Origin of the sequence: Candidatus Clostridium eludens, from assembly GCF_045310515.1 — a bacterium.
In the GTDB taxonomy this organism is placed as follows: domain Bacteria; phylum Bacillota; class Clostridia; order Clostridiales; family Clostridiaceae; genus Clostridium_B; species Clostridium_B eludens.
This window is the reverse complement of record NZ_JBJHZX010000022.1, coordinates 1-92,065: the sequence shown is the minus strand read 5'-3', so window position 1 is coordinate 92,065 and position 92,065 is coordinate 1. Positions and strand designations below refer to the sequence as shown.

The 92,065-nt window shown below is 30.8% G+C and carries 84 protein-coding genes, 1 pseudogene, 2 riboswitches and 2 other annotated features; of the genes and pseudogenes, 67 read left to right on the top strand and 18 right to left on the bottom strand.

Annotation, left to right across the window (positions count from 1 at the left end):
* Positions 1-72: 72 nt before the first annotated feature.
* From ACJDU8_RS15065 to gltX, 3 genes are all read right to left on the bottom strand, one after another.
* Positions 73-1,125 carry a hypothetical protein gene (locus ACJDU8_RS15065; RefSeq protein WP_406792976.1) on the bottom strand — a complete coding sequence of 351 codons (1,053 nt, stop codon included), beginning with the start codon at positions 1,123-1,125 and terminating at the stop codon, positions 73-75.
* Positions 1,126-1,136: 11 nt separating this feature from the next.
* Positions 1,137-2,603, bottom strand: a complete 1,467-nt coding sequence (locus ACJDU8_RS15060) for an MBOAT family O-acyltransferase (protein WP_406792975.1) — start codon at positions 2,601-2,603, stop codon at positions 1,137-1,139.
* Between the two features lie 469 nt (positions 2,604-3,072).
* Positions 3,073-4,527: a glutamate--tRNA ligase gene (gltX, locus tag ACJDU8_RS15055; protein WP_406792974.1), complete on the bottom strand. Its 1,455-nt coding sequence runs from the start codon at positions 4,525-4,527 to the stop codon at positions 3,073-3,075.
* A 378-nt stretch (positions 4,528-4,905) separates the two neighbouring features.
* Between gltX and gap the strand changes: the two genes are divergently transcribed.
* Positions 4,906-5,976 carry a type I glyceraldehyde-3-phosphate dehydrogenase gene (gap, locus tag ACJDU8_RS15050; RefSeq protein WP_406792973.1) on the top strand — a complete coding sequence of 357 codons (1,071 nt, stop codon included), beginning with the start codon at positions 4,906-4,908 and terminating at the stop codon, positions 5,974-5,976.
* A gap of 109 nt (positions 5,977-6,085) precedes the next feature.
* Here the strand turns inward: gap and ACJDU8_RS15045 are convergent, their stop codons facing one another.
* Positions 6,086-7,348, bottom strand: a complete 1,263-nt coding sequence (locus tag ACJDU8_RS15045; protein WP_406792972.1) for a D-alanyl-D-alanine carboxypeptidase family protein — start codon at positions 7,346-7,348, stop codon at positions 6,086-6,088.
* Positions 7,349-7,476: 128 nt separating this feature from the next.
* Between ACJDU8_RS15045 and ACJDU8_RS15040 the strand changes: the two genes are divergently transcribed.
* The 5 genes from ACJDU8_RS15040 (at position 7,477) to ACJDU8_RS15020 (ending at position 11,411) form a co-directional block, all read left to right on the top strand.
* The gene (locus ACJDU8_RS15040; protein WP_406792971.1) at positions 7,477-8,085 is read left to right on the top strand and encodes an NUDIX hydrolase; all 609 of its coding nucleotides are present in this window, start codon (positions 7,477-7,479) and stop codon (positions 8,083-8,085) included.
* 304 nt (positions 8,086-8,389) lie between these two features.
* Positions 8,390-9,205 carry a MerR family transcriptional regulator gene (locus ACJDU8_RS15035; protein ID WP_406792970.1) on the top strand — a complete coding sequence of 272 codons (816 nt, stop codon included), beginning with the start codon at positions 8,390-8,392 and terminating at the stop codon, positions 9,203-9,205.
* 292 nt (positions 9,206-9,497) lie between these two features.
* Positions 9,498-10,040, top strand: a complete 543-nt coding sequence (locus ACJDU8_RS15030) for a metal-dependent hydrolase (protein WP_406792969.1) — start codon at positions 9,498-9,500, stop codon at positions 10,038-10,040.
* Positions 10,041-10,769: 729 nt separating this feature from the next.
* Positions 10,770-10,916: a hypothetical protein gene (locus tag ACJDU8_RS15025; protein WP_406792968.1), complete on the top strand. Its 147-nt coding sequence runs from the start codon at positions 10,770-10,772 to the stop codon at positions 10,914-10,916.
* Between the two features lie 48 nt (positions 10,917-10,964).
* The gene (locus ACJDU8_RS15020) at positions 10,965-11,411 is read left to right on the top strand and encodes an aminoacyl-tRNA deacylase (protein WP_406792967.1); all 447 of its coding nucleotides are present in this window, start codon (positions 10,965-10,967) and stop codon (positions 11,409-11,411) included.
* Positions 11,412-11,504: 93 nt separating this feature from the next.
* Here ACJDU8_RS15020 and ACJDU8_RS15015 read toward each other — a convergent pair whose 3' ends face one another.
* Complete coding sequence (locus tag ACJDU8_RS15015) at positions 11,505-11,984, bottom strand: putative immunity protein (protein ID WP_406792966.1); 480 nt, start codon at positions 11,982-11,984, stop codon at positions 11,505-11,507.
* A gap of 1,051 nt (positions 11,985-13,035) precedes the next feature.
* Between ACJDU8_RS15015 and ACJDU8_RS15010 the strand changes: the two genes are divergently transcribed.
* The 4 genes and pseudogenes from ACJDU8_RS15010 to ACJDU8_RS14995 all read left to right on the top strand — a co-directional run bounded on the left by ACJDU8_RS15010 (position 13,036) and on the right by ACJDU8_RS14995 (position 17,641).
* Positions 13,036-13,869 (top strand): HEAT repeat domain-containing protein, encoded by an 834-nt coding sequence (locus tag ACJDU8_RS15010; protein WP_406792965.1) that lies wholly within the window; start codon positions 13,036-13,038, stop codon positions 13,867-13,869.
* A 441-nt stretch (positions 13,870-14,310) separates the two neighbouring features.
* On the top strand, positions 14,311-15,414 hold the full coding sequence (locus tag ACJDU8_RS15005; protein WP_406792964.1) for a Ger(x)C family spore germination protein: 1,104 nt from the start codon (positions 14,311-14,313) through the stop codon (positions 15,412-15,414).
* Between the two features lie 207 nt (positions 15,415-15,621).
* Positions 15,622-15,801: pseudogene (locus ACJDU8_RS15000) on the top strand (transposase); the annotation flags it as partial.
* Between the two features lie 61 nt (positions 15,802-15,862).
* Positions 15,863-17,641, top strand: a complete 1,779-nt coding sequence (locus tag ACJDU8_RS14995) for a penicillin-binding transpeptidase domain-containing protein (protein ID WP_406792962.1) — start codon at positions 15,863-15,865, stop codon at positions 17,639-17,641.
* A 312-nt stretch (positions 17,642-17,953) separates the two neighbouring features.
* Here ACJDU8_RS14995 and ACJDU8_RS14990 read toward each other — a convergent pair whose 3' ends face one another.
* Positions 17,954-18,304, bottom strand: a complete 351-nt coding sequence (locus tag ACJDU8_RS14990; protein WP_406792977.1) for a DUF6143 family protein — start codon at positions 18,302-18,304, stop codon at positions 17,954-17,956.
* A 210-nt stretch (positions 18,305-18,514) separates the two neighbouring features.
* Between ACJDU8_RS14990 and ACJDU8_RS14985 the strand changes: the two genes are divergently transcribed.
* The 10 genes from ACJDU8_RS14985 (at position 18,515) to ACJDU8_RS14940 (ending at position 28,955) form a co-directional block, all read left to right on the top strand.
* Positions 18,515-18,865, top strand: a complete 351-nt coding sequence (locus ACJDU8_RS14985; protein WP_406792961.1) for a carboxymuconolactone decarboxylase family protein — start codon at positions 18,515-18,517, stop codon at positions 18,863-18,865.
* 265 nt (positions 18,866-19,130) lie between these two features.
* Positions 19,131-19,925, top strand: a complete 795-nt coding sequence (locus ACJDU8_RS14980; protein WP_406792960.1) for an AraC family transcriptional regulator — start codon at positions 19,131-19,133, stop codon at positions 19,923-19,925.
* Positions 19,926-20,008: 83 nt separating this feature from the next.
* Positions 20,009-20,941, top strand: coding sequence for a DMT family transporter (locus tag ACJDU8_RS14975; RefSeq protein ID WP_406792959.1), 933 nt, complete (start codon positions 20,009-20,011; stop codon positions 20,939-20,941).
* Positions 20,942-21,128: 187 nt separating this feature from the next.
* The gene (locus tag ACJDU8_RS14970) at positions 21,129-21,953 is read left to right on the top strand and encodes a prephenate dehydratase (protein ID WP_406792958.1); all 825 of its coding nucleotides are present in this window, start codon (positions 21,129-21,131) and stop codon (positions 21,951-21,953) included.
* Between the two features lie 97 nt (positions 21,954-22,050).
* Positions 22,051-22,560 carry a hypothetical protein gene (locus ACJDU8_RS14965; RefSeq protein WP_406792957.1) on the top strand — a complete coding sequence of 170 codons (510 nt, stop codon included), beginning with the start codon at positions 22,051-22,053 and terminating at the stop codon, positions 22,558-22,560.
* On the top strand, positions 22,557-23,813 hold the full coding sequence (locus tag ACJDU8_RS14960; RefSeq protein ID WP_406792956.1) for an HMA2 domain-containing protein: 1,257 nt from the start codon (positions 22,557-22,559) through the stop codon (positions 23,811-23,813). Before ACJDU8_RS14965 ends, ACJDU8_RS14960 begins: the two co-directional genes overlap by 4 nt.
* Positions 23,814-23,872: 59 nt before the next feature.
* Entirely contained in the window at positions 23,873-24,130 is a 258-nt protein-coding gene (locus tag ACJDU8_RS14955) for a hypothetical protein (RefSeq protein WP_406792955.1), read from the top strand.
* 36 nt (positions 24,131-24,166) lie between these two features.
* Positions 24,167-26,356, top strand: a complete 2,190-nt coding sequence (locus ACJDU8_RS14950; protein WP_406792954.1) for an HAD-IC family P-type ATPase — start codon at positions 24,167-24,169, stop codon at positions 26,354-26,356.
* A gap of 111 nt (positions 26,357-26,467) precedes the next feature.
* Positions 26,468-27,934, top strand: coding sequence for an aminotransferase-like domain-containing protein (locus tag ACJDU8_RS14945; RefSeq protein ID WP_406792953.1), 1,467 nt, complete (start codon positions 26,468-26,470; stop codon positions 27,932-27,934).
* Positions 27,935-28,337: 403 nt separating this feature from the next.
* On the top strand, positions 28,338-28,955 hold the full coding sequence (locus ACJDU8_RS14940; protein WP_406792952.1) for a LysE/ArgO family amino acid transporter: 618 nt from the start codon (positions 28,338-28,340) through the stop codon (positions 28,953-28,955).
* Between the two features lie 34 nt (positions 28,956-28,989).
* Here the strand turns inward: ACJDU8_RS14940 and ACJDU8_RS14935 are convergent, their stop codons facing one another.
* A complete protein-coding gene (locus tag ACJDU8_RS14935; protein ID WP_406792951.1) occupies positions 28,990-29,466 on the bottom strand; it encodes a DsrE/DsrF/DrsH-like family protein in 477 nt (158 codons plus the stop codon).
* 179 nt (positions 29,467-29,645) lie between these two features.
* Here ACJDU8_RS14935 and amrA point away from each other — a divergent pair, with 179 nt between their 5' ends.
* The 7 genes from amrA (at position 29,646) to ACJDU8_RS14900 (ending at position 38,668) form a co-directional block, all read left to right on the top strand.
* Positions 29,646-31,052: an AmmeMemoRadiSam system protein A gene (amrA, locus tag ACJDU8_RS14930; protein WP_406792950.1), complete on the top strand. Its 1,407-nt coding sequence runs from the start codon at positions 29,646-29,648 to the stop codon at positions 31,050-31,052.
* 16 nt (positions 31,053-31,068) lie between these two features.
* Positions 31,069-31,923 (top strand): AmmeMemoRadiSam system radical SAM enzyme, encoded by an 855-nt coding sequence (gene amrS, locus ACJDU8_RS14925; RefSeq protein ID WP_406792949.1) that lies wholly within the window; start codon positions 31,069-31,071, stop codon positions 31,921-31,923.
* A gap of 148 nt (positions 31,924-32,071) precedes the next feature.
* Positions 32,072-33,052 (top strand): D-isomer specific 2-hydroxyacid dehydrogenase family protein, encoded by a 981-nt coding sequence (locus ACJDU8_RS14920; protein WP_406792948.1) that lies wholly within the window; start codon positions 32,072-32,074, stop codon positions 33,050-33,052.
* 258 nt (positions 33,053-33,310) lie between these two features.
* Positions 33,311-33,787, top strand: coding sequence for a DUF6323 family protein (locus ACJDU8_RS14915; RefSeq protein WP_406792947.1), 477 nt, complete (start codon positions 33,311-33,313; stop codon positions 33,785-33,787).
* Positions 33,784-35,097 carry a DUF6179 domain-containing protein gene (locus ACJDU8_RS14910; protein ID WP_406792946.1) on the top strand — a complete coding sequence of 438 codons (1,314 nt, stop codon included), beginning with the start codon at positions 33,784-33,786 and terminating at the stop codon, positions 35,095-35,097. Before ACJDU8_RS14915 ends, ACJDU8_RS14910 begins: the two co-directional genes overlap by 4 nt.
* Before the next feature lie 270 nt (positions 35,098-35,367).
* Complete coding sequence (gene htpG / locus ACJDU8_RS14905) at positions 35,368-37,242, top strand: molecular chaperone HtpG (RefSeq protein ID WP_406792945.1); 1,875 nt, start codon at positions 35,368-35,370, stop codon at positions 37,240-37,242.
* 229 nt (positions 37,243-37,471) lie between these two features.
* The gene (locus ACJDU8_RS14900; protein WP_406792944.1) at positions 37,472-38,668 is read left to right on the top strand and encodes an MFS transporter; all 1,197 of its coding nucleotides are present in this window, start codon (positions 37,472-37,474) and stop codon (positions 38,666-38,668) included.
* An 11-nt stretch (positions 38,669-38,679) separates the two neighbouring features.
* On the opposite strand, the gene ACJDU8_RS14895 is transcribed toward ACJDU8_RS14900, so the two are convergent.
* Positions 38,680-39,573 carry a DMT family transporter gene (locus ACJDU8_RS14895; RefSeq protein ID WP_406792943.1) on the bottom strand — a complete coding sequence of 298 codons (894 nt, stop codon included), beginning with the start codon at positions 39,571-39,573 and terminating at the stop codon, positions 38,680-38,682.
* A 259-nt stretch (positions 39,574-39,832) separates the two neighbouring features.
* Here ACJDU8_RS14895 and ACJDU8_RS14890 point away from each other — a divergent pair, with 259 nt between their 5' ends.
* From ACJDU8_RS14890 to ACJDU8_RS14880, 3 genes are read left to right on the top strand one after another with little or no spacing between them, the layout of a single operon-like run.
* Positions 39,833-40,753, top strand: coding sequence for a ketopantoate reductase family protein (locus tag ACJDU8_RS14890; RefSeq protein ID WP_406792942.1), 921 nt, complete (start codon positions 39,833-39,835; stop codon positions 40,751-40,753).
* A 38-nt stretch (positions 40,754-40,791) separates the two neighbouring features.
* The gene (locus ACJDU8_RS14885; protein ID WP_406792941.1) at positions 40,792-41,667 is read left to right on the top strand and encodes a response regulator; all 876 of its coding nucleotides are present in this window, start codon (positions 40,792-40,794) and stop codon (positions 41,665-41,667) included.
* Entirely contained in the window at positions 41,649-42,110 is a 462-nt protein-coding gene (locus ACJDU8_RS14880; RefSeq protein WP_406792940.1) for a chemotaxis protein CheX, read from the top strand. Before ACJDU8_RS14885 ends, ACJDU8_RS14880 begins: the two co-directional genes overlap by 19 nt.
* Positions 42,111-42,270: 160 nt before the next feature.
* Here the strand turns inward: ACJDU8_RS14880 and ACJDU8_RS14875 are convergent, their stop codons facing one another.
* Together ACJDU8_RS14875 and ACJDU8_RS14870 are read right to left on the bottom strand one after the other, a co-directional pair.
* The gene (locus ACJDU8_RS14875) at positions 42,271-42,651 is read right to left on the bottom strand and encodes a L,D-transpeptidase (protein ID WP_406792939.1); all 381 of its coding nucleotides are present in this window, start codon (positions 42,649-42,651) and stop codon (positions 42,271-42,273) included.
* 100 nt (positions 42,652-42,751) lie between these two features.
* Positions 42,752-43,075 (bottom strand): DMT family transporter, encoded by a 324-nt coding sequence (locus ACJDU8_RS14870; protein WP_406792938.1) that lies wholly within the window; start codon positions 43,073-43,075, stop codon positions 42,752-42,754.
* A 528-nt stretch (positions 43,076-43,603) separates the two neighbouring features.
* Here ACJDU8_RS14870 and ACJDU8_RS14865 point away from each other — a divergent pair.
* The 7 genes from ACJDU8_RS14865 to ACJDU8_RS14835 all read left to right on the top strand — a co-directional run bounded on the left by ACJDU8_RS14865 (position 43,604) and on the right by ACJDU8_RS14835 (position 50,121).
* On the top strand, positions 43,604-45,595 hold the full coding sequence (locus tag ACJDU8_RS14865; protein ID WP_406792937.1) for an alkaline phosphatase family protein: 1,992 nt from the start codon (positions 43,604-43,606) through the stop codon (positions 45,593-45,595).
* Positions 45,596-45,603: 8 nt separating this feature from the next.
* The gene (locus tag ACJDU8_RS14860; RefSeq protein ID WP_406792936.1) at positions 45,604-45,960 is read left to right on the top strand and encodes a thioredoxin family protein; all 357 of its coding nucleotides are present in this window, start codon (positions 45,604-45,606) and stop codon (positions 45,958-45,960) included.
* A 12-nt stretch (positions 45,961-45,972) separates the two neighbouring features.
* A complete protein-coding gene (locus ACJDU8_RS14855) occupies positions 45,973-46,788 on the top strand; it encodes an ABC transporter permease subunit (RefSeq protein ID WP_406792935.1) in 816 nt (271 codons plus the stop codon).
* 58 nt (positions 46,789-46,846) lie between these two features.
* Positions 46,847-47,893, top strand: coding sequence for a taurine ABC transporter substrate-binding protein (locus ACJDU8_RS14850; protein WP_406792934.1), 1,047 nt, complete (start codon positions 46,847-46,849; stop codon positions 47,891-47,893).
* 15 nt (positions 47,894-47,908) lie between these two features.
* Entirely contained in the window at positions 47,909-48,730 is an 822-nt protein-coding gene (locus tag ACJDU8_RS14845; RefSeq protein ID WP_406792933.1) for an ABC transporter ATP-binding protein, read from the top strand.
* A 6-nt stretch (positions 48,731-48,736) separates the two neighbouring features.
* Positions 48,737-49,078: a thioredoxin family protein gene (locus tag ACJDU8_RS14840; RefSeq protein WP_406792932.1), complete on the top strand. Its 342-nt coding sequence runs from the start codon at positions 48,737-48,739 to the stop codon at positions 49,076-49,078.
* Positions 49,079-49,212: 134 nt separating this feature from the next.
* Positions 49,213-50,121, top strand: a complete 909-nt coding sequence (locus tag ACJDU8_RS14835) for a LysR family transcriptional regulator (protein WP_406792931.1) — start codon at positions 49,213-49,215, stop codon at positions 50,119-50,121.
* A 209-nt stretch (positions 50,122-50,330) separates the two neighbouring features.
* Here the strand turns inward: ACJDU8_RS14835 and ACJDU8_RS14830 are convergent, their stop codons facing one another.
* The gene (locus ACJDU8_RS14830) at positions 50,331-51,062 is read right to left on the bottom strand and encodes a class I SAM-dependent methyltransferase (RefSeq protein WP_406792930.1); all 732 of its coding nucleotides are present in this window, start codon (positions 51,060-51,062) and stop codon (positions 50,331-50,333) included.
* Positions 51,063-51,225: 163 nt separating this feature from the next.
* On the opposite strand from ACJDU8_RS14830, the gene ACJDU8_RS14825 reads away from it, so the two are divergent.
* Positions 51,226-51,822 (top strand): TetR/AcrR family transcriptional regulator, encoded by a 597-nt coding sequence (locus ACJDU8_RS14825; protein ID WP_406792929.1) that lies wholly within the window; start codon positions 51,226-51,228, stop codon positions 51,820-51,822.
* A gap of 167 nt (positions 51,823-51,989) precedes the next feature.
* On the opposite strand, the gene ACJDU8_RS14820 is transcribed toward ACJDU8_RS14825, so the two are convergent.
* Both ACJDU8_RS14820 and ACJDU8_RS14815 read right to left on the bottom strand, forming a co-directional pair.
* Positions 51,990-52,469: a dihydrofolate reductase gene (locus ACJDU8_RS14820; protein WP_406792928.1), complete on the bottom strand. Its 480-nt coding sequence runs from the start codon at positions 52,467-52,469 to the stop codon at positions 51,990-51,992.
* Entirely contained in the window at positions 52,469-53,260 is a 792-nt protein-coding gene (locus ACJDU8_RS14815; protein WP_406792927.1) for a thymidylate synthase, read from the bottom strand. The genes ACJDU8_RS14820 and ACJDU8_RS14815 overlap by 1 nt, the downstream gene beginning before the upstream one ends.
* A 467-nt stretch (positions 53,261-53,727) precedes the next feature.
* Here ACJDU8_RS14815 and mtlD point away from each other — a divergent pair, with 467 nt between their 5' ends.
* Positions 53,728-55,974 carry a bifunctional mannitol-1-phosphate dehydrogenase/phosphatase gene (mtlD, locus tag ACJDU8_RS14810; RefSeq protein WP_406792926.1) on the top strand — a complete coding sequence of 749 codons (2,247 nt, stop codon included), beginning with the start codon at positions 53,728-53,730 and terminating at the stop codon, positions 55,972-55,974.
* Between the two features lie 78 nt (positions 55,975-56,052).
* On the opposite strand, the gene ACJDU8_RS14805 is transcribed toward mtlD, so the two are convergent.
* Both ACJDU8_RS14805 and ACJDU8_RS14800 read right to left on the bottom strand, forming a co-directional pair.
* Complete coding sequence (locus tag ACJDU8_RS14805; protein ID WP_406792925.1) at positions 56,053-56,904, bottom strand: dimethylarginine dimethylaminohydrolase family protein; 852 nt, start codon at positions 56,902-56,904, stop codon at positions 56,053-56,055.
* A 119-nt stretch (positions 56,905-57,023) separates the two neighbouring features.
* Positions 57,024-57,878 carry a MerR family transcriptional regulator gene (locus ACJDU8_RS14800; RefSeq protein WP_406792924.1) on the bottom strand — a complete coding sequence of 285 codons (855 nt, stop codon included), beginning with the start codon at positions 57,876-57,878 and terminating at the stop codon, positions 57,024-57,026.
* Between the two features lie 82 nt (positions 57,879-57,960).
* On the opposite strand from ACJDU8_RS14800, the gene ACJDU8_RS14795 reads away from it, so the two are divergent.
* From ACJDU8_RS14795 to ACJDU8_RS14760, 8 genes are all read left to right on the top strand, one after another.
* Positions 57,961-58,377, top strand: a complete 417-nt coding sequence (locus ACJDU8_RS14795) for a secondary thiamine-phosphate synthase enzyme YjbQ (protein WP_406792923.1) — start codon at positions 57,961-57,963, stop codon at positions 58,375-58,377.
* Between the two features lie 49 nt (positions 58,378-58,426).
* A complete protein-coding gene (locus ACJDU8_RS14790) occupies positions 58,427-59,338 on the top strand; it encodes an ABC transporter ATP-binding protein (RefSeq protein ID WP_406792922.1) in 912 nt (303 codons plus the stop codon).
* Positions 59,339-59,355: 17 nt separating this feature from the next.
* Complete coding sequence (locus ACJDU8_RS14785) at positions 59,356-60,360, top strand: ABC transporter permease subunit (protein ID WP_406792921.1); 1,005 nt, start codon at positions 59,356-59,358, stop codon at positions 60,358-60,360.
* A 24-nt stretch (positions 60,361-60,384) separates the two neighbouring features.
* Positions 60,385-61,227: a GDSL-type esterase/lipase family protein gene (locus ACJDU8_RS14780; protein ID WP_406792920.1), complete on the top strand. Its 843-nt coding sequence runs from the start codon at positions 60,385-60,387 to the stop codon at positions 61,225-61,227.
* A 121-nt stretch (positions 61,228-61,348) separates the two neighbouring features.
* A complete protein-coding gene (locus tag ACJDU8_RS14775) occupies positions 61,349-62,668 on the top strand; it encodes a hemolysin family protein (RefSeq protein WP_406792919.1) in 1,320 nt (439 codons plus the stop codon).
* A gap of 233 nt (positions 62,669-62,901) precedes the next feature.
* Positions 62,902-64,167 carry an O-acetylhomoserine aminocarboxypropyltransferase/cysteine synthase family protein gene (locus tag ACJDU8_RS14770; protein ID WP_406792918.1) on the top strand — a complete coding sequence of 422 codons (1,266 nt, stop codon included), beginning with the start codon at positions 62,902-62,904 and terminating at the stop codon, positions 64,165-64,167.
* A gap of 225 nt (positions 64,168-64,392) precedes the next feature.
* Complete coding sequence (locus ACJDU8_RS14765) at positions 64,393-65,034, top strand: cyclase family protein (RefSeq protein WP_406792917.1); 642 nt, start codon at positions 64,393-64,395, stop codon at positions 65,032-65,034.
* A gap of 49 nt (positions 65,035-65,083) precedes the next feature.
* Positions 65,084-65,581, top strand: a complete 498-nt coding sequence (locus tag ACJDU8_RS14760; protein ID WP_406792916.1) for a GNAT family N-acetyltransferase — start codon at positions 65,084-65,086, stop codon at positions 65,579-65,581.
* 151 nt (positions 65,582-65,732) lie between these two features.
* Here the strand turns inward: ACJDU8_RS14760 and ACJDU8_RS14755 are convergent, their stop codons facing one another.
* Both ACJDU8_RS14755 and ACJDU8_RS14750 read right to left on the bottom strand, forming a co-directional pair.
* Positions 65,733-66,737, bottom strand: coding sequence for an AI-2E family transporter (locus ACJDU8_RS14755; RefSeq protein ID WP_406792915.1), 1,005 nt, complete (start codon positions 66,735-66,737; stop codon positions 65,733-65,735).
* 220 nt (positions 66,738-66,957) lie between these two features.
* Positions 66,958-67,584, bottom strand: a complete 627-nt coding sequence (locus ACJDU8_RS14750) for an Hsp20/alpha crystallin family protein (RefSeq protein ID WP_406792914.1) — start codon at positions 67,582-67,584, stop codon at positions 66,958-66,960.
* Positions 67,585-67,760: 176 nt separating this feature from the next.
* On the opposite strand from ACJDU8_RS14750, the gene ACJDU8_RS14745 reads away from it, so the two are divergent.
* The 6 genes from ACJDU8_RS14745 to ACJDU8_RS14720 all read left to right on the top strand — a co-directional run bounded on the left by ACJDU8_RS14745 (position 67,761) and on the right by ACJDU8_RS14720 (position 73,972).
* Positions 67,761-68,429, top strand: a complete 669-nt coding sequence (locus ACJDU8_RS14745) for a LysM peptidoglycan-binding domain-containing protein (RefSeq protein WP_406792913.1) — start codon at positions 67,761-67,763, stop codon at positions 68,427-68,429.
* A gap of 153 nt (positions 68,430-68,582) precedes the next feature.
* Positions 68,583-69,218 (top strand): response regulator, encoded by a 636-nt coding sequence (locus ACJDU8_RS14740; protein WP_406792912.1) that lies wholly within the window; start codon positions 68,583-68,585, stop codon positions 69,216-69,218.
* An 8-nt stretch (positions 69,219-69,226) separates the two neighbouring features.
* On the top strand, positions 69,227-70,330 hold the full coding sequence (locus ACJDU8_RS14735) for a sensor histidine kinase (protein ID WP_406792911.1): 1,104 nt from the start codon (positions 69,227-69,229) through the stop codon (positions 70,328-70,330).
* Between the two features lie 400 nt (positions 70,331-70,730).
* Complete coding sequence (locus tag ACJDU8_RS14730) at positions 70,731-71,666, top strand: ABC transporter ATP-binding protein (protein WP_406792910.1); 936 nt, start codon at positions 70,731-70,733, stop codon at positions 71,664-71,666.
* A 16-nt stretch (positions 71,667-71,682) separates the two neighbouring features.
* On the top strand, positions 71,683-72,825 hold the full coding sequence (locus ACJDU8_RS14725; protein WP_406792909.1) for an ABC transporter permease: 1,143 nt from the start codon (positions 71,683-71,685) through the stop codon (positions 72,823-72,825).
* A 1-nt stretch (position 72,826) separates the two neighbouring features.
* On the top strand, positions 72,827-73,972 hold the full coding sequence (locus ACJDU8_RS14720; protein WP_406792908.1) for an ABC transporter permease: 1,146 nt from the start codon (positions 72,827-72,829) through the stop codon (positions 73,970-73,972).
* 67 nt (positions 73,973-74,039) lie between these two features.
* Here the strand turns inward: ACJDU8_RS14720 and ACJDU8_RS14715 are convergent, their stop codons facing one another.
* Positions 74,040-74,426 carry a hypothetical protein gene (locus ACJDU8_RS14715; protein ID WP_406792907.1) on the bottom strand — a complete coding sequence of 129 codons (387 nt, stop codon included), beginning with the start codon at positions 74,424-74,426 and terminating at the stop codon, positions 74,040-74,042.
* Between the two features lie 220 nt (positions 74,427-74,646).
* A riboswitch (SAM riboswitch) is annotated at positions 74,647-74,758 on the top strand.
* Positions 74,759-74,992: 234 nt separating this feature from the next.
* On the opposite strand from ACJDU8_RS14715, the gene ACJDU8_RS14710 reads away from it, so the two are divergent.
* From ACJDU8_RS14710 to ACJDU8_RS14645, 14 genes are all read left to right on the top strand, one after another.
* Positions 74,993-76,285, top strand: coding sequence for an O-acetylhomoserine aminocarboxypropyltransferase/cysteine synthase family protein (locus tag ACJDU8_RS14710; protein WP_406792906.1), 1,293 nt, complete (start codon positions 74,993-74,995; stop codon positions 76,283-76,285).
* Positions 76,286-76,326: 41 nt separating this feature from the next.
* The gene (locus ACJDU8_RS14705) at positions 76,327-77,292 is read left to right on the top strand and encodes an alpha/beta fold hydrolase (RefSeq protein WP_406792905.1); all 966 of its coding nucleotides are present in this window, start codon (positions 76,327-76,329) and stop codon (positions 77,290-77,292) included.
* A 234-nt stretch (positions 77,293-77,526) separates the two neighbouring features.
* On the top strand, positions 77,527-79,245 hold the full coding sequence (locus ACJDU8_RS14700; protein ID WP_406792904.1) for an ABC transporter ATP-binding protein: 1,719 nt from the start codon (positions 77,527-77,529) through the stop codon (positions 79,243-79,245).
* A 3-nt stretch (positions 79,246-79,248) separates the two neighbouring features.
* A complete protein-coding gene (locus ACJDU8_RS14695; protein ID WP_406792903.1) occupies positions 79,249-81,093 on the top strand; it encodes an ABC transporter ATP-binding protein in 1,845 nt (614 codons plus the stop codon).
* 187 nt (positions 81,094-81,280) lie between these two features.
* On the top strand, positions 81,281-82,705 hold the full coding sequence (locus ACJDU8_RS14690) for a transglutaminase domain-containing protein (protein ID WP_406792902.1): 1,425 nt from the start codon (positions 81,281-81,283) through the stop codon (positions 82,703-82,705).
* 144 nt (positions 82,706-82,849) lie between these two features.
* A riboswitch (FMN riboswitch) is annotated at positions 82,850-82,968 on the top strand.
* A gap of 208 nt (positions 82,969-83,176) precedes the next feature.
* Positions 83,177-84,286: a bifunctional diaminohydroxyphosphoribosylaminopyrimidine deaminase/5-amino-6-(5-phosphoribosylamino)uracil reductase RibD gene (gene ribD / locus ACJDU8_RS14685; protein ID WP_406792901.1), complete on the top strand. Its 1,110-nt coding sequence runs from the start codon at positions 83,177-83,179 to the stop codon at positions 84,284-84,286.
* A 37-nt stretch (positions 84,287-84,323) separates the two neighbouring features.
* Positions 84,324-84,977: a riboflavin synthase gene (locus ACJDU8_RS14680; RefSeq protein ID WP_406792900.1), complete on the top strand. Its 654-nt coding sequence runs from the start codon at positions 84,324-84,326 to the stop codon at positions 84,975-84,977.
* 103 nt (positions 84,978-85,080) lie between these two features.
* Positions 85,081-86,283 (top strand): bifunctional 3,4-dihydroxy-2-butanone-4-phosphate synthase/GTP cyclohydrolase II, encoded by a 1,203-nt coding sequence (locus ACJDU8_RS14675; RefSeq protein ID WP_406792899.1) that lies wholly within the window; start codon positions 85,081-85,083, stop codon positions 86,281-86,283.
* 22 nt (positions 86,284-86,305) lie between these two features.
* Entirely contained in the window at positions 86,306-86,770 is a 465-nt protein-coding gene (gene ribH / locus ACJDU8_RS14670) for a 6,7-dimethyl-8-ribityllumazine synthase (protein WP_406792898.1), read from the top strand.
* A 181-nt stretch (positions 86,771-86,951) separates the two neighbouring features.
* Positions 86,952-87,377 carry a flavodoxin gene (locus ACJDU8_RS14665; RefSeq protein WP_406792897.1) on the top strand — a complete coding sequence of 142 codons (426 nt, stop codon included), beginning with the start codon at positions 86,952-86,954 and terminating at the stop codon, positions 87,375-87,377.
* A 181-nt stretch (positions 87,378-87,558) separates the two neighbouring features.
* Entirely contained in the window at positions 87,559-88,173 is a 615-nt protein-coding gene (locus ACJDU8_RS14660) for a DUF3793 family protein (protein ID WP_406792896.1), read from the top strand.
* A gap of 91 nt (positions 88,174-88,264) precedes the next feature.
* Entirely contained in the window at positions 88,265-89,137 is an 873-nt protein-coding gene (locus tag ACJDU8_RS14655) for a DUF1002 domain-containing protein (RefSeq protein ID WP_406792895.1), read from the top strand.
* A 47-nt stretch (positions 89,138-89,184) separates the two neighbouring features.
* Positions 89,185-89,529 (top strand): YqfO family protein, encoded by a 345-nt coding sequence (locus tag ACJDU8_RS14650; protein ID WP_406792894.1) that lies wholly within the window; start codon positions 89,185-89,187, stop codon positions 89,527-89,529.
* A gap of 153 nt (positions 89,530-89,682) precedes the next feature.
* Positions 89,683-91,449, top strand: a complete 1,767-nt coding sequence (locus ACJDU8_RS14645) for a methyl-accepting chemotaxis protein (protein WP_406792893.1) — start codon at positions 89,683-89,685, stop codon at positions 91,447-91,449.
* Between the two features lie 65 nt (positions 91,450-91,514).
* Positions 91,515-91,709, top strand: a binding site (T-box leader).
* A 67-nt stretch (positions 91,710-91,776) separates the two neighbouring features.
* Positions 91,777-91,972, top strand: a binding site (T-box leader).
* The last annotated feature ends 93 nt before the right edge of the window (positions 91,973-92,065 follow it).

The following is a 92,065-nucleotide window of genomic DNA, read 5'->3' as shown; positions in this document are numbered from 1 at the left end:
AATTTTTAATTTTGTGTGAATCGCTTTCACAGAGTGCGATGGGGGTGTTAGCAATGGTAGCGATCGGATAAATTATTTATTTGTTCTATCAGTTATATAAGTTGCCGCCTGAGATTTTTTATAATCTATATTCCACTGACTATAGGCACTGTCATTTCTATGATCCTCTAAATTATAATTTTGTTTTAAATAGTTTCCAAAATCCTCTGTAACCTTATAGGCCCCCCAGATATTAAGATGCCCTGAATTATACATATCATTTTTAAAATCAAGATTTATTTCATCCATCTTGTTATTATAACTGATAAATGGTATATTATCTTTCTTCGCAATCTCTGCAACTTTGTTGAACATCTTGGCCTGTTGATTGACCCATTCACTGGAAGCATCAGAATTATAGTCAAACGGAGTATTAACTAAAATCAATTTCAAATTATTTTTTTTGCACAAGCCTATAATCTTGTTCAAATAGGTTAGTGATTTTGACGGCAGATTTACCGTACCTGAAACTGTTCTGGATGTTTGATTTGCTGTTGAATCATCTTTTCCATATCTTTTGGTTCCAGCAATAAATCCTTTCGTGTAGTATATTTCGGAACTATCATAATTGAAATCATCCTCTGTAAGCTCATTCCACCTATAATGATATTTTAAAAATGGTATCAGATAATCCAATCTGTCTTCAAGGGGCGTACAGTTCCATATGGCTTCCAGCTTATTCATTGAAAACTTCATGTTGTCAAGTGCATTGCTTATATAACCTTTTTCACCATACTCAGCACTTCGAGCCAGATAATATGCATCAAGTACAACAATGGAATTTTTATGCTTCTTTAAAACTTCCTTCAACATATAATATGTCATGTCAATGGATTGGCCGCCTGTAGCATAGTTGAAACTTGTTATGCCATAATCATGCCACAATACACTTGGATCTATTCCTGCAAGCATATGACTTCCTCCCATTAACACCACGTCATAAGCATTTCCAGTATGGTTATACAAGCCTTCTATCAACTTACCTCTATTACCTGTTTTCAATATAAATACGGGGGTAATAATACAAATTATAAATATTAAAATAGCACTAAAAATTGAAACTTTTATAATTATATTTTTAATCACATATGATCCTCCTAAAACTTAGAATATATAAATTGTTGAACATCATAGCCTGGGCCATATATGCCGAATATCAATATAATTATTATTGAAGTAAAATACAGGGACCACCTGAATACCGTATTTTGTTTCAACAATTCATCTCTCAAATTTCTTTTTCTTTGCAACAGATCAACCATAAAAACTACACCCAGACTAAGCATTGCAATCAAAAAATTTGATGAATCCAATCCAAGTTTGTATAGGGAGCCATCAACAAATATTGAAGGATTAAAATAAAACATATTCTTAATTAATATTACAGCATTTTTAAAAGAGGTTGCCCTGAAAAATAGCCATGCAAAATCAACCAATATAAAATTAATCAATATCATAGATAATTTATAGCTAAAAGAATTCATCCTAATTTTAAATTTTCTTACTAATATATTGCCTACAGGACTAAATAAATTTTCAATTACATAATATATACCATGAAGCGCACCCCATACTATAAATGTAAAACTTGAGCCGTGCCACAGGCCACTTACTATAAATACCATCATAACATTAAAATATTTTCTAAGTTTACTACATCTACTTCCTCCCAAAGGGAAATAAAGATAATCCATAAACCAGCTTGTAAGTGATATATGCCATCGCTTCCAGAATTCTCTTATTGATTTTGAAAAATATGGCCTTTCAAAATTCTTGGATAGTCTAAAGCCCATAACTTGTGCTGCACCTATTGCTATATTTGAATACGATGAAAAATCACAATATAGTTGAAAAGCAAAAAATACCGTAGCTATTACTATTGCAAATCCTCTGTAATTTGATGGATTACCATAAACAACGTTTACAATATTCCCTAGCCTATCTGCTACCATCGTTTTTTGGAAGTATCCCCATAACATCAAAAGTAACCCGCTTTTCACATTATTGTAGCTAAAATAGTGATTTTCATCTATCTGTTTCATAAAATGTTTTGATTTTTGAATAGGTCCTGAGAGTAGTTGAGGAAAAAATGATACAAACAAAGCATATTTCCCTAAATTTTTTTCTGCTTTAATATCTTTTCTGTAAACATCTATAATGTAGCTCAATGCTTGGAATGTATAAAATGAAATCCCAACAGGAAGTATAAAATCAAATGATGGCATATTTACAGTAATGTGAAGATGATAAAAAATACGTGTAATACTTGTACTGAAAAAACCATAATATTTAAACATAAAAAGAATTCCCAGGTTACTTGATACACTTAAAAAAACAAGCAATTTTCTTGTTTTTACTTTTTCTGCCTTATCTATCAACAATCCGCCCACATATGTAATTAAAGTGGATGTAATAATTAGAAAGACATATTTTGGATTCCACATCATATAAAAGTAATAGCTTACTACAAGGAGCCAAATCCAACGTATTCTACTTGGTATAGCATAATAAAGGACAACTACAATAAAGAAAAAAAGTAAAAACTGTATTGAATTAAATAACAAAGTAAAATGCCTCCTAATCGTTGAATAAATTAAAAATTGTAATTAAAGTACATATATATATTATTACATTTATGTGTCAAATAAGTTACAATTCACTATATTAGTTATAATAATTTTTTTATTTCCGAAAATGGATATCAAGTGATTCTTAGGTTCAGGTGGAGTTTGCTTATGAGAAATGCTTTTCTCCATCTGAACCTTATTAACAGTATTCTTAGTGCCTTTAGCACTTAGAATACTGTTATCCTTTAGGGGAAGAACTTATCTAGGCGCGTAGCAGTGCTTATCTCCCAGTTTGATAGAAAAGCAGAGAACCAAAATTTTTAATTTTGTGTGAATCGCTTTCACAGAGTGCGATGGGAGTATTAGCAATGGTAGCATTCGGATAAAAAAATTTATAATAGATAAAGATATAAATATGCTAAAAATATTTTTAGTATATTTATATCTTAAGAAAAATTTGTTTTTATTAGTTTTCAAATTTTAATTTTTCAATTCCGGATTCTATTCTTTTTAAAGATTCATCCTTTCCTATAATATCTGCTATTTCAAAGGCGCCACCAGGAGTAGATTTTTTACCTGAAAGGGCAGTTCTTATAGGCCAAAGCACTATGCCGTTTTTAACCTGTAGTTCCGATACTAAATCCATACAGCATTTTTCTATATTCTCTAAAGTCCAGGATGACAATTCTTTAAATTTAGGAAGAATTTTTTCAAGAGTCAAAAGTGAATTTTGTAAATTTGTTTTCATTTTTTTGTGTATATATAAATCTGTGGAGTAATCCGGTAGTTTTTCGAAAAAATCCAATATGTCAGGTATTTCATTTAGTAGTTCAATTCTTATTTTAAGTAATTCACTTATTTTGAAAAAGTCTAGATCTTTTGAAATGACTTTTTTATAATAGGGAAGAGCCAGTTTATGGAACTCTCCTAAAGGCATCCTTTTTATATATTCTCCATTCATCCATTTAAGCTTTACATCGTCAAATATAGCCGGAGATTTGTTTATATTTCTGTAGTTAAACTCTTTTACTAGTTCATTTAAGTTAAATATTTCTTTTTCATTTCCAGGGTTCCAACCTAGAAGGGCTATATAGTTTAACACGGCTTCTTTTAAATAACCTTTTTTTATTAAATCCTCAAAAGAGGCATCTCCATTTCTTTTACTGAGTTTGTGATGGGCATCCTTCATTATTGGAGGACAGTGAATGTATACAGGAACTTCCCAACCAAATGCCTCATAGAGCCTATTATATTTTGGAGCAGAGGAGAGATATTCGCTTCCCCTAACTACGTGGGTGATTCCCATGAGATGGTCATCTACCACATTTGCAAAATTATATGTAGGGTAACCATCGGATTTTATAAGTATCATATCGTCTAATTCTGAATTATCTACAGAGATGTCTCCATAAATTTCATCATGAAAAGCCGTAAAACCAGTCTCGGGATTATTTTGTCTTATAACATAAGGTGTATTTGATGCTAGTTTTTCATTTATTTCTTCTTTTGAAAGTTTAAGACAGTGCTTATCATATTTATAAACTTCTTTTGAATTATCTTCATTAGTTCTAATCATATCCATACGTTCTTTTGTACAAAAACAATAGTAAGCTTCACCTTTGTCTATAAGTTCTTTAGCGTATTTTAAGTATATGTCAGTTCTCTGGCTTTGTATATAAGGACCTACAGAACCGCCTATATCAGGACCTTCGTCATGTTTAAGACCTGTAGCCTTTAAAGTATCATAGATTATATCTAAGGCACCTTCTACGAATCTTTCCTGATCAGTATCTTCAATTCTTAGTATAAAATCTCCACCTTCATGTTTTGCTATTAAATATGTATATAAAGCGGTTCTTAAATTTCCAACGTGCATATATCCTGTTGGGCTTGGTGCAAATCTTGTTCTGACTTTAGTCATCTTTTTCACTCCCATTTATTTTAAAGTAAAAACCTCTCATCCTTTTTAGACGAAAGGCCACAAATTCACTATTACCTTTAAATAATATAATAATAGAAATATTGTGTCAAGAATAGAAATACTGGGCTCTAGGAGTTTTTCTACAGAGAGATTATAAAAAAGAGCAAAATAGATTAAATACACGGAATAAAGAACATATGTAAGAAAAATTAAGTATATCATAATAGGGGGTATAAAAGTAAATTTGACATATATATGCGCTATTGATATAAATAATATAGCATATATATTATTTATATCACATATATCTTTGAATAATAAAGCTAATGTGTATAATGGCTTTTATATAAATATAAATATTTTATAGGGGGAAGAATAATGTCTATGAAAATTGCAATTAATGGTTTTGGAAGAATAGGAAGGTTATTTTTAAGAGCTGCCCAGGAGAGACTACAGGAAGATGTAGAAATTGTGGCAATTAATGCAAGAGCAGATAATGAAACCCTTGCCCATCTTTTTAAATACGATTCTTGTTACGGAAAATTTCAAGGCAATGTAAAAGCTACAGAAGACTCAATAATTGTAAATGATTCTGAAATAAAAATATTTAGGGAAAGTGATCCGGAAAACTTGCCTTGGGATAAGCTAGGTGTAGATATTGTAGTAGAATCCACCGGAATATTTAAAGACAGAGAAAATTTATACAAGCATATAAAAGCTGGTGCTAAAAAAGTTGTAATTACAGCTCCAGCTAAAAATGAAGATATAACTATAGTTATGGGTGTAAATGAGGAAAAATTTGATGTAAGTTCCCATAATATTATTTCAAATGCATCTTGTACAACTAATTGTCTTGCACCATTTGCAAAAGTCCTAGATGAAAATTTTGGTATTGTAAAAGGCCTCATGACTACAATTCATGCTTATACTGGAGATCAAAGGCTAGTTGATAAAAGTCATAAAGATTTAAGAAGATCTAGAGCAGCAGGGGAATCTATAATTCCAACTACTACGGGAGCTGCAAAAGCAGTAGCGAAGGTGCTTCCTAATTTAGAAGGAAAATTAAATGGATTTGCTCTTAGAGTACCTACAGTTACAGTGTCTATTACAGATTTGGTTTGTGAACTTTCAAAACCTGTTACGGTAGAAGAAGTAAATAAAGCTTTTAAAAGGGCTGCTCAGGGACCTCTGGATGGAATACTTGGTTATTCAGAAGAGCCACTGGTATCTATAGATTACAAAGGTGATGACAGATCTTCTATAGTAGATGGACTTTCGACTTTGGCACTAGGAGGAAATATGGTTAAAGTTGTATCCTGGTATGATAATGAATGGGCTTATTCATGCAGAACAGTAGATCTTGTAAATTATATTTCTTCACAAATGAAGGAAAATTATGAACAGCCTAGTAAAATAGTGGCCAAAAGCATAGATAAATCTTTAATATAAATCAAGGGGATATGTGTAAATATTAGATTTATATTATTAGTAAAAAATCATTTCTATATATCATATATGGAAATGATTTTTTTGTTGGTTATTTTTAAATACTTAAAGTTTAATCATATTTATATTTATTGTATTTTCTATGCTTTTTATATTTAATACTTATGAACAGAATAATTAAAATCAATATGAATAGCAGTATAAGTATTATAATATAAGTAAAAAGCATTTCTCTTAAATAAACATTTCTTGGAAGTGCAGAATAAATTTTATAGCTTTTAGAAACATCTCTTTCTTTTATAGTGAGAGTTCCAATAGGAATGTCACCTTTTAGAGATTTTCGGTTTATAGTTGTAATATGTATCTCTTCTTTTAATTCATTTTTATTTAAATTATTGTTGTAATATGTTACATTATCTTTAACTTTAATTGGAACTTCCATACTTCTTTCAAAATTCATGAAGGGTAAAAATTTGTAGCTTACATTTTTCTTACTGATTACGGCATCTTTTTTATACAAAATATAAGGTGTAGCATTATAACTCCAATTTATTATTTTTTCCATGTCATTAAATACATAAGTATCTTTTATATCATAGATGGAATGCATTACAACTCCAAGTATTTTTCTATTATTTCTTTCGTAAATTGCAACTAGGCACCGTCCAGCAGGTATGGTATACCCAGTTTTTCCAGCAATACACCCATCTTTACCTAAAAGCTTATTTGTATTTGAGATAGGAAAAGTAAGACCTTTAGAAGTCGTTAGCCTACTTGAAGCTTTAGACATGGTGTTTCTTATCCAGGAATTTTTAAATGCTTCTCTGGCAATAATGCTCATGTCATAAGGTGTAGAGTAGTGATTTGGATCATGTAGGCCGTTTGGGGTAACAAAATGAGTGTTTTTCAAATTTAAACTTTGCACTTCTTCATTCATTTTTTTTGAAAATTCAGGTGCATTTTTACTTATGTTTTCCGCAATAACATATGCCATATCATTAGCAGAGTACATTAGAAGCCCGTCCATTACATCTTTTGCAGACATGGAATCTCCTACTTCTATGGGATGTACGCTTGTATTTAGTGAAGATTCAGGTTGAACTTTGGCTCCTGCAGTGTAAGTTAATATATCATTTTCCTTTTTATTTTTTTCTAGAAGGATAGCTGTTAAAAGCTTTGTAGTACTTGCAGGATATATTTTAGTATCTGCATTTTTTTCATATATTATTTCATTTGTCTGCATGTCCACTGTTATAGCTGCGCTGCCATATATTTCAGGTAATGCATCATTGGATGGTTCTGATGCAAGTACATTAAAATTTAAGTAAAGTATAAACGTAAGGGTAAACAATAAAATATTAGTTTTCTTTTTCAAAAAACATCACTCCACTTGTTTAAAATTTATGCATATGTCCTATAAAAAATATTATAATTAGTTAATAACATTTTACAGTATATCATATAAGAACTGTATTTTACAATTAGGTTTTAGGAGGTAGTAAGGTGATAAAACGAATAGAACATATATTTAAACACAGAAAACCAGATATTATAGGGGATTTTACCAAAAATGCTGTGATGATTCCCTTATGTGAGTCAGGGAAAGAATTAAGCATATTGTTTGAAGTAAGGGCTTTAGATTTAAGACATCAGCCAGGAGATATATGTTTTCCAGGAGGTAAAGTAGAAGAAGGTGAGATCCCGGTACGGGCGGCTATAAGAGAGACTCTAGAGGAATTAAATTTAAGTAGGGAAGATATAAACCTTATAGGGCAAATGGATTACATTGTTGCACCTTATAATTTTATAATGTATCCTTTTGTATGTAAGTTAAATAAAGAATATATAGTTCCAAGTGAGAGTGAAGTAGATCATATTTTTAAAGTACCGTTGCAATTCTTTGTGGAGAATGAGCCTTTGCTTCATGAAGTACCTATAGTTTCACAACCAGGAAAGAAATTTCCTTATAATCTTATACGAAATGGAAGAAACTATAAATTCAGAAGAGGAAAAGTTAAACAGTATTTTTACAGTTATGAAGAATATGTAATATGGGGGTTTACTGCTCTTATAATCAAGAGATTTGTAGATATAATTGTGTCAAACGAATAATTTATAGCAATACTCATCAGGTTCTGACGTAATTCTCGCAAGAGACAGAATTGGTCACAATCCAAAAAGAAATAAAAAATCGAAAAGTAATCCAGAGCTGAGAGCAAAACCTTGGCTCTATTTTTATGATATGAATTAGGTTTAATGACAGAATGGATGGTAGGGCTAAAGTTAGATATAGCAGGAGTTTAAATGGAAGAGAACGAATTTATTAAAGTTATTTCTGGAGCCGAAGATTCTGGCTTGACTTTACCCCTAGCTGGAAGGTTTATAATATGATTGTCGACAGAAAGGAGAATGAATTGTGTACACTATTGGACAGTTTTCTAAAATCGGGAGAGTTTCAACAAAGACACTTCGTTATTATGACGATATTGAATTATTGAAACCTATATATGTAGATAAGAACAGCCAGTATAGGTATTACTCGGATGAACAGGTTTTAAAGATACTTTTAATATCTGAATTAAAAGAGTATGGCCTAAAATTAGAAGAAATTAAAGCTATCATGGATAAGCAAGATGTTGACTTATTAAAAAAATTTCTACGAAATAAAGTAAGTGAAATTAATAAGGAAGTTCAGAATAACTTGAAACTCAAAGATATTATTGAGCAAAAAATCGAGAAAATTGAGTTAGGAGGTAATGTTATGGAATTTAATAAGGATTTAAAAGTTGAATTAAAGGAGAGACAACCATTAATAGTAATGAGTAGAAGAGCAACTATAAGTATGAACAATGTTAGTAGTGTTATTGGTAAAGTATTTGAGGATATTTTCCAGATGAATCTGCAACCAGTAGGTCCTGTAATGACAGTTTATTATAATGAAGAATTTGACTTTGAAAATACAGATTTGGAAGTTTGTATTCCAATAAATAATAAAGTGAATATTGAAAAAAATAATAAAATAAGAGAATTTTCAGGAGGATTACACGCATGTTCTACATTTGTAGGACCATATTCCAGGTTAGGAGAAGCCTACTCTAAGGTTATGAAATGGATTAAAGAAAATAAATATAAAAATGTGGGAGCACCTTTTGATATATATTTAGTTGGACCACAGACAGCCCAAACCCCAGAACAGTTTGTAACTGAGGTTTGTTTTCCAATAAATAAATAGTTTTTTACTTGAATTAAAGTTGAAATGTATTTTTAACGTACTGAAACAACAATCATTGTCCAAATGGAGTAAGCATTGTATCACACATAAGAAACATTGTCCAATGAATGAAGGAAATGCAGAAGTTTCACCTGTATTCCTTCATTTTTTATATCTAACTAATGTTCCATTGAATTTTTTATAATTTGAAGTAAATTTAAATATTAACTTAAATTGTAGCATTTTGTATAGATTTATTCTCAGTACAATGGTAAAATGTAATACATTAATTAGAAATAGGAGAAATAAGTAGATGATTTTTTTTGGACATTTGGGAATAACTACAGGAGTAATTAAAGCCTATGAAAAAATAGTTCATAAGAATAGGGAGCTAAATAGTAAGGTATCAATTGACTATAGAATTGTTCTGGTAGGTTCAATACTGCCTGACATAATAGACAAACCTATCGGTGCGTATTTATTTCGCAGTACCTTCCATAACAGCCGTATATTTGCGCACACATTACTATTTTCTGTTGTATTGATGTTAATAGGTTTATATGTGGTATATGAGCGTAGAAAAGGTGAGATTTTAATTTTTGGCGTATGCAGTTTCATTCACTTAATATTAGATAGTATGTGGTTATATCCTGATATATTATTTTGGCCGTACTTTGGGTGGAGATTTCCTGCAAGACCAGAAGGTAATTGGTTGCAAAGTGATATGGTCAGACTTGTTACAGATCCAAGTTATTACTTATCTGAATTAATTGGGTTCATTATTATTGCATATTATTTTATAAGGTTAATAAAAAATAGACAAGTAAAAGTTTTTATAAGAGAAGGAAAGCTGTAGTTTGAATATTGGAAGGATATTAGGTGATATATTGACTTTTTACCTGAATAGGTATATGATGTAAAAAATAAGACTAAAAGTCAATGAAGAGAAAGAGTAAATATAGGAGGTTAGTTAAAGCGAATTTGGAATAGTGAGAGCCAAATACTGTAGCTTATATTGAATGGGTCTCCAAGATGTGATGTGAAATAATAGTAGCAGTAAACGGATAGTTCACCGTTAAAAGAACAGGGTATCGAGTAATATCTGTACCTGGAAGAACTGATTTTATATTAAGGTGGTATAGCAGAATATTCATTTTGCCCTTATTGGGGTGAAGTGTTTTTTTATTTTATAGAACTTTTTAACTGCTATTTTCTACATTAGTATAAAAAATAAATATGGGTGGCATAATGGTCACTTTGTCCCATATGGGGATGAAGTGGCTTTTTTGTTTATAAAATTATTTATCCCAAGGCTACCATTGCTAACCCCCATCCTTCTTCAAAGTGGGGGATAAGCACTGTTACGCCCTTGGATAAGTTCTTCCCCTAAAGGATAACGTATTCTAAGTGCTAAAGACACTAAGAATACTGTTAATAAGGTTCAGATGGAGAAAAGTATTACTGGTGAGGAAATTCCACCTGAACCTAAGAATCACTTGATAGGAAGGGATGGTACTTATGTTAGACTTATGGTTTTAAAAATAATCATTGTTGTTTGAAATATATAAATTGGGAGGTATACGTTATGGGGCAAATTAAAGTATATGGTCTAAAGGATAATGACAGGTTAATAGGAGATGGATGCTTTTCCGGATATAAAATTCAAATAGTAAAAGTGGATTATGAATTTGCGAAAGGGGGGAATAAAATGTTGGTAATCAAAGTGCAGTAAGCGCTTAACTATTGTAGGTAAATATAATTTTAATGAGGAGAGATTGCAATGGAAAGAATAAAAAGTCTTTTAGTGGAAAATAATTTTGAATTTGAATTCATTCATCATGATAAGTTAATTCATACTGCACAGGAAGGTGCTGACTATTTTAAGATCACTATTGGGCAGACAGCCCCAGCACTTATCATATATACCAACATAGGATTTCATGCATTAATTATTTCAGGAAGTGAAGAAAAATTGAATTTTAAAAAAATAAAAAAACTTTTGAAATGTACCAATGTAAGAATGGCAACTAAAAATGAGGTTAAGGAACTTACAGGATTTTGTGTTGGTACAATTCCACTATTTGGACTTCCATTTCCTTATATAATTGACAAAAAACTTTTACAAAAATTATTTATTTATGGAGGAACAGGAGAAGAACACTACACTTTAAAAGTTAACCCTAATGCTCTTATAAAATTGAATAATGTTGTTGGAATTTTGGATTAAAGTTAAGAAGAAAACTATGATTTTACAAAAGTTTATTCTATATGGAATGAAGGGGATGATATGTACTCATAATCTCCCCGATAAATCTTTTTATTAGACACTCTTCATTAATCCAATTTGGATTTTTCTTTCTTTTCTTACTTCCTCTAAATTTTTAGGATACATTAAGTTTATTAAAGTTATTGCATAATCAGAAGCAATTAAAGCATGTCTCTTCACATGAGGAATGAGAGCAACTTGCCCCATAACTCTCAAGACTTTGGCCTTCACTGGGTCTTTCTCTGTGCGTGCTAAGTCGGGTATCATGGCAGCCGCCTGTCTAGTCTCTTGGTACGTAGCTTTTCCTTCTTGCCACCTTCTGTTGACGTCAATGCACTGGTTAATTGCATCACACAGTTGCACATTGGCCAGGCTTAACACATGTTGTACCAACAGCAGACCATAACGTGAGATGTCATTTTTGCTTTTGCTTTCAAACACTGCAATAAGTTCATCTTTTAACTCAGGAATATCATCAATTCTTTTTATTATTCCTACATTACCCATATAACTAGTCTCTTTCTTATTCTTCATAATGGCACCTCTTTAAATTTTTGTTTATAAGTCAGTCAGAATATACAAATAATCTTTAGTTTGCTTTCTCATACGAATGTGTAATAATTTATATCAAATTATATCATATACTTTCATATAATTATGCATAAATCGATTCCCTACCTTTAAAGTTTTGGATTTTTGCATCAACAAATTTAACAGTGTTTTTTTATTTTCTTGCCATGCTTACGAGAAGGTCTTGGCATAGAAATCCCTAAGTTAGCTACTTATGTTTTTTATAGAAGGAAGGCATGATTTGAGATATATTATAAAGGTTTTTCTTATTATGGAATTTATAGTTATATGAGAGTATAATATTTATATGTTTTAGTAATGATATAACAATAAAGTAATGTAAGATTACCACATATATTCTGGTGTATAAGTGGAAGAATTGCCTGGTTTCTTAATAATAAATCACAAATGGAAACTGTAGAAGATACTGAGAAAAGAGTAAGGAAATTCTTAGATACCATAGTAAATGGATCAAGTATGAACATATAATTGTTTGTCATGGCTTTTTCATGCATACACTGCAAAAAGAGCTTAAAAGAAGAGGATTTAGTGGAGAAAATATAAAAAAGCCTAAGAATGGCACATTATATTTATATAAAAGATAACCTATATTATAGGAAAAATTAAGATATAAGTTTTTTAGTTATGATGTGTGAAATAATATAGGAAGGAGTGGAGGATGCATTATGTTAAAAAGGTGGAATGTAGGTATATTTGTTTTTAATGAGTAGGAGAGGAAACCGCCAATACAACCGCAAAAAGAATGGAATATAATATTAGTATCTAATACTTAGACCAACAGAAGAACTCCTAAAAAAACTTGTAATTATTTAAGAGAGAATGACATAAATAAGTTTCATCTAGGTTATTGTACAGATTTAAGATCAAAGATACAATTATCAGAGGTGGCTAATTATAGAAGATTAAGTATTTAGTGGTGAGTAAAAGTGGTTATATCAAATAAGGAATGAAGCTATAGTAAACAAGTAAACATTCTAAAAAGGATGTGTTTATATTGAAAAAAGATAACGATACAGTAGAGAAAAGCATTGGCAGGCAAAAACGTGGCCAGGTTTCAATAGAAGAAATTGAAAGATTTAATGAAGTATCAGTAGAAGAGTTAAAAGGATTGTTAAATAGTAAGGAGCCTAAAGAAAGAACTATTGGGGCAACTTTGATAGGTAAAAGAAAATGTATTGATTTGGTGTTAGTTCTATGCTCTGCTTTAGAAAACGAAAAGTTACTTTATCCTAGAATTGCAATATCTGAAGCGTTGGGAGAGATTGGAGAACCAACAGTAGCCTCCTTAGTTTCTTTGCTTGGTAAAATAGGTAATAACCAAGAAAAGGAATTACCTTTAAAATACTTTAATAAAAGGAGTTATCCGTTGCCAAGAGACATAGTTTCAAGAACATTAATAAAAGTAGGCAAATCAGCAATTACTGAATTAATTAATAAGATAAAAATTAACGATGGATTTGAGACTCAACAAGCCATTGATGCTTTAGGAGGAATAGTAAATAATACTAATGATAAGAGAGCTTTATCTATTATGTTAGAATCATTAGATACATATTCAAATAACAAGGTAACAGTATGGAAAATTATAAGGGCATTAAGTGGTTTTAGATTCATTGAGGCAGTAATTCAATTAATGAGAACATATGAAAGTAGTAATGAACCAGCAATACGATGGGAATCAATAAGAAGTATTGGACAGATTGGAATAGTAACACCAGAGGTTATAGAACTGCTGAACAAGGCGTCAGAAGATGTAAATGATGAGGTTAGAAAGGCAGCGAAGATTGCTCTTAAACAAATTTTAGTTAATCAAATGATTAAATTATAAAATAATAGGCAGGGGATTGATGTTATGGATTTGCAACTCGAATGCATCTTTCAACATTTTTTGAAAGCTTCCATTAGTTTCGGAAGACATACATATAAATATTTTTAATAGAGCGTGGGAATTATAGATATGAGGTGAAACAAATGTCCGATAAAAAATGCAGACCGTTAGTGCGGTAGTGGGAATAGTCATAGGGTGGTTTTTTATATTAGCTTATCTTTGTTTCTTAGAAGATCTCGGAGTTTTTACTTTGCCTTTCATAAAAGTGATATGAAAGATGTATTCATAAGGGCACTTCTATGTTTGTGACCTGTTTTAATATTAGCTGATAGTATAAATATTCCTATTGTAAATAATTTCAGTTTTATATTTATGTAATATTTAATTTAATATATGTTTCTGCAGTGGCAATTGTAATTCATTTTAAAAAAGGTGATGCTTATGAAAAGGTCTAAGATTTTCTTAATAATTATTGTGACACTTATCCTTATTATATGTTTCATAGGTGTAAAAGGATCACTAATCCAAAGTTTAGAGATACCTATAGGTGTTGGTGTAGACATACACAAAGATTCTGTTAATACATCTTATAGACTACCTTTATTAGTATATTCATTTGAAGATAGTACTATAACAAGTAATACATTTACTGGGGAAGGTGAAAATTTAGGTAAAACAAGGGAAACCAGGCAATTGAAAGAAGGTAAAAAAACTATGTTAGGACTAAATAGAATATTTCTATTTAGTCAAGACTCTGCATCATTTGGTATTAAAAATTATTTAGATTTATGGCTTAATAATCCATATATAAATGATAGGGCACTATGTGCAGTGTGTAAAGGAACAGCTGAGGATATGTTTAAGTACAAAGTTAAAGGATACTCAAATACTGCAGAATATATTGAAGGTATGATAAAAAACCTATCGGAATACAACTTTTTTTCTGAAGAATATACTCTTACGAATTTAATAGTAAGAGAGGATGCAGAAGGAAGAAATATACTACTTCCTTACATAGAGGTAAAGAACGATAACATAGAAACTACAGGCCTTGCTGTATTTAAGCAAGACAAAATGGTAGGAAAAGCAGATATAGATGAAACAAGGATAATTAATATTTTAAGAGAAAATAGGGTTAAGGGAATATTAACATTACAAGAGGATTCTAAGAAATATATAAATTCTTATACATACTCAAAAAGAAAAGTCAAGTGTTATAAAGAAAATGGAAAATATAAGTTCGTAATAGATTTGAATTTGAAAGGTGATATAATATCTAATCAGTTATACAGCAATTTAAATACAGATCCCAAAGTACTAAAAAGATTTGAAAAAGATATGAAAAATTACGTAGATAAAATGTGTAATAAAACAGTAAAAGATATTAAATGTAAATATAAAACTGACATTCTGGATTTAGGAAGAATTGCTGCTGCAAAATATGGAAGAGGTACAGGTACTGATTGGAATAAGGCAGTATGTGACTCTGACATTCAGGTTAATGTGAAGTTTACAGTAGATACCGAAGGCAGAGGAGATTATTAGTAACAACTAGTACATTAAATCAGATTTAAATTACCATTTATAAGTATATTTATATTTTATTACCACTTGACGTTTATTTTGTCTAGGGTTTTTCATTCCGTTAGGATAGATCTTGTATTACAATGAAAAATACGGTAAGATATTTTTGAATAATACGGTATTTTTAGAATTACATTAGCATTTTGTGTCTCATTGTTTTAAATTGACTTGAGTTCGGTGGAAGATAAAATTCTTCTAAGGAAGAAAGCCATTATTGGAACCATAAATGATCATCTGAAAAATACATGTCAGATAGAATACAGCTGTCATAGAAGCTTTGTTAATTTTATGGAAAATGTTGTTGCAGGAGTACCTTTTCATATCTTCTATAGGAGAATTTATGTATAAATTATAATTAGATTTTCGAATTCACATTAATCATAATATTTGAGTATTAAAGAGGTGAAGAATGAGAAGAAAAAAATTTGTTAAAAAAGGTAAGTTCATATTTATAGGGGGAGTATTGAGCATAATATTTATGGCACTGGTTGGAAGATTGTTTTATTTAATGGTAGTAATAGGCCTTGAATATAAATCCAAGGCTGTGGAACAACAAACAACTACAATACAAATTAGTGCTAAAAGAGGAGAAATTCTAGATAGAAATTCTAATGAACTAGTAATAAATGAAGATATTTATAGAATCGACTTGGATTTAAAAACATTAAGAAAAACTTTAAGTAATAGAAAAATGTCTTTTTCTCAATTAGCTGATAAATTATCTCCCATACTTAATATGAAATCTAAAGATATTTTAAAAGTATTAAATACAACATTACCTGATGGATTGCCTGCTAATTCAGCCTTATTGAAAAGGCAGATTGAAAAACCTATAATGGAACAGATTAAAGCATTAAATATTAGAGGTATTATTATTTCACCAGATACTAAAAGGTACTATGTAAATGGAAATTTTATGACAAGTATCTTAGGATTGGTCAATTCTGAAGGGAAAGGAGTTTCCGGGGTGGAATTGAGCTATGACAAAGAACTTTCGGGTACACCTGGTAGTACAACTTATGAAAAAGATGGAGAAAATAACCCATTACCTTATGAACCACAAGTATCTACACAACCGATACAAGGCAAAGACGTTATTTTAACAATAGATTCAGCTATTCAAGAATTTGCTGAACAAGCGGCCGAAAAAGCTTTAGAAGATAACAAGGCAAAAGGGGTTAATATTATAGTTATGAATCCTCAAAATGGGGAAATACTAGCCATGGCAAATAAACCTAGTTTAGATCTTAATAATACATCAAATATATCTAATAATTCTAAAGAGGCTGAAATGCTTTGGAAAAATTCCTCTGTTCAAGATAATTTTGAACCGGGCTCCATATTTAAAGTAATTACTGCGGCCTGTGCTTTAGAAAACAATATTGGATTAAATGATACATATACGTGTGATGGTAGTATCAAAATTGATGGGACAACCATTCATTGCTGGAATTTGAATGGGCATGGCAGCGAAAGTTTTGTGGATATAATAAAAAATTCTTGCAATGTAGGTTTTGCAGAGTTAGGAAATAAACTAGGTAAAGAGAAACTTGTTGCTACCGCAAAAAAAATGGGATTTGGGCAAAAGACAGGCATAGATTTACCGGGGGAATCAGCAGGTATCTTGAAAAGCCCTGCCCAAATAAATAAGGTGGATCTGTCGGAGCTATCCTTCGGGCAAGGTGTTGCAGTCAACCAGATCCAATACATGACTGCTTTTGATGCTATTGCCAACGGGGGAATATGGATAATACCGCATATCATGAAAGATATTGCTCATGCTGATGATACAAATAAGGAAGTTGTAGATAGAAAATATGATAATTACGGCAAAAAAAATGTATATGATCCAGAACTAGCATCTGAATTAAGACAGGATTTAATTAAAGTAGTTACTGAAGGGGTGGGGAAAAATGCCTTTGTACAGGGGCTAGATATTGCAGGTAAAACTGGTACGGCTGAAATAGCTGATCCAACAACAGGAACATATGCACCAGGGAAGTATATGTCCTCTTTTGCTGGTATGGCTCCCGCAGGAAATCCTAAAATAACTTTATTAGTAAGTATTAACCAACCTAGTGGCTCAAGTTATTATGCAGGAGATGTTTCGGCACCTGTGGCAAAAACTTTGTTTCAGGAGATATTTAATTATATTGCTATTAAGGGTGAGAGGGATGTGCTAAATTAATAGGATATTCTAAAGCCACATATAAGCCATTTAGGCTATAGAAATTGTTCTAGATAATTCTTCATTATGTCTGACATTTAATTGCCATAATTTTTTCCTTTAGTGATAATTTGGCAAAGCACCTATGAATGTCAGGTTGTGTGAAAACTATTTTTTATGCAATTTTTCAGTAAAAGACTTGTACAAGTTATTAATACTTTATATGAAACAGGTACTTTTAGATATTTATTGACTTTTCACACAGCCTGACGTTAAATTAAGCAGTATCACCCCATAGTTAGAATATTTCCCACTGTTTAGTATATTTGCTTTTTAGCTTCTTGATTTTTCCCACCAACCGAATGCAACTATTACCTTATCAACTTTTGAACAATTTGATGAGTGTATAACTATGACATAGTTTCCGCCTGGAGACTCTATAAATTTTCCATCTTCTTCACCTACTAATGTTGTATTAGGCGGCACTATTCTTTCGTACACATTGACTCCATTTTGAGGAAGTCTGATGGTGGATTTTACAAATCTAATATTTACATTGTTTTCTGGAAGTGGCTTTAAAGCAGTATTGGTTGAAGAAATCTTATGGGATATACTTCCGTTTTCGGGAAAATCAGTATTAAGCCATATTTCAGCAGTTAAATAGTCATCGGAAAAGTTTGAAATAGTAAATACATTTGCATATAAATCAACACCTGAATTACGAGGGTTTACTACTGAATTTTCAGGTGTTCATTGGTCATATATAAGTGGATAGGTGGTCTATGATATATGTAATATGTTTAAATAATTAGTTTTTTATCACTTTTAGGAGGAGTTTAAAAATAAGTGTAGAAATAACTAGTTTGAAAGCTTATTACATGAGGAGGAATAAACATGGAGAATGTTAGAGAAATACTTAATTCATTTACAGGGGGACTTGAAAATCTTTCAACGACGAATCCTGAAAATGTCAGTGCCTTTATGAGACTATTAGATGTTTCTTATAAACCTAAGGCTCTTGATTTAAAAACCAAAGAATTGCTGAGTGTGGCAATCGGTTGTTACACTAGATGTAAGTACTGTATTGTATATCACTCCTATAAGGCATTTGAAGCAGGTGCAAAAAAAGAAGAAATAATAGAAGCAGCCATGGTTGCAGTAACTTTTGGTGGAGGACCATCAATGGCATATTCAGCAACATTGCTTCAAGAATGTATTAAAGAATTTGAGGGAGACTTTAAATAAAAAGGCTGAAGATACTTTGAATTCTTGAATAGAATAAATCACAAAAATGCCGTAGGATTCAACTTATGAATAATACGGCATTTCAAAGATTATTTTGTTCTTAATAGTAGAAACTATTTTTTAGAGGGAAATAATTAGAGAAATTTTTCAACAACGAAAAGTAAAAATTTACGATTGATAAATGCTATTTGATATATTGATAATAATAGAAGATATGCTCATTAAATATATATTCAATTTAAAAATGGAGGTAGATAACGGTAATATGGAAGGTATAAGGTATTATTTCAACAATGTTAATGGAAATATTGAAATAAAAAAATGTAATAATTCAATACATTCATCTAAACCACATTTTCATAATGAGATTTCTATAGGGTTAGTTGAAAAGGGGGGATGTAAGACTGAAATATGTGGAAATACTTATGATCTTACAGAAAAGACAATTTTAATAATTCCTCCAACATCTGCTCATAAATGCAATCCTTATAATTATAAACATTGGGGATTTAGAATGCTTTACATAAACAAAGAATGGTTTGAAACTGCATTTGACAATAATATTGAGAACAATTTTTCATATATGAAATTAAATGAAATAATGTTTAATAGCATAGTTAGTTTATTTTCAGATATTCAGAACAGTATTATAAATATGGAAATTGAATCAAAGCTTTTAAAATATGTTTCTCTTTTAGCAAATAGAAATAACAAGGATTACCCAAGGTCAATAATTGGAAGTTTAAACTCAGACAAAATAAATGAGATTAAGAAATACTTAGATGAGAATTATTTAAATAATATAATGCTTAGTGACTTGGCAAAGGTGGCAGGGATGAGTAAATATTATCTAATTAGACAATTTGAAAAACAACATGGCTTATCTCCCCATAAATATATAACTAATTTACGTATAAACCATGCAAAAAAATTACTAAAAAATAATAATGATTTTGCTGATATAGCATTAGAAAGTGGATTTTATGACCAAAGTCATTTTACTAAATATTTCAAGGAGTATACGGGAGTAACTCCAATGAAATATAAAACCTATATCTAAATAATGACTGCAACTTTTTACAATATTAATATTTAAATATACTTTATAATTACTTTTAAATAAGAAAAGAGGAGTAGTTATAAATGAAAAAAAGTTACTTGGGACATTTAATGGCAATCATCACAATAATCATTTGGGGTACAACCTTTATATCTACAAAAATATTATTAGAACAATTTTCTGCCGAGGAAATATTGGCCTATCGTTTTTCTACTGCATTTGTTATCTTGATTCTTATATATCCTAAAAATATTAGAATATTAACTATTAAAGAAGAAATGCTATTCTGTCTATTGGGTATTACTGGAATATCATTTTATTACTGGACTGAAAATTTAGCACTAAAATATACCTACGCTTCAAACGTGGCACTTATTGTATCGGCAATACCTATATTTACAGCATTGATGGCTCATTTCACAAATAAAGATGAAAAATTAACTGCCAATTTATTATTAGGATTTTTAGTAGCAATGGTAGGCATTGTTATTGTAATTTATAACGGAGAAGTATTGAAATTAAATTCCATAGGCGATTTTATAGCAATGCTATCTGCAATTTTATTTTCTATATATTCCATACTGATAAAAAGAGTAAGTAATAAGTATAATCAATTTTTTATTGTAAGAAAAATATTTTTCTATGGAATTTTGACTATGACGCCCATTTTGTTCCTTTCAAATGTTAGATTATTTCAAGGATTACATTTAAATATTAAAATAATATTAAATATGTTGTTTCTCTCAGTTTTTGCTTCGATATTATGCTTTATAATGTGGAATAAGTCTATAAGCATTATAGGTTCAGTAAAAACAACAAATTATATATATATTGTTCCGTTAATTACAATAGTATCATCAGTTATTATATTAAAAGAGAAAGTAGATTTACTGATGGTGTTTGGAGGATTTTTAATACTCTCTGGGGTTTATATAAATGAAAGTAAATGGATAGGCAATAGATTGAGACTATTGTTCTGTTGTAAAAATTTAATAATTAGAAGAAAAGAAAAATAGTTCAAAGAGCTATTTTTCTTATATAAGCCAATATCTTCATAAAATGTCTATTTTAATGTTGAAAAACAACTTGTTAAACTACAAATTGTTTTTTTATTTCCATACATATTATATTCTATGGTATAATTTTCTGATATATAGTGTATGAGCGAAAAAACGGAAATAAATTTTAATGCGGAGGAGATAAATGAATAAGATAGCTACACTGGGGCCAAAAGGTACTTTTAGTGAACTTGCAGTAAATAAATATAGTGAGTTAATTGATAAAAATGTAGAGATAGTATTCTATCCTACCATAGCAAAAGTTTTCAATGCCATTGGCAGGGAATGTGAATTTGGAATAATACCTATTGAGAATACTCTTGATGGATATGTTCAGATTACACTTGATTTGCTTTCTCAAAGAGACCTAAATATCATATATGAAATTGTAGTTCCAATTCAATTTGCATTTGTAGGAAATAGCCCTGTGGGAGAAATAGAAAAAGTATATGTCCAATTTAAAACACAGGGGCAGTGCTATAAGTTTTTGGAGCAGTATAGTAATTTCAAAATAATAACCACTGAAAGTAATGGGGAATCTTTTGAACAAGTAAAGAAAGGTATTTCGGGGGAATCTGCCATTATACCGAAACATATATTAAATACTGAAAAATCATTTAATTTTCAAATTGAAACCGTAACGGATTCTAAGGAAAATGAGACGAGATTTATTATGTTATCAAAGGAATCTATTAATTATGATATTAATAAGCGTTATAAAACTTCAATAGTTATTATAGAAGCTGTAGACAAGCCAGGTGTGTTATCTAATATTTTAAATGAGTTTTCTCAAAGAGGCGTTAATTTAGCGTCAATAATGTCACGTCCCACAAAAAAGGCACTTGGAAAATATCATTTTTTTATTGATATTGATGGACGGCATCCAGAGGATAAAAATATAAAATTGACAATAGATAAGATTAGAGAGAAGAGTGTGGTCAAAGTTCTTGGCTCGTATTCATTAATTTAATTATTATATTCTATGGTTAAAATTACCTTACTCAGGTATTAAAAAAAAGAAAATTGAGTATAATAAAACTTATATAATTTAAGGAGGCTATAAACAAATGGATAACAATGAAACACATACAATAGAAACAAAAAGTGGTACTAACGGTTCAGCAGAAAAAATTGAAGAGCTGCAGAAGAAAATGGAGCAGGAACTTATTGATTTGCAGCAAAAATACAGCAAAATAAGTGAAAAAATAGAAGAATTACAAAATAATAAATTAGATGTAAAAAATAGTATGAAAATTATGAATGATAATTTTGGAAATATAAGTAAAAACGTTGAAAATATATTATCTAAGCTTGATAATATTAATATAAAAGAGAAAAATTTAAATGATGATCATATTATAGACGATAGAATTGACATTTCTATGAAAAAGATAATATTTAATCCTTTGAGAAAGCTGGCAGTAGGAACTGTGGCTTCGGTCCTTGCAGTAACAGATAAAGTAACTGAATTAACCTGTGGAGCTAAAGAAGGATTAGAAGATATAGTGGCAGAAGTACAGTATCAACGTAGAAAAAAACACTTGGCTAACATGGATGAACCTGAAAGTGTAAAATGATCAATTTAAATTTTGGCAGAATAAGGATTATATCCTCCTTACCGGGAAGGCTTAGGGCTAATGTATCTAATCTTTTTAGAAATGATAAAATAGCGGTTAATATAAAAATTATATTAATTAAATCAAAAGGTGTGTTTTCTGTTAAAGCAAGTAAAATAACTGGGAATGTTCTTATTAACTATGACGCTGCACATATATCTGAAAATGAGATTATAATTCTTTTAGAGAAGTGCTTGAATATTAAACAAAAATTAGAAATTACTGCAGATGTAAAGGATAATTCTTTATACAAAATAATATTTCATACATTAAATCCAGTGTCATTACTTAAGAAAAGATGGCCTGAGGAAATATATAGAAGTGAATATATAAGTTCTAAAAAAATAATGAATATTTCATTAATTACGTCAAGTATTACACTTTTATTTACTAATAGTATATCTAAAGCTTTTTCAGTACTTATTTTAGGTTATCCAGGAATTTTATTTGCTGTAGCTTTAGTTTCATATTATTATGCATCATCAAAACTAAGATACAATGATATATATTTAAAAAATTACCATTGCTTTTATTTAATAGGTAATATTAATTCTTTGTGGATAGATAGTAGATTATTTTTAAGGGAATCTTATAAATACAATAAATCATTATCACATTTAAGCAGAATGGATTTTGAAAAGCTTGTAATATTAGGGCAATTAGAAAACCCTATTTCTGATAGAATGCAATCAATTGTAGAGAACATGCGTTTACTAGGAATTAACGATATCTCTATAATTGGAAATTATAGAGATGCTATTATAGATTATATAAGCCATTATTTGGGAATAAATATATTAGATTATGAAGTTTTAAAAGATAAAGCTAACTATAATTTTAACAATAAAACAAAAGATAAAAAAGCTTTACTAGTCACAAGTGAATTTTTGGAACAATTTCCAAGATATTTACGTTATGATCTAGTCATATGTATATATAAGAACCATACTATTATGATGGATATGTCAAAAGGTAATATTAATTTTGAATGTAATTGTATGGATAAATTACCTTTAATGATAAAACTAAGCTATTTTTGTACTGAAATAAATATTCAGACTAAAAATATTGCTCTAACATTAAATATAATTGGAATGTTATTATCAATTATGGATTATTTAAATCCATTAAATTCTATAGTATTTTATAGCTTTAATACTTTGATTTCAATTTTAACTTTGAAATTTAGATTGAAGCTTTATAAACTTGAATAGTATATTTTTTATAGGCAAAATAATTAATGACTAGAATATTATTGGCAAGGGGTTGCTGTATGAAAGATAATAAGGATAATTCAGCTAATCTAGTAGTATTAAATAATAACTTAGATAAAGTAGAAGAAATATTACAAGATTTGTTGATTTTTAGTTTAGAAGAAATTAAAGATAACCCATCTTCTGAAGAAAGAATAGTAACTTTATGGTGTAATTCTATAAAGAATTTTAATGACTTCTTTTTTCAAGAATTTGAAAGAACAAATAATAAAAAGTTGTATAAACGTATAATTAGGCTATTAATGTTTAAACGTTAATAATTATAAATTTTAAAAGGGAGTTGTATTTTAAAATTGAAAGAAATAAACATACTACCCGGGCGTATTAGATTTAAAACTAATAAAATCTATAGAAACAAAATATTGGCTAAACATATAGATATATACGTTGAAAATATGTATGGAGTAAAATATAGCAGTGTAAATTGCAATACTGGCAGCATTCTTGTAGTATATGATGAAGCTAAAACAAATATGAAATTAATTAAGCATGGTATAGAACAAGTTTTAGCATCTAAAATAAATCATAATTCTACGGATCTGGATTCTTATAACTTGTATTATGATATTAAAGGAAAAACAAGTAAAGTTAAGACTAAACTTACATGGTCTATTTTGGTTTATCTGTTATTTAAGATGAAAAATTCCATATTTGGTAAATTTTTTATTAGCAGTAGTATAGGTGCATTAGGAGCAGCTTCTGCAATTACCATCATAGGAGGGTATCCTCTTTTTAAAAACGTTTATAAAAAGTTTACGAAACATATTCATTCTAATTCAGAATTTATCTTAAAGTTAGCGGCTGTATGTCTTACTGTTTTAAGGGAAAGTACAGAAGGTTTATTATTAATTGTCTTAATTGATCTTAGCAATTACATAAAATTGTCTGCTGACTTAAAATACCAGAGATTACTAAAACACAATATGGTTACCCCACCTAATACTGCATGGATTATCACTAGTACTGGTGATGAAATGTTAACTTCAATTCATTCATTACAGTTAAATGATATTATATATATCCACAAAGGTGAACTAGTTCCAGTGGAAGGAGAAATTTTAGATGGCAGCAGTTTGATTAGCAATCTTTATCGCACCGGTCAACCTACTGTATTTCCTATGAGTAAAGGAAATACAGTGTATCAGGGTGCTGCAGTGTTATCCGGCAACTTAAAAGTTCGCATAACCAATATTCCTCAGGTATTAAATAAAGAGGATATATCTTTTGAACAATTAAATTTGAATAAGAGAGTGATTAAATTTGAAGATAGAATTGTACCCATTGCTGCTTTATTAGGAATTACATGCTATATATTTACAAGAAACATATTAAATGCTTTATCAATAATATTGGTTTTATGTCCGGAATCATCTGAACTAGCTTTGACTACGGGAATAAAAAATTATATTCATTTATTAAGTAAGTATAATATATATCTTAGGAATCCTAATACTTTTGAGAAAATTGCAGGTACCAGCAGTGTAGTATTTGATAAAACAGGTACATTAACTTATGGAAATATGGAAATTATAGATGTACAGTCCTTCGATAAAAGCTATACTAATGAAGCTATACTTAAAATATGTGCATCTTGTGAAGCCTCCAATTATCACCCTATATCTGTTACTTTCCAAAATGAGTTACAAAAATCACATAATATAGATAAAATGCAGGTGACTAAAGATTCTTCAGTAGAAACTGAGTTTCATAAAAATAATTATGCTTTAAAAAATGTACAGAATTCCATATTGATACCGTCAAAAGGAATAAAGGCCATATACAACAACCATACAGTACTAATAGGAAATGATAAATTCTTTATAGAAAATAATGTGGCTTTAGATAATGTACTAGATAAATACTTGCATTACAAAAAGAACTTATACACGCCTATTCTTGTCAGTTTAGATGGCAAACTTACAGGTATAATTATAATGCGAGAAAGTATACGGCATAGTTCTTGTGAATTAATTTCCAAACTTAAACTTGAAGGTATAACAAATCTGTCTTTATTAACAAGCGATAGTTATGATAGGGGCAAATATGTTGCTGATGTATTAGATATAAATAATACCTATGGAGATTGTAATGATGAAGAAAAATTAAGGGTTATAGAAAAGCAAAAAATATACAATACAGTGATGATGGTAGGAGATGGCTTAAATGATGTTTCTGCAATGAGAGCTGCAGATGTAAGTGTGAGCTTTGCAGATTCATCCTGTGATCAAGTTAAATTAAATTCAGATTGTATCATATTTGAAGATAATATCAGTAGATTAAATGATTTAATTACATTATCTAAAAATTCCTATAAAATAATAGATATGAATATAAAAATAGCAAATTTATATAATATTACATTTGGTGTTTTAGCATTAATGGGACAATTTAGTGTATTTGCTGCAAAATCGATAGATACAATAAATTCCATTTTGGTTTTAGTTCTTAATGAAAGAATTAAGTGGATTTTCCCCAAAACTTAATTAAAGGACCATAGTACTTTTAGTTTTAGTAAATTTCAATTACATATATTTTAAAATCTGCCTTTATGATATTATGTAGTAAGTGTTTAGACTAAAGAAGGTGCAATATAAGTGATAGATATTAATTGGAAACCAGATAAAAATTGTTCCGAAACCTTATATAGGCAAATTGTAGATTATATAATCCGTGAGATATCTAGTGGAAACTTTGCCATAGGTACTAAAATTCCTTCTCAAAGAGAACTTGCAGAGATATTTGAAGTAAACAGAAGTACTATAGTTGAAGCCTTAGATGAATTGAAAAGTAGAGGTTTTATTGAAGGTAATAAGGGGGGCGGTACCAGAGTAATAAATAATACATGGTCTTTGTTTTCTTCAAAATCGGAATTGAATTGGAAGAATTATATTGAAGGAAGTATTCATAAGCCAAATCTCCGTACCATTCAAATGGTTAATAAGCTGGAATATGCAGAAAATATAATTAGACTTGGAACAGGAGAACCAGGCCCTGATTTATTTCCTAAACATATGATGAATAAAGTTTTAAATAAATGTTTAAACAGAATTACTTCTTTAGGTTATCTTGAAGGAAAAGGGTTGCTGGAATTAAGACAGATAATTAGTGAATATCTTAAAAAGTATGGTATACATGTGCCGCATTCTTCCATACTAATTGTTTCAGGAGCACTTCAAGCACTACAGCTTATATCACTAGCTCTTTTACCTCCAGGCTCTAAGATACTTGTGGAGAATCCATCCTATTTAAAATCTCTACATATATTTCAATCATTAGGTATGAATTTAGTTGGTTTGAAAATGGATACAAAAGGTATTATTCCTGACGAAATACAAAAAAATAGAGGGAACAAAATTACTCAAATGCTATATACTATTCCTACCTATCACAATCCGACGGGGATTGTAATGACTGAATCCAGGCGTGTGGAAATTTTAAGATGCTGCGAAAATTCTAGAATTCCTATTGTTGAAGATGATGTTTATAGAGAATTATGGATAGAAGAACCTGCGCCTATGCCTTTAAAGAGTAAAGATAAGAATGGAAATGTTTTATATCTTGGAAGTATTTCAAAATCTCTTGCGCCAGGTTTCAGAATCGGATGGATTGCAGGTTGTGAAAATGTAATAGAGAGATTGGCAGATATAAAAATGCAGACAGATTATGGTTCAAGCTCTATATCTCAATTGATGATAGCGGAATGGATAAGCAGTGGCTTATATGAGGAGCATCTTAAAAAATTTAGGACAAAATTGAAATTTCGTCGAGATAAAACCATAGAAATTCTAAATGATAATTTTAAGGATATAGCTTCATGGAACACTCCTAAAGGTGGGTTTTACATATGGCTTAGATTAAAATACAACATATCTATAAATAAATTGTTTTCAGAGGCAATAAAGGAAAAAATTCTTATTAATCCTGGCAGTATGTATGGCTTTTCAAATAATCAAAATTTGAGAATATCTTATTCTTACGCTCCAATTACGGAAATGGAAACTGGTCTTAAAAAGTTATCCCATATAGTTAGAAAACTGATAAAACAAGGAAGCAGTTGTTAAATAAATTTAAAGATTTAACAGCTGCTTTTTATCCGATCGCTACACCCCCATCGCACTCTGTGAAAGCGATTCACACAAAATTAAAAATTTTGGTTCTCTACTTTTCTATCAAAGTGGGGGATAAGCACTGCTATGCGCCTGGATAAGTTCTTCCCCTAAAGGATAACGTATTCTAAGTGCTAAAGACACTAAGAATACTGTTAATAATGTTCAGCTGGAGAAAAGCAGTTCTCGTAAGCAAACTCCACCTGAACCTAAGAATCACTTGATATATTTGGTTGGTAAAATTTTTATTTTCTTGGTTGGAGATAATATTTTTGTTTACTATTATAATTTGTATTAGATTTTTTAAAATAAGGCGTTTTAAGATACCTAAATTTAATACATGGGAAGTGAAAATATTATGTTGAGATATTTAATTCAAGGATTCGTACTTGGTCTTAGTTATGTTGCACCTATAGGTATGCAAAATTTATATGTGATAAACACAGCCCTAGTTATGAGTAAAAAAAGAGCGTTTGAAGTAGCGTTTATCACCATATTTTTTGATATAACTTTATCCGTTGCAAGCTTTTTCGGAATAGGTGTACTCATGGACAAGGTTTATTTTCTTAAGCTGTCAATTTTTCTTTTAGGGACTATTGTTATTTTTTATATAGGAGTAACCCTTATTAGGTCTAAACCTAAGCTGTCAAATAATAAAGTAGATATGAATATATCTTTATGCAAAGCGGTAGTAGGCTGTTTTACAGTAACCTGGTTTAATCCTCAAGCTATAATAGATGGTTCTTTGCTGCTGGGAAGTTTTAGAGCTGCAATGCCTTTATATGCTTCTAAATTTTTTGTTATTGGAATGTGCACAGCATCTTTTATATGGTTTATTTTTCTTGCTGCTGTTTTTTCTAGATTTAAAAATATTTTTAATGAAAATGTACTTAGAAAAATAAACATAGTCTGCGGCAGCGTAGTGCTTTTTTATGGAGTAAAACTAGGTTACAATTTTTTTAAACTCATATTTTAAAAATGGGATTTCTGTTAAGGAAATTTAGATGTCTTTAAATAAATAGCTGCATATCTGAATTAACAGCATCTTTTAAATAATCCTTTGCTTCAATTATTTCGACTTCAGGAAGAAGTTCTTCCTTTTTAAATCCCATAATTTCTACTGAAAGCTTACAACCATAAAACTTAACTCCTTTTTTTATTGCTCCTTTTAAAAAGGCTGTGATGCTTGGAGTATCATCTTCTTTCATCATAGCTTTCAGCATTTCTTTTCCTAAACCGCTAAAATTCATTTTTGATAATGGTAACTCTTCAATACCTCTGGGAGTCATGATGGAAAACATTTTTTCATAAAGACTTTTATCTTCTGAAAGAGGAGCTTTAGGATCTCTTACAAGAAGAAGTCCCCAAAAGCCAAAGAATATTGATACATCTATATCTATTTCTTTGGCAGAGTTAGCTATAATCAAGCCGGCAAGAGCCTTGTCATAATCTCCACTAAATATAAGTAAATTTAATTTTTTATTCAAATAAATCACCCCTTAATTTTATAAGCCATCTGACTTAGCATGTATTTTTGGATACTTGATATGAAGTTAGTTTAAGCTTTATGAAAAATTTTATTCAAATTTGGACCATATATTGCATAATTTTTAGTTTTCTAATATTATTATAGAAAACTGCAAATATTATTATAGAGGTGATTTTTTTGGGTTTACAAGGTTTTTATTTACTTCCACACCCGCCAATTATACTTCCAGAGGTAGGAAAGGGAGAAGAAAAAAAGATTAGTAATACAACAAAGAGTTTTCATATAGTGGGAGAAGAGATCGGAAAAAAGGCTCCCGGTACAATTATACTTGTAACTCCCCACGGTGTTATGTTTAAAGATGCTATTGCACTTAGTTATGAAAGTGAAATTTCGGGAAGTTTAAAGAATTTTGGTACACGGGATGTTTCTATGAAAATACCAGTTAATAAGTCTCTTACCAGTAAAATATATGAACTTGCATATAAAAATAATATACCTGTTGTAATGGTTACCAACTCTCTCTTAAATAAGTATAATACTTCTCTTTTTCTAGATCATGGGGCCATGGTTCCTTTGTATTTTATCAATAAATACTATAAGGACTATAAACTTGTGCACATAACTTATGCCCCTCTGAGCCAGATTGATTTATACAAGTTTGGAATGGATATAAATAAAGCAGTAGAAGAATTAGAAGAAGAAGTTGTGTTTATAGCAAGTGGAGATCTATCCCACAAATTAAAGGAAGAAGGACCTTATGGATATAGTCCTTTTGGAGAGAAATTTGATAAAGAGTTTCTTGGTTATTTAGAAAATGGTGATGTAGAAGGTATTCTGGGCATGAATGAGGAAACCATAATTAATGCAGGAGAATGCGGAAGATCTTCCACTCTGGTTTTGCTTGGAGCATTAGATGGCCATAAATTTAATGGGGAACTTTTGAGTTATGAAGGATCTTTTGGAGTAGGTTATGGAGTAATGAGATTTGATGTTTTGTCGGGAGATGCTTCGAAATTAGAACATATGGAGTTACTTCGCAGTGCTGACTATGAAAAAAGAAAAAGGGAAAGCAATCCTTATGTAAGGCTTGCAAGAGAAAGTCTTGAGACCTATTTAAATACAGGAAAAGTTCTTAAAAAACTTCCTGAGTATATAACAGATGAAATGAAAAATACTAAAAGGGGAGTATTTGTGTCCTTAAAAAAGTATGGAGACTTAAGAGGGTGTATAGGTACTATATTTCCTACAACAAATAATATAGCAGAAGAAATTATACGTAATGCTATTGAAGCAGGGTTTAATGATCCAAGATTTTATCAAATAGAAAAAGAGGAACTTTTAGATATTATTTTTTCAGTTGATATTTTAACAGAACCTGAATCTTGTTCTAAAAAAGAGTTAGATCCAGAGAAATATGGTGTAATTGTAAGGAAGGGAAGAAAGACAGGACTTTTACTGCCAAACTTAGAAGGTGTGGATACAGTAGAAAAGCAGCTGTCAATTGCTTTAGAAAAGGCAGGTATAAAGCCTCATGAAGAATACAAAATAGAAAAATTTAAGGTGATCAGGTATAAAGACTATTAAAAAGAAGGTTGATATAGTGAAAATAGAAGCTTTGTTTTATGAAAAAATTAAAGATAAAATACATTGTTTTTTATGTCCTCATAATTGCATAATTGAAGATAAATGCTTTGGAAAATGTAATGTAAGAATCAATGAAAATGGAAAGCTTTTCACTATAAATTATGGTGAAATTACCTCTGCGGCACTAGATCCCATAGAAAAAAAGCCGCTGCACTACTTTAAGCCATCCAGCTGCATTCTTTCAATAGGGAGTTTTGGATGTAATTTCACCTGTGATTTTTGTCAGAATTATAATATTTCCCAGTTTATAGCTGAAAGCAAATTTGTGTCTAAAGCAAATTTGGTAGATACTGTAGTGGAGTTGAAAGACAGTATAGGGGTAGCTTTTACTTATAACGAGCCTGCAATTTGGTATGAATATGTATATGACTGTGCCAGACTTTTGAAAGAAACAAATCCTAATTTAGATGTAGTACTTGTTACTAATGGATATATAAGTAATGAACCTCTGGAGAGACTTCTTCCTTATGTAGATGCTATGAATGTTGATTTGAAAAGCTTTAATAAAGAATATTATAAGAACCTTTGTGGGGGGAGTTTAGATCCTGTACTAAAAACCATTGAAAGGGCCGTAAAAGCCTGTCATGTGGAAGTTACCACATTGTTAGTCAGTGGAGAAAATGACAATTTGGAGGAAGTGGAGAAAATTTCAAAATTCTTAAGTTCCATAGATGATAATATTCCACTGCACCTTTCTAGATATTTTCCAAGGTATAAATTTAAAAGTTCTCCTACGGATGTAAAATTTATGAAAAAAGCAGAAGAAGTGGCAGAAAGGTATCTTCATAAAGTGATCTTAGGAAATATATAGTAATGTATCCATATAAATATATATTTGTCCTAAAGTTACCCAGGAGGTATATGATATAATATTATTTAGAAATAGTCACTTTAAAATATAGATAAATTTAGGAATAAAATAATTACTGCAATTGTTTTGAGAAAGGAAGTCGAAAATAATGAAAATACTAGCGTATAGTCATAGAGCTGATGAAACTATATATTTTCAGAAGTTTAGTGAAAAGTATAATATTGAAGTAGTGCTGTGTGATGATGCACCTAATATGGAAAATGCAGATCTGGCAAAAGGATTTCAGTGTGTAAGTATTATTACAACTCCTGTTCCAGCTGAATTAATAAAAAAGTTTCATGAAGTTGGAGTAAAGTTTATATCTACCAGAACTATTGGTTATGATCACATAGATATTAAAAAAGCTAAAGAACTAGATATTCATATAGGAAATGTAACCTATTCACCAAATGGTGTAGCTGATTATACTCTTATGATGATTTTAATGGTAATACGAAAAATGAAATCTATTATAGAATGCAGTAATGTACAAGATTACTCTTTAAAAGGTGTACAAGGCAGGGAATTGAAAAATTTAACCGTAGGGGTTATTGGAACTGGAAAAATTGGACAAACAGTAATTAAATATTTAAGTGGATTTGGGTGTAAAATAATAGCCCATAGTTTACATGAAAAAGAAGAAGCAAAAAAATATGCTGAATATGTTTCATTAGAAGAACTTTTTAAAAATAGTGACATTATTACATTACATATCCCCGCTAAAGAAGATAATTATCACATGATTAATAAAAATTCCATAGAAATGATGAAAGATGATGTATGTATTATTAATACGGCACGAGGGTCTCTTATTAATACTGGTGACTTGATTTGTGGCATTGAACAGAAAAAAATTGGAGGGGCAGCTTTAGATGTCATTGAACATGAATCTAATCTTTATTACAATGATTTGAAAGGTCAGATATTAGACAATAGGGAACTGGCAATTTTAAAATCTTATCCTAATGTAATTATTACACCTCACACAGCTTTTTATACGGATCAATCTGTAAGCGACATGGTGGAAAATTCTATTTTAAGTTGTATTTTATTCATGGAAGGAAAGGAAAACCCTTGGGAAGTTATATAATAGAGTAGAGAAGAGTTCTTAATCTGAAATTTGAGAATTACTTTATAAATAATTAAGACAACAGAAGTGTTGTCTTATAAAATATGTTTAAAAATAAAAAAACAGTAAAATTAACTACTGTGGACTTGAATTTATGTTTAATTATGATATAATGAAACATGTATAAAAATAACATCATACCAAACAACTTAATCATACCATATTCAAAGGTATATGTCAAGTGTTTCGTTCAAATTCTTTTAAAAAGGAGAGATAATTATGAGCATGCCTGAAATATTTCATTCTCTTAGTGATTTTAAAAGATTAAATGCTGTAAATGAGCTTTTAAAATTAAATACCTATTTAAAAAAACAAAATCTTACCCTGACCCTAGAAGATATGAAAGATATTTTAAACACAAGAAATTTCACTTTAAAAGCCCATGGTAGAATTGAACTAGATATCAACTTAACAAAAGATATCATAAAAGAACTCGGAAACTCTCCATATGTAAACCAGCATAATTTAGTTGAAAGTATTAATGATATATATGAAATATTCCATTATATAAAAAATTGTACATCAGATTTTCTGGGGGATGAAGAAATATTTAAAGCTGTAATGTTTTTTTATAATAAGGTCTATAATGGTTCAATAGAACTTTTAAAAGGAAAGGGAATTGAAAAAATTATCAGTAACTTCAAAAATAATAAATATCTTACCAACATAAATGATGAGGAGGATAATGAATTTTGAAGACCTTATCTGAAAATATAAATATAGAAATTTTCTCTATTTTTAAAGAATTAATGATAAAATATACAAGAGGCCAAAGTAGTTCTATAAAAGAAGACAGTGCAGTTAATATTTTAAGTTCAATATACTATTCCATAAATACATTTATAAAAAATTATAAAAATCGCCAAAACTTTTCTTCCTTAATGTCTGAAAAAGGTGTTAGTACAATATACAAAGAAGGTCTTAAAATTCTTGAAAGTTGTGTTGAGGATTGCAGGATATGTTATGAATATATAAAAGAAAATAAGCTTAACATTCCTCTTGAGGTTTATAACGATACAGTAGATGTTGGTCTTTGTGATTTTTTTAACAATTATGATATAATATTTGATGCGCAAGATATACCATGTAGTATGGATTATCCTCTTATTTTTGATGATATGAACATGAAGGGGATTTTTTATATAAAACAATATCTTGAAAAATTAAAAATTGAGACTGAATTTTGTAATCTTTTTACACAGTCATCTATTAGAAAGATACTTAGAAATTATGGCAAAAAATATAGAATAAATATTATAAAATCTCCAATTAATGTGTTTGAAGTACTCCTTCAACAGTCTGTTTTCATAGCTTTATCTAAAAGTAATGAAAAAACTCTTGAAATTTCAGTATGTCATGTTGAAAACATTACAAGAATTCTTTTTCAAAAAAGTGATGATGAACTTATATGTATTATAAATAAAGCCTTTAAGGATGTAATAGAGAAATTTAATATTAAAAATAAAAAACTTGTAGATTATATAGGTAAATGTAGAGAATCATTTACAATAAGGTTTCTAGCGGCGTATGAAAGTGGTAACATTTTAAATATGATTATTATGGGAAATAAAAAATTTGAAAAACACAAAATAGTGTTTAATGAAGGTAAAAAAATGAATGATTACAGGTTTGCCTATATTGTAGATGCTGTAATGAAATGCCCACATATTAAGGATAAACTCAATATTATATGTTCAAATTTACATTCACTTGAAGATTATATAGACCTTCTGGATTCTCAGTGTTTGTTTGGTGATGAATATATAGAAGTATTTAAGGTTTTGGATGATATGTCACTTGCAGTGCTTGGTAAAACAGTATTCTATGATGATTTAAGATGTAATTCCTTTGAATTATCATCTGAAAGGCTACTTAAATGTAAAAATAACATGGAGTCAGAATGGCAGAATTATTATGTTGAGTTTTTATTAGGTTTACAAAAAAATAGAATAGAAAACATAGAAAAAATAATAGTTAAAATTGACATAGATGAAGATTTAATGTAAAAATATATTGACAAAGAAAAAATAATTGCTAAAATAAAGTTAGCACTCAAGTATTAAGAGTGCTAACAAAGAAGAAAAACTTAAATACGTTAAAGTCCTTTTTATATAAGGTTATATAAGAATTATATATGGATATCTATGTAGTAATATAGTATATAGTCAAATATAGTATCAATTACATAGATTTCATGTGATCTACAGGTAGAGTCTATGTTTTAATAAAGGTTTTAACACCTATATACTAGATATATAAAGAAAGGAAATGATAAAATGACTGCAAAACAATTTAAAGCAGAGTCAAAGAGATTACTTGATTTGGTTATTAACTCTATTTATACAAATAAAGAAATATTTTTAAGAGAGCTCATATCCAATGCAAGTGATGCAATTGATAAAAGCTATTATCGTTCACTTGTTGATGAAGATGTCAGTTTTAACAAGGATGATTTCTATATTAGAATTACTGTGGATAAGGAAAAAAGGACACTTACAATTGTTGATACAGGTATAGGCATGACAGAAGAAGAGCTGGAAAATAACCTGGGTACTATTGCAAAGAGTGGTTCTTTTGCATTTAAGAATGAGAATGAATTAAAAGAAGGAGTAGATATTATAGGTCAATTTGGAGTTGGCTTTTATTCTGCTTTCATGGTGTCTGATTTGGTTACGGTAAAAAGCCGTGGTATTAATTCAGATAAGGCATATAAATGGGAATCAAAAGGGGTAGAAGGATATGCTATTGAAGGCTGCCAGAAAGAAGAGGTAGGAACTGAAGTAATATTAAAAATTAAAGAAGATACTGAAGATGAAAAATATGATGAACTTTTAGATGAGTATAAAATAAAATCTTTGATTAAGAAATATTCAGACTTTATAAAATATCCTATTAAGATGCTGGTAAAGAAAAGTAAATTAAAAGAAGGCAGTGACAAGGAATATGAAGATTATTTTGAAGATGAAACCTTAAACAGCATGGTACCAATTTGGAGAAAAAATAAGAATGAATTAAAGGCTGAGGATTATGAACAATTTTACATGGATAAGCATTTTGGCTATGAAAAACCTATTAAAACAATTCATGCCAGTGTAGAAGGGGTAACAAGTTATAACACATTACTCTTCATTCCAGCAAGAACTCCTTATGATTTTTATACAAAGGAATTTCAAAAGGGGCTGGAACTTTATTCAAATGGTGTATTGATAATGGAAAAGTGTGCAGATTTATTACCAGATTATTTTAGTTTTGTGCAGGGACTGGTTGATTCTGCAGATCTTTCTCTTAATATTTCAAGAGAGCTTCTACAGCATGATAGACAACTGAAATTTATTGCTAAAAAAATAAAGGATAAGATTAAAAGTGAACTTTTATTAATGCTTAAAAATGATAGGGAAAAGTACAACGAGTTTTATAAAAACTTTGGTAAACAGCTTAAATATGGTGTTTATTCTGATTTTGGAATGAATAAAGATGTACTTAAGGATTTACTTATGTTTTACTCTTCCACAGAGAAAAAGCTTGTAAGTATTGATGAATATATTTCCCGTATGAAAAATGACCAAAAGTTCATATATTATGCAACAGGTGACAGTGCAGAGAAAATTGATAAATTGCCGCAAACTGAACTGGTTAAAGATAAGGGCTTTGAAATATTGTATTTTACTGATGATGTAGATGAATTTGCTATTAAAATGCTTGTGAATTACAATGAAAAAGAATTTAAATCTGTTTCTAGCAAGGATTTAGGTTTTGAATCTGATGAAAAGGCAAGTGAAAAAGAAACAGAGGAAAATAAAGAATTATTTGATTTTATGAAGGAAACTTTAAAAGATAAAGTGAAGGAAGTCAGAGCATCCAAAAGATTAAAAACACATCCTGTTTGCCTTGCAAGTGATGGAGAGTTGTCTATTGAAATGGAAAAAGTGCTTAATATGATGCCGGAAAGTCAAAATATTAAAGCTGATAAAATTTTAGAAATAAATACAAGTCATGAAATGTTTAATGCTATTAAACAGGCATTTGTAGAGGATAAGGATAAACTAAAACTCCTTTCAAATGTCTTATATAACCAAGCATTGTTAATTGAAGGGCTTTCTGTAGATGATCCTGTGCAGTTTGCAAATGACGTATGTTGTCTGATTAAATAAAATTGAAAAAGGAAGTTAGGAGAAAAGGTGGTTTCTATGCTGTATAGGAATCATCTTTTTTAAGTTATATTGGTAGCTAGGGACATTATTGTATTTCTTATTTCTTTGTGCTACTATAGATGTTATTAATATTTAAATAAATTGCATAAATTTTCAAGTGTCTAATCAAAAGTATTTTAATATCTTTAGGGATAGATTTGTGACTTGTAAGCAAAGGAGAGAGTTAAGAATGAATCGATTCTATGTTAATTTTTTGACTGCAGGACATTTTGCTGCAGATTTCTATCAAGGGGCATTACCTGCAATACTTCCTTTTCTTGTTTCAGATAAACATTTTAGTTATACAGCTGCTGCCTTTTTGATTTTTGCAGCAAATATTAGTTCGTCTATAGTACAACCTTTGTTTGGAATTTGTTCAGATAAAATTTCTGTACCATGGACACTGCCTTTTGGTTTAATAATGGCGGGAGTGGGCTTTGGCATATCAGGAATTATAAATAATTATTGGATCATGGCTGTTTTTATAGCATTAAGTGGTATTGGCATAGCTTCTTTTCATCCAGAGGGAGTGAAACTAGCAAATAATTTTGCTGGAGAAAATAAGGCTACAGGTATTAGTAGGTTTGCCGCAGGTGGAAATATAGGATTTGCAATAAGTCCTATAATAACTACGGAAATTTTGTTATTGTTTGGACTAAAGGGAACAATTATTTTGGCATTGCCTGCTGTAGTTATGTGTATAATGTTTTTATTTCAATTATCAAATTTTACAAAAAATAAGGATAAGATTAATGTTAAGTTAGAGCTAAAGGCGAAAGATAGGGTTGATGAGTGGAAGCCATTTGGTCGTTTAACAGCAACCCTTACTTGTCGTGCTATGATTTTCTTTGGGCTTAATACATTTTTGCCCCTTTACTGGATACATGTATTAAACCAATCTAAACGAGGAGGAAGTATAGCATTATCAACACTGATACTTATAGGAGCAGTGGGAACCCTTATTGCAGGGCGTTTAGCAGATAAATTGGGAAATAAAAAGGTAATAATGGCAGGTTTCCTAGCTCTTATACCTTTGCTATTTATATTTATAAATGTTAGTAGTGTTTTTATATCAACTGTGTTATTAATACCAATAGGTCTTGCACTCTATGCACCATATAGTCCTATGGTAGTATTGGGACAAAAGTATTTGCCAAATCATATGGGATTAGCATCAGGAGTTACTTTAGGACTGGCTGTTACCATGGGGGGAGTGATTTCGCCACTGCTTGGATGGATATCAGATAATTATGGAATTCATGCAGCCATATCCTGCCTGACTATATTACCCATTGCTGCAGTGTTTTTAACTTTAACTTTACCTATGCCAAAAGTTGATTCCGTTGGAAATAACATTAATAAGGAAAAAGCTCTTGGAAAATTATAAAAATGTACAAATCAGCTTTTAGCACTGCCGAAATTAGAAAGTTGAGATAGAAGCATCCCTGACATCATTAAAAAACAGCCCAAATATTCTCTTAATTGTAAGGTTTCGCTTAAAATTATCATACCACCTATGGTAGCAAAAACAGATTCCATGCTAAGTATAATTGCAGCATGGGAAGGTTTGGCGTGTCTTTGGCCCAGTATTTGCAAGGTATATGCTATACCTACGGAAAATATTCCACCATAAAGTATGGGGATAATAGCTCCATACAGATTGTGTATATTTGTTTTTTCAAAAATAAGCGACACTGTCATACTAAGTATGGAACAGGTTAAAATTTGTACAAAAGATAACTTTAATCCATCCACTTTTTTTATAAAGCGATCAATAAGTAGTATATGTATTGCCCAAAAAAATGCACCTATAATCTCTAATAAATCACCCTGGCTTATAGAAAAATTTTCATTAACGCTTAAAAAATATAAACCGATGGCAGTTATAGTTACGCTAATCCAGGTAATTACGGGCGTATTTCGTTTGAGGAAAATACTTATAATAGGTACAAATACTATGTATAAACCTGTTATAAATGCTGCTTTTCCTGCAGAAGTATAATTCAATCCTATTTGTTGAAAAGAAACTCCAAAAAAAAGCACACATCCAGTTATGATTCCTGGAGTTATGAAATTATAGGACTTATTATAATTATTTATATTTTGATTTGGTGCCTTATTAAAGTATAGGAGCAGGGGAATTAAAGAAATACCTCCCAGTGCAAACCTAACTCCATTAAAAGCAAAGGGTCCTATATATTTTGCACCAACCTTTTGGGCTACAAATGCCATACCCCATATTGTTGCTGTTATCAAAAGAAGAATGTTGGATTTTAATTCTTGTTTTTTCATTTAATTCTTATCACCTACCTAAATAATTTAAATTTTATTGGTATTATTGTGCTCTTACGCCAATATTATAATCATATCACAACAATTTCTTTAATTACAAGACATTTATCCACTAAGAATAACATGTAAATATTCTTGTTTTTTTATAAGAAACAGTATACTATAAAGTCATGATATTTATTTTTAAATAAGTATCTATGTTAATAGTTATTTCTTTAAATGTACCTATACCTAATATAAGAAAAGAGGGGATATTTTTATGAAGAGCATAAAAAACATATCTGCTATAGGATTAGGGGCTATTGGATGCGCATATAATAGTAAGTTATATGATATGAATCCATCAGGAATAAAAGTTATAGCAGGGGGACAAAGGGCAGAGAGATATAAAAAAGATGGATTTGTAATTAATGGAAAGAGGTATGATTTTACATATGTATCTCCGCAGGAAAAGTGTGAGCCCGCAGATTTAATTATTGTTTCAGTAAAAGCAAATCAGTTAAATCAAGCTCTTATGGATATAAAAAATCACGTAGGGAAAAATACAATTATTCTTTCTCTTATGAATGGGATTACTAGTGAAGAAATTATAGGAAAAGAGTACGGTATGGATAAGATGTTGTATTCACTATGTATTGCTATTGACGCCAATCGTAAGAAAAATAATATTTATTTTTCTAGTTATGGCAGTATAATTTTTGGGGAAAAGAAGAATATAATTTATAGCGAAAAGGTACAAGCTGTGCAGGAACTTTTTGATAGAGCAGAAATTTCTTATGAGATTCCTGAAAACATGTTACGTTCTTTATGGTGGAAATTTATGGTCAATGTAGGTATAAATCAGGCTTCAGCAGTGATTAGGGGTACATATGGTATATTTCAAACTGTAAAAGAAGCAAGGGACCTTATGGAATCTGCTATGTGGGAAGTAGTGGAGCTATCTAAAAAAGTTGGCATTAATTTAGATGAAAGTGATATTAATAAATGGTATAAGGTGTTAGATACCATGAATCCTCACAGTAAAACTTCAATGTTTCAAGATATTACCTATGGAAGGAAAACTGAAGTTGATATGTTTGCAGGGACTGTTTGTGAACTGGGAGAGAAATATGGGGTACATACCCCTGTTAATAAAACATTTTTAAATATAATAAAAGTATTACAGAATGATGAAAATTGATTTAAATGCTATTTACAATTATGAAGGTTGGTGGAAAAATGAAAAATATTAGGATAGTTATTGTTGATGATTCTCCATTTTCAATTGCGCTGCTTAGAGATATACTTACTGAAAATGGATTCGATGTTGTAGGAGAAGCGGCTTCATTAGAGGAAACTGTTGAAGTTGTAAGTAAATTAAAGCCAGACATTGTAACTATGGATATGACTATGCCTGGAACAGACGGCATTGAATGTACCAGGGCAATTCATTCCATAGATTCAAATATAAATGTCATAATAGTAAGTTCTATGATGGACGATGAAATAATAAAGAAAGCAAGAAAGAATCATGCTTCGGGATATGTTCAAAAACCAGTAGATCCTGAAGAACTTTCTCTTTTGATAAATAGAATAATGGCAGATGAAGAACTTTTTAAAGAATTAGAAGGTATATATTACAAGGTATATAAAGAAGCTTTTATGGATGTATTTAATAAGTTAGTAAAATCAATTCCTGAATTTAATAAGGAAGATAAATCAAATGTAGAACATGTATCCAAGGGAATATCTATTGTTATGGGAATCATAGGTAAGTATTCTGGCAGGATGTTACTTGATATGTCTTATGATACTGCAGAAAGCTTTTGTACATTTATGCTAAAAAGAAAACCTAAAGATTCGCAGGAAATGCTAAATATTATGGGTGAGATATCTAATATGATAGCAGGAAATGCATCTTCTGTAATAAACAGAACTAATAAATTAATGGGATTACGTGTAGCGCCTCCCACTATATTTTATGGAAACTCTATAAATATATCCAAGGCGGAATTGGATACCACTACGTCTTCCATAGCTAAAACAAACTTTGGGGATATTTATATAAATATAGGTTTTCAAAGGAGGTCAGGAGAATGGATGTCAAGCATATAAATCCATTTCTTGATGCATTTGTAGATGTAATGCCTCAACTAGGTATAAGTGATTTAAAAAAAGGTAAACTTAGTGTTAAGGCCAAAACTATAAATAGTATTGGGGTTTTAATTATAATTGGAATTGTAGGAGATTTAAAAGGCAATATTATATATGGAACTACTGTAGAAAGTGCAAAAAATATTGCTTCTAAAATGATGATGGGAATGCCGGTTGAAGAATTAAATGAGATGGCTCAAAGTGCAATTTCAGAGATGACGAATATGGTAACTGCAGGGGCCTGTACTCGTTTTTTTGAAGAAGGTATTAATATAGATATATCAACTCCTACTTTAATGTATGGTGAGTTTACGGCCACTGCTAGTAGTGAAAAGGTATTATGTATTGAAATGCTTGTGGGGGGATTTCCTTTTGAAATTAATATTTCAATAGAAAAGAATTAAGTAAAAAGTAAGTAAGATATATATAAATTCAAGTGTTATATTTTATTATTAAGAACCGCTTGATAAAATTAAAAAACATCCTGGGTTAGTAATTTTGGGGATGTTTTTTTATACCAAATTTTAGCTATCAATATGAAAATTTACAGAAAATTGCAGGTGGCTAAATAATTTTTACCACAGTACCTACTGGAACTATATTAAACAATTGTATTACATCTTTATTAAACATTCTTATGCATCCATGAGATACCGGTCCACCTATAGAGTGAGGATTGTTTGTGCCATGTATTCCCACACCTTTAGCATTTAATCCCATCCACCTGGCACCATAGGGACCACCAGGGTTTACCTGTTTGTTTATTATTTTAAATATTCCTCGTGGGGTAGGAGTCCTGCCTTTGCCAATTGCTACAGGATAAGTTTTGTATACTTTTCCATTTTTATACAAATTAAGTCTGCGGGCAGCCCTGTTGATTGTGATATTATATATGGGATTGGGACTGCGAGATAAAAAATAATCTGTAAAAGGACAGATGTTCATATAACTCTCCAGAAAATTAATTGTTCTTAATTTATTAGTATGTAAAAACAAGATTAATGTTAACTGTTAATAATTTTCTGGTGTTTTCTCTTAAAATTTTTTAATGGTGTACACCGCTTAAGTTTAAGCCTATTATTCCAGTAATGATTAAGATGATGGATATTACTTTTAGTATGTTTATTGTTTCTTTAAAAAGTAAAACACCCATAATGGATATAATGGTAATGCCAACCCCAGACCATATGGCATAGGCTATGCTTACATCTATTTTTTTTAATGCTATTGAAAATAAAGCAAAGCACATAAAATATGCAATAAACATACCTAGGGATGGGAAAACTTTAGTTAATCCATTAGAAATTTTCATTAATGAAGTTCCTATTAATTCTAATATAATTGCTAAAGATAAAAAAAGCCAGTACATTTATATTCTCCTTTTAAATATTGATTTCAATATCAATTGTTACAGCAAACTCCTTCCATAATTACAATATAAATAGTATACAACAGAAACTTTAGTTATACAAAATAACTAAAATTTATTGGGGGTATAAATATTAGTTAATTGACAGTATATATTAAATGCTATAGTATATACCTATGTTGAGAATATAAAATGAGTTTTGATGTATAATTGTTACATTTAAACAGAGTTGTTGACCAGAAAGCTGGAGACAGGTTTTATATAGTAATTAAAGTGCTATATATTAATTTGTCATCCAGCTTTTTATAGTTGATTTAACTTAGGCATCTTCAAATAAATAACTAGTCAGTATGGCAGCCTATTTTCTATAATACTGCGTCAGCAGAACCCTATGATAGCACCACTATCAAAGGAAGCTGATTCCTTGTCTTATGAAAAGTAGTCTTACCATCTTTGCCTTATTATTTATTTTCAGATACCTTATTCATAATAAAATTTGTTTACTAATAAGCTTACAGGAGGTATAAAATGTCGAATAGTCAGGTTAGAGCTAAAAAAGTACTTTTATTAGGATTAGATGGTGCGGATCCAATGCTAGTTGAGAAATATGTAAATGAGGGTAAATTACCTAACTTCAAGAAAGTAATATCCAGTGGTGTTACAACAAAAGATTATTCTATGAGAAGTGTATTGCCAGCAATTACTCCTCCTAATTGGGCGTCTTTGGCTACAGGAGCGCTCCCAAACACTCATGGTATAACTTGTTTTTGGAACCACACTCTTGGGAACTCTTTAGATCAATTAGATTATGGCTTTGATTCAGGATTATTAAAAGCAGAAACTATATGGGAGGCTTATGCAAGGCAAGGGAAAAAAAGTATATTATTTAATTATCCTACAGCATGGCCACCTAAAACTGAAAATGATATTTATGTAGATGGTACAAGTATTTATACAAATTTAAGGGGATACGTGGATTATGAAAAGGTATATAGCTGTATTGAGGGCGATTTTCCTATAAAAGAAATACCTCATGTTCTGGATAATACTGGTACTGATTGCAGAGTTGAAGGTGAAGTATCCTCTGTAAAAGCAGATATAAGCAAATCTGAATATGACGGATATGGATATACTCCATCTGATATTGTGACTTCAGAAGCAGATGGTGAATTATCTGCGGATGTTCCAAATGCAGATAAGATAACTACTCCAATAAAACCTGGTGCCGGATGGAAAAATGCACCTAATAAATCAAAAGAAGTTATTTTACCAGTTAATAATGGTATGACAAGGCGGTATGGGTTAATAGTGGCAGAGGACGGTAAGAACTATAATAAAATAAAAATATATGTTAGTAAACAGGATGAGAATCCAATTGGAGAGGCAGAGGTAAATCAGTGGAGCCACTGGATTTATGATAATTATAGGATTAATGGTAAAGTCACTAAAGTAGCTTATAAAATAAGGGTAATTGATTTAAAAAGCGATGGAAGTAAGCTGACTTTTTATTATTCATTTGCGCTTGATTTATATAGTGAAAAATATTTTTATCCATCTAAAATGGGAAGGGAACTGTATGACAAAATTGGACCTATGCTGCAGCCAAGCAATTATGATAGATTAAATACAACTGCAGATAAGATTATGCTTGAGTCCATTACGGAAATGTATGATTGGCATGTAAAGGCTATTGATTACTTGTTAGATAATAAAGAATGGGATCTTTTGTATCTTCATATGCACGGCATAGATATGTACAATCATTTTTATTTGGATTATACATTTAAAGAAGTTTCTAAGGAATATAAAAGATATCAGGAGTTAATATATAAGATTTATGAACTAAGCGATAATTTTATTGGAGAAATGTTAAAACGGCTTGATGGAGATACTGCCATTTTTATTGTTTCAGATCATGGTGGTGTTGGTAAAAACCCATATACGGAGCATCCTTTAATTGGAGATATGTGGGGAATAAATACTGGAATAATGGGAGATATGGGGTACACAAAACTAAAAGAGGTTAACGGAAAACTCCAGATAGATTGGGAGAAGACTACAGCGGTTTCACAGAGGGCTGCATTTATTTATATAAATTTAAAGGGAAGAGATCCTGAAGGAATTGTAGAACCAGAAGATTATGATAGGTTGGTACAAAAAATAATAGATGATTTATACAATTATAGAGATCCCAAAACAGATAAGAGAGTAATAAGTTTTGCTTTAAATAGAAATGACATGGAAGTTTTAGGACTTGGAGGGGAGAATTCAGGAGATATATTTTATATATTGGAACCTGAATTTACCAGATGCCATGGAAATGGGTTAAGCAATTATACGCTTCTAGGTTATTCCATGAAAGCATTATTTGCAGCTGTAGGGGCTGGCATAAAGAGAGGAGTTAGTATTGATAGAAATGTTGGGGTGGAGGATATAGTTCCAACTGTAAGCTATTTGACTGGAGTGTCTGTTCCTAAAAATGCAGAAGGCGGCATAATATATCAAGCATTGGAGGAATAATTAATTTTATGGATAGGGAATTTATTTTAAGTATAAAGGAAGATAATTTTGATAATCTAACTTTTGAGAATAATACTCCTGCAGTGGTATTTTTTAACGCAGAGAGATGTAAAGTATGTAATATAATGCATCCAATTATAGAGGAAATAGCTAAAAATTATTATAACAAATTAAATGTTTATTCGGTTGACGTTGATAAGCATGGGGAATTAGCACAAAGATTCAGACTAAATGGCATACCTACACTTTTAATATTTAAAGAAGGAGAAATAATAGAAAAAATCACTGGTTTTCATAATAAAGATGCACTGGATAAAATAATTAAAACAGCAATAGACAATATAGAAAGTAAATTCACTATTTGAGGAATGATTTTTATGTTAAAGAAAATATTTAATCTATTAAAAACTAATATCATAAAGCACAGATATAAACTAGTTTCTGTAACATCAGTTATTATAGTATTCCTAATTTGGTATATAGGCAGTAAATTAAATTGGTTCAACCCTGTATTTTTACCCTCACCAGGTGCTGTATGGTCTATATTCATTGAAACTTTAAAGGAAGGATATAAAGGATATTCTCTATATTTTCACATATTTGCAAGTATGAGAAGATTATTTATTGCTCTGTTTTTAGCTTTTATAACAGCTGTACCATTAGGGCTTGCAGCTGGAAGCTGCAGATTGTTACTTGCTATATTGGATCCATTTATTGAATTTTATAGACCACTTCCTCCTCTTGCCTATTATACACTTTTAGTATTGTGGTTTGGCATAACTGATGTTTCTAAAGTGATACTGCTATTTTTAAGTGCATTTGCACCCCTTTTTATTACAGCGGTATTCAGTGTGAAAAAAATACCCCAAGATAGAATAAATGGATGCAGATCTCTTGGAGCATCTAAATTTAAATTATTTGTTTACGTTATATTTCCATCTTGTTTGCCAGATTTGCTCACGGGATTTAGAACAGCAGTGGGAGTGGCATATGCTACTTTGGTAGCTGCAGAAATGGTGGCGGCTGTTTCTGGAATCGGGTGGATGGTATTAGATGCCAGTAAGTTTTTGAGAAATGATGTGGTATATATGGGAATTATAATTATGGGTGTAATTGCTATATTTATTGACGCTTGTATTAGATTTGTTCTAAAAAAGATTTCACCTTGGATTGAAGAAAAAGACAAATTATAAAGTAAAAATATTTAAAGAGAACAGTATGCATTATTTATAATTATAAGGAGAGATAATAATGATGATAAAAAAACATCTTAAAATTGCTTTAACATGTATAACTATAGGGATTTTGGCATTTACACTAGGATGTCAAAACAGTAGTAAAAGTTCTAATGCTGGAGATAATAAGCCCAAACAAATCCGTATTGGATACATGACATCTCCAAATGGAGAACTTCTTGCAAAAGCTACAGGTGCTGTGGAAAAGAAATTTCCTGGCATAAAAATTTCTTGGATAAAATTTGATGCAGGCCGTGATATAATTACAGCTATGGCCAGCGGATCATTGGATCTTGGAACTATAGGCACTCCCCCTGCGGCATCTGGAATAGCAAACAACCTTCCATATTATGTATATTACATTGATGACATTATAGGAGATAGTGAAGCTTTAGTAGTAAAAAACAATTCTGGAATAAACTCAATTAATGATATAAAAGGAAAGAAAATAGCTACTACTTTTAGTTCAACTTCTCATTTTAGTTTATTAAATGCCTTAAAATTAAATGGTATTAAAGAATCGGATTTAACACTTCTTGACATGCAGATGCCTGATATATTGGCTGCATGGCAAAGAGGAGATATTCAGGGGGCTTATGTATGGGAGACCACTAAATCAAAGCTTATAGCTGATGGAGGAAAGGTTATTATAACATCCGGAGATTTAGCTAAAAAGGGAGCTATTACAGGTGAGCTTGGTATTGTTCGTAAAGATTTTGGAGATAAATATCCTGAAATACTTAAACAGTATGTTTCAGTTTTGAATGATTCTGTACATCAATATAAAGAACAACCAGAAAAATCTGCTAAAGCTCTTTCAAAGGAATTAGGATTATCAGAAGAAGATACCCTTAAATCTATGAATGAAATAATTGTTCTTGATGCTAAGGATCAAGTAAATGAAAAATATCTTGGAACCTCAAAGAAACCAGGAGATTTTGCAAAATTATTGAAAAGTACTGGAGATTATCTGGTAACGCAGAAGGCAGTAAAATCTTCACCAGATTTATCTGTATATCAAAAAGCTATATTAACAAAGTTATATGATGAAGATAGCAAATAAGGGGATGTAGTATCAATGAATTCAATAGAACCCGGATTAGTAAATGAATCCTTAGACCCAGGTTTGAATATATGTTTAAAAAATATAAGTTTAAATTATAGTCAATATGGTGGCTATATTCGAGCTCTTGAAAATATTAATCTTAAGTTATGTGATAATGATTTTATATGTATTTTAGGATCTTCAGGATGTGGAAAATCTTCGCTTTTAAATATTATTGCCGGTTATGAGAAGCCATCAGAAGGTGCTGTTTCTATTAATGGAAAGGTGCATATGAAACCTGATCCCCAGGTAGGTGTGGTATTTCAACAGCCCAATTTACTGCCATGGTTAAGTATAGAAAAGAATATTGAGTTTGAATTAAAGATGAAAAAACTGCCTAAATTCCAAAGAACAGAAATAGTTTCTCATTATTTAAAGTTAGTTGGTTTGGAAAAATTTTCGAAATTGCTTCCTCATCAGCTTTCAGGAGGCATGAAGCAAAGAGCTGCCATTGCAAGAACTCTGGCAACAGATCCTAAAATAATACTTTTAGATGAGCCCTTTAGTGCCCTTGATGCACTTACACGTGAAAAAATGCAGAGACATCTTTATTTTATATGGCAAAAAACTCAGAAATGTTTATTCTTTATTACACATGATGTAGATGAAGCACTTTTACTGGGCAGCAGAATTATTATTATGCATTCTAATCCGGGAAGAATAGTTAAGGAATATAAAAATCCACTTAAATATAAAGGAGAAGATTTTAAAATAATTAGATCCAGAAAAGAATTTTCGCAAATGAGGGAATGTTTAATAGATGAAATACAAGAAGATGATAGAAAGGAATTTTAGGTACCTTTGAAAAAATTGGCATTAAAGATAATTGGAGAAAGAGAATTTGATAAGGTTATTTTTGAAAGTAATATGGATTCAATAGTATTTTTTGGAGCTATACGATGTAAAGTCTGCAGAGAACAAATTCCAATATTAGAACAGGTTGCTTATGAGTATAGAGAAAAAGTTAAAACTTACTGGATAGATGTAGATAAGTATGAAGATTTATTTTATAGATTCAGACTTCAGGGAATACCTAATATAATCATATTTAGCAAAGGTGAGGTTGTAGAAAAAATTCGGGGACTTAATTCAAGAGAAACCTTAATTAAAATAATAGATAAAATTTTGTATGACTTTGTCTGATAGGTAAGGAAAATCTTACAAAGTTGTAAATAGTATTACTGCATGATATAATTACCTAAAATAATTATGATATTATATATTTGTTTTAATGATAACAGATTTTAAGCAGGTTTTCAAAGGGGGAAATTTATATTATGCGTTTAGAGCAATTATATCATATAGTAGAGGTTGCTCAATCAAAATCTATTTCTTTAGCAGCTGAACGTAGTTATATATCCCAACCTGCAATTAGTTCATCCATTGCAAAATTAGAACTTGAATTAGGTGTTGCATTGTTTAAAAGAACTAATAAGGGAATGATACCTACAGAGGTGGGAAGAAATGTAATAGAAAAGGCATCCAATATCATCGATGAAGTAGAAGAAATAAAGAATATTGCAAGAACCAATGCCGTGGAGCTTACCGGAAACATTAGTATTGCAGTTGAACCCAGCTTTTGTAGTACAATAATGATAAATATACTTACAACTTTTAAATATAAGCACCCTAAAGTGAACCTTATGGTAAAGGTTGGGGAATCCAATGATATATTACATGATGTTCTCTCTGGCAAGGCGGATATAAGCATAATTTTAAAAACAGAACAATCTATAAAATCTAATGAAATTATCATGCAAAAATTATTTAAAGATAAACTTATGATAATTACAGGTAAAAATTTTTCTCAAGGAAATAAAAAGAGTATTTCCATAGAACAGGCATTAGAACAGCCTTTAGTATTATATAATACTGGATATGAAACTACCTGTGCTATTTCTCAAATACTAAATAAATACGGAAAGTTAAATATTGCCTATAGATTTGATAACTTAAATATAATTGAAGAAGTTGTAGCTGGCAGCACATGTATAGCTTTTGTACCTAAATTTATGATGGACTATTATAAGGGAGCTAATTCTATAAATACTCTTCTTATAAATGACGTTAGCTTAGAAATAGAAATAATAATGGTACGTAATAAAAGACATCGTGTTTCAAACATTGAAAAAGAGTTAATAAATACTATTAAATCCTTGTGTTCAATGTGTGAATTTCGTGATTGAAAAATTTTCTGTTTAAAAATTAAAATCTGCTGATAGAATATATTATCAGCAGATTTTGGTTTGAAAAAATCATATGTGTTTTTGAAGAGCTATAAAGCTGTATTTAAAAGATTTATTCCAGAACCTAGTGCTTCTCTTCATTACCTTAATCTTTGGGTACTATGAAAAATTTTTTTAGGGACCGCATAGTAACAAGCATTAAATAAGCTTCACTTTTTGACTGCCTTTACAATACTGCGGAGTGAACCGTCAAAAGAAAGGCGAAAAAACTCCACTGTTAATCCTTCCATTGCGAAAATTTCACCATATTTTTTTGTGTGTGATTTGTCAGTAATGATCGCTGTTCCATTCGGTTTCAAGACTCTTGCTATTTCCTGGCAGGCTTTCTCTCGTCCATCTTTGGCAGGGATGTTGTGAATACAAAGGTTGGAAAGAACCACGTCAAAGGTATCATTGGGAAAGGACATACTTCGCACATCCTCATTTCTTACTTCAACTTTTTCAAGGACCCCCTCAAGCTCTGCATTTCTCATGGTATTTTGATAAGTATTGCTGTGCATATCTCCCGAATTCCAAATATCAATGCCGATGCTCTTTCCCAGAGTCAATTTTTTGGCAGCACCAATCATCAAAAGTCCCCGTCCGGTGCCGATATCAAGGACTTTTTCATTTCCTTTCCAGTCAATCATGGAAATCATCTTGTCCCTACGGTGTAGTTTGCCGAGCTTAACGTAATAAAGATATGAACCACAAACAAGAACCATTAACAAACCGCAAAGCATAAGAACAAAGGCCACGATCTTCAGACTGAGACTGGGAAAAGCGATTAAAGCAACTCCCCCAGCAAAGCAAAGGACTCCCACAAAACAAACAATGGTGACGCCGAAAGGCGAACCATCAAAACCATAATTCGGTTTGGATTTCAGTACGCTATTTGTCATAATTCCTCCTTTATTTCGAACAACTTCTTGACAAGATACGGAGTGTATCTTATATTTATTAATATACACCTTTTAAATATAAAATACAATATGTATCTTATATTTTTTCAAACAAATTATATACTATTTCTTACAGAAATACAGACAGAGGAGATGTATATCCATGAACGAGAAAAGTGTAAATACACGAAAACGGGGAGATACGTTAATCGAAAGTATTTATGACGCAGCTGTAAAGCTCATAAAAGAAGTCGGCTATGCAAATCTCACTTTTCAGCAGATTGCAAAGGCAGCGAAAACCAGCCGCAGTGTGTTGTACCGCCGGTGGGCAAACATGTTTGACTTACTTATGGAAATAGTTGATGACAGATCATCTAAAGCACTTGGCGGTCAATTAATCGACAGAATAAAAAATACCGGAACTTTACGAGGAGATCTGTTAAATTTACTTACATTCTACCAGAGTATCTACGCAGAAATTGGGCCGGAAATTTTGAGTGCAGTTTTATTTGAAATAGGGCAAGGTAATAACAAAGTACCCGAAGCTGAGGTAGACGCAGCAGCAAAAAATATCCTGGTTATGCGAAAGTTACTGAAAAATGCAAAGTCAAGAGGTGAAAAGATAAAAGAGGTCAGCGACATAACACTGACCTTACCGTTTAACCTTATTCGTATGGAAAATCTTATGTGTAAAAATGTTGATTCGAACCAGATTGTATTATTTGTCGATGAAATACTACTTCCTGTTTTTACAGTGTAATAAGCAATCTTAGCCCAATTATTGTTATTAGTAGGTATAATTATCCATGCTCTAGTAAATGGTCCGACTTTCATATTAATTGCTCTGAGCTATAAAAAGAAGGTACTCTCCAGTGCTAGTGTGTGGGTAGTTTTTTATATTCTTAAGTATATGGCAAAATATTGGTGTTAGAATTTCTCAAGAGTTACAAAGCTGTATTCCATATTGTCCTCATTATGTTTTTCACATTCAATTACGTTGTAATTATCTTTGTTGAATTCAGGAAAATATGTGTCCCCATCTTTTTTAGCAGCTATTTTAGTTAAATATAGTCTGCTGCAGTAAGGGAGCAGCTGCTTATAAACTTCTCCGCCTCCTATTACAAAGGCTTCTTCGTCAGAATCCACATATCTTAGAACATCTTCAATATTATTTACTACTAGAACATTTTCATCTTTAACATTGTAGTTATGGTCTCTTGTAATGACAACATGTTTTCTGTTTGGAAGTATACCTGGAAGAGATTCAAAAGTTTTTCTTCCCATTATAATGGTTTTACCATAGGTGATTTTTTTGAATCTTTTTAAGTCCCTTGATATATGCCATATAAGTTTGTTATTATGTCCTATTACATAATTTTCACCAACAGCTACAATTATATTTAGCATTATACAGCCACCTCCATACTGATTTTTTCGTGGTGTTTATAGTTTATAAGTTTTATGTCATCTATAGAAAAGTCATAAAAATTTTTAATTTCTGGATTTATCCAGAGTTTTGGTGGGTCATAAGCATTATTTTCTCTTGTAAGCTGTAATTTCATACCTTCAACTTGGTTTTCATAAATGTGGGCATTGTTTATAATATGGGTAAAAAGCCCAGGCTTAAAGCCCGTTACATGGGCAATTAGATGAACAAGAACTGCATATTGACACATGTTAAAAGGAACACCTATTGGAAAATCTCCGCTTCGTTGTACTAACATGCAGTTAAGTGTATCTTTTTTCACATCCCAGAGAGTTTCATAGCAGCAAGGCTGCAGTGCCATATCCGGAAGGTCTTCAATATTCCATAAGGATATAATCATTCTCCTGTTTTGGGGATCTGTTTTAAGCGTATTTATTAATTTGTCAATCTGTTTGAATTTTGCAACTTGATAACCATAGGCTTTTCCTATAGTACCGTCTTCTCTCATCCATTCATCCCATATATGCACATTTTGTTCTTGTAATTTTTTCACATCATTTGATTGTTCTTTATATATCCACAGCAGTTCTTTTACTGCTGTTTTAAAAGCTACAAATTTGGTAGTGAGTATGGGAAATTCTTTAGATAAATCAAATTGCATAATTTGATGGGGAAGTTTAAATGTAGAAATACCTGTTCTGTTTTCATCATAATATCCATTTTCTAAAATATTTTTTACAATATGTAAATACTGTTTATCTGCATTACTCATTTTTATACCTCCAATGTGGGTTGATATTAAATTACACATATTATATCATAAATTTTTGATATGATTTATTTTTCAAAAAAATTTTAAAAAAGTAAAACCAAATTGAATACTTCATTGTCTAATAAATGAAAGTTATTACCGGTTATAAATAGACAGTGTAAATTTATATCCTATCAGTGCACATGGCAGCTTTTTTGTGCCAAATGATTGAACATTTAAAAGCCCTTATCTTCAAGATGATGAAGGTAATGTATATGAGCGTAAAGAATTTGGAACAGGGGATAATAATGGTGGAGTTAAAGAGATAACAGCAAATTTTCAAAGTCCCTATTTTAAGAAAGTAAAAAAGCTGTATTTGGGATTTACTTATAAGAAAAATGGCATAGATAAAAATATTAAAATAGAATTGAAACGAAAGTAACTAAATTTGACATCTAACAACTTGTTATGTATAATAAAGTTGTTAGATGTCAAAAGTACAGAAAGGAGAATGTCTTATAAATTTTGAAAGTAAACAAATTTATGCAGCAATTTTTGATATGGATGGAACTATGTTTGATACTGAAAGACTGAGAATTAATATGTTAAAGTCGTCATCTAAACTCATATATGGAGAGAGCATGGGAGACAAGCTTCTCCTAGATTCACTGGGAGTCAATGCCCAAATGGCAGAAGAACTTGCAAAAAAACAATATGGAGAGAATTATCCTTATGAGGAGATAAGAAAAAAAGCTGATGAATACGAAGTAAAATATATAAGACATAATGGGATACCTGTTAAAGAAGGATTATATGATGTACTGGAAAGATTGAAGAAAAGCGGGATTTTAATTGCTCTTGCAACTTCAAGCAGAAGGGCCATAGCAGAAGAATATCTTTTAAATGCAAGAGCGATGAGATTTTTTGATGTTATTGTATGTGGTAACGAGGTTACAAGAGGGAAACCCCATCCGGAAATATTCTTAAAAGCAGCAGATGAATTAAATTGTCATCCATCACATTGTCTTATATTTGAAGATTCACAGAATGGTCTGATTGCAGCATCAGATTCAGGAGGGGTTCCTATATTTATAAAAGATATAAAGGATCCTGAAAAACACATAAAAAATCGTGCTTTTAAGGCATATAATAGTATGGTAGAATTTCACGAAGATCTGGTTAAATTTACACCCCAAATGTCCATGCCCAAATTAAATGAACATTTTCCACAAAGTTTTGGTTATGTAAAAGCAGGAATTCACGGCTTCGGCGCAATAGGAGGAGGATATCTTACACAGATTTTTTCCCATTGGGATGGTTATACCAGGCCTAAGGAAATAATTGGAGCAACTAAAAAAGTTGTAATTAGAGAGTTAATAAATTCATTAGGGAAATTTAATGTGAAATATGAAAGCAGGGCATATTTTCAAAGTATAAGCAACGTTCATATTATTGATATGGATGATGAAACGGAAATGATAAAGATGTATACAGAGTCTCAAATCATCGGTCTTGCTATTCCAGAAACAGCAGTGAAGTCCCAGTCTGAAATTATAGCTAAAGGTCTCATTGAACGCTATAGTAAAAATAACACCAATCTTACAATACTTGTGGTACTAAATAAAATAAAAGGAGCAAAATTTATTAGAAAAAATGTTAAAAATGCTCTTAAGAATTTAGTGGGTGAAGAAAAAACAGAAGAAACAATATCTAGAACATATTTCTGTGAGACTGTTGTAAATAGAATGGTTTCTGCAATACCTGAAAAAACATTACTTATACAAATTCAAAAAAAATTATCAAATCTTAAAAGGACTATTTCGTATTTTCAACCGGATATTACAGGGCTCTTCAAATACTTTCAAGAGGGTGAAAGTATTTTAGTTAATCCTAAAAAGACAGTAAAAAAAATTGATGAAAAAACTCTGTTGAAGGTTGGAGATATATCAAAAAAATTATCTATTATGTCTGAATTTGATAAATATATATCAAGATTTAATGTATCTTTGTTTAGCAGCGAACCATATATCCCGTTGTATGTAAGTAATGAAAGTCCTTTACTTGAAAGGTTACGGCAGGTTAAAGTTGTAGATAATATTGAAAAAATGCAGCAGATAAAAAATAGACTTTCAAATGGTCCTCATGCAATAATAGCATGGTATTCTGCTTTACTTGGTTACAAAACAATTGGACAGGGAATGGGGGATAAAAAGGTACTTTCATTGGTGAGGAGTATTATTGAGAAAGAAATTAAGCCTTCTCTTATTAAAGATAATTCTGAATTATCTCAATATATTGATGAATTTATTTCGAATTTTATTAAAAGGTGTAGGAGTTCTTTTAAAGATAATTGTATTCGTGTGGGACGTGATCCTATGAGAAAATTGCAGTGTGGAGAAAGAATTTTTGGAACTATCACTGTGGCACAAAAGTTTAACATACTTACTCCTATGATTGAATTTGGTGCAGCTTGTGCTATTTTTTATTCCATTTTACTTATAAACCCCAAGGATAAAGAGTGTAGAAAAATCAAGGAGATATACAATAAGAATCATTCTGTAGAGGATGTTCTTACTTATGAAGGTGAATATAATGGTGGAAGATATCATGGCTTGAATTTACAAAAAGATAAAGATTTAATCAGGAGAATAAAAATACATTTTAATAATCTTATATTGTCTGAAGATATAATAAATTACCATTATGTAGAAATAGATAATCAGCTAAGTCTTTAAAAATATTCTATTAAGTTATTGTAATAAGGTGTGCTTTGCTGATTATTTATTTCAAATCATTTTAACGAAAATATACCTTTATTCTCTCTCCAAAGGAAATGTCATGCAGTGGGGACCTCCTCCGCCTTTTAATATTTCAACCAGGTCAACTTCAATGGTTTTTAAGCCCAATACTTTTAGCTTATGGTTTACATCTTTATTATTGGCGAAAGTCAATACCCTATCATTTCCAAGACATTGTAAGTTACAATAATGTTTGAAAACCCCTTGCTGAGGGACATCAATTAAAGTAAAATTTCGTTTTTCCAGCATCTTTAAAAAATTATAAGGAAGGGCTTCTTTGCATACTACAGCTACTTTTTCAGCTACTATATTAAAACACATATCTAAATGCAAATTTTGTCTTAAAGCTGGTACGGGAATTAACTCATAACCTAGTTCGTGTATTTGCGTTCTAATATTTTTCACTCCATCCCAATCTGTTCTGGCAATTACACCATGGGCCATGGTATAATCATCTAAAAACCAAAAATCGCCACCTTCAAAGGCACCTGCAGTACACCTGGCAGCGCAGGGAATATCAAGTTCTTTCATTTTATTTTCATAAGCTGTAGTTTCGTTTTTGCGTACAGGTTCTCTGAATTTCCCCATTATATAACCTTCAGATATGCAAGCTCCAAAATCTCTGGCAAATACCTGATAGGGTAAAGTAGGATCTGGTTCCATTAAAACTACCTCTACATCATTTTCTTTATAAGCCTGTACAATTTCTGCGTGTTCTCTCAAACAAATATCCCTATTGGATTTTTCACCTTTTTCCATCCATTTTTCTGTTATTACATTAATGGGTTCAAATTCAAAATATGTGGGAGCACACAGCAGTACTTTTTTTAAAATATTAGTTGAGTTTTTTACATAGTTTTTCTTCATAATCACTGCCCCTTTTTATGATATGTTTCGTTACAATAATTATAAAGTTTTGTGTTACACAAAGGTCAATATTAAATTTTTGAGTGATTCCCATACTAAGGCTGTTATAATATATTTGATCATTTGATGGGAACTTGAATTTCAAAACATTCTTCTTCCATAATATCTGTTACTGTAATATCTACCTGAGCTATTTCCATAAAGTCACCATCTATAATATAATGGTTGTAATGGATAAATTGCAGCAGCTTTTTTATACTTTCTTCTCTATCCCAGGGTTTACCGCTGTTATAAATACAAGCATATTTTCCCTCTTTTATTTTTTGTATATTTTTTTTATCAATTTGGTTAGATGCTTTTGTAAATACAAAAATGTCACTGGACTTATTAAACTCACAGGATTCAATATCAGATTTTGATATAATGAACCCTAATCTATTACTGGCTAGAATAGGTGAAATTTCTTCCAGGTTATTTTCAAGATGGAGAAATCCATAGCTTAATTCTATTTCATTGTTAATAGCTTTGCCAAAAGTAATAATCTCTCTCTCGGGTATTTGTTTAATTATAATTTCTTTCATTTTGGACTCGGCAATAACATCTGTCAAAAATTTTATTTTTTTAGAAAGGGTTTCTTCTAATAATTGCAAATCTTTTATTTTTTGTTTTAACTCTTCGTGTCTATTTACAAGCATGGAAAGGGATTTACTTACATGTCTGTTGTTAAAATATTCTTTTATTTCTTTAAGACTCATACCCAGCTCACGCAGTTCTTTAATTGTACCTAATTTTTCATATTGCAGTACTGAATAGTATCTGTATCCAGTTTTAGGATCTACATAAGTGGGTTTAAAAAGACCTATTCTATCATAATGTCTCAAAGTTTCAGTGGTCACGTTTCTAAGTCTTGCTAAATCTGTTATGGATATTCTATCTTTTATTTCAATCACCTCATATATAATATTAGTATACATATATTTGGAGTTCAATAAAAATTAACAGTTTAGAGAGCTTTAATTGATGTAAAATAGATATATTAGGAGTGAGTGATTATTTATGAAAAGTTATAGAAAAGAATTATGGTTTAATGTTCCAAAAAGAAGAGCCTTTATAAACATAACTCCACAAATAGAGAAGTGTTTAAAAGAGAGCGGCATAAAAGAAGGACTGCTTTTGTGTAATGCCATGCATATAACAGCCAGTGTATTTATAAATGATGATGAGGGTGGACTGCATAAAGATTTTGAAAATTTTTTGGAGAAAGTTGCACCTGAAAAACCTTATGATAAGTACTATCATAATGGGTATGAAGATAATGCCGATGCCCATATAAAGCGTTCTATTATGGGACGGGAAGTAGTAGTGGCAGTAACTGAAGGCAAGATGGATTTTGGACCCTGGGAGCAAATATTTTATGGGGAATTTGATGGCATGAGAAAAAAGAGGGCTTTAGTAAAGATAATTGGAGAATAATTCATAATTAAAGGTATAAAAGTTATTTGAAAGAAAGAGAGGGTTCCATATGAACAAGGAAGTGCTGCTTTTAGATAATGTATGTAAAACTATAAAAGGGAAACATATTATTAATGGAATAAGCTTTTCAATAAAAGAAGGTGAGGTCTTAGGTTTTCTTGGTCCAAATGGAGCAGGTAAATCTACTACTTTAAGAATGATTGTAGGACTTTTAAAACCTACTTCTGGAAGAATTGAGATATGTGGACATTCTATTGTGAATGATTATGTAAAAGCTATGTCAAATGTTGGATGTATCATAGAGGGACCAGATTTATACAATTACATCAGCGGCATTGATAATTTAAATATGCTGGCATCCATGAGCAAGGATGTCAGTAATGATGATATTATAAGTGCAGTAGAGCTAGTAGGATTAAAAAATAGAATAAGGGATAAAGTGAGCACATATTCCCTGGGAATGAAACAGAGACTGGGGATTGCACAGGCATTAATGCATAACCCTAAACTTCTCATTTTAGATGAACCTACCAATGGTCTTGATCCATCCGGAATAAGCGAAATGAGAAATTTAATAAAGAAAATTGCAAAAGAAGAGGGTATTTCTGTACTGGTATCCAGTCATCTTATTTCTGAAATAGAACTTATATGTGATAAAGTAACTATAATTAAGAACGGAACAATTTTAAAAAATGCAGATGTAAGTGAACTTTTAAATAATCAAGAGGTATTTTGGATACTGAATGACAATAAAAAAGGAAAAGAATTACTAAATGAAGTATGGAAATTAGAAAGCAAAATAGTTGAAGACAGACTTGAGGCTGCTGTGGATTCATCTAAATTAGAGGAAATAAATTCTTATTTCTTAACACAGGGCCTATTGCTAAAATATGTAGATAAAAAACATAAAACTCTAGAAGATCTATTTTTGAGTGTGACAAAACAAAGTGAAATAATTTAATAGTTAGGATGATTAATTTGTTAAAATTAGTGGAAAACGAAGTAATTAAAATGCTGTCTAAAAAGAAGCTTATACTTATTTCAGCCATTTTGTTAATATTGGTATCACTTTTTTGTTATGGGGAGAACTCTTCTTATAAAAATACAATACAAAGGTATACAAGGGCATCAGGACAAACTCAAGGTTATAATTGGAAGTCATTAGTCAATCAGCAAATATCCGATTTAAAAGATAGTCTAAACAGGCCATATATGAATGACAATAGAAAAAATTCTATAAATATACAAATTGAGCAGTTGGAGTATTATTTGGAGCATAATATAAACCCTGTCACCCCAAGTACCGGAAAGTTTACTGTGGAATTTATGCAGCAGACAGTTTACTTGTTTTTACCTTTGCTTATAGTAATTTTAGCAGCTGATGTAGTATCTGGAGAATTTTCTTCAAAGACTATAAAGGTTCTGTTGACCAGGGCTATTCCTAGATGGAAAATATTATTAAGTAAGTATATTGCAGTTTTGATTTTATCTTGCATAGTTATTTTAGAGGCAGCCGTTATGTGTATTTTAGTATCATCTTTTGTATTTCATAATTGGGGATGGAATGAACCTGTAGCAACTGGTTTTAGGGTTATAGCAAATAAGCTGGATTCTTCGGCAGTAGTAAAGGTGTATCAATGGCAATATGCAGTTCTAGTATATTCTTTAGGATGGTTTTCTTCTGTGAATATTGCGACTTTGGCCTTTATGATTTCTACATTAGTTAGAAGTACGGCAACTTCTATTGGTATAATGCTGGCTTCACTAATTGGAGGGGAATTTCTTCAGTTGTTTTTATCCGACTGGCCCTTAGTCAAGTATTTCTTTGCCATTAATTTAGATTTACCTAAATATTTAACAGCATCTTATGAACCAATAGCAGGAATGAGTCTTTCCTTTTCTGTAGGTGTGTTATGTATATGGTCATTGATAGCCTTAGTAATTAGTTTTATTGTATTTACCAAACAAGATGTATTAGTTTAGATGTGGGAAGGGAGGCAGAGTATTATGTATAAAAAGGTAAAATGGATCACCATAGTAGCTGTTGCGGCAGCAAGTACTTGTATACTCATCATAGGTTTTGCATATTCACTTTCCATTACAAATAGTTCTGTATATGGAAGTAATATTAAGCACAATACTGAAAATAAAACTGAAGAAGTTGTAAATCAATTGGATGCCAATTCATATAATGTGTTAGTTATGGGTGATTCTCTTGCAAAGGGAACGGGAGATGAAAATAATGAAGGTTTTGCAGGTGGTTTTGCAAGACTTTGGAAAGCTAAAGCCTCAAAGCCCATAAAAGTTACTAACATTGCAGTAAATGGTGATACTTCCTCTGGTCTTCTTAATATTGTGCATAGTGATCAGACACTAGAATATATACAGAATTCCAGCATTATATTTATTTCCATTGGAGGTAATGAGATTAAAAACTTTAAGAATGTAGATATATCCTCAGCAGATTCAAACTTATCACAATCCAAAGAATCAACATCTTCACCAGCAGATAATGTAAAGTCAGTTGAAAATCAATATTTAAATAACTTAGAAAGTGTTTTTAAATTAATAAGGAGTAAAAATGAAAATTGTATTATTGTGTTTATTGGTCTGTATAATCCCTTCGGCAGTGATATAACCCCAGATAAGGTAGAATTATTAAATAATTGGAATTATAAAACTGATGAATTGGTATCTTCAGATAATAATGGTGTATATGTACCTACATATGATCTTTTTAAATATAATACACAAAGTTATCTGGCTCCTGATAACTTTCATCCCAATGCTGCAGGCTATGATGCTATTTCAAAGAGAATATTTGAGGTATTGAAGAATTATAAGAATTAACCTGGTTAGTGAATTTATTGGTCATGGTAAAATCAGTAATTCAGTTGATATTTCCATAGTATTATGATAAGATTGTGATAAGATTAACTAATAAATTTCTATTTCGAGGAGGAAAGAATAGATGGAATCAGACCCAGAACCTGCCAATTTAATGCCGCAGTTAATATTAATTGCATTACTTACTCTATTGAATGCTTTTTTTGCTTCGGCGGAAATGGCCATTGTATCACTTAATAAAACTAAAATAAAACTTCTAGCAGAACAGAGTAATAAAAAGGCACAGCTATTGGAAAAGTTATTGAAGGAACCAACTAAGTTTTTATCAACTATCCAGGTAGGAATTACCCTAGCAGGTTTTTTTTCAAGTGCATCGGCAGCAACGGGTGTTTCAAATACCCTTGGTAGTTATTTAGACAAACTTAATGTTCCCTATGGTCAGGAGATCTCATTGGTTTTAGTAACAATTATTTTATCCTATATCACATTAGTTTTTGGGGAATTATTTCCTAAAAGAGTAGCACTGCAAAGGTCAGAACAAATTGCAATGTTATCAGTAAGGCCAATTTTGTTTGTGTCAAAACTAACAGCACCTTTTGTGAAACTGCTTTCAATGTCTACTAATATTTTAATAAGAATTACAGGAATGAACAGCAGCGATTTGGAAGAAAAAGTTTCAATAGAAGAAATTAGGTCTTTAGTAGAAATCGGACAAGAAAATGGAGTCATTAATTCAACTGAAAAAGAGATGATTAATAGTATATTTGAATTTGACGATAAATTGGCAGAGGAAGTAATGACACCTAGAACGGAAGTATATTTAATTAATATAGATAAACCGTTAAATGAATATATAGATGAGATGCTTCAAAAAAGATATTCCAGAGTACCGGTATTTGAAGGTGATAGTGATAATATTATCGGTATATTATATATAAAAGACTTTATAATTGAAGCGCATAAAGTAAGTTTTGAAAATGTAGATATAAGAAGTATAATTCATCCGGCATATTTTGTACCTGAAAGAAAAAATATAGATGAATTGTTTAAAGAACTTCAAAGTTTTAGAAAGCATATGGCTATATTAATAGATGAATATGGTGGATTTTCAGGAATAGTAACTATAGAAGATTTAATTGAAGAGGTAATGGGAAATATAAACGATGAATATGATGAAGACGAACCTTATGTGAAAAAAATTGATAATGAAACTTTTATGGTTAAAGGTAGTATTTCTGTAGAAGAATTGAATGAGAACTTACATTTAGATTTGAATGAAGATTCTGAAGACTACGATACATTAGGTGGATTATTAATTAAGCTTATGGGGCGAATACCAGAAGATGGAGAACAGCAGGTGCTTGAATACGATGATATTACATTTGAGATAGATAAAGTAAAAGAAAAAAGAATAGAGAAAGTTAAAATTCATATAAAAGAATAAACTTATAAAACACAGAAAGTTTTCATTAGTTTTCTGTGTTTTTATTAAGTTTTACATCAAGTCTTCTAAGGTTTAGGTGCAGGTTGCTGCTTATAAGGAATACTTTTCATCTAAACCTTATTAACAGTATTCTTAGTGTCTTTAGCACTTAGAATACGTTATCCTTTAGGGGAAGAACTTATAAAGAGATATAGAGTTAGTAATAGAAAATTAAAGCTTAGAGGAGGAAACTAATGAAAATTGAAACAAAATGTCTACATGAGGGTTATCATCCAGGAAATGGCCAGCCAAGAACCCTGCCTATCTATCAAAGTACAACCTATAAATATGATTCAAGTAATCACATTGGGAATTTATTTGATCTTACCGCTGAAGGACATATGTACTCACGTATTTCAAATCCTACAGTTGCTGCAGTAGAAGAAAAAATTGCTGCTATGGAGGGAGGAATAGGGGCACTTTGTACTACCTCAGGGCAGGCGGCTTCTTTAATAAGTATACTTAATATTATGAAATCAGGGGATCACTTTATAAGTGCATCTACAATATATGGTGGAACTATAAACCTTTTTTCAGTGACATTGAAAAGGTTTGGCATTGAGTGTACATTCGTGGATCCAGATGAATCAGCAAAAGAAATTCAAAAATATTTTAAGGAAAATACAAAGGCAGTTTTTGGTGAAACAATTGCCAATCCGGCAATTGCTGTATTTGATATTGAAAAATTTGCAAATATTGCGCATAAAAACAATGTTCCACTTATTGTAGACAATACCTTTGCAACGCCCGTACTTTGTAGGCCTATTGAATTTGGTGCAGATATTGTAGTTCATTCTACTACAAAATATATGGATGGACATGCTGTACAAGTTGGTGGTGTAATTGTTGATAGTGGAGAGTTTAATTGGAAAAATGGTAAATTTCCCGAATTTACGGAATCAGATGATTCATATCATGGAGTCGTTTACACAGAGAATTTTGGTAAAGCTGCATATATTACAAAAGCTAGGGTCCAACTTATGAGAGATATAGGTGCATATCCATCTGCCAATGCAGCATTTCTTTTGAATTTAGGAATTGAAACACTGCCGGTTAGAATTGAAAAGCACTGTAGAAATGCTGAAAAAGTGGCTAAGTATTTGGATGAATCAGATAAAATAGAATTTGTAAACTATCCAACTTTAGAGGGAAATAAATACTATGAATTAAGCAAAAAATACTTACCATTAGGATGCAGCGGTGTTATTTCATTTTCAATTAAAGGAGGAAGAGAAACTGCAGTTAGATTTATAGATGCACTAAAGCTTGCTTCTAATGTAGTTCATGTTGCAGATATTCGCACATGCGTACTTCATCCAGCTAGTTCAACTCACAGACAGCTTACAGACAGTCAATTGACAGCTGCAGGAATAACTCCAGGATTAGTTAGGATTTCCGTGGGACTTGAAAATATTGATGATATAATTGAAGATTTAGAACAAGCACTGGCTTGCATATGATATTTAGAAAGATCACTTGATGTACATAGATAGTTAGTAATTAGTAAAAAGCATTCAATCTCTGGTCTGATTTGAATGCTTTTTATTATAAATGTTGATATTCACATCCTTTGAAAAGGATGTGAGTATTACCTAATTACTGTGTTGACAGGAATATTAAAAGGAAAGTGAGGTGAAAAGTGGTAAGTAGTAAGTAGGGAGTAAGAGTATATTTGCCACAAATAAATGAAGATTACTGATTTAACACATGTTATTTGTTCACAGATGCCAGTTTTTCCTGGAACGGAACAGCCAGTTTTTGAAAAGGCAAATAGTGTGGAGAAAGATGGTTTTAGAGAAGCTAAAATTACTATGTACTCTCATACAGGTACACATATAGATGCACCAGCACACATGTTAAGTAGTGGACCTTATTTAGACAATTTATCTATAGAACATTTTATAGGCAATGCTGGTATTGTAGATTTTTCAAATAAAAATATAAAATCTATTGATATTAATAGTTTAAAGCCCTATGAAGATAAAATGAAAAATGTTGAGTTTATTATAATAAGGACAGGCTGGAGTAAATATTGGGGAGAGGAAAAGTATTATGAAGACTTTCCGTATTTAAGTGAAGAATCGGCTGCATGGCTGTCAGAATTCAATTTGAAGGGTGTTGGTATTGATGCTATTTCAATTGATAGTATAAAGTCAACTACATTTCCAGTTCACAAAATATTGATGAAAAAGAATATTGTAATTATTGAAAATCTTACAAACTTAGATTCCATTACTAGTGAATACTTTATTTTAAGTATTATGCCCTTGAAAAATGAAAATGCCGATGGCTCTCCAGTAAGAGCTGTTGCTATAGAAGATATATAATAAGCTATTTTTAATTTGTATTTCAGATATTTATGAAAGGAAGATTATAATGGATATTAAAATTAGAGAAGTAACTATGAAAGATTTGGAGGCAGTATCAAAAGTGGAAGCAAATTGTTTTCCAGAGGCAGAAGCAGCTAGCAGGGCATCCATAGAACAACGAATTAAGACATTTCCAGAAAGTTTTTTTGTAGCAGAAATAGATGGAAATATAATTGGATTTATCAATGGCTGTATTATTAATGGAACTGTTATTTATGATGAACTTTATAAAGATTGCACATTACATATTCCGCAGGGAGATTATCAGACTATCTTTGGGCTTGATGTAATGCCCAATTATCGTAATGGAGGAGTTGCGGCACAGTTGATGAATCATATGATAGAAGTATCAAGATTAGCAGGTCGTAAAGGTATTATTTTAACTTGTAAAGATAAACTCATTCATTATTATGAAAAATTTGGATATAAAAACAAAGGTGTATCACAATCGGTACATGGAGGCGCCAAATGGTATGATATGATTTTAGAGTTTAATGAAAAATAAGTACCTAAAACAGTACTTATTTCCTTAATAATTCTAATTTGGGGATTAAGTGTTTTCACTAAAATTATATTGTACAATATTATAATACATGTATATTTTTAAGTAAGTATGTATATTTCTTAAATATTTTGTAAATAAGTTCAAGTATTCATTAGGATATCTGGAGAATATCCAGTAAAAATACAAATAGTGGTATGCCTATAATCAAGCCCCACACTCCCATGTAGTGCTGAGAAAAAATTAAAACTAGGAATATAAAGAATATAGGTAAATGTACTGACATAGACATCAATTTTGGTCTTATTATATAACTTTCCATCAGGTGCAAAACCCCGAGAATTACCAGTACATCAATTACCTTAGGTATTCCACCAAGGCTAAAAGCTATTATTATAAAAGGTATAATAGCTATAATAAGTCCTGCTACAGGTATTAGCCCTAATATAAATAACATAGCACCTAAACCTAATACATTATCGAAACCTAAAAATAAAAGTCCTATGGACGCCAGAACTGAATTTATCAAAGAAAGAATAGCTTGAACCTCCATTATTTTCCCAAAAGAACTTAAAAATTTTTTACCTAGATATTTATAATAATTATAAAAATAAGCTATTTTGCTTTTTTCAATTCTTTTTGTAAAGGTTAGTATTTTATCTTGTTCTAGAATAAACAATAAGCTGAGTACAAAAGAAAATAGAATATTAACACTTAACTGTTCCATTTTAAGTGCCCATCTTAGAATTAAACCTCCACTTTCACTAATATAAGTGTTTATATTGGCTTGTTTTATAAACCATATAACTTTATTATCTAGTATGTTTTTATAATTATTAACATTGAAGTCAATAAGCTGCCTTCTTATAAAAAATAACTGTTTAATAACTGCTGGAATACAATTATAGAGCAAATAACATATTCCAAGAAGTATTAATATGTAGATTATTATTGTCATCACTTTTTTCTTAATTGGAAATATTTTATGTATAAATCTGTATATAAAGTTAATTGCTTTGTAGAATAAAAAGGAAAAAACAAAAGTTAAGAGAACTAATGTAATCATGGTTTTTATAGAATAAAATAAGATTGTCAATAAAAATATTGCAAAAAGCTTTTTTATAAATTCTTCTGTAAAAACTTTCTTAAATAAATCCATTGATTACACATCCTTTTGTCAAAATTAAATAATTTATATTTATAGAATAGCGTAGGTTTTCGTGTCTGTCCACAATTTTTTGTTTTTCAACAAAAAATCTTAAAAACTGCTGGTCAGTATATACCAGCAGTATAAGCTTAATTGAGTATTTTATGTAAGGCACTTTAAACTTGTTAATTATTCTTAAGTTCCTGAAAATGCCTATATAGATGTAATAAACTTAGCTGTTTATCATTATAGCATTTGTATTTTTGCAAGTCTGTGCTACCCTGTTTGATTTTTCTGATTTTGGTAATCTGATTTCTAGAACTCCGCTTTGTAAAGTGGCATCAACGGCTTCTGCTCTTATGCTTGTGGAAAGAGGAATTGTTCTATTTAATACAAATTGGTTAGATCCGTTTAATAAAGTACCTGAAATTGTTAATGAATCATCAGTAACGTTAAGTTTTAAGTCATTTATTGCTGAATTTGATACATAGGCAGAAACCATAATATCACTGGATGTTTCTGAGATATCTATAGTAGGTTGAACCGTAATACTGTGTATCATTGGATGATGGTGATGGCATATCATGTTATTAAAAACTCCACTTGCCATTTGATTAGCTTGAGATGCGAAAATGTATGGTGTAGTAACCATCTGATAAGGGCTTAATCCAATTTGAGAATTTATCATCTGGTTTGCCATAGCCTGAGGAGTACCGAAAGTATTGTTGAGTCCAGGATATGCAGTAATTCCATAGTTAACAGCAGCACCGGAATTCGAAATATTTGATGACATTGGAATAAATTTTAATTGTTGAGCGTTAACTCCCTGTTGATTGAAAGTATTAGTGTTAATTTGCATAATAATGTACCTCCTAAATTTTTAAAAATTTTTTACAGTACTTATTATTCTATATAAAACGGAAAATTATTCAAAAATTATTTAAAAATATTGGGATAAATGTCTAGTGTAACAAAGTATATTTTTAATACATAGAATGTATGGGATAAATATATATTAGGAAGGAAAAGCTTATTATGCCTTACAATTACTATAGACAGTGTCCTGCAACTCATTATCCATATACTATACAATCAGGTGATACTTTAAATAGGATTGCATACAGATTAGGGGTTAGTGTCCAAGGAATAGTGGCGTCAAACCCGGGAATAGATCCCTATTATCTGAGAGTAGGGCAAGTTATATGTATACCAGCTTGTCCGCCAAATCATACATCAAAAATACTTCAGCCAGGTGATACATTATATAAAATAGCACAAGCATATAATGTCAGTGTTGAAAGTATTTTAGAATCAAATCCAGGTGTTGATCCCAATTATCTAAGAGTTGGCCAGCGTCTGTGTATACCTTTAGTTTGTAATTCAGAATGCCCGGATTATGAAGAGACTATAAAAGCTATGCAAAATGACATTAATATGCTGAAAGCTGAAAGTAATGTTCAAAAAATTTCCCAGTCCAATTATGGAAATTCTACTAAAACAACTAATGTTTTGAAAGTAACAGATACACAATTGCAGTTTGATGCTGTACCTGTAACTTTTTCAGGTAATTATGAAGGTCACTACACAATAGGAAAAAAATATCCCTATTATACTGATGCTGCATCAGGAGGTCAGAGAGGTATAACTGTGAAGGATAACTTTGGAGTGTGGCACTCTTTTGGATATCATGTTCCTTTACCTTAATAATAAGTAGATAATATTTTATTTCACTTAATGCACCTGTAAATTTAAACTGGTGCATTTTTAATTAATTTCAATATAATTTTGCCTGTTTACATAAAATAAAATATAATAAATATAAGGATAGATGATTAAGTTTGAAGAAGGGCAATGGTTATGAAAATAAAAATTATTATAGCTGATGACAATTCTTTTGTAAGGGAAGGCATGAAGATAATTTTAAATACTTATGATGAATTTAGTGTATTAGCTACCTTAGAAGATGAAAAAACTGCTGTAGACTACTACAAAAATAATTCAGTGGATATAGCTATTTTAGATGTGAGAATGCCTGGTATAAATGGAGTGGAAGCAGCCAAAATTATATCTGAAAGTACAAATACAAAACCCATGATACTTACAACCTTTGATGATGATGAGTACATACTTGATGCTGTGAAAAATGGAGCTAAGGGATATCTTTTAAAAAATAATGATCCGGAGAAAATAAGAAATGCCATAATAAGTGTATATAATGGTAATAATGTTATGCAGGATGTGGTGTTTAATAAAATAAAACAAAATTTAAAAGAAGATAATAGCTGTAAAAAAATAGATAAAAGTATTTTTACAGAAAGAGAATTAAATATTATAGAGCTCATTGCCAAAGGTTATTCTAATAAGGAGATATCTAAAGAAATTTTTATATCAGAAGGGACTGTTGCTAATTACATAACTTCTATTTTGGGCAAAACTTCTCTTGAACATAGAACTCAAATAGCAATTTATTATCTAAAGAGTAGGTTAGAGTAGAGAATATTATGGAATACTGGATAATTATAAATAAAATCATATTAATTTTATATATTATAATACAATATACAAGTTATCCTAAGAATAATGAAGCAATTATGGTGTTGGGGCTGCTCATATATGTTTCATTAAATACCTGTATTTATATATTAAAAGAGCATAGGCATAAGAAAATATTCACAGCATTATCTATAGCACTTATTATTGTAGGATATGTGAAAATAGATACTGTATTTATTATATTTTTTCCTATGAATGTATATGAATTGGGAAATTATTATACGGATAAAAGTATAAATATTCTATTGTTGGGGTTCATTCCTGCTGTATTTATGTCTAGGAGTCTATTACCTGTTTATTTAATGGTATTAGCATTTAGCTTTATTATATTTACCATGTCCAGTATATATACAAATAGACTTTTAAAGTTAGAAAAGCAAGGTGACAGCATGAGAAAAGCCATAGATAGATTGACTAGAAATTTTAATGAAAGCAGAGAATATTCAAAGCAAGTAGAATATACCTGTAGGTTAGAAGAGAGAAATAGGTTGTCTCAGACTGTGCATGATAAAATAGGGCATTCAATGACTGGCGCCCTAATACAAATGGAAGCGGCAAAATCTTTAATGGATACAGATATAGAAAAAGCTAAAGAATTATTGTGTAATTCTATAAATATATCTAAGCAGGGTATAGAGGACATAAGAATTACTCTTAAAAATTTAAAACCCCCTAAAGAACAAATAGGAATTAATAGATTAAAGTTAACCATAGATGAGTTCATTGGAAAAAGTGGCGTAAAAACTTCTCTAATTTATAAAGGAGATATGGATATTATAACATATGTTCAGTGGAAGATAATTATTGAAAATACTTCAGAGGCACTGACCAATTCCATGAAATATTCAAAAGCCTCCAGCATATTGGTGAATGTAGAAGTGTTTAATAAATTTATAAAAGTGGAAGTGAAAGACAATGGCATAGGTTTTAAGATAATAAAAAAGGGCCTTGGCATAATTGGCATGGAAGAGAGAACCGGGGCTGTGGGGGGTAAAATAATAGTAGATGGAAGCAGTGGATTTTCAGTAACTACGCTATTGCCTATCAAGTGATTCTTAGGTTCAGGTGGAGTTTGCTTATGAGAAATACTTTTCTCCATCTGAACCTTATTAACAGTATTCTTAGTGTCTTTAGCACTTAGAATACGTTATCCTTTAGGGGAAGAACTTATCCAGGCGCGTAGCACCTCTTATCCCCCACTTTGATAGAAAAGCAGAGAACCAAAATTTTTAATTTTGTGTGAATCGCTTTCACAGAGTGCGGTGGGGGTGTTAGCAATGGTAGCGTTCGGATACATAGATAGGACTATTAAAAACTTCATGAATATATAAATGTAAAAAGTGAATATTCTCATGTATTAAAGGTGAATTTATATACTAAATAAGTTTGCCTTTTTTTTATATAATTAATTCATGAAATAGTTAATTATCAATTGAATGGAGGGGTGATTTTATGAAAGCATTAGAAATAAAGAACCTTACTAAAAAATATGGGGATTTTATAGCAGTAGATAATATATCCTTGTCAGTAGAAAAAGGAGAAATATTTGGTTTTCTAGGTCCAAATGGTGCTGGAAAGAGTACAACTATAAACTTAATTTCAGGGCTTTTGAGAAGCAGAGAGGGAACTATAAGGATTTTGGATAAAGATATAAAAAGAAACAGTAGATTTACAAAAATGAATCTTGGCATAGTACCTCAGGAGCTAGCAATTTATGAAGAGCTTACAGCTTATGAAAATGTGAAGTTTTTTGCAGGATTATATGGAATGCGGGGTACAGAGCTGAAGGAGAAATCTGAAGAGGCACTTAAATTTGTGGGGCTTATTGATAAGAAAAAAGAATACTCTAGAAATTTTTCAGGAGGTATGAAGAGAAGGCTTAATATAGCCTGTGCCATAGCCCATAAACCAAAGCTCATTATAATGGACGAACCCACTGTGGGAATAGATCCTCAATCTAGAAAGTATATTTTAAACTCTGTTAAAGAACTGAATAAAATGGGATGTACTATAATCTATACTAGTCATTACATGGAAGAAGTTGAGGAAATATGTTCTAGAGTGGCTATAATTGATCATGGAAAAATAATAGCAGACGGAACAAAAGATGAATTAAAATCAATAGTTACCAACACTAATGAATATCTGTTTAAAGTAAAATCTGCAGATGAATTAAATGAAGATGATGTAAAAAAAATAAATGGAGTAATTTCAGTAGAAATTAGGGATAACTTAGTTAAGGTAAATTCCTCTGTGGAGATCAATAATTTAAATAAAATAATTCAGTATTTTATAAGTAATAGTATAGAAATAAGAAATTTAGAGGAAAAAACTCCTAATTTAGAAACGGTATTTCTTATGTTAACAGGAAGAAAATTAAGAGACTAAAGGGAGGTGGAAATAATTGAATATATTAAATATTGCATTTAAAGAAGCGAAGGAGAGTATAAGAGATGTAAGAACTCTGGTATTTATGCTGGCCTTCCCTATAGTATTGATTTTAATACTGGGAACAGCTTTTTCATCTGTTTTTGATAGTGACAATTCAAATGTTGTATCTAAAGATAAAATAAATATATTATATAGAAATAGTGAAAGTGAACAATTTTCTAGGTATTTTAGTGAATTTATGAATCAGGGCAAAAAGGAAGGAATGAATTTCACTGCCTCATCTAATAAGGAAGATGCTTTACTTAAGGTAAAGCAGAATAAATATAATGCCTATATTGAAATTAGTAAAGAAAGTGTAAAGCTATATGAAAATGATGGGAATTCTATTGAAAATAGTATAGTTCAAGGAATGCTTGAAGGATTTATAGGTAAATATAATTTAATTTCAGAGGTTATGAAAGTTAATCCTCAGGGTGTAAACAAAATTGCAGCTGCGCAAAATAAAGATGATTATATAAAGGAGGTTTCTTTAAATTCTGGGAAAGCTCCAGGTTCTATGGATTACTATTCTATGTCTATGAGTACTCTCATAGCACTATATGCATCAATTAGCAGTACTTCTTTAATGAGAAAAGAGAGAACTAAAAATACGGCCTTAAGGCTCATGGCTGCACCTGTAAGCAGAAGTGAAATTTTGGTGGGTAAGGTGATTGGGTCTATAGCACAGAATGTTTTTTGTGTATATATTGTAGTGGCTGTAAGTAAATTTGTATTTAAGGCCAATTGGGGACAACATATAGGTCTTGTATTGATTGCATTGCTCACGGAGGTAATATTAGCGGTGAGCTTTGGCCTTGGGATAAGCTATATGGTAAAAAGGCAGGAAGTGGTAAGGCCAATTGTAATAATTTTAATTCAAGTGGTAGCCTTTATAGGAGGAGCATATTTTCCAGTAAGTACTTCCGCAAGCTCTAAAAGTTTCATGGATATAGTTGTTGCTATGTCTCCTCTCACGTGGAATAATGCAGGATTAAGTAAACTTATTTATGCTAACGATACTGGAGCAATTTTACCAATAGTAACTTTAAATATAGCAATAGCCTGTGTGTTTTTACTAGTTTCTGCAGTAGTGGCAGGAAAAAGGGAGGGCATTTAATATGAGGGATATATTATGGCTGGTTAAAAATAGTTTAAAAGTTACTTTTAGAAAGAAATCCAATATAATTTTCTATGTACTGCTGCCCATAGTGGGAATTATTATAGCCTTAATGGCTTACGGCAGCTCTAATGAAAGTATATCCAAGATAGGTATAGTTAATAATGATAATAACTATATATCAAGGGATACCGTGACTTATCTTAAGAGTTTGGATAATTTTAATGTAAGTATTATAGGTGCATCAGAAGTAAATAACAGTATAACTTCAAAAAAATTAGATTGTGTTGTAGTAATTAATCCTGGATTTTCTGAAAGTGTATACAGGGGAAAGCCTGAAAATATTCAGATAATTTCTATAAAAGGAAAGCAGAGTACAGCTTATGTAAAATATCACCTCTATAATTATATAGATAATATTGCAGCTATGAGTAGTGCGGCCCATGGAAATAAAGATGTATTTTATAAAATGTACAATAGTTACCATAAAAATAGTTTTAAGCTGTATGTAAGCTCTGTAAAGGATAATGCAAAATATAAAAATATAACTAACTGTGCTGTAGGATTTTTGCTCATGATAATTTTAATGTCAGCCACAAATTTAGCTGAAATAATATTAAAGGAAAAGGAAAATAGAACTTATTTTAGGATATTTTCTTCTCCGATAAGCTCTAAAAAATATATATTTGCCAATATAATAGTGAATTTTTTAGTCATTACAGGAGAGATAATTTTAACTTTAATATTATTAGCGTATGTATTTCATATAAATATGGGAGTTTCATTTTTCAAGATGTTTTTCATACTTATATTATTTGTACCTGTAGGAATTGGATTTGCTGAGCTTTCAGTGTCTTTTAGCAATAATTCTGCTAGTGTTTCGGCAATGCAAAATTTAATAATAACCCCTACCTGCCTGATTTCAGGATGCTTTTTCCCGGTAGAATATATGCCTAAGTATTTTCAGAGAATATCGGATTTTATGCCGCAAAGGTGGGTATTAAGCTCAATTTCAAGTTTGCAAAAGGGAAATTCAATTTACAGCATATACTTAAATATTGCTATAATATTGGCTTTTGCTGCAGCTTTCTTTTTAATATCCATGTACAAATTTTCAAGAAATAAAGACCTAAGAGATTTTAGCTAAAAATTAGCTGCGGTGAGTATATTAAATAAAAAAATGCTTACCGCAACTATATTATTGTCAGCACTAGTTAAGATTTGCCTTTAAATGAAGTTCCGCAGTTTTTGCAGGTTATAGTTATTCTTCCTTTCTTTTTTGGTACTCTTAATTTTTGCTTACAATTTGGACACTTAAATATTTTATAGTATTTATTTTGATTCATTGAATTTCCAAATCCCTTAAATCTATAAATTATGGGTGAAATAAAATTTTCGTAAGCTTGGAGTTCCCTGTATCTTTTGTATTTATTTTTTGAGAGACATCTCCAGCTGCTGTATATAATAAACACAAAACCTAATGTATAGGCAGGTCTAAGAAGAAAAAGTACAAGTCCTGCAATATAAAGATGTTTAGAAAGTGTATCAATACCGTAGCTGTCTTTAAAGTAATAAGAAATTCTATCTAAAAATTTATTCAAATTTACCACCTCTGTAAGTAAAACTTCATAATAATATAAGTTTACATAATATAATAAGCCATTTTTAGATAATTATACAACATAATTTTGATTTTTGCATTATTTAAAATCAAAATTCATTTTGAAAATTAATTTACTATTGACAAAATAATTTAGAAATTATATGATTATATGTAAATCAATTGTTATATGTGTCAGTTGTAAAAATTTAAAATGAAATTTCTTATCAAGAGTAGCGGAGGGACTGGCCCTATGATGCTCGGCAACCTGAGTGTATTTATAAATATATTCAATGGTGCTAATTCCAGCAGGTGAAACCTGAAAGATGAGAAACGTAAGGAATGTAACTTTCTGTAGTTTCTCTTATAGAAAGTTTTTTTATTTGATTAACTAGACAAACTAGAGGTCAAGGTTTACTTATTATAGAGTTTTTAGTGCATAATCTCTATAGTATATGAGCTTTGACCTCTTTATTTATCCCACTAAATTTAAAAATTATTTCATTACATATATATCTATATAATTATTATGAAAGTATGCCCAAATTACCAAAAGGAGGATTTTTTATGAGTGAAAAATTTGGAATAGGAACAAAAGCAGTGCAAGGAGGGTATTCACCTAATTCAGGTAATCCAAGAGTGGTACCCATAATTCAAAGTACATCATATAAATATGATAGTTTTGATGAAGTAGCAAAGGTAGCAGCAGTGAGTGCAGATGTAGAAGCACTGAAAACAGGGGGATATTTGTATACAAGAATAGGAAATCCAACAGTAACAGCCCTTGAAAAAAAATATATAGAACTACAAGGGGGGGTTGAAGCAATTGCCACCGCATCAGGACAATCCGCAGTAGTTTATTCTATAATAAACATTGCTAATGCAGGAGATCACATTATTGCAAGTTCAAATCTGTATGGAGGTACATACAATCTTTTTAATACAATTATCCCTAAATTGGGTATTAATGTTTCTTTTGTAGAGCCAGCAGCTTCTGAAGAAGAAATTTTAGCAGTAAAAAAGGAAAATACTAAACTAATATTTGGTGAAACTATAGGAAATCCAGGACTTAATGTACTAGATTTTCATAAATTTTCTTCTATAGCAAGAAAACTAGATATACCATTTATTGTTGATAATACTATAGCAACACCCTATTTAACAAGTCCCTTTGAATATGGAGCAAATATAGTTGTTCACTCTACTACTAAATATTCGGATGGACATGCAGTGTCACTAGGAGGAATAATTATTGATGGTGGAAACTTTAATTGGGCAAATGGAAAATTTCCAGATTATACAACCCCAACTGGGCCAGCAGTTTTGGTATTTGTTGATGCATTTGGAAAACGTGCTTTTTCAGGAAAGTTGAGAACTAATCTAGTAGAAGAATTTGGTGCGGCACCAGCTCCATTTAATGCATTTTTAACAAATTTAGGATTAGAAACATTACATTTAAGAATGGAAAGGCATTCATATAATGCTTTAAGTTTAGCTAAATATCTCCTGCAGCATCCTAGAATTGAATGGGTGAGATATCCTTATTTAGAATCAGATCCAGAATATGAAAGGGCTAAGAAATATTTGAAAGGTGGAGGAAGCGGGATTCTGACTTTTGGTGTGAAAGGAGGAATTGAGGCGGCAAAAGCTGTAGGTGAAAAGTTGAAATTAGCTTCTATAGTTGTTAATTTAGGTGATGTAAGAACATATGTAATTCATCCTGCAAGTACAACTCATTTGGCATTATCAGAGGAACAACAAAGGGCGGCAGGGGTAACGCCTGAATTGATTAGAGTGTCTGTGGGGATTGAAGATATTAAAGACATAATAGCAGATTTTGAGCAGGCTTTAGATATATAAAATAAATAGCAAATCTAGAAAATATAAAGGAGGAGTAATGTGTGAGTACAAATGCAGCATATAAGTCTGACACGTTTTTCTATAAGGATTCTCAAGATATAAATTTTTTTACTGAAAAATGGTGTCCGACTGAAAATCAGAAAATATATGGTGTAATACAAATAGCTCATGGTATGGGAGAAACTACTGATTATTATAGAGAATTTAGTGAAGAGATGGCTAAAGCAGGTTTTATAGTATATATTAATGAGGCACGTGGACATGGCAGAACAGCAGGAGATATAAATGAACCTTCTTATATGGAAAATGCAGGATACATGGGAGAAGACGGAATAAATTGGATGGTTGAAGATATTAAAATATTAACGGATATTATCAAGGCAGAAAACCCGGGATTGCCAAATTTTCTTTTAGGTCACAGCTTAGGGTCAGTTTTGGCTCAGATATATGCATATAAATATGGTGATGAAGTAAATGGAATCATATATTCTGGTACTACCGGCCCAATTCATATAAAGAAGATAATAAAATTGACTGAAATATCAAACAGGGAAGTGAGGAAAGTTGGAAGAAAGTCTGTAAGTACTGAAGCTTCCAATGCATTTTTTGAACATTTTAATGATGAATTTCAGCCTCCCAAGACGGAATATGATTGGCTAACAAGTGATGTTGATATGCTTGAAAATACACTAAGTTCTCCTTATGCTGCAATAGAGTATAAAGCGGGCTATTTTGATGATTTATTTAATGCTTTAAAGGATATACATAAACCTAGGGTTATTGAAAAAATACCTAAAAACTTACCTATATTTTCAATATCAGGGAGCAAAGATCCTTTTGGAGATAATGGCAGGGGTATAAAGGAACTGTTTAAAATATATAAACAATATGGAATTGAAGATGCCACTTATAAAATATATGAAAATGGACGACATGAGATGCTTAGAGAAGTAAATAGAAATGAGGTGATGAAAGACTTACACAATTGGTTATATAATCATATATAGATGAAATTAAAGAATTCCAGTAGATATTGTCATATCCTAAGAGAATTATTAATAATATAAAATAACTTTCTATAGTTTTTCTATAGGAAGTTTTTTATTTGATTAAGTGGACAATTTGTAGATATGGCTCAAATAGATTTCTTAATCGTGCATTAAAAAGAATTTTTATATTTGAATTTATTTTCTAAAAATAATATTATTAATAAATAGAATGAATTTTGGGAGTGTATATATTTGAAATTTATGAAAAAATATATAAATAAGTACTGGAAAGGATTTTGTCTTGCTATATTTTTTCTTTCTATTGAGGCATTATGCGATTTAATGCAGCCTACTATAATGTCCAAAATAGTTGATATAGGTGTGGCAAACAAACAGATGGATTATGTAATTCAAAAAGGATTGATAATGCTTCTGGTTACGGCCGTGGGAGCAATGGGAGCTTCAGGACGTAATATATTGTCTGGAAGGGTGTCTCAAAAATTTAGTGCAGAACTGAGAGCAGATTTATTTGAAAAGATTCAAAGTTTTTCTTTTGACAGCATTGATAAATTCGAAAGCAGTTCTCTTATAACACGTCTTACCAACGATGTAACTCAAGTTCAAAATTTTGTTAATGGACTTATGAGAATATTTGTAAAGTCACCTCTTGTGTGTATTGGAAGTATTATCATGGCATCAAGGCTTGATTTACATCTTGCAATAATACTTTTTATTATAATACCAATTGTAGCTGTATTTATATTTTTGAATATGAATATAGGATACCCATATTTTATGAAGGTTCAGATAGCTTTAGATAGAGTGAATTCTGTAATGAGGGAGTATTTGTCCGGTGTAAGGGTGGTAAAAGCTTTCAATAGATTTAATTATGAAAGTGAAAGGTTTAAAGGTGCAAATGAGGAATTAGGAAGGCTATCGGTCATTGCAATGCGTGTAATGGCAATATTTTCTCCTACTAGAAGTTTAGTTATAAATATAGGAATAGTATGTGTTTTGTGGATTGGAGGAAAATATGTCAACAGTGGCAGTATGCAAGTAGGACAAATAATTGCATTCACAAATTATATGACTCAAATATTATATTCAATTATGATGATATCTGCAGTTTTTAATATGTTTGTAAGATCTAAAGCTTCTGCAATACGTATTTTTGAAATAATTGAGGAAAAAAGTAGTATTAACTTTAATGAAGGTATTTCAAACTTAAAACAAAGTGGAAGAATAGATTTTGAAGATGTGAGCTTTTCCTATGCAAATGGCCATCAGGTTATTTGTGATATTAGCTTTACTTGTATGCCAGGGGAAACCTTGGGAATTATTGGAGCCACAGGTTCAGGTAAAAGCAGCCTTGTAAACTTAATTCCAGGATTTTATGATGCAACCTCTGGAAGAGTAAAGGTTGATGGAGTAGATGTAAAGGATATAAATAAGAAAATTTTAAGAGAAAAAATAGCCCTTGTACCCCAGAAGACAATGCTGTTTACAGGAAGTGTTCTGGAAAATATAAGATGGGGCAAAGAGAATGCTTTACTGGAAGAGGTAAAAAAGGCAGCTGAAGTTGCAGAAGCGGATGAGTTTATATCTAGCTTCCCGGAACAATACAATACAAGACTTGGACAGGGAGGAGTCAATTTTTCAGGAGGTCAAAAACAGCGAGTTTCCATAGCTCGTGCATTAATTAAAAAACCTGAAATACTTATACTTGATGATTGTACAAGTGCTGTAGATGCAGCAACGGAAGTTAAGATAAGAGAAAAACTTAAAAAGTATTCAAGTAATTTGACTTGCATAATAATTGCCCAGAAAATATCATCTGTAATATCTGCAGACAATATAATTGTGCTGGATGAAGGGAAATTGGTGGGGATGGGAAAGCATGGACAGCTTATGAAAAACTGTGAGGTTTATAGAGATATTTTCTTGTCTCAAGTTGGAAAGGAGGTAATTTAATATATGGGTGAGAGGGACAAATATAATAAGAGTGATATAAAAATGCCTCTGGGACCGAGAAGAGGAGTAAGAGGAAGAGGAAGTATCGGTCCTGTGGAAAAACCAAAAAATTTTAAGAAGACCTTATTTAGACTTTGGAAGTATTTCGGAAGTGAAAGAAGACTTTTAGTCATAATATTTATGTTTGTAATAATAGATTCTATTATAGGCCTTCTAGGACCCTACCTTATAGGAAAATCTATTGATGCTATGTCAGAATTAAAGGGAAAAGTGGATTTTAATCTATTGTCTGTAATGGTTATATTACTTTTAGTTACATATATATTAGATGGAATTTTGACTTTCTTTCAAGGGTGGCTTATGGCTGGTACTGCTCAGAAAATAGTGATGAATCTTAGAAGAAGTCTATTTGACAAACTTCAAAAATTGCCCATTTCTTTTTTTGACACCAATACTCACGGAGAGATAATGAGTAGGTTAACTAATGATATAGAAAATGTAAGCTCTACCATATCACAATCCACTACTCAGCTTATGTCAGCAGTAGTGACAGTTTTAGGATCTTTTATTATGATGCTCATCTTAAGTCCTATTTTGACTTTTGTAAGCCTTATTACAGTGCCTATGGTATTTTTTCTTACTAAAAGTATAGCAAAGAATACCAGCGTATTGTTTAAAAGGCAGCAGGTAGAGCTTGGAAAACTCAATGGACATATAGAGGAGAATATATCAGGTATTCATGTGGTAAAGGCTTTTAATCATGAACAGAAGGCCATAGAAGAATTTAAAGAAATAAATGGCAATCTAAATCAGGTAGGATTGAAAGCTCAAATTTGGTCTGGATTTTTGATGCCTATTATGAATGTAATAAATAACATAGGTTTTGCTGCTGTAGCTGGTGTGGGGGGGATCTTGGCTGTAAAAGATATTATAACTGTGGGAATTATAGCTAGTTTTTTAAGTTATTCCAGACAATTTGCAAGACCATTAAATGATATAGCCAGCATATTTAATACACTTCAGTCTGCTGTTGCCGGTGCCGAGAGAGTATTTGATATATTGGATGAAAGAGAGGAGATGGAGGATAATACTGAAGCTATAACTCTTGAAAATACAAGAGGTCAGGTTGATTTTGAAAATGTAAATTTTAGTTATAGAAAGGACGTTCCAATATTAAATAACATAAGCTTTAAGATTAATCAGGGTACAAGTGTTGCCCTTGTTGGACCTACAGGAGCGGGAAAAACAACTATTGTAAACTTGCTTGCCAGGTTTTATGATGTGTCCAGTGGAAAAATTTTAATTGATGGAATAGACATAAGGAATTATACAAGAGATAGTCTTAGAAAGTGTTTTGGCATAGTTCTTCAGGATACCTATCTTTTTACAGGTACAATACTTGAAAATATTAAATATGGCAGATTAAATGCGGATTTTTCACAGGTTAAAGAGGCAGCAGAGGCAGCAGGTGCAGATCAGTTTATTGAAAAATTTCCTCATAAATATGATACTATGCTTCAGGAAGGAGGAAGCAATTTAAGCCAGGGAGAGAGGCAGCTTATAGCTATAGCAAGAGCCATACTTTCAGAGCCTTCCATACTCATTTTGGATGAAGCTACAAGCAATGTGGATACCAGAACAGAGCTTAAAATACAAGAAGCCATGCGTAAACTTATATGGAGAAGAACCAGTTTTATAATTGCCCACAGACTAAGTACCATTAGAGATTCAGACATTATAATGGTAATAGATGGAGGAACAATCGCAGAAGCTGGAGATCATAATGAGCTAATGAGAAGAAAAGGAATATATTACAACATGTATTTTAATCAGATAATTAATAATTGAATAAGGTATCTTAAAATTAACAAGTCGAATATGCGTAATGACTGTGAGGGTTTTTAAAAATATGAAATATGTTAATAAAAATGATTAAAAATGTTAATTGATTTGTAACACAATTATAATATAGTTATTTTAAGTTAATTATTAAAAAGATTTTTAAGATGTCTAAATATTATATGGAGGTGATAAAGTGTTTAAAAAGATATGTAAGTTTATGATAACAGGTATGGTAGTTATTTTACTATTCTCCGGTGAAAGTTGTTATGCTGCAGGAGAATATAGAATTTGGAACAATAGTAGTATTTCTGCTGTAAGCAGTAATAAAATTTGGACTATTACTTTTAATAGAGATGTTGATTTAGACTCTGCAAAAAATTCTATAAAAATATATGAACAGGACACTAGTACACCTTTAGAAGTTAATATTATAAATACTTCCTCAAACACAGTACAGGTTTCTCCAGTAAGTTCATACGTAGAAGGGAAAGACTATGTTTTAGTGGTAGATAGCAGCTTAAAATCTATTGACGGTAAGGAATTAACCCAAGGAGTAAAATATAATTTCACAGTGGAGAAAAATAGTTCCCAGAGTCCAGCTGACATAGAAAGCTATTCACAATACTATGATGCCATAAAAAGTGCATTAGATAACTATGAAGATACTTTAATTTTAAATATAGGCAGTTATGATAAAGACACATATAGTTTGGATGTTATAAACAAAATATTAATTGATTATCCTGATCTAAGGGCAAGATATTTAAGCGCAGCAAGCAATATTGAATATACGAGTCCTGTAAAAGTTACTATAAATTTCAAATACATAGATACAAAGGAAAATTTAATAAAGAAAGAAGAGGCTGTGCAGGAAAAGGTTGATAAAATAATCAGTACTCTAATTACTTCTGATATGAAAGATTATGAAAAGGAACTGGCACTTCATGACTATGTAGTTAATAATACTAAATATGATGAAAGAGCATATACAGGTAATATGCCAGAAGATTCCTATACGGCTTATGGGGTCTTGATGAATGGAGTCGGAGTGTGCCAGGGCTATGCAGATGCTATGGATAGACTGCTTATAGCAGCAGGTGTAGAGTGTAGGATGGTAATAGGAGATGCAAATGATGGCAATGAATGGATTGGACATGCATGGAATATAGTAAAAATACAAGGGGAGTATTACCAGCTAGATTCTACTTGGGATGATCCTGTTACAAGTGATGGTTCAGATACGCTTTCTCACTCCTATTTTAACATAACCGATGATCAGATTGCTAAAGATCATAGGTGGGATAGGGATGATTATCCTGAGTGTACTAGCACCAAATATAGTTTTGATAACCTTAATGTAACCGAGAAAGACGTTTATGGTAATGATATAAAAGTTGCTGATAACTATAATGATTTTTATAGTGCAGTAGAAGAGGCATTATCACAGGGAGAAAAGTCTGTAAGTGTGAAAATATTGAATTATGATTCAAGTAAGTATAATATATCACAGATTTTGAATACAATATGCAGGAAGTATAATATTTCAGATGAAATTACTGTAACTACCTATCCAGATGAAATTTCAGGGGCAAAGTATGTTACCATAGTAGAATCTTAAATCATTGTCAGTTAAAAATATGAAATTTTACATTATCAGCCATTAAATTCAATAAAGCTGTAATATAGATTACAATTTTTTTAAAGTTTTTATTGACAAGTGAAAAAAAGAAGTATATATTAGAGTTGTAGTTAAAACTTAATAACATGCTTTCGGGGCAGGGTGAAATTCCCGATCGGCGGTTATAGTCCGCGAGCTGAGTATCAGCAGGAACTGGTTGGATTCCAGTACCGACAGTAAAAGTCTGGATGGAGAAAGTGGAGCATTTTTGTAGTATGTAATTTTGTATGTACTTAGTTGTTTTTATTGTGTTTATTCATCCCCTGAAGGTTTTCTTCGGGGGATTTTTGAACTGAAAAGTTAAATTAAGCATGTAGTTAAGTATGGATAAAAATAAGCCCAGCTTTTATATTTTTATTTGTAAAATTTACAATAAAAGTAATAATGTTCTTTTGGGATAGGAGGAATTCTATGAGTCATGACAACAGAGATGAATATTATATGAAGATGGCTTTGGACTTAGCTTTAAAAGGAGAAGGATTTGTAAATCCAAATCCTCAAGTAGGAGCTGTTATAGTAAAAGAAGGCAAAATAGTGGGTAAAGGTTACCATGAATTTTACGGAGGACCACATGCTGAGGTGTATGCATTAAGAGAAGCAGGAGAAAAAGCTGTAAATGCAGACATGTACGTAACATTAGAACCTTGTTCCCATTATGGAAAAACTCCACCTTGTGTGGAAGCTATAGCAAATTCAGGAATAAAAAAAGTAGTAATTGCATTAAAGGATCCCAATCCGCTGGTTTCAGGCAGAGGCATAGAGCTTTTGAGAAATAAAGGAATAGAAGTAGTTACAGATGTTTTAGAAAAAGAGGCACTGGCTGTAAATGAAATATTTATAAAATATATTACTGAAAAACTACCTTTTGTCATATTAAAATCTGCAGTAACTCTGGATGGAAAGATAGCAACTGTTACGGGAGAATCAAAGTGGATAACTTGTGAGGAATCCAGAAATTTTGTTCATCATATAAGAAACAGGGTTATGGCAATTGCGGTAGGTATAGGTACTATACTTTTGGATGATCCTCTTTTAACTACAAGGCTTGAAAAAAAATGCAAGAGTCCTACAGCTGTAATTTTAGATTCTAAACTTAGAATACCTCCAAACTGTAAGATTTTTAATACACTTAACCACAGGAGAATTATAATAGCCTGTACAGAGGAACATAATATAACAAGAAGACGTGAAATTGAAAGTATGGGAATAGATGTAGAGGTTTGTCCTAAAGATGAATCTGGATATATAGACTTAAAGTATTTAATAAAAAAATTAGGTAATCTAGGAATAGATAGTTTGCTTATAGAAGGTGGGGGTACACTGAATTTTTCAGCCTTAGACTCCCAAGTTGTAGATAAAGTTGTTTATTTTATGGCTCCTAAAATTATAGGAGGACTAAATGCAAAAACTTCCGTAGAGGGAAAGGGAGTTGAAGATTTAAATAAGGCAGTGAAATTAAAAAATATTAATTTTTCAAAATCAGGAGAGGATATTTTAATTCAAGGATATGTAGAAAAATAATTTTAATATAAATGTAAAAATAGAGGGGGTAAAATGTTTGTTTACCGGATTAGTGGAAGAAATTGGGCGAGTATTGGAAATAAAAAGTGGAGAAAATTCTTCTAAAATATCTATTTCTTCTAAAAAAGTTTTAGAAGAAGTTAAATTAGGAGACAGCATAGCTGTAAATGGAGCCTGTCTTACGGTAACAAATTTTACCGGAAGCTTCTTTACAGTAGATGTAATGGCTGAGACTTTAAGAAAAAGTAATTTGAAATTTTTAAAAAGAAACAGTAGCGTAAATTTAGAAAGAGCAGTTAAGGTAGGGGAAAGACTGGGAGGACATATAGTAACAGGACATATAGATGGAATTTGCAAAGTGGTAGATATAAAGAAAGAAGATATAGCTACCTGGCTAACTTTACAGCCTCCTTTGGAATTACTAAAATACATGGTTTCAAAAGGCTCTGTAACTTTGGATGGAGTAAGCCTTACCATAGCAGAAGTGGGTAAAGAGTGTATTAGTGTATCGCTAATCCCACATACTAAAGCACAAACTATTTTACAATATAAGAGCCCAGGCGATGAGATAAATATAGAGTGTGATTTGATAGGCAAGTATATTGAAAATCTTATTTTAAGACGAGATGAAAAGCCTGCTGAGAGTTCTAATGTAACAGAAGAATTATTAAGGGAATATGGCTTTGTGTAAACAAAAAACTAGGAAATAGAATTGGTGTCTTCACCGAGTTAACATAATTAATAGAATGTAGATAAGTTTTGTAATTATTAATATTAAAGAGGAGTTGAAATATATGAATAACAAATTTAGTAGCATTGAAGAAGCTTTAGAAGATCTTAAAAAGGGCAAAATGATTCTGGTAACTGATGATGAAGACAGGGAAAATGAGGGAGATTTAATTTGTGCTGCAGAATTTGCCACCCAGGAAAATGTAAATTTTATGGCAACATATGCAAAAGGACTTATCTGCATGCCTATGAGTAGTAAAATGATTTCTAAATTAAACCTTTCACAAATGGTTTCAAATAATACAGATAACCATGAAACAGCGTTTACGGTGTCCATTGACCATATAAGCACAACTACAGGTATTTCAGCTGCGGAACGATCTATAACTGCGCTAAAATGTGTAGAAGAAGATGCTAAACCAGAGGACTTCCGAAGACCAGGTCATATGTTTCCGTTACGTGCAAAAGAATATGGAGTTTTGGAACGTAATGGACATACAGAGGCTACTGTTGATTTGATGAAATTGGCGAATCTAAAAGAATGTGGACTTTGCTGTGAAATAATGAGAGATGATGGTACTATGATGAGAACTTCAGAGCTAATGGAATTTGCAAAAGAATATGAACTGAAGTTTATTACAATCAAGGCTCTCCAGGAGTATAGAAAACAAAAAGAAAAACTCATAGAACAGGCAGTACATACAAAGCTGCCAACTAAATATGGGGAGTTTACAGCTTATGGATATGTAGACAAAATAAATGGAGAACATCATGTGGCACTTGTAAAAGGTGATATTTCAAAAGGCAATTCAGTTTTGTGCAGGGTACATTCTGAATGTTTGACAGGAGATACTTTTGGATCAGTTCGCTGCGATTGTGGGCAGCAATATGCAAGAGCTATGACTCAAATTGAAGAAGAAGGAAGAGGTATCCTTCTGTATATGAATCAAGAAGGACGGGGAATAGGTATAATTAATAAATTAAAGGCTTATGCATTGCAAGATAAAGGACTAGATACTGTTGAAGCAAATATTGCACTGGGTTTTGAAGATGATTTAAGAGATTATTATGCTGCTGCACAAATTTTAAAAGATTTAGGTGTAGAAAATGTACGTCTTATGACAAATAATCCTGATAAGGTGAAACAGTTATCTAGTTATGGTATAAATATTACAGAAAGAGTACCAATCCAAATGAAGGCATCGGCCTATGATACTTTCTACCTTAAAACAAAACAGGAAAAAATGGGACATATTTTAAATTATTAATATATTAAAGGAGACTAAAAAGATGAAAGTTTATGAAGGAAAGCTAAATGCCGGAGGCTTGAAATTCGGAATAGTTGTAGGAAGGTTTAATGAATTTATAGTATCAAAATTGTTATCCGGAGCTTTAGATTGTTTAAAAAGACATGGTGCAGAAGATGATAATATAGATATAACCTGGGTGCCAGGAGCATTTGAAATACCTATGATCTCAAAGAAAATGGCCTTTTCACGAAAATATGATGCAGTTATATGTTTAGGGGCTGTAATTAGAGGATCAACACCTCATTTTGATTATGTGTCCAGTGAAGTTTCAAAAGGTGTAGCCCATGTTTCACTGGAAAGTGATGTTCCAGTTATATTTAGTGTGCTTACTACAGATAATATAGAGCAAGCTATAGAAAGAGCAGGAACTAAAAGTGGAAATAAAGGTTATGACGGAGCTATGGCTGCTATAGAAATGGCTAATTTAATCAAGGAATTAGAATAATCATATAAGTATATCCTACTCTTTAACAGGTTCCTATGATGGTGTAACTATCATAGGAACCTGTTTTTATTTCAGGTGTTTAAATTTTAGAACTATTGACAATTGAAATAAAGAGATATATTATATAATTGGTAATGAAATTCATTATCAATTATATGAAGAGCTTTAGGAGATGATAAAAGTGAGTAAAGTAAATATTATTTATTGGACAGGCACAGGAAATACAGAGGCTATGGCTAAATTAATTGAAGAAGGTGCTAAAGAAAAAGGTGCGGAAGTTAAACTTTTGCATGTTTCAGAGGCAAGTGTTGATGATGTAAAAGGTGCAGATGTAGTATTATTAGGTTCTCCGGCTATGGGAGCAGAAGTCATTGAAGAAAGTGAAATGGAACCTTTTGTAGAGTCTGCTGCCTCTGCTGTGTCTGGAAAAAAGCTAGGATTATTTGGATCCTATGGATGGGGTGATGGCGAATGGATGAGAAACTGGGTAGAAAGAATGGAAGGCTATGGTGCCAATCTATTAAATGAAGGATTAATTGTACAAGAGATGCCAGAAGGAACTTCAGAAGAGGAATGCAAAAATTTTGGACGGGAAGCAGCTAACTAGCAAATAAGCATCTTCGGGCATTTTTAAATAATTAACTAATTAAGATACCTTAAAATGGTTAAATAATCAAATTGAAAATTGGATATTATAATAATACCTACAGGATTCTAAGTTTGAAATATATTACAATGTATATTTTTGTCTTGGGATCCTAGTATTATATTAAAGGAGTTGGTAGAATATGAAGAATTTAAATGAAGAATTTATTGAGTCTATTTACGGTGCAGATGAAAAAGAGTATATGATGAATCTTATAACCTATGCAATATCGCCTACCATTGCAGGATACAAACCATCTTCCATAATTAATATATCCAATAAATATAAAAATATGTATAGTTTGTGGTGTAAATATGGAAATGAATATTTGGAAAACATAAGTTTAAAAGTATTTGAAATTTATAAAAAAGAAAATATAATAATACTTTTATTTTATAATGAATCAATGTTATCTGAAGTATTATGTTATAAAGACAATGCTGAGTTTTTAAACAAGTTTGGATATTCTAGTTCTATGTCTTTGATTAATAAGTTAAATCTTCTGAAGGATAGATATGAGTATAATTCTTGTCCTCATGAAATTGGAATTTTTTTAGGCATACCTGTTAGAGATGTAGAGGATTTTATAAACTGCGGTGAAAAAAAATGTATATGCTGTGGTTATTGGAAAGTTTATAATGATAAGGAAAATGCACTAGAAATATTTAAAAATTACGATAAATCAAAATATAACTTTTTAAGATTGCTTGAAAAAAATATAGGATTGGTAAAAGTAGTAGAAATGCTGTCTTCCTAATTAAGCTTTATATATTTACAATTTAGTACTTTTTATATTAATAAATGTAGTATATTATAGTTATTAGTATATTAAAAAGGAGATTTTAAATATGAAGTTTAGAGCATTTACTAGTAAATTATTAGTATTATTTATGATTTTATCTATGGTGTTGTTACCGGGGGTAAATAAAGTCTATGCAGATGCCTATAAGGTTGTTACTTTAGGAGGAGATCTTACAGACAAGCAAAAGAATGATATGATGGAATATTTTAAAGTTAATAAGCAGGAAGCTAATGTGATAGAAGTAAACATAGATGAGGAAAAAAAGTATTTAGGAGATGTGGCAAGCAGTGAGCAAATAGGAACTAAATCCATATCCTGTGCTTATGTGGAGCCGACTTCCAGCGGAGGATTAAATGTATCCACAAACAATATATATTGGGTCAGCAGTAGTATGATAAAAAATGCCCTCATCACTGCAGGAATAAAAAATGCTAATGTTAAGGCAGCTGCCCCTTTTAATGTATCTGGAACTGCAGCCCTTACAGGTATTTTAAAAGGTTTTGAAAACAGTACCGGAGGCACTAAAATCAGTGAAGAAACAAAAAAGGTGGCCAACGATGAATTGGTAACCACGGGAAATTTAGGAGATAAGATAGGAAAAGACCAGGCGGCTGGCTTAATAAATGAAATAAAAACTGAGGTAGTTAAAGAAAATCCTAAAACAGAAGGAGAAATAAAAACTATAGTTCAAAATGTAGTTAACAATTATAATGTAAATTTGACCTCTGAAGATATAAATAAAATAGTTTCACTAATGAGTAAGATAAATGGTTTAAATTTGAATTTTTCTGATTTGAAAGATCAATTAAATAATGTGGCAAGCCAATTAAAAGGAAGTATATCATCTGAGGAAGCTAAAGGATTTTTTGCTAGGATTATAGAAGCTATTAAAAATTTTTTTGCAAGTTTTTCTAAGTAAAAAATTTCAATAAAAATCTATAATATTCATTTTAAGAGGTGGTACTTTTGGAGTATGAAAATTTTAAAATAGAAACTTTTATACCAGAAGATTATGTGACTAAATTAAGGGAGAGTTTAAATGATATAGGAGCACTTAGCATAGGAGGAAATTATGACAATTGTATGTCTGTTTCTAAGGTTACAGGATATTGGAGGCCTCTTGCTGGAGCAAATCCTTTTCAAGGCCAAGTAAATGAGATTAGTAAAGAAGAGGAATGTAAAGTAGAATTTTGTTGTAATAGTAAAATAATAGATAAGGCTGTAAGTGCTATAAAAAAAGTTCATCCCTATGAAGAGCCGGTAATAAATGTAATTCCGCTAGTGGACATTCCTTTTATTATAAACCCCTGATAGATATCTATCAGGGGTTTATAATAAAATTATGTTGTTACTACATACTATTGTAGGGTATAATAGTATGAGAAATAACTTTGTGTTACGAATACATATTAGGTAATAAATTATTTGCATAGGGGGACGAATTTTTATTTAGGGGGGGTATTTATGAAAAAAATCAAATCCAAAAATGATGAACTAAGTCAAAGTTTTTTTTACTCTTATTTACGTTTTTTTATTCTAATAGTATTCTCTGTAGTTATTGTAGGATGCGTATCTTTTTTTTATGCAAAGAAAGAACTAACTCAGTTAGGAGAAACCGCCATAAAAAATAGAATTCAAATGGGTCTTGCAATGATGGATGCTTTGGAAAAACAAGTGCAGGATAGAAAGCTTACCAGGTCAGAAGCTCAGGAGATATTTAAAAGTGAAATGCTGAATCCAAAACAATCTGATGGAAAGACCAGGGGACTTAACTCAAGGCTGGAGTTAAATATACAGGCATATATGTATGCCATTAACAGCAAGGGAATTGAAATGATGCATCCTTATAAAGAAGGCGAGGATATATCAAATGTTACAGATTCTGATGGAAATAAATTGACAGAGCGTATAATAAACGAAGCTAAAAATCCCCAAAATGGAGGAATAGTAGATTTTAATTGGAAAAACCCAGGAGAAACTAAAGAAAAACCTAAAATAAATGCTGTAGCCTATTTTGAGCCTTGGGATTGGTATATAAATGTAGGATGCTATGAGGAAGATTTTTATAAACCTGCTTATGAAATTTTAATACGCATAGTTATAATATCTATAGTCATAATATTAATTTCCATTTTGGCTATGATGTCACTTATGAAAAAGAAAGTGAAACCTTTAAGCCAGATAATAGGTTCTATGAAAATAGCAGCGGAAGGTAATATGTCTGTAAAAATTGATGTAAAGAATAAAGATGAAATAGGAATTATAGGAGAAATATTTAATCAAATGATAGACGAAATAAGAAATGTGTTGATTAAAATAAAACAGACATCAGCCATTCTGGATGAAAAAGTAACTAGTATAAGATCTTTTACTGAAGTTACAGCTGAGAACTCTAATAACATAAAAGATGCCATGGAACAAATTTCTTCTGCCATAAGTAGCTCTGCAAAAGATATGCAAAATAGTCTTGGAAGCATGAATATGTTATCAAAAAATATAAACTTGGTAAAGGAAAACAGTATTATTATGAAGGAAGAAGCATTTCAGGCCAGTAAGTTAAATTCAAATATTGTAAATATACTTACTGAGCTAGAGAATAAAAATTTAGAGAATATAGAAGCTTCTAAAGAAACTAATATTAATATAAAAAAATTGTTAAACAAATCTAATGATATAGTAAGTATAGTGGAGACTATAGAGGGAATTTCAAACGAAATAAATTTGCTCTCTTTAAATGCATCCATAGAATCTGCTAGGGCAGGAGAGGCTGGACGGGGATTTGCTGTAGTGGCAGATCAAATTAAAGAATTATCTGATCAAACATTTGAATCTGTAAAACAAATTAATGAACTTATAAAAGAACTCATAGACACAGTGAATGTTTCTGCAAATAGTGTAGAAACCTCAAGTAAAGTTATAGAGTCACAAGTTACTACTATAAATGAAACAAAACAGACATTAGGTAAGGTAATTGAATTTATAGAAAATATGCCTCAGATAATTGAAAAGAATGTGACTCAGATAGAAGAGGTTTATAAAAGCAAAGATATAGTTAGTTCTTCTATGGATTCTATACTTTCAGTTACAGAAGAAATAGCTGCATCTTCAGAAGAAATAACCGCTTCTACTTTTGAAGTAAAAGAAAAAATGGAGAATGTTAAAAGCTTTACGGGAGAATTAGAACAGGTTTCTAGTGAGCTAAAATCAAGGCTAAATAAATTTTTCTTATAGCAAAATTTATTTAACTATTGACAGTAAATTTAATTTATACTATACTTACATACGTATAGTTGATTATAAAGACTAGGATAGAGACTAGTAAATGTGGTTATATTTTAAAGAGATTGGGAAAAGGTGGGAACCCATAAATAGTACACATTGAACTCACTCTGGAGTTGCAGGCTGAAATAATAGTAAGCTGTGCCGGCAAATGCCGTTATTTGATTGAGAAAAAATTTGGGTGGTACCGCGACAGACTTCTCGCCCCATGAGAAGTCTGTTTTTTATATTTAAAAATAAGCAATCTGTAAATTGTGCATTGTAGATTATGCATTATATATAAAAACTATGATAGGGAATAGTAAATATGATATTTATTTTAAAAGAGAGTGGGATTAGGTGAGAACCCATAAATAATACATTTTGAACTCGCCCTGGAGTTATAAGCTGAAATTCTAGTAGGCTTTATCGGTATATGCCGTTATTTAATTGAGAAAAAATTTGGGTGGCACCGCGAACAGACCTCGCCCCATGTAGAGGTCTGTTTTTTATTTTATTTTAGAATACCACAGGTTTTACCTGTGGTTCCGGAAAGCTTATAGCTATGAGTAGGAAAAAGAAAAACTCC

Coding starts and splice junctions, on each gene's coding strand:
- ACJDU8_RS14790 (WP_406792922.1), top strand. CDS start 58,427: ATGAACAAGGAAGTGCTGCTTTTAGATAATGTATGTAAAACTATAAAA.
- ACJDU8_RS14985 (WP_406792961.1), top strand. CDS start 18,515: ATGGAGAATGTTAGAGAAATACTTAATTCATTTACAGGGGGACTTGAA.
- ACJDU8_RS14855 (WP_406792935.1), top strand. CDS start 45,973: ATGTTAAAGAAAATATTTAATCTATTAAAAACTAATATCATAAAGCAC.
- ACJDU8_RS15015 (WP_406792966.1), bottom strand. CDS start 11,984: ATGAAGAATAAGAAAGAGACTAGTTATATGGGTAATGTAGGAATAATA.
- ACJDU8_RS14750 (WP_406792914.1), bottom strand. CDS start 67,584: ATGCAAATTAACACTAATACTTTCAATCAACAGGGAGTTAACGCTCAA.
- gap (WP_406792973.1), top strand. CDS start 4,906: ATGTCTATGAAAATTGCAATTAATGGTTTTGGAAGAATAGGAAGGTTA.
- ACJDU8_RS14880 (WP_406792940.1), top strand. CDS start 41,649: ATGGATGTCAAGCATATAAATCCATTTCTTGATGCATTTGTAGATGTA.
- ACJDU8_RS14860 (WP_406792936.1), top strand. CDS start 45,604: ATGGATAGGGAATTTATTTTAAGTATAAAGGAAGATAATTTTGATAAT.
- ACJDU8_RS14915 (WP_406792947.1), top strand. CDS start 33,311: ATGAGCATGCCTGAAATATTTCATTCTCTTAGTGATTTTAAAAGATTA.
- ribD (WP_406792901.1), top strand. CDS start 83,177: ATGAGTCATGACAACAGAGATGAATATTATATGAAGATGGCTTTGGAC.
- ACJDU8_RS14835 (WP_406792931.1), top strand. CDS start 49,213: ATGCGTTTAGAGCAATTATATCATATAGTAGAGGTTGCTCAATCAAAA.
- ACJDU8_RS15030 (WP_406792969.1), top strand. CDS start 9,498: ATGATTTTTTTTGGACATTTGGGAATAACTACAGGAGTAATTAAAGCC.
- ACJDU8_RS14710 (WP_406792906.1), top strand. CDS start 74,993: ATGAGTGAAAAATTTGGAATAGGAACAAAAGCAGTGCAAGGAGGGTAT.
- ACJDU8_RS14780 (WP_406792920.1), top strand. CDS start 60,385: ATGTATAAAAAGGTAAAATGGATCACCATAGTAGCTGTTGCGGCAGCA.
- ACJDU8_RS14800 (WP_406792924.1), bottom strand. CDS start 57,878: ATGTATACTAATATTATATATGAGGTGATTGAAATAAAAGATAGAATA.
- ACJDU8_RS14805 (WP_406792925.1), bottom strand. CDS start 56,904: ATGAAGAAAAACTATGTAAAAAACTCAACTAATATTTTAAAAAAAGTA.
- ribH (WP_406792898.1), top strand. CDS start 86,306: ATGAAAGTTTATGAAGGAAAGCTAAATGCCGGAGGCTTGAAATTCGGA.
- ACJDU8_RS14975 (WP_406792959.1), top strand. CDS start 20,009: ATGAAAAAAAGTTACTTGGGACATTTAATGGCAATCATCACAATAATC.
- ACJDU8_RS14735 (WP_406792911.1), top strand. CDS start 69,227: ATGGAATACTGGATAATTATAAATAAAATCATATTAATTTTATATATT.
- ACJDU8_RS14795 (WP_406792923.1), top strand. CDS start 57,961: ATGAAAAGTTATAGAAAAGAATTATGGTTTAATGTTCCAAAAAGAAGA.
- ACJDU8_RS14885 (WP_406792941.1), top strand. CDS start 40,792: ATGAAAAATATTAGGATAGTTATTGTTGATGATTCTCCATTTTCAATT.
- ACJDU8_RS14970 (WP_406792958.1), top strand. CDS start 21,129: ATGAATAAGATAGCTACACTGGGGCCAAAAGGTACTTTTAGTGAACTT.
- ACJDU8_RS14745 (WP_406792913.1), top strand. CDS start 67,761: ATGCCTTACAATTACTATAGACAGTGTCCTGCAACTCATTATCCATAT.
- ACJDU8_RS14730 (WP_406792910.1), top strand. CDS start 70,731: ATGAAAGCATTAGAAATAAAGAACCTTACTAAAAAATATGGGGATTTT.
- ACJDU8_RS14720 (WP_406792908.1), top strand. CDS start 72,827: ATGAGGGATATATTATGGCTGGTTAAAAATAGTTTAAAAGTTACTTTT.
- ACJDU8_RS14940 (WP_406792952.1), top strand. CDS start 28,338: ATGTTGAGATATTTAATTCAAGGATTCGTACTTGGTCTTAGTTATGTT.
- ACJDU8_RS14820 (WP_406792928.1), bottom strand. CDS start 52,469: ATGCTAAATATAATTGTAGCTGTTGGTGAAAATTATGTAATAGGACAT.
- ACJDU8_RS14890 (WP_406792942.1), top strand. CDS start 39,833: ATGAAGAGCATAAAAAACATATCTGCTATAGGATTAGGGGCTATTGGA.
- ACJDU8_RS15025 (WP_406792968.1), top strand. CDS start 10,770: ATGGGGCAAATTAAAGTATATGGTCTAAAGGATAATGACAGGTTAATA.
- ACJDU8_RS14980 (WP_406792960.1), top strand. CDS start 19,131: ATGGAAGGTATAAGGTATTATTTCAACAATGTTAATGGAAATATTGAA.
- ACJDU8_RS14770 (WP_406792918.1), top strand. CDS start 62,902: ATGAAAATTGAAACAAAATGTCTACATGAGGGTTATCATCCAGGAAAT.
- mtlD (WP_406792926.1), top strand. CDS start 53,728: ATGTCAAAAGTACAGAAAGGAGAATGTCTTATAAATTTTGAAAGTAAA.
- ACJDU8_RS14815 (WP_406792927.1), bottom strand. CDS start 53,260: ATGAGTAATGCAGATAAACAGTATTTACATATTGTAAAAAATATTTTA.
- ACJDU8_RS14760 (WP_406792916.1), top strand. CDS start 65,084: ATGGATATTAAAATTAGAGAAGTAACTATGAAAGATTTGGAGGCAGTA.
- ACJDU8_RS14825 (WP_406792929.1), top strand. CDS start 51,226: ATGAACGAGAAAAGTGTAAATACACGAAAACGGGGAGATACGTTAATC.
- ACJDU8_RS14675 (WP_406792899.1), top strand. CDS start 85,081: ATGAATAACAAATTTAGTAGCATTGAAGAAGCTTTAGAAGATCTTAAA.
- ACJDU8_RS14695 (WP_406792903.1), top strand. CDS start 79,249: ATGGGTGAGAGGGACAAATATAATAAGAGTGATATAAAAATGCCTCTG.
- gltX (WP_406792974.1), bottom strand. CDS start 4,527: ATGACTAAAGTCAGAACAAGATTTGCACCAAGCCCAACAGGATATATG.
- ACJDU8_RS15005 (WP_406792964.1), top strand. CDS start 14,311: ATGAAAAGGTCTAAGATTTTCTTAATAATTATTGTGACACTTATCCTT.
- ACJDU8_RS14660 (WP_406792896.1), top strand. CDS start 87,559: ATGAAGAATTTAAATGAAGAATTTATTGAGTCTATTTACGGTGCAGAT.
- ACJDU8_RS14875 (WP_406792939.1), bottom strand. CDS start 42,651: ATGAACATCTGTCCTTTTACAGATTATTTTTTATCTCGCAGTCCCAAT.
- ACJDU8_RS14765 (WP_406792917.1), top strand. CDS start 64,393: ATGAAGATTACTGATTTAACACATGTTATTTGTTCACAGATGCCAGTT.
- ACJDU8_RS15020 (WP_406792967.1), top strand. CDS start 10,965: ATGGAAAGAATAAAAAGTCTTTTAGTGGAAAATAATTTTGAATTTGAA.
- ACJDU8_RS14845 (WP_406792933.1), top strand. CDS start 47,909: ATGAATTCAATAGAACCCGGATTAGTAAATGAATCCTTAGACCCAGGT.
- ACJDU8_RS14895 (WP_406792943.1), bottom strand. CDS start 39,573: ATGAAAAAACAAGAATTAAAATCCAACATTCTTCTTTTGATAACAGCA.
- ACJDU8_RS14645 (WP_406792893.1), top strand. CDS start 89,683: ATGAAAAAAATCAAATCCAAAAATGATGAACTAAGTCAAAGTTTTTTT.
- ACJDU8_RS14960 (WP_406792956.1), top strand. CDS start 22,557: ATGATCAATTTAAATTTTGGCAGAATAAGGATTATATCCTCCTTACCG.
- ACJDU8_RS14920 (WP_406792948.1), top strand. CDS start 32,072: ATGAAAATACTAGCGTATAGTCATAGAGCTGATGAAACTATATATTTT.
- ACJDU8_RS14740 (WP_406792912.1), top strand. CDS start 68,583: ATGAAAATAAAAATTATTATAGCTGATGACAATTCTTTTGTAAGGGAA.
- ACJDU8_RS14870 (WP_406792938.1), bottom strand. CDS start 43,075: ATGTACTGGCTTTTTTTATCTTTAGCAATTATATTAGAATTAATAGGA.
- ACJDU8_RS14965 (WP_406792957.1), top strand. CDS start 22,051: ATGGATAACAATGAAACACATACAATAGAAACAAAAAGTGGTACTAAC.
- ACJDU8_RS14830 (WP_406792930.1), bottom strand. CDS start 51,062: ATGACAAATAGCGTACTGAAATCCAAACCGAATTATGGTTTTGATGGT.
- htpG (WP_406792945.1), top strand. CDS start 35,368: ATGACTGCAAAACAATTTAAAGCAGAGTCAAAGAGATTACTTGATTTG.
- ACJDU8_RS14900 (WP_406792944.1), top strand. CDS start 37,472: ATGAATCGATTCTATGTTAATTTTTTGACTGCAGGACATTTTGCTGCA.
- ACJDU8_RS14955 (WP_406792955.1), top strand. CDS start 23,873: ATGAAAGATAATAAGGATAATTCAGCTAATCTAGTAGTATTAAATAAT.
- ACJDU8_RS14850 (WP_406792934.1), top strand. CDS start 46,847: ATGATGATAAAAAAACATCTTAAAATTGCTTTAACATGTATAACTATA.
- ACJDU8_RS14775 (WP_406792919.1), top strand. CDS start 61,349: ATGGAATCAGACCCAGAACCTGCCAATTTAATGCCGCAGTTAATATTA.
- ACJDU8_RS14655 (WP_406792895.1), top strand. CDS start 88,265: ATGAAGTTTAGAGCATTTACTAGTAAATTATTAGTATTATTTATGATT.
- ACJDU8_RS14865 (WP_406792937.1), top strand. CDS start 43,604: ATGTCGAATAGTCAGGTTAGAGCTAAAAAAGTACTTTTATTAGGATTA.
- ACJDU8_RS14995 (WP_406792962.1), top strand. CDS start 15,863: ATGAGAAGAAAAAAATTTGTTAAAAAAGGTAAGTTCATATTTATAGGG.
- ACJDU8_RS14755 (WP_406792915.1), bottom strand. CDS start 66,737: ATGGATTTATTTAAGAAAGTTTTTACAGAAGAATTTATAAAAAAGCTT.